Source organism: Curtobacterium sp. MCLR17_045 (assembly GCF_003234405.1).
Lineage (GTDB): Bacteria > Actinomycetota > Actinomycetes > Actinomycetales > Microbacteriaceae > Curtobacterium > Curtobacterium flaccumfaciens.
This window is the reverse complement of record NZ_QKTB01000005.1, coordinates 57672-170812: the sequence shown is the minus strand read 5'-3', so window position 1 is coordinate 170812 and position 113141 is coordinate 57672. Positions and strand designations below refer to the sequence as shown.

General features: G+C 71.9%; 107 protein-coding genes and 1 tRNA gene (2 of these 108 cut by a window edge). 54 read left to right on the top strand and 54 right to left on the bottom strand.

Annotated features, from left to right (window positions below; genetic code table 11):
* From DEJ05_RS05970 to DEJ05_RS05935, 8 genes are all read right to left on the bottom strand, one after another.
* Positions 1-876, bottom strand: the 5' portion of a protein-coding gene (locus tag DEJ05_RS05970; protein ID WP_181440668.1) for an Asp23/Gls24 family envelope stress response protein. The gene continues 24 nt to the left of window position 1, outside the view; 876 of the gene's 900 nt are visible here — the first part of the coding sequence; its start codon is at positions 874-876; its stop codon lies off the left edge, out of view.
* Between the two features lie 78 nt (positions 877-954).
* On the bottom strand, positions 955-1128 hold the full coding sequence (locus DEJ05_RS05965) for a CsbD family protein (protein ID WP_071246087.1): 174 nt from the start codon (positions 1126-1128) through the stop codon (positions 955-957).
* 82 nt (positions 1129-1210) lie between these two features.
* Positions 1211-1774 (bottom strand): hypothetical protein, encoded by a 564-nt coding sequence (locus DEJ05_RS05960; RefSeq protein WP_110864128.1) that lies wholly within the window; start codon positions 1772-1774, stop codon positions 1211-1213.
* Positions 1771-2346, bottom strand: a complete 576-nt coding sequence (locus tag DEJ05_RS05955; protein WP_111109996.1) for a DUF6286 domain-containing protein — start codon at positions 2344-2346, stop codon at positions 1771-1773. Before DEJ05_RS05955 ends, DEJ05_RS05960 begins: the two co-directional genes overlap by 4 nt.
* A 9-nt stretch (positions 2347-2355) precedes the next feature.
* Positions 2356-2670, bottom strand: coding sequence for a hypothetical protein (locus DEJ05_RS05950; RefSeq protein ID WP_017885411.1), 315 nt, complete (start codon positions 2668-2670; stop codon positions 2356-2358).
* Complete coding sequence (locus DEJ05_RS05945) at positions 2667-2858, bottom strand: DUF2273 domain-containing protein (RefSeq protein ID WP_017885412.1); 192 nt, start codon at positions 2856-2858, stop codon at positions 2667-2669. The genes DEJ05_RS05950 and DEJ05_RS05945 overlap by 4 nt, the downstream gene beginning before the upstream one ends.
* Positions 2855-3313 carry an Asp23/Gls24 family envelope stress response protein gene (locus DEJ05_RS05940; RefSeq protein ID WP_111024451.1) on the bottom strand — a complete coding sequence of 153 codons (459 nt, stop codon included), beginning with the start codon at positions 3311-3313 and terminating at the stop codon, positions 2855-2857. The genes DEJ05_RS05945 and DEJ05_RS05940 overlap by 4 nt, the downstream gene beginning before the upstream one ends.
* Before the next feature lie 169 nt (positions 3314-3482).
* Positions 3483-4703 carry a helix-turn-helix domain-containing protein gene (locus DEJ05_RS05935; RefSeq protein ID WP_111109995.1) on the bottom strand — a complete coding sequence of 407 codons (1221 nt, stop codon included), beginning with the start codon at positions 4701-4703 and terminating at the stop codon, positions 3483-3485.
* 82 nt (positions 4704-4785) lie between these two features.
* On the opposite strand from DEJ05_RS05935, the gene DEJ05_RS05930 reads away from it, so the two are divergent.
* From DEJ05_RS05930 to pgi, 4 genes are all read left to right on the top strand, one after another.
* Positions 4786-5076, top strand: coding sequence for a metal-sensitive transcriptional regulator (locus DEJ05_RS05930; protein WP_027466001.1), 291 nt, complete (start codon positions 4786-4788; stop codon positions 5074-5076).
* A gap of 32 nt (positions 5077-5108) precedes the next feature.
* Positions 5109-5327 carry a heavy-metal-associated domain-containing protein gene (locus DEJ05_RS05925; RefSeq protein ID WP_111024449.1) on the top strand — a complete coding sequence of 73 codons (219 nt, stop codon included), beginning with the start codon at positions 5109-5111 and terminating at the stop codon, positions 5325-5327.
* Positions 5324-7555: a cation-translocating P-type ATPase gene (locus tag DEJ05_RS05920; protein WP_111109994.1), complete on the top strand. Its 2232-nt coding sequence runs from the start codon at positions 5324-5326 to the stop codon at positions 7553-7555. The genes DEJ05_RS05925 and DEJ05_RS05920 overlap by 4 nt, the downstream gene beginning before the upstream one ends.
* A gap of 193 nt (positions 7556-7748) precedes the next feature.
* Positions 7749-9470 carry a glucose-6-phosphate isomerase gene (gene pgi / locus DEJ05_RS05915; protein WP_111087899.1) on the top strand — a complete coding sequence of 574 codons (1722 nt, stop codon included), beginning with the start codon at positions 7749-7751 and terminating at the stop codon, positions 9468-9470.
* A gap of 190 nt (positions 9471-9660) precedes the next feature.
* Here the strand turns inward: pgi and DEJ05_RS05910 are convergent, their stop codons facing one another.
* The gene (locus DEJ05_RS05910; RefSeq protein WP_258376096.1) at positions 9661-10566 is read right to left on the bottom strand and encodes a LysM domain-containing protein; all 906 of its coding nucleotides are present in this window, start codon (positions 10564-10566) and stop codon (positions 9661-9663) included.
* 132 nt (positions 10567-10698) lie between these two features.
* Between DEJ05_RS05910 and DEJ05_RS05905 the strand changes: the two genes are divergently transcribed.
* The 3 genes from DEJ05_RS05905 to DEJ05_RS05895 all read left to right on the top strand — a co-directional run bounded on the left by DEJ05_RS05905 (position 10699) and on the right by DEJ05_RS05895 (position 13662).
* Complete coding sequence (locus DEJ05_RS05905) at positions 10699-11235, top strand: hypothetical protein (protein WP_111109993.1); 537 nt, start codon at positions 10699-10701, stop codon at positions 11233-11235.
* A gap of 155 nt (positions 11236-11390) precedes the next feature.
* The gene (locus DEJ05_RS05900; protein ID WP_111109992.1) at positions 11391-12848 is read left to right on the top strand and encodes a sugar porter family MFS transporter; all 1458 of its coding nucleotides are present in this window, start codon (positions 11391-11393) and stop codon (positions 12846-12848) included.
* 109 nt (positions 12849-12957) lie between these two features.
* Complete coding sequence (locus tag DEJ05_RS05895) at positions 12958-13662, top strand: DUF4396 domain-containing protein (protein WP_258376095.1); 705 nt, start codon at positions 12958-12960, stop codon at positions 13660-13662.
* 69 nt (positions 13663-13731) lie between these two features.
* Here DEJ05_RS05895 and DEJ05_RS05890 read toward each other — a convergent pair whose 3' ends face one another.
* The 3 genes from DEJ05_RS05890 to DEJ05_RS05880 form a co-directional block, all read right to left on the bottom strand.
* On the bottom strand, positions 13732-14706 hold the full coding sequence (locus DEJ05_RS05890) for a zinc-binding dehydrogenase (RefSeq protein ID WP_071406109.1): 975 nt from the start codon (positions 14704-14706) through the stop codon (positions 13732-13734).
* A 27-nt stretch (positions 14707-14733) separates the two neighbouring features.
* Positions 14734-15156, bottom strand: coding sequence for an organic hydroperoxide resistance protein (locus DEJ05_RS05885; RefSeq protein ID WP_071406102.1), 423 nt, complete (start codon positions 15154-15156; stop codon positions 14734-14736).
* A gap of 101 nt (positions 15157-15257) precedes the next feature.
* Positions 15258-15734 carry a MarR family winged helix-turn-helix transcriptional regulator gene (locus DEJ05_RS05880; RefSeq protein WP_181242990.1) on the bottom strand — a complete coding sequence of 159 codons (477 nt, stop codon included), beginning with the start codon at positions 15732-15734 and terminating at the stop codon, positions 15258-15260.
* Between the two features lie 104 nt (positions 15735-15838).
* On the opposite strand from DEJ05_RS05880, the gene mvk reads away from it, so the two are divergent.
* From mvk to DEJ05_RS05855, 5 genes are read left to right on the top strand one after another with little or no spacing between them, the layout of a single operon-like run.
* Positions 15839-16822 (top strand): mevalonate kinase, encoded by a 984-nt coding sequence (gene mvk, locus DEJ05_RS05875; protein ID WP_111109991.1) that lies wholly within the window; start codon positions 15839-15841, stop codon positions 16820-16822.
* Positions 16816-17817, top strand: a complete 1002-nt coding sequence (gene mvaD, locus DEJ05_RS05870) for a diphosphomevalonate decarboxylase (RefSeq protein WP_071247062.1) — start codon at positions 16816-16818, stop codon at positions 17815-17817. Before mvk ends, mvaD begins: the two co-directional genes overlap by 7 nt.
* Positions 17814-18896: a phosphomevalonate kinase gene (locus tag DEJ05_RS05865; protein ID WP_071406100.1), complete on the top strand. Its 1083-nt coding sequence runs from the start codon at positions 17814-17816 to the stop codon at positions 18894-18896. The genes mvaD and DEJ05_RS05865 overlap by 4 nt, the downstream gene beginning before the upstream one ends.
* On the top strand, positions 18889-19953 hold the full coding sequence (locus DEJ05_RS05860; protein WP_027466013.1) for a hydroxymethylglutaryl-CoA reductase: 1065 nt from the start codon (positions 18889-18891) through the stop codon (positions 19951-19953). Before DEJ05_RS05865 ends, DEJ05_RS05860 begins: the two co-directional genes overlap by 8 nt.
* Entirely contained in the window at positions 19950-21113 is a 1164-nt protein-coding gene (locus DEJ05_RS05855; RefSeq protein WP_111109990.1) for a hydroxymethylglutaryl-CoA synthase, read from the top strand. Before DEJ05_RS05860 ends, DEJ05_RS05855 begins: the two co-directional genes overlap by 4 nt.
* Before the next feature lie 172 nt (positions 21114-21285).
* On the opposite strand, the gene DEJ05_RS05850 is transcribed toward DEJ05_RS05855, so the two are convergent.
* Both DEJ05_RS05850 and DEJ05_RS05845 read right to left on the bottom strand, forming a co-directional pair.
* Positions 21286-22269: an SRPBCC family protein gene (locus DEJ05_RS05850; protein ID WP_111109989.1), complete on the bottom strand. Its 984-nt coding sequence runs from the start codon at positions 22267-22269 to the stop codon at positions 21286-21288.
* Entirely contained in the window at positions 22269-22652 is a 384-nt protein-coding gene (locus DEJ05_RS05845) for a helix-turn-helix transcriptional regulator (protein ID WP_111024440.1), read from the bottom strand. The genes DEJ05_RS05850 and DEJ05_RS05845 overlap by 1 nt, the downstream gene beginning before the upstream one ends.
* A 79-nt stretch (positions 22653-22731) precedes the next feature.
* Between DEJ05_RS05845 and DEJ05_RS05840 the strand changes: the two genes are divergently transcribed.
* From DEJ05_RS05840 to DEJ05_RS05825, 4 genes are read left to right on the top strand one after another with little or no spacing between them, the layout of a single operon-like run.
* Positions 22732-23199, top strand: coding sequence for a hypothetical protein (locus tag DEJ05_RS05840; protein WP_111109988.1), 468 nt, complete (start codon positions 22732-22734; stop codon positions 23197-23199).
* Positions 23199-24104: a hypothetical protein gene (locus DEJ05_RS05835; protein WP_110864111.1), complete on the top strand. Its 906-nt coding sequence runs from the start codon at positions 23199-23201 to the stop codon at positions 24102-24104. Before DEJ05_RS05840 ends, DEJ05_RS05835 begins: the two co-directional genes overlap by 1 nt.
* Positions 24105-24108: 4 nt before the next feature.
* Positions 24109-25332: a S9 family peptidase gene (locus tag DEJ05_RS05830; RefSeq protein ID WP_111109987.1), complete on the top strand. Its 1224-nt coding sequence runs from the start codon at positions 24109-24111 to the stop codon at positions 25330-25332.
* A gap of 8 nt (positions 25333-25340) precedes the next feature.
* The gene (locus DEJ05_RS05825; RefSeq protein WP_111032766.1) at positions 25341-25736 is read left to right on the top strand and encodes an ATP-dependent DNA ligase; all 396 of its coding nucleotides are present in this window, start codon (positions 25341-25343) and stop codon (positions 25734-25736) included.
* A gap of 370 nt (positions 25737-26106) precedes the next feature.
* Here the strand turns inward: DEJ05_RS05825 and DEJ05_RS05820 are convergent, their stop codons facing one another.
* From DEJ05_RS05820 to DEJ05_RS05810, 3 genes are all read right to left on the bottom strand, one after another.
* The gene (locus DEJ05_RS05820) at positions 26107-27897 is read right to left on the bottom strand and encodes a sulfite reductase subunit alpha (protein WP_111109986.1); all 1791 of its coding nucleotides are present in this window, start codon (positions 27895-27897) and stop codon (positions 26107-26109) included.
* Complete coding sequence (locus DEJ05_RS05815; protein ID WP_111109985.1) at positions 27894-33482, bottom strand: glutamate synthase-related protein; 5589 nt, start codon at positions 33480-33482, stop codon at positions 27894-27896. Before DEJ05_RS05815 ends, DEJ05_RS05820 begins: the two co-directional genes overlap by 4 nt.
* A 338-nt stretch (positions 33483-33820) precedes the next feature.
* The gene (locus DEJ05_RS05810) at positions 33821-35113 is read right to left on the bottom strand and encodes a bifunctional glycosyltransferase family 2/GtrA family protein (RefSeq protein ID WP_111109984.1); all 1293 of its coding nucleotides are present in this window, start codon (positions 35111-35113) and stop codon (positions 33821-33823) included.
* A gap of 113 nt (positions 35114-35226) precedes the next feature.
* On the opposite strand from DEJ05_RS05810, the gene DEJ05_RS05805 reads away from it, so the two are divergent.
* Positions 35227-36045, top strand: coding sequence for a helix-turn-helix transcriptional regulator (locus tag DEJ05_RS05805; RefSeq protein ID WP_111109983.1), 819 nt, complete (start codon positions 35227-35229; stop codon positions 36043-36045).
* Between the two features lie 39 nt (positions 36046-36084).
* On the opposite strand, the gene DEJ05_RS05800 is transcribed toward DEJ05_RS05805, so the two are convergent.
* The 9 genes from DEJ05_RS05800 to DEJ05_RS05760 form a co-directional block, all read right to left on the bottom strand.
* Entirely contained in the window at positions 36085-36591 is a 507-nt protein-coding gene (locus DEJ05_RS05800; RefSeq protein ID WP_245165815.1) for a hypothetical protein, read from the bottom strand.
* 224 nt (positions 36592-36815) lie between these two features.
* Positions 36816-37085 carry a hypothetical protein gene (locus DEJ05_RS05795; protein ID WP_111109982.1) on the bottom strand — a complete coding sequence of 90 codons (270 nt, stop codon included), beginning with the start codon at positions 37083-37085 and terminating at the stop codon, positions 36816-36818.
* A gap of 100 nt (positions 37086-37185) precedes the next feature.
* Positions 37186-38748, bottom strand: a complete 1563-nt coding sequence (locus tag DEJ05_RS05790) for a cell wall metabolism sensor histidine kinase WalK (protein ID WP_146245027.1) — start codon at positions 38746-38748, stop codon at positions 37186-37188.
* Between the two features lie 56 nt (positions 38749-38804).
* The gene (locus DEJ05_RS05785) at positions 38805-39527 is read right to left on the bottom strand and encodes a response regulator transcription factor (RefSeq protein WP_111109980.1); all 723 of its coding nucleotides are present in this window, start codon (positions 39525-39527) and stop codon (positions 38805-38807) included.
* Between the two features lie 35 nt (positions 39528-39562).
* Complete coding sequence (locus tag DEJ05_RS05780; protein WP_258376094.1) at positions 39563-41734, bottom strand: glycosyltransferase family 39 protein; 2172 nt, start codon at positions 41732-41734, stop codon at positions 39563-39565.
* A 531-nt stretch (positions 41735-42265) separates the two neighbouring features.
* A complete protein-coding gene (locus DEJ05_RS05775) occupies positions 42266-43078 on the bottom strand; it encodes a fructosamine kinase family protein (protein WP_111109979.1) in 813 nt (270 codons plus the stop codon).
* A 93-nt stretch (positions 43079-43171) separates the two neighbouring features.
* Positions 43172-43906, bottom strand: coding sequence for a response regulator transcription factor (locus DEJ05_RS05770; protein WP_111109978.1), 735 nt, complete (start codon positions 43904-43906; stop codon positions 43172-43174).
* Positions 43894-45108: a sensor histidine kinase gene (locus tag DEJ05_RS05765; protein WP_111109977.1), complete on the bottom strand. Its 1215-nt coding sequence runs from the start codon at positions 45106-45108 to the stop codon at positions 43894-43896. Before DEJ05_RS05765 ends, DEJ05_RS05770 begins: the two co-directional genes overlap by 13 nt.
* 84 nt (positions 45109-45192) lie before the next feature.
* On the bottom strand, positions 45193-46041 hold the full coding sequence (locus DEJ05_RS05760) for a LysR family transcriptional regulator (RefSeq protein WP_071406548.1): 849 nt from the start codon (positions 46039-46041) through the stop codon (positions 45193-45195).
* 71 nt (positions 46042-46112) lie between these two features.
* Between DEJ05_RS05760 and DEJ05_RS05755 the strand changes: the two genes are divergently transcribed.
* The 3 genes from DEJ05_RS05755 (at position 46113) to DEJ05_RS05745 (ending at position 49588) form a co-directional block, all read left to right on the top strand.
* Positions 46113-47018: a DMT family transporter gene (locus tag DEJ05_RS05755; RefSeq protein WP_111109976.1), complete on the top strand. Its 906-nt coding sequence runs from the start codon at positions 46113-46115 to the stop codon at positions 47016-47018.
* Positions 47019-47089: 71 nt separating this feature from the next.
* Positions 47090-48676 carry a long-chain fatty acid--CoA ligase gene (locus tag DEJ05_RS05750; RefSeq protein WP_111110005.1) on the top strand — a complete coding sequence of 529 codons (1587 nt, stop codon included), beginning with the start codon at positions 47090-47092 and terminating at the stop codon, positions 48674-48676.
* Positions 48677-48718: 42 nt separating this feature from the next.
* Positions 48719-49588, top strand: coding sequence for a UbiA family prenyltransferase (locus tag DEJ05_RS05745; protein ID WP_111109975.1), 870 nt, complete (start codon positions 48719-48721; stop codon positions 49586-49588).
* 58 nt (positions 49589-49646) lie between these two features.
* Here the strand turns inward: DEJ05_RS05745 and DEJ05_RS05740 are convergent, their stop codons facing one another.
* The 5 genes from DEJ05_RS05740 to DEJ05_RS05720 form a co-directional block, all read right to left on the bottom strand.
* Positions 49647-50840, bottom strand: a complete 1194-nt coding sequence (locus tag DEJ05_RS05740) for an NAD(P)/FAD-dependent oxidoreductase (RefSeq protein WP_258376093.1) — start codon at positions 50838-50840, stop codon at positions 49647-49649.
* A gap of 34 nt (positions 50841-50874) precedes the next feature.
* Positions 50875-52164: an acyltransferase gene (locus DEJ05_RS05735; protein ID WP_111109974.1), complete on the bottom strand. Its 1290-nt coding sequence runs from the start codon at positions 52162-52164 to the stop codon at positions 50875-50877.
* A gap of 442 nt (positions 52165-52606) precedes the next feature.
* Positions 52607-53905 carry an NAD(P)/FAD-dependent oxidoreductase gene (locus DEJ05_RS05730; RefSeq protein WP_071406544.1) on the bottom strand — a complete coding sequence of 433 codons (1299 nt, stop codon included), beginning with the start codon at positions 53903-53905 and terminating at the stop codon, positions 52607-52609.
* Between the two features lie 103 nt (positions 53906-54008).
* A complete protein-coding gene (locus DEJ05_RS05725) occupies positions 54009-54557 on the bottom strand; it encodes a dihydrofolate reductase family protein (RefSeq protein ID WP_111109973.1) in 549 nt (182 codons plus the stop codon).
* A 21-nt stretch (positions 54558-54578) separates the two neighbouring features.
* On the bottom strand, positions 54579-55064 hold the full coding sequence (locus DEJ05_RS05720; RefSeq protein WP_111109972.1) for a hypothetical protein: 486 nt from the start codon (positions 55062-55064) through the stop codon (positions 54579-54581).
* Between the two features lie 82 nt (positions 55065-55146).
* On the opposite strand from DEJ05_RS05720, the gene DEJ05_RS05715 reads away from it, so the two are divergent.
* The gene (locus DEJ05_RS05715) at positions 55147-55920 is read left to right on the top strand and encodes an alpha/beta fold hydrolase (RefSeq protein WP_146237669.1); all 774 of its coding nucleotides are present in this window, start codon (positions 55147-55149) and stop codon (positions 55918-55920) included.
* Positions 55917-56708 (top strand): alpha/beta hydrolase, encoded by a 792-nt coding sequence (locus tag DEJ05_RS05710; RefSeq protein WP_309146943.1) that lies wholly within the window; start codon positions 55917-55919, stop codon positions 56706-56708. Before DEJ05_RS05715 ends, DEJ05_RS05710 begins: the two co-directional genes overlap by 4 nt.
* Positions 56709-56796: 88 nt before the next feature.
* On the opposite strand, the gene DEJ05_RS05705 is transcribed toward DEJ05_RS05710, so the two are convergent.
* From DEJ05_RS05705 to DEJ05_RS05680, 6 genes are all read right to left on the bottom strand, one after another.
* Complete coding sequence (locus tag DEJ05_RS05705; RefSeq protein ID WP_111109971.1) at positions 56797-57810, bottom strand: LacI family DNA-binding transcriptional regulator; 1014 nt, start codon at positions 57808-57810, stop codon at positions 56797-56799.
* A 27-nt stretch (positions 57811-57837) separates the two neighbouring features.
* Positions 57838-58866: a Gfo/Idh/MocA family protein gene (locus DEJ05_RS05700; protein ID WP_111109970.1), complete on the bottom strand. Its 1029-nt coding sequence runs from the start codon at positions 58864-58866 to the stop codon at positions 57838-57840.
* On the bottom strand, positions 58863-59885 hold the full coding sequence (locus tag DEJ05_RS05695; RefSeq protein ID WP_111110003.1) for a Gfo/Idh/MocA family protein: 1023 nt from the start codon (positions 59883-59885) through the stop codon (positions 58863-58865). Before DEJ05_RS05695 ends, DEJ05_RS05700 begins: the two co-directional genes overlap by 4 nt.
* A 108-nt stretch (positions 59886-59993) precedes the next feature.
* Complete coding sequence (locus DEJ05_RS05690; RefSeq protein ID WP_181440666.1) at positions 59994-60869, bottom strand: PASTA domain-containing protein; 876 nt, start codon at positions 60867-60869, stop codon at positions 59994-59996.
* Between the two features lie 253 nt (positions 60870-61122).
* Entirely contained in the window at positions 61123-61503 is a 381-nt protein-coding gene (locus DEJ05_RS05685) for a VOC family protein (protein ID WP_111109968.1), read from the bottom strand.
* A gap of 33 nt (positions 61504-61536) precedes the next feature.
* Entirely contained in the window at positions 61537-62190 is a 654-nt protein-coding gene (locus DEJ05_RS05680; RefSeq protein WP_111109967.1) for a CatA-like O-acetyltransferase, read from the bottom strand.
* 41 nt (positions 62191-62231) lie between these two features.
* Here DEJ05_RS05680 and DEJ05_RS05675 point away from each other — a divergent pair, with 41 nt between their 5' ends.
* Positions 62232-62789 carry a YbaK/EbsC family protein gene (locus DEJ05_RS05675; RefSeq protein ID WP_111109966.1) on the top strand — a complete coding sequence of 186 codons (558 nt, stop codon included), beginning with the start codon at positions 62232-62234 and terminating at the stop codon, positions 62787-62789.
* On the opposite strand, the gene DEJ05_RS05670 is transcribed toward DEJ05_RS05675, so the two are convergent.
* The 7 genes from DEJ05_RS05670 to DEJ05_RS05640 form a co-directional block, all read right to left on the bottom strand.
* Complete coding sequence (locus DEJ05_RS05670) at positions 62770-63138, bottom strand: VOC family protein (RefSeq protein ID WP_071246991.1); 369 nt, start codon at positions 63136-63138, stop codon at positions 62770-62772. The genes DEJ05_RS05675 and DEJ05_RS05670 overlap by 20 nt on opposite strands.
* 19 nt (positions 63139-63157) lie before the next feature.
* Positions 63158-67009, bottom strand: a complete 3852-nt coding sequence (hrpA, locus tag DEJ05_RS05665; RefSeq protein WP_111109965.1) for an ATP-dependent RNA helicase HrpA — start codon at positions 67007-67009, stop codon at positions 63158-63160.
* Positions 67010-67048: 39 nt separating this feature from the next.
* On the bottom strand, positions 67049-68881 hold the full coding sequence (locus DEJ05_RS05660; RefSeq protein WP_111109964.1) for a thioredoxin domain-containing protein: 1833 nt from the start codon (positions 68879-68881) through the stop codon (positions 67049-67051).
* 91 nt (positions 68882-68972) lie between these two features.
* A complete protein-coding gene (locus DEJ05_RS05655) occupies positions 68973-69503 on the bottom strand; it encodes an AAA family ATPase (RefSeq protein ID WP_111109963.1) in 531 nt (176 codons plus the stop codon).
* A 4-nt stretch (positions 69504-69507) separates the two neighbouring features.
* Entirely contained in the window at positions 69508-70575 is a 1068-nt protein-coding gene (locus DEJ05_RS05650; RefSeq protein WP_111110002.1) for an NAD(P)-dependent oxidoreductase, read from the bottom strand.
* Positions 70576-70649: 74 nt separating this feature from the next.
* Positions 70650-71510 carry a sulfurtransferase gene (locus tag DEJ05_RS05645; protein ID WP_181440665.1) on the bottom strand — a complete coding sequence of 287 codons (861 nt, stop codon included), beginning with the start codon at positions 71508-71510 and terminating at the stop codon, positions 70650-70652.
* A gap of 217 nt (positions 71511-71727) precedes the next feature.
* Complete coding sequence (locus DEJ05_RS05640; protein ID WP_027466052.1) at positions 71728-73269, bottom strand: MFS transporter; 1542 nt, start codon at positions 73267-73269, stop codon at positions 71728-71730.
* A gap of 171 nt (positions 73270-73440) precedes the next feature.
* Between DEJ05_RS05640 and DEJ05_RS05635 the strand changes: the two genes are divergently transcribed.
* Positions 73441-74103 (top strand): TetR/AcrR family transcriptional regulator, encoded by a 663-nt coding sequence (locus DEJ05_RS05635; protein ID WP_111024668.1) that lies wholly within the window; start codon positions 73441-73443, stop codon positions 74101-74103.
* Between the two features lie 136 nt (positions 74104-74239).
* Here DEJ05_RS05635 and DEJ05_RS05630 read toward each other — a convergent pair whose 3' ends face one another.
* Complete coding sequence (locus DEJ05_RS05630) at positions 74240-75871, bottom strand: dolichyl-phosphate-mannose--protein mannosyltransferase (protein ID WP_111109961.1); 1632 nt, start codon at positions 75869-75871, stop codon at positions 74240-74242.
* Positions 75872-76013: 142 nt separating this feature from the next.
* On the opposite strand from DEJ05_RS05630, the gene rsmI reads away from it, so the two are divergent.
* The 4 genes from rsmI to rsmA all read left to right on the top strand — a co-directional run bounded on the left by rsmI (position 76014) and on the right by rsmA (position 80321).
* Complete coding sequence (gene rsmI, locus DEJ05_RS05625; protein WP_111030770.1) at positions 76014-76835, top strand: 16S rRNA (cytidine(1402)-2'-O)-methyltransferase; 822 nt, start codon at positions 76014-76016, stop codon at positions 76833-76835.
* A gap of 134 nt (positions 76836-76969) precedes the next feature.
* On the top strand, positions 76970-78538 hold the full coding sequence (gene metG, locus DEJ05_RS05620) for a methionine--tRNA ligase (RefSeq protein ID WP_111109960.1): 1569 nt from the start codon (positions 76970-76972) through the stop codon (positions 78536-78538).
* A complete protein-coding gene (locus DEJ05_RS05615) occupies positions 78535-79467 on the top strand; it encodes a TatD family hydrolase (protein ID WP_111109959.1) in 933 nt (310 codons plus the stop codon). The genes metG and DEJ05_RS05615 overlap by 4 nt, the downstream gene beginning before the upstream one ends.
* Positions 79468-79469: 2 nt before the next feature.
* Positions 79470-80321 (top strand): 16S rRNA (adenine(1518)-N(6)/adenine(1519)-N(6))-dimethyltransferase RsmA, encoded by an 852-nt coding sequence (gene rsmA / locus DEJ05_RS05610; RefSeq protein ID WP_111030773.1) that lies wholly within the window; start codon positions 79470-79472, stop codon positions 80319-80321.
* A 153-nt stretch (positions 80322-80474) separates the two neighbouring features.
* On the opposite strand, the gene DEJ05_RS05605 is transcribed toward rsmA, so the two are convergent.
* Positions 80475-81215: an SDR family oxidoreductase gene (locus DEJ05_RS05605; RefSeq protein ID WP_111087864.1), complete on the bottom strand. Its 741-nt coding sequence runs from the start codon at positions 81213-81215 to the stop codon at positions 80475-80477.
* 101 nt (positions 81216-81316) lie between these two features.
* Here DEJ05_RS05605 and DEJ05_RS05600 point away from each other — a divergent pair, with 101 nt between their 5' ends.
* The 5 genes from DEJ05_RS05600 to DEJ05_RS05580 all read left to right on the top strand — a co-directional run bounded on the left by DEJ05_RS05600 (position 81317) and on the right by DEJ05_RS05580 (position 86808).
* Complete coding sequence (locus tag DEJ05_RS05600; RefSeq protein WP_111047264.1) at positions 81317-82159, top strand: helix-turn-helix transcriptional regulator; 843 nt, start codon at positions 81317-81319, stop codon at positions 82157-82159.
* 240 nt (positions 82160-82399) lie between these two features.
* Complete coding sequence (locus DEJ05_RS05595; protein WP_111109958.1) at positions 82400-83398, top strand: RimK family alpha-L-glutamate ligase; 999 nt, start codon at positions 82400-82402, stop codon at positions 83396-83398.
* Between the two features lie 108 nt (positions 83399-83506).
* Positions 83507-84547, top strand: a complete 1041-nt coding sequence (locus DEJ05_RS05590) for an LLM class flavin-dependent oxidoreductase (RefSeq protein WP_071406522.1) — start codon at positions 83507-83509, stop codon at positions 84545-84547.
* Positions 84547-85866 carry an O-acetylhomoserine aminocarboxypropyltransferase/cysteine synthase family protein gene (locus tag DEJ05_RS05585; protein ID WP_111047262.1) on the top strand — a complete coding sequence of 440 codons (1320 nt, stop codon included), beginning with the start codon at positions 84547-84549 and terminating at the stop codon, positions 85864-85866. Before DEJ05_RS05590 ends, DEJ05_RS05585 begins: the two co-directional genes overlap by 1 nt.
* 9 nt (positions 85867-85875) lie before the next feature.
* Complete coding sequence (locus DEJ05_RS05580; protein ID WP_027466065.1) at positions 85876-86808, top strand: 4-(cytidine 5'-diphospho)-2-C-methyl-D-erythritol kinase; 933 nt, start codon at positions 85876-85878, stop codon at positions 86806-86808.
* Positions 86809-86871: 63 nt separating this feature from the next.
* On the opposite strand, the gene DEJ05_RS05575 is transcribed toward DEJ05_RS05580, so the two are convergent.
* On the bottom strand, positions 86872-88524 hold the full coding sequence (locus DEJ05_RS05575) for a glycosyltransferase family 39 protein (RefSeq protein WP_111109957.1): 1653 nt from the start codon (positions 88522-88524) through the stop codon (positions 86872-86874).
* Positions 88525-88619: 95 nt separating this feature from the next.
* Here DEJ05_RS05575 and DEJ05_RS05570 point away from each other — a divergent pair, with 95 nt between their 5' ends.
* From DEJ05_RS05570 to DEJ05_RS05545, 6 genes are read left to right on the top strand one after another with little or no spacing between them, the layout of a single operon-like run.
* Positions 88620-89675, top strand: coding sequence for a ThiF family adenylyltransferase (locus tag DEJ05_RS05570; RefSeq protein WP_181440664.1), 1056 nt, complete (start codon positions 88620-88622; stop codon positions 89673-89675).
* Between the two features lie 59 nt (positions 89676-89734).
* Complete coding sequence (locus DEJ05_RS05565; protein WP_111087245.1) at positions 89735-90151, top strand: molybdopterin-binding protein; 417 nt, start codon at positions 89735-89737, stop codon at positions 90149-90151.
* A complete protein-coding gene (gene modA / locus DEJ05_RS05560) occupies positions 90148-90954 on the top strand; it encodes a molybdate ABC transporter substrate-binding protein (protein ID WP_111087246.1) in 807 nt (268 codons plus the stop codon). Before DEJ05_RS05565 ends, modA begins: the two co-directional genes overlap by 4 nt.
* A gap of 3 nt (positions 90955-90957) precedes the next feature.
* Positions 90958-91758, top strand: coding sequence for an ABC transporter permease (locus DEJ05_RS05555; RefSeq protein ID WP_111087247.1), 801 nt, complete (start codon positions 90958-90960; stop codon positions 91756-91758).
* The gene (locus tag DEJ05_RS05550; RefSeq protein WP_258373736.1) at positions 91755-92795 is read left to right on the top strand and encodes an ABC transporter ATP-binding protein; all 1041 of its coding nucleotides are present in this window, start codon (positions 91755-91757) and stop codon (positions 92793-92795) included. Before DEJ05_RS05555 ends, DEJ05_RS05550 begins: the two co-directional genes overlap by 4 nt.
* Positions 92796-92807: 12 nt before the next feature.
* Positions 92808-93908, top strand: coding sequence for a calcium:proton antiporter (locus DEJ05_RS05545; RefSeq protein WP_111109955.1), 1101 nt, complete (start codon positions 92808-92810; stop codon positions 93906-93908).
* 447 nt (positions 93909-94355) lie between these two features.
* Here the strand turns inward: DEJ05_RS05545 and DEJ05_RS05540 are convergent, their stop codons facing one another.
* From DEJ05_RS05540 to DEJ05_RS05530, 3 genes are read right to left on the bottom strand one after another with little or no spacing between them, the layout of a single operon-like run.
* Entirely contained in the window at positions 94356-94595 is a 240-nt protein-coding gene (locus tag DEJ05_RS05540) for a MoaD/ThiS family protein (RefSeq protein ID WP_111029838.1), read from the bottom strand.
* 3 nt (positions 94596-94598) lie between these two features.
* Positions 94599-95651: a GTP 3',8-cyclase MoaA gene (moaA, locus tag DEJ05_RS05535; RefSeq protein ID WP_111029839.1), complete on the bottom strand. Its 1053-nt coding sequence runs from the start codon at positions 95649-95651 to the stop codon at positions 94599-94601.
* A gap of 5 nt (positions 95652-95656) precedes the next feature.
* Positions 95657-96901 (bottom strand): glycosyltransferase family 87 protein, encoded by a 1245-nt coding sequence (locus DEJ05_RS05530; protein WP_181438068.1) that lies wholly within the window; start codon positions 96899-96901, stop codon positions 95657-95659.
* A 69-nt stretch (positions 96902-96970) separates the two neighbouring features.
* Here DEJ05_RS05530 and DEJ05_RS05525 point away from each other — a divergent pair, with 69 nt between their 5' ends.
* The 4 genes from DEJ05_RS05525 to pheA are packed head-to-tail and all read left to right on the top strand — an operon-like array spanning position 96971 to position 100621.
* On the top strand, positions 96971-98566 hold the full coding sequence (locus tag DEJ05_RS05525) for a molybdopterin-dependent oxidoreductase (RefSeq protein ID WP_181440663.1): 1596 nt from the start codon (positions 96971-96973) through the stop codon (positions 98564-98566).
* Positions 98563-99051: a hypothetical protein gene (locus DEJ05_RS18000; RefSeq protein WP_181433053.1), complete on the top strand. Its 489-nt coding sequence runs from the start codon at positions 98563-98565 to the stop codon at positions 99049-99051. Before DEJ05_RS05525 ends, DEJ05_RS18000 begins: the two co-directional genes overlap by 4 nt.
* Before the next feature lie 28 nt (positions 99052-99079).
* Positions 99080-99625: a MarR family winged helix-turn-helix transcriptional regulator gene (locus DEJ05_RS05520; RefSeq protein WP_111029842.1), complete on the top strand. Its 546-nt coding sequence runs from the start codon at positions 99080-99082 to the stop codon at positions 99623-99625.
* 39 nt (positions 99626-99664) lie between these two features.
* Complete coding sequence (pheA, locus tag DEJ05_RS05515) at positions 99665-100621, top strand: prephenate dehydratase (RefSeq protein WP_071406510.1); 957 nt, start codon at positions 99665-99667, stop codon at positions 100619-100621.
* Positions 100622-100639: 18 nt separating this feature from the next.
* On the opposite strand, the gene DEJ05_RS05510 is transcribed toward pheA, so the two are convergent.
* Positions 100640-101710: a diacylglycerol kinase family protein gene (locus tag DEJ05_RS05510; RefSeq protein WP_111109954.1), complete on the bottom strand. Its 1071-nt coding sequence runs from the start codon at positions 101708-101710 to the stop codon at positions 100640-100642.
* A 55-nt stretch (positions 101711-101765) separates the two neighbouring features.
* Here DEJ05_RS05510 and serS point away from each other — a divergent pair, with 55 nt between their 5' ends.
* The 5 genes from serS to DEJ05_RS05485 all read left to right on the top strand — a co-directional run bounded on the left by serS (position 101766) and on the right by DEJ05_RS05485 (position 105149).
* Positions 101766-103028: a serine--tRNA ligase gene (gene serS, locus DEJ05_RS05505; RefSeq protein WP_111109953.1), complete on the top strand. Its 1263-nt coding sequence runs from the start codon at positions 101766-101768 to the stop codon at positions 103026-103028.
* Complete coding sequence (locus tag DEJ05_RS05500; protein ID WP_084741461.1) at positions 103025-103888, top strand: HAD family hydrolase; 864 nt, start codon at positions 103025-103027, stop codon at positions 103886-103888. Before serS ends, DEJ05_RS05500 begins: the two co-directional genes overlap by 4 nt.
* A gap of 83 nt (positions 103889-103971) precedes the next feature.
* Positions 103972-104056, top strand: a tRNA-Ser gene (locus DEJ05_RS05495).
* A gap of 14 nt (positions 104057-104070) precedes the next feature.
* Entirely contained in the window at positions 104071-104589 is a 519-nt protein-coding gene (locus DEJ05_RS05490) for a GNAT family N-acetyltransferase (protein ID WP_258376092.1), read from the top strand.
* On the top strand, positions 104586-105149 hold the full coding sequence (locus DEJ05_RS05485) for a GrpB family protein (protein WP_111109951.1): 564 nt from the start codon (positions 104586-104588) through the stop codon (positions 105147-105149). Before DEJ05_RS05490 ends, DEJ05_RS05485 begins: the two co-directional genes overlap by 4 nt.
* Before the next feature lie 84 nt (positions 105150-105233).
* Here the strand turns inward: DEJ05_RS05485 and DEJ05_RS05480 are convergent, their stop codons facing one another.
* Entirely contained in the window at positions 105234-105929 is a 696-nt protein-coding gene (locus DEJ05_RS05480; RefSeq protein WP_111029862.1) for an SDR family oxidoreductase, read from the bottom strand.
* An 84-nt stretch (positions 105930-106013) separates the two neighbouring features.
* On the opposite strand from DEJ05_RS05480, the gene DEJ05_RS05475 reads away from it, so the two are divergent.
* Positions 106014-106469, top strand: a complete 456-nt coding sequence (locus DEJ05_RS05475; protein ID WP_111109950.1) for a helix-turn-helix domain-containing protein — start codon at positions 106014-106016, stop codon at positions 106467-106469.
* A gap of 70 nt (positions 106470-106539) precedes the next feature.
* Here DEJ05_RS05475 and DEJ05_RS05470 read toward each other — a convergent pair whose 3' ends face one another.
* The gene (locus DEJ05_RS05470) at positions 106540-107553 is read right to left on the bottom strand and encodes a LacI family DNA-binding transcriptional regulator (protein ID WP_232536521.1); all 1014 of its coding nucleotides are present in this window, start codon (positions 107551-107553) and stop codon (positions 106540-106542) included.
* 76 nt (positions 107554-107629) lie between these two features.
* Positions 107630-108895, bottom strand: coding sequence for a Gfo/Idh/MocA family protein (locus tag DEJ05_RS05465; RefSeq protein ID WP_372440197.1), 1266 nt, complete (start codon positions 108893-108895; stop codon positions 107630-107632).
* A gap of 202 nt (positions 108896-109097) precedes the next feature.
* Between DEJ05_RS05465 and DEJ05_RS05460 the strand changes: the two genes are divergently transcribed.
* The 5 genes from DEJ05_RS05460 to DEJ05_RS05440 form a co-directional block, all read left to right on the top strand.
* Positions 109098-110072, top strand: a complete 975-nt coding sequence (locus tag DEJ05_RS05460; RefSeq protein WP_228516654.1) for a carbohydrate ABC transporter permease — start codon at positions 109098-109100, stop codon at positions 110070-110072.
* Positions 110073-110083: 11 nt separating this feature from the next.
* Positions 110084-111025 carry a carbohydrate ABC transporter permease gene (locus tag DEJ05_RS05455; protein WP_027466099.1) on the top strand — a complete coding sequence of 314 codons (942 nt, stop codon included), beginning with the start codon at positions 110084-110086 and terminating at the stop codon, positions 111023-111025.
* A gap of 26 nt (positions 111026-111051) precedes the next feature.
* The gene (locus tag DEJ05_RS05450; RefSeq protein WP_071406555.1) at positions 111052-112425 is read left to right on the top strand and encodes a sugar ABC transporter substrate-binding protein; all 1374 of its coding nucleotides are present in this window, start codon (positions 111052-111054) and stop codon (positions 112423-112425) included.
* A gap of 96 nt (positions 112426-112521) precedes the next feature.
* Entirely contained in the window at positions 112522-112992 is a 471-nt protein-coding gene (locus DEJ05_RS05445) for a BLUF domain-containing protein (protein ID WP_111109949.1), read from the top strand.
* A gap of 108 nt (positions 112993-113100) precedes the next feature.
* Positions 113101-113141 carry the 5' portion of a ScbR family autoregulator-binding transcription factor gene (locus DEJ05_RS05440; protein WP_146245026.1) on the top strand. 568 nt of this gene lie beyond the right edge of the window, so the window shows 41 of its 609 coding nt (coding positions 1-41); its start codon is at positions 113101-113103; the stop codon falls past the right edge of the window.

Below are 113141 nucleotides of genomic sequence, written 5' to 3'. Positions count from 1 at the left end.
AGCCACTGCGGCATCCGCTGCTGCATCGGCGGCGACGGCTGCGTCGTCGGCCGCGTCCGCCGCGGCATCGGCAGCGTCGGCGGCCCGGTCGCGGGTCGTGCCGGCTGTGTCGACGACGACGTCGCGGGCCTGCTCGGCGGCGTCCTTCGCGGACGATGCCGCGTCGGCGGCCTGCTCGGATGCCCGGGCGAGCGACTCCGAGGCGGCGTCACGCAGACGCTCGCCCGTCTCTGCGGCGGCGTCGACGGCACGCTTGGTGGTGTCGGCGGTGGCGTCGGCAGCCTGCTTCGTCGCGTCCGCCGTGGCCGACGCTGCCTGCTTCGTCGCGTCCGCCGTGGCCGTCGCGGCACGCTTGGTCGCGTCGGCGGTGGTCTCGGCGGCCCGCTTGACGGCGTCGCCGGTCGACTCGGCCGCCTGCTTGACCGCATCGGTCGCCTGCTCGGCGGCCCGGCCGAGCGGGGACTGCTCGTCGTCGAACGGACCGTGCACGTCGAGGACGCGCACGTCGACCGAGGTGCGGAGGTCGGACAGCTGCCGCGTCGCTGCGGTGACCTGCTGCCGGACCTCGGCGGCGACGTCGAGCACCGGGTGCGGGTAGCTGACGACGACGGCGACCTGCACGCTGAGCACGCCGTCCTGTTCGTCGACCTGCACGCCGGTGGTGCCCGCCGAACGGCCGAGCTGCTTCCGCAGCTGGTCGGCGGCACGGGCGGCGATCCCGCCGAGGTGGTGCACGCCGGGCACGCCGAGCGCGGTCTCCGCCGCGGTGCGCGCGACGATCGTCGCGGTGCTCGCGTCGTCGGGCAGCGGCTCCGTCAGTGCTGCGGGCAGGGCCACCTCGGTGACCTGCGTGTTCGCATGGGGGTCGTGCTGCATGGTTCCTCCTCGTTCGGGATCTGCGCGGGGACGCATCGGGGCACCCGTTCGACGGGTGCCCCGATGCGGTCGTGCGACCTACTTCTTGAAGACGTCCTTGACGTCCTCGCCGGTCTGCTTCGCGCTCGCAGCGGCCTGGTCCTTCTTGCCTTCGGCGACCTTCGAGTCGTCGTTGGTCAGGTTGCCGACGGCTTCCTTCGCCTTGCCGGCGAGGTCCTGAGCGGCGTTCTTGATCTTGTCGTCGAGTCCCATGACGGGTCCTTTCGTGGGTGGGCGTACGCCCGGTGGTGTGGTGGTGGGCCGGGAGGCCCGGGGTACGTCCGGCTGACGGGTGTCAGTGGACGCGGGTCGACTTCGCGAGCGCGGAGCGGGTACCGCCGGTCAGGTGCACGAGCACCGGGACCGGACGGCCGAGGGTGCGGTCGAGGACCGCGACGGCTCGGTCGACGGCGTCGAGCACGCTGACGGCGTCCCCGCCGCGGCGGACCGCGACACGGATCCGGGCGGCGCGCTGCCGGCGGACGAGGTAGGTGTCGACCCGGGAGCCGACCACGTCGCGGACACCCGCGAGTTCGTGCTCGAGGACGTCCCGGACGAGTGCGACGTTGACGGTGACCGCATCGTCGCCCGAGTGCTCCCGGACGGCGACGGACGTGCCGCCACCACCGCGGGTGAACACCCACACGAGCGACAGGACGATCACGAGGGCCGCGGCCCCGGCGACGATCCACAGCGCGGACGCGGGGACGTCGAGGCTGCGGGGGAGGTCGACGTACGGCTTGACGGCGTCCTGGACGGCGGGCAGCACGCCCGCGCCCATCGCGATCCCGACGACCACGGCGACGAGGCCGAGGACGAACAGGATGATCCGGTTGAGGGTCCGGTTGCTCTTGGTCATGCGAGGGTTCCCTTCTCCTCGACCCGGACGCGGACGCGTCGGCCGAAGCGCTCGTCGAGACCGCTCAGGCGCTCCACGACGGCGGCGCGGACGCGCGCCTCGTCGACCTGCACACCGGTGACGGGGACGATGCGGACCTCGGTGGAACGGCCACGGGCGGTGGCGGAGGCGTTCCCCTCGGGGACACCGGCCGCCATGCCGGCGGCGTTCGCGGCGGTGGAGGCGACGATGCGGGCGTCGATGACGACCGCACCACGCTCGTGCTCGACGACCGATCGGTGCTGCCGGCCGGGCTTGAGCGCCAGGACGACCAGCACGACGCCGAGGACGACGAGCACACCCGCGATGACCTCGACGACGGTGACGAACGCGGCGTCCGGACGGAGCGCCGTGTCGACCACGGTCTGGGGATCGGCGACCAGCGGCGGGCGTCCGATGGCGCTGAGCACCGCCTCGGTGCCGATCCAGGCGGCCACCAGGGCGAGCACCACGAGTGCCACCGCCACTGCTGTGGAGCGGGAGCGGTGCACGCTCCGACGACGGATGCGTCGTTCGACGGAACCGTTGCTCATGATGGCCTCCTAGCGGGCACGGGACTCGTGCTCGCGCACGATCCCGGTGAGTTCGATGTGGGCACTGCCGACGCGACGCCCGGTCAGGTCGCTCACGCGGCCCTTGACCTGGTCCGCGATCCGGATCGACCCGGAGACGATGTCGTCGCTCGCGGCGATCGGCCCGGTGATGTCGAGCGACAGTGCTCCCGACGCGTCGCCGAGTCCGACGCGCACCCGCTTGGCGGGGGCGCCGAGCCCTTCGGCTGCGACGGCCCGCGCCAGCGAGGTGAGCGCGCGTGCGGTGATCTCGACGCGGCCCGGGACGTCCGGGCCGGCGTTCACCGGGAGCTCCGGCGTCCGGTCAGCACGTCGGTCAGGGCACCGCGGTCGATGCGCCCGGTGGCGAGTGCGGCCACGAGGGCCCCGATCGCACCGAAGACGATGACGAGCACGAAGCCCCAGAACCCGAACTGCAGTGCCACGACGGCGAGGACTGCGCCGATGAGGGCGCCGATCAGCGTGTTGCTCATGCGACTCGGGCTTCCTTCTTCTCGTCCTCGTTGTCGTCGTCGTCACCCGGGATGTAGACGTCCTGGACGGTCACGTTGACCTCGGCGACCTCCATGCCGACGATCTGCTCGAGGGCACGGGCGACACCGGCACGGACGCCGTCGGCGACCTGCTGGAGCGACACCGGGTACTCGGCGACGATCACGATGTCCGCGGCGACCTGCTTCTCGCCGACCTCGACCTTGACGCCCTGACCGAAGTCACGCTGGCCGATGGCGTCGCGGATGGCGCCGATGGCACGGGCTGCGCCGTTGCCGAGGGAGTGCACGCCGTTGACCTCGCGGGCGGCGATGCCGGCGACCTTCGACACGACGGTGTCGTCGATGACGGTCTTGCCGGTGACGCCGCTGGTGCCGGCGTGCGAGGTGGCACGGGTCGCCGTGGTGGCCGGGGTGGGGGTGATGGTGTCAGCCATGTTCGTTCCTTCCGTTGACCCGCCGGGCGTTCCCAGCGGTTGCTGTTCACGGATGAGACGGGCTGTGGAAGAGATTCGTCACACACGACTTCTCGGATTCGGGTGATGTCCAGGGATCCCCGGAAAACCGGGGATGTGGGTGTACCCCCGGGGTGTTCCGTCCGGCCGTTCAGCCGATTCCGGCCGCGCCGTTGCGCTCTGCAGCGGCCCGCATGGCACGGACACAGGCCATCGGGGACTCGCCGCGCTCCTCGCGGAAGAGCTGCTGCAGCCGTCGGGGGAGCACCCCTGCAGCGGCCGCGATGTCGTCGAGCGTGAGCGGGTCGTCGAGGTGCTGCTCGATGTACGACACCGCACGACGGACACGCCACGACGCCTTGCCGACCTGCGGCTGCGCGGCCAGCGACGCGCGTTTCGTCACGGCGGGGTCCTCGCCGAACCGGTCGCGGTAGGTCTCGGCGAACCGGCCCGGGTTGGTGAAGCCCCAGCGGCGGGCGATCGCGGCGATGCCGGATGACACGAGCGGACAGTCCGCCGGGGCGACCGGGCCGCCCCGGTCCGCGCGGAGCAGCTCCTCGCGCACCCGGTCGAGGCGGTGGTCGCGGAGGAACCGGTGCGGCGTGGTGTCGAGCGTCCGGGCGAAGACGTCCTGCAGCCCGCGCTGGCTCAGTCCGCAGGCCGCGGCGATGGTGGGGACTGAAGGGCGTTCGGCGGCGTGCAGCTCGATGAAGCGGATCGCGTCGCGGAGCCGGTTCGCCACGGGGACGTCGTCACCGCGGTTCCGGATGGGGAACGTGTCGAGGATGACGACGGCCAGCCGGCGGTTCAGCGCGGTCCGCATCGGCCCGAGCACGCGCTCGTCGACCAGGGCCGGCCCGAGTTCACGGATCAGGTGCCGCAGGGGTTCGCGCCGGGCGACGACCTCGTCCTGCTGGCCGAACAGCAGTGGGCCGTCGGGCAGGCGGTAGCCGAGGTCGCGGCCGACGCTCCGCAGGAACCGGTCGGACACGTGCACGCCGTTGTAGACGGTGCCGTCGGACTCGAACCGGTAGGCCTCGGACGCCGACGCGATGTACGGGCTGCCCGGCTCGACGACGCGGGTGCGGTCGGCGAAGTGCATCTCGAGCCGGCCCTTGGTGAGCCAGAACACCACGTGGTCGTCCCGCACGCCGATGACCCCGCCCCGCCGACCGCCCTCGGCCCGCATGGTGCGCAGCGACAGGTCGTCGTCGCCCACGACCGTGTACTCGTACCGGGTGTCGTCGGTGGCGAACGTCTCGGAGGCGAAGTCCGAGCCGCCGTACTCGGCCGCGAAGATCTCGGAGTAGTCGGAACCCTCGCCGTCGGAGAACCGCAGCCGGCGGAATCCGTTCGTCGTCGAGGGGTCCATGCGCCGATCATGCCATCAGTTGCACCGGACAAGGAAAGGAATACCCTAGGGGGGTACCGTATTGAGAACGGTGGAGGCGGACATGCACGAACACGTCGGGTACATCGGCGACAAGGACGACCTGCTCAAGCGACTCCGTCGCGCCGAGGGGCAGGTGCGCGGCATCGCGCGGATGGTCGAGGACGAGACGTACTGCATCGACGTCCTGACCCAGATCTCGGCGGCGAACCGGGCGCTCGAACGCGTCGCGCTGTCGCTGCTCGAGGACCACCTGGCGCACTGCGTCGCCGAGGCCGTCGCCGAGGGCGGGGACGCCGCCGACGAGAAGGTGCGCGAGGCCAGCCAGGCGATCGCCCGGCTCGTCCGCTCCTGACCCTGACGATCGACCACTGAGAAGGAGACACCATGACCACCGAAACGCTGCTCGTCGAGGGCATGACCTGCGACCACTGTGTGATGAGCGTCACCGAGGAACTCACCGAGGTCGACGGGGTGTCGGGCGTCGACGTCCGACTCGTCCCCGGCGGATCGTCCGAGGTCACCGTCAGCTCGGCGGCACCCGTCGACGCGGACGCCCTCCGCGCCGCCGTCACCGAGGCGGGGTACGAGGTCGTGCGCTCGTGACCGACCGCACCGTCGAACTCGACATCACCGGGATGACCTGCGCCTCGTGCGCGAACCGCATCGAGCGGAAGCTCGGCAAGCTGCCCGGGGTCACCGCCACCGTCAACTACGCCACCGAGAAGGCGCAGGTGCAGGTCGCCGCGGACGGCACCGCCGACCCCGAGGCGCTGATCGCCGCGGTGGAGTCGGCCGGCTACGGTGCCACGGTGCCGGCCCCGCCCGCCGCTGCTGACGCCGACCCCGCGGTCGACGAGGACCCGACCGGCCCACTGCGCCGACGCCTGGTCGTGTCCGCCGTGCTCGCGGTGCCCGTCGTGGTCCTCTCGATGGTGCCGGCGCTGCAGTTCCCGAACTGGCAGTGGCTCGCCCTGACGCTCGCGGCACCCGTCGCCGTCTGGGGTGCGCTCCCGTTCCACCGTGCCGCGTGGGTCAACGCCCGGCACGGTGCCGCCACCATGGACACCCTGGTGAGCGTCGGTGTCCTCGCCGCCTTCGGGTGGTCGCTGTACGCCCTGTTCTTCGGCGACGCCGGCACGACCGGCATGCACATGACGTTCTCGTGGTTCGCCACGGACCCCGAGGCCACCGACCTGTACCTCGAGGTCGCGGCGGCCGTGACGGTGTTCATCCTCGCCGGCCGGTACATGGAGGCCCGCGCGAAGACACAGTCCGGTGCCGCACTCCGGGCACTGCTCGAACTCGGTGCGAAGGACGCCACCGTCCTGCGCGACGGCGCGGAACACCGCGTGCCGACCTCGTCCCTCGTCGTCGGCGACGTCGTCGTGGTGCGACCCGGTGAACGGATCCCGAGCGACGGCCTGGTGCAGGACGGCTCCTCGGCCGTCGACCTCAGCATGCTCACCGGTGAGTCCGTGCCGGTCGAGGTCGGCCCGGGCGACCGGGTCACCGGCGCGACGATCAACGTCGGCGGCCGGCTCGTCGTCGCGATCACCCGCGTCGGTGCCGACACCGAGCTCGCCCGGATGGGTCGCCTGGTCGAGGACGCCCAGACCGGCAAGGCCGAGGTGCAGCGTCTGGCCGACCGCGTGTCCGGGGTCTTCGTGCCGATCGTCATCGTGCTCGCCGTGCTGGCCTTCGTCGGCTGGCTCGTGTTCGGCGGCTCGGTCACCGCGGCCTTCACCGCGGCCGTCGCCACCCTGATCATCGCCTGCCCGTGCGCTCTCGGGCTCGCCACGCCCACCGCGCTGCTGGTCGGCACCGGTCGCGGCTCCCAGCTCGGCATCCTGATCGGCGGTCCGCAGGTGCTCGAGCGCACCCGCGGCGTCGACACCGTCGTGCTCGACAAGACCGGCACCGTCACCACGGGGTCGATGACCCTGCGGTCGGTCATCGCCGTCGACGAGACCGAGGACGTCGTCCTGCGCCTCGCCGCAGCGGTCGAGGACGGCTCCGAACACCCCGTCGCCCGCGCTGTGACCACCGCGGCCCGTGCCCGGGGCGCCGGCCTGCCCCAGGCCGAGCAGTTCACCGCCACCGCCGGCGCCGGTGTGCAGGCCGTCGTGGACGGCGACGTCGTCCTGGTCGGCACGACCCGCTGGCTCGCCGACTCGTGGTCGATCAGCCTGCCCCCGGTGCTGTCCGACGCCGTCGACCGCGCCGAGGCCGACGGGGGCACGGCGGTCGTCGTCGCCCGGAACGGCACGGCCCTGGGCGTGGTCGTCGTCGGCGACACCCTGAAGCCCGAGGCCGCCGACGCGATCGCCCGCTTCCGTGCGCTCGGCCTGCACCCGGTCCTGCTCACCGGCGACAACGACGGGGCCGCACGTGCGGTCGCCGCGAGCGTCGGCATCGACGAGGTGCACGCCCGCGCGACCCCGGCGTCGAAGCTCGAGACCGTCCGACGGCTGCAGTCCGAGGGGCGGAGCGTCGCGATGGTCGGAGACGGCGTGAACGACGCCGCCGCACTGGCCGCGGCCGACCTCGGCATCGCCATGGGCGCCGGCACCGATGCGGCCATCGCGGCGAGCGACATCACGGTCGTGAGTGGTCGGCTCACGGTGGTGGCCGACGCCATCCGGCTGTCGCGCGCGACGCTCGGCGTCATCAAGGGCAACCTGTTCTGGGCGTTCGCGTACAACGTCGCGGCGATCCCGCTCGCGATGGCGGGGCTGCTGAACCCGGTGCTCGCCGGTGCGGCGATGGCGTTCTCGTCGGTCTTCGTCGTGACGAACAGCCTGCGCCTGCGTCGCTTCGCGGCGCAGCCGTGAACCCGGCGAGCCGACCGCGGCACGGAACGCGACCGGCCGGGAGGCGTGACGCGCGCAGCGAACGCGAGCCGCGCCTCCCGGCCGACTGTGCGCACCACCCGCCGGAGCGCACTACGCTCGAAGACGGTCCGCGACGCAGCGCTGCGTGACCCGCGGGCTGTACGTCTTGAACGTGATCCCCAGGAGGACCGAAGTGACCGAATCCGCTCCCGTCGACCCCACATCGACCGAAGGCTGGAAGAAGCTCGACAGCATCGCTGCCGACTTCACCCCGGACCTGCGAGGGTGGTTCGACAGCGACCCCGGTCGTGCCGAGCAGTACACCTTCCAGGCGGCCGACCTGACCGTCGACCTCTCTAAGGGCCTGGTGACCGACGAGATCCTCGCCGCGCTGCTGCAGGTCGCGAAGGACACCGGCGTCGCCGAACGCTTCCAGGCGATGCTCGCCGGTGAGCACATCAACGTCACCGAGGACCGCGCCGTGCTGCACACCGCGCTCCGCCGCCCGAAGGCGACCGAGGGCCTCGTGCCGGCGGCGCCCCTGACCGTCGACGGCCAGGACGTCGACGCCGACGTGCACGCGACGCTCGACAAGGTCTACGGCTTCGCCGAGCAGGTCCGCAGCGGCGCCTGGACCGGTGTCACCGGCAAGCGCATCGAGACCGTCGTCAACATCGGCATCGGTGGCTCCGACCTCGGCCCGGTCATGGTCTACGAGGCACTCAAGCCCTACGTCCAGCCCGGCCTCGAGGCCCGCTTCGTGTCGAACATCGACCCGGCGGACATCTACGAGAAGACCGCGGACCTGGACCCCGAGACCACGCTCTTCATCGTCGCGTCGAAGACCTTCGGCACGCTCGAGACCCTGACGAACGCGCGCCTCGCCCGCCAGTGGCTGTGGGAGAAGCTCGGCCTGACCGACGCCGCCGACGACGAGAAGAAGAACGCCGTCGCCAAGCACTTCGTCGCCGTCTCCACCGCGCTCGACAAGGTCGAGGCCTTCGGCATCGACCCCGAGAACGCCTTCGGCTTCTGGGACTGGGTGGGCGGCCGCTACTCGGTCGACTCGGCCATCGGCACGAGCGTCGTCATCGCGATCGGCAAGGAGAACTGGGAGCAGTTCCTCGCCGGCTTCCACGCCATCGACGAGCACGTCCGCACCACGCCGCTCGAGCAGAACGTCCCCGTCCTGATGGGCCTGCTCAACGTCTGGTACACGAACTTCCTCGGTGCGCAGAGCCACGCTGTCCTGCCGTACACGCAGTACCTGCACCGCTTCGCCGCGTACCTGCAGCAGCTCACGATGGAGTCGAACGGCAAGCGCGTCCGCTGGGACGGCTCGCCCGTCACCACCGAGACCGGCGAGGTCTTCTGGGGTGAGCCCGGCACGAACGGCCAGCACGCGTTCTACCAGCTCATCCACCAGGGCACCCGCTTGATCCCGGCCGACTTCATCACGGTCGCCAACCCGGCCCGTCCGCTCAAGGACGAGACCGGCGACGGCAAGGGCGTCGCGCCCGGCACCGACGTGCACACGCTGTTCCTGGCGAACTTCTTCGCGCAGACCAAGGCGCTCGCGTTCGGCAAGAGCGCCGACGAGGTCCGCGCCGAGGGCACCACCGACGAGGGCATCGTCGCGGCGCGCACGTTCCCGGGCAACAAGCCGACCACGTCGATCATCGCGCCGGAGCTCACCCCGAGCGTCCTCGGCCAGCTCATCGCCCTGTACGAGCACATCGTGTTCACCGAGGGCACGATCTGGGGCATCGACTCGTTCGACCAGTGGGGTGTGGAGCTCGGCAAGCAGCTGGCGCTGCAGGTCACGCCGGCCGTCGAGGGTGACCAGGCCGCGCTCGACGCGCAGGACCCGTCGACCAAGGCGCTCATCGCGAAGTACCTGGAGCTGCGGAAGTAACGCACGCCCCCACCTGACGGACGGGAGGCCCGTGGCGGATCCGCCACGGGCCTCCCGTCCGTCGTGTGCGTGCGCTGGCCGCGGGGCGGACGCCGGGCCGGTTTCGCGCTCAGCGACATCTCACGCGCACCGCGGCCCGTGAGGTGTCGCCCAGCGCGAAACGCGCCTGCCGCCCCGGCCCGCCGCCCGCTCAGCGGGCGAGCGGGTCGAGGTTGAGGGACGTGCCCTCGTACAGGTGCTGGTCCTCGCCGAACACCTGGACGCCCTCGTTGAGCCAGACCAGGTCGCGGACGGTGATGCCGAACCGTGCGGCGACGTCCCCGATCAGGTCGTCCGGTGCGACGCCGTAGGACCTCGGTGCGCCGGCGGCCGTGGTCGCGGTGACGGTCCCGGTTGCGTTCGCCCGTCGTCCGGCGTCCTTCGGGTGCACGTTCGTCTGCCGCGCGGGGACGGACCACCGCACGGTGGACACCGCGAGGACCTTGCCGGCGGAGATCTCGACGGGGACGTCCTGCCCGTGCGCCGCGGCGGAGTAGGTCACGAGGGTGCCGAGGTGTGACGGGTCGACCCCGGATCCGTCCAACGGGACGTCGACCGCGGCCGCTGTGCTGGTCGGACCGCCGAGGGTCCGGTCACCGACACCGGGGTAGGTGAGCCCGTCGCCCACCGCACGGGGCAGGTCGAACAATGCGACGCCGATCGGCACCGGCAGCGTCGAGGTGATCCCGGAGTACTGCGCGGTGAAGGTGTCGTCGCCGTCCGCGACCACCCGGAAGTGGAAGTGCACGCTGCCCTTCGGCGAGGCCACGTCCCCCTGCGCCAGGACGGTCCCGGCGGGGATCGGTGTCAGCGTCGGTGCGGGTGCGGCGGCCTCCGTCGGCACCGGGGTCGGTGTGCGCGGGTTCGCCGACGCCTCGATCAGGTCCGATGCGGACTCGCCGGTCGGGGTCGCCGCCGGGGTCTCGCTCGCCGTCGGGCTGGACGCCGGCGGACTGGAGGGAGCGGGCAGGACATCGTCCGGTCCCCGCAGCAGCGAGCAGCCGGACAGCACCACGCTGGCCGCCAGCACGATGGCGATTCCGCCGGTCCGTTTCATGATGCCCCCTCAGGTCGAGGGTAACGCGATGCCGATCACACGGTCGTCGTCGCCGGCGGACTGTGTCCCGGGACGCAGTCCAGCCGCCGAGGGGGCGAGATGGTGTCGGTCGGAGCGGCTACGGTCGAGGGCATGGAGCGTTCGGAGATCCTCGCCGCGGCTGCCGCCGCGCACGCCGCCCGCATCGCAGCGGCGGGTGGTGACGACGTCGCAGCGCGTGAACGTGCCGACAGCGTCCGGCGCCGGGCCGACGGGCTCACCGACCGGTACGACACGGTCGAGGGCGCGGACACCGAGTCCGATGCCCGTGACGCCGCACGCCGTCGCGCGGGAGAGGCAGACCGCGCCGCCTCGCGCACCGAGGGCGTGCTGTCGGACTGGCACCGGATGGGCACCCGTCGTGGCGTCACCCCCGACGCCCAGGTCCGCACGGCGTGGACCGTGACCGGGGTCCCCGAGCGCGGCGACGCCCGAGCCCTGGCCAACGTGCTGCTCTCCACCGCGGGGCATGCCGGACGCGTCGCCGACGCCGCCCGACGCAACCCCGCCCTGTCCGGCGCCGCGAGTGCCGCCGCCCGACGGACCGTGCGCCGCTACACCGACCACGGTGCCGACATGGCTTCGTTGGGGGACGTCCTGGGCGACGGCCCCGTCGACGACGAGCGCTGAGCCCGATCCGCGGATTGGACCGCTCCCGTCCTCATCAGGCCTTCTGTGGACCGATCCAAACGACCTGACGACAGAATGTCCAATTGACAGGACATGGATTCGGGTTACGATCGGTCCACGCACTGACGCGCGATCACCGACGAAGGAGTCACCGAATGGTCGACATCAAACCGACAGCCCCGACTGTCGCACTGCCCCCGTTGGGGACCGGGCCGCACCGCCGACGACTCGGTGTGCTGGCCCTCGTCGCCACGTTCGGCGGGTTGCTCTTCGGGTACGACACCGGTGTCATCAACGGTGCCCTGAACCCGATGAAGGCGGAGCTCGGCCTCACGAACTTCACCGAGGGTGTCGTCACCAGCTCGCTGCTCTTCGGTGCCGCGATCGGCGCCATGCTCGGCGGCCGCATCGCCGACGGCTGGGGTCGCCGCAAGACGATCATCCTGCTGGCCGTCACGTTCTTCGTCGGCACGCTGATCTGCGTGTTCGCGCCGACGTTCGAGGTCATCGTCATCGGTCGTGTGCTCCTCGGCCTCGCGGTCGGTGGCGCCTCCACGGTGGTGCCGGTGTTCCTCGCCGAACTCGCGCCGTACGAGATCCGCGGGTCGCTGTCCGGCCGCAACGAGCTCATGATCGTGATCGGTCAGCTCGCCGCGTTCGTGGTCAACGCCTTCATCGGCAACATCTGGGGTGAGGGCAACGGCGTGTGGCGCGTCATGCTGGCCGTCTGCGCGCTCCCCGCGATCGCGCTGTTCGTCGGCATGCTCCGGGTGCCGGAGTCGCCGCGCTGGCTCGCGTCGAAGGACCGCTACGACGAGGCCCTGTCCGTCCTCGAGCAGGTCCGGACCACCGATCGGGCCCGCGCCGAGCTCGACGACATCAAGCGGAGCAACGACCTCGAAGCGAAGGTCGAGCGCGTCAGTGGCTGGCACACGCTGCGCGGGAACAAGTGGCTCATCCGCATCGTGCTCATCGGCGCCGGGCTCGGCGTCGCGCAGCAGCTCACCGGCATCAACTCGATCATGTACTACGGCCAGACCGTGCTCATCGAGTCCGGGTTCCAGGCGTCGGCCGCTCTCATCGCGAACATCGCCCCCGGCGTGATCGCCGTGGTCGGTGGCGTCATCGCGCTGTACAACATGGAGAAGATCAACCGCCGCACGACGCTGATCCTCGGGTTCACGCTGACGACGATCTGCCACTTCCTCATCGGCATCGCGTCGGTGGCGCTGCCCGAGGGCAACCCGGCCCGCCCGTGGGTCATCCTGTTCCTGGTCGTCGCGTTCGTCGGCTCGATGCAGACCTTCCTCAACATCGCCGTGTGGGTCGTCCTGTCGGAGATCTTCCCGACGCAGATCCGTGCGCTCGGCATGGGCATCTCGGTGTTCTGCCTCTGGATCGCGAACGCGTTCCTCGGGCTGTACTTCCCGACGATCGTCGCCGCGACCGGCATCACCGGGACCTTCTTCGGCTTCGGGATCGTCGGGCTGCTGGCGCTGCTCTTCATCTGGAAGTTCGTGCCGGAGAGCCGTGGTCGCACCCTCGAAGAGGTCGAAGAGGGCGTCACCACCGGCAACATCTTCACCGTCCCCGTGAAGGCGTCGCGCCGCTAGTCCGCACCACACCGCACCGAGTGCGCAGAAGACGTCGGGTCGCCCCAGGGCACCCGACGTCTTCTGCTCACTGGATCCACGGTCGCCGCCCGGTTGGTTGCATGGAGGCGTGACGGAACTGGTGCTGCAGGACTTCCCGGTCGCCCTGAACGTGGTGTGCTCCGCGCTGCTCGTGGTCGCCGTCGGGTGTGCGGCGTTCGTGGCGGTCGACGTGGTGCGTCGGCCGCCGCACATGCGCGTCATGGCGTTCGTGTGGCCGCTCACGATGCTGTTCGGCAGCGTCGTGTGGCTCGTCTTCTACCTGCGTCGTGGGCGGGCCTCGGCGCCCGGCCACGGACGGTGGGCGGGCACTGCGATCGACACGAGCCACTGCGGGGCCGGCTGCGCCCTCGGCGACCTGATCGGCGAGTTCGGGCTCGCGGCGTTCCCGGCGCTCGGGGTGGCCGTCGGACTGGGCACGCTCTACCAGGACCGGATGTTCGCCGGGTGGATCGTCGACTTCGTCATCGCGTTCGTGCTCGGCATCGCGTTCCAGTACTTCGCGATCGCGCCGATGCGGGGCCTCGGCGTCCGGGCGGGGCTCGTCGCCGCGCTCAAGGCCGACACACTGTCGATCATCGCGTGGCAGGTGGGCATGTACGGCCTGATGGCGGTGTGGCAGCTGGTCGTGTTCCCGGCACTCGTCGGCGGGCGCGCGAGCGTCTTCTCGCCGGAGTTCTGGGTGGCGATGCAGCTGGCGATGGTGGCCGGCTTCGTCTGCTCCTACCCCGTGAACGCGTGGCTGGTGCGTCGGGGCATCAAGGAGGCCATGTGACGGACCAGCGGACGGACGGGAGGCCCGGTGCCAGCTGGCACCGGGCCTCCCGTCCGTTCTGTGGTCGCGTTACGGGCGCAGGAGCACCTTGCCGACGCGACCGGCGGTGTCGCTGGCGCGCACGGCGTCGCGGACCTGCTCGAAGGCGAAGGTCTCGGCGACGGGGAGCGTCAGCGAGCCGTCGAGCACGCGGGTGATGAGCTCACCGAAGAGCTGCCCCTTCGTCTCGGCCGGCATCGTCTTGCTGACGACGGAGCCCCAGAAGCCCTTCACGGTGAGCTGGCCGAAGATGACCTTGCCCGACGGGATCTCGAGCGTCGGCGACGCCATCGCGCCGAAGACGACGAGGGTGGCGTTCTCGCCCAGCACGGACGCGATGTCGCCGGCGGCCTTGCCACCGACCGACTCGACGCCCGCGATGATCGGGGCACCACCGGTGATCGCGGCGACCTGGTCCTGCCAGTCGTCGGCGTCGGTGGCGACGATGCGCTCGATGCCCTGCTCGCGGAGTTCGTCGACACCGGCGGCGCGACGGACGAGTCCGATCACGTTGATGCCACGGGCGGCGCCGAGCTGGGCGACCATGCGTCCGACCGCACCGTTGGCGGCGTTCTGGATGATCCAGTCGCCCTCGTGCAGGTCGAGCGAGTGCAGCAGGCTGATGGCGCTGAACGGCATCGAGACGAGCTGGGCGGCGGCCTCGTCGGTCATCGCGTCCGGCACCGGGACGAGCCCGGCGGCGTTCGCGGTGTAGTACTCGGCCCAGACGCCGAAGGCACCGCCGGCGACGCGCTGGCCGACCTGCAGGTTCGTGACGCCCTCGCCGAGGGCCTCGACGACGCCGAGTGCCTCGGTGCCCGAGGCAGCGGGGAGCTCCGGCTTGAAGCCGTAGGTGCCGCGGACGGTCCACAGGTCGTGGTTGTGGATGGGGGAGAGGACCGTGCGGACGAGGACCTCGCCGGCGCCGGGCGTCGGGACGGGGCGCTCCTGCACCTCGAGGACGTCGGCGGGCTCGGCGAACGTCTCGTGGACGACGGCGCGCATGGTGGTGGGGGTGGTGGTGCTCATGGGTCAGTCCTCCGAGACGACGATGGTGACGTCGATGTTGCCGCGGGTCGCGTTCGAGTACGGGCAGACCTGGTGGGCCGCGTCGGCGAGGGCCTGGGCCTGGTCGTGCTCCAGGCCGGGGATGACGACCTCGAGCATGACGGCGAGCTGGTAGCCACCGTTGCCGTTCGGGCCGATCGACACGCGACCGCCGACGGACGAGTCGGTGATCTTCACCTTCTGGCTGCGGGCGACGCCCTGCAGTGCGGAGTGGAAGCAGGCGGCGTAGCCGGCGGCGAAGAGCTGCTCGGGGTTGGCGCCGTTGCCGGAGCCACCCATCTCCTTCGGGATGGCGAGGTCGAACTCGACCGTGCCGTCGCTCGTGGCGACGTGGCCGTTGCGGCCTTCGCCGGTGGCCAGGGCCTCGGCGGTGTAGAGGGTTTCCATGGGGTTCCTTCCTTGTGGGGCGGATCGTGAAGTTCGGGGGTGTGCGGCGTGCTCTCGCGCTCAGCGACAGTTCACGGGCACACGTGGCCGTGCGGTGTCGCTCAGCGCGAAACGGCGCCGGCGTCAGCGCCAGCGGCGTCGTGCTCGGGGTCGGCCGCCGCGTGCATCGTCTCGGTCAGCCGGTGCAGCGTCGCGATGAGCTCGGCGGCGGCACGTTCGTCGGCCAGGCCCATCCCGGCGGCGATGCGCGCGGGGATGCCGCTCAGCTCGGACCGCAGTTCGCGGCCTCGGTCACCGACGGTCACCGTGACGACGCGCTCGTCGGTGCTGCGGCGCTCGCGGCGGACCAGGTCGCTCTGCTCCATGCGGCGGAGCAGTGGCGAGAGGGTGCCGGAGTCGAGCTGCAGGTGTTCCCCGAGGCTCGAGACGGTCTGGTCGCCCTCGACCCACAGGGTCACGAGCACCAGGTACTGCGGGTACGTCAGACCCCAGGGTTCGAGCATCGTGCGGTACGCCTGCGTGGTGGCGCGGGACGCCGCGTAGAGGGAGAAGCACACCATCTCGTCGGTCACGGGCATGCGTCCACACTGTCACGCAACCAAGTTGTGCACAACTCGATGCAGCGGATGCCCAGCTGACGAACACGCCGACGACCCGGACGGTTAGGCTGACGTGACCCAAGATGAGCAGCAGCGACCTCGACACCACCACGACCCCCGGCAACGGATCGGCGTCGTCCCACGGCAAGACGATCCTGATCGGTGAGCACGCCGTGGTCTACGGCGCACCCGCTCTCGTCCTGCCGGTGCTCGACGCACGGGTCGTGGCGACGGTCACCCCGGTCGCCGCCGACGCCGAGCAGCCCGGTCACAGCCTGCAGTCCACCGTGCACACCGGCCCCCTCGACCTCGCACCCGCGGCCGTGCTGCCGACCGTCACCGCCGTCACCGCGACCCTGCGCCACTTCGGGGTCACCGACCGCCACTTCCACGTCCGGGTCGACAGCGAGGTCCCGACCGCCCGCGGCATGGGCTCGAGCGCCGCGGTCGCCGCCGCCGTGACCGCCGCCGTCGCCGATGCCCTGGGCGAGACCCTCGACGTCGAGACCCACCACCAGCTCATCCAGGAGTGCGAGCGCGTCGCCCACGGCCGACCGTCCGGCCTCGACGCCCGGGGCGTCGTCGCGTCCGCGCCGGTCTGGTTCGAGGGCGGGCACATCGAACCCGTCACGCTCGGCACCCGGTTCACCTTCGTCGTCGCGGACACCGGCGTCCCCGGGCACACCCGCGAGGCCGTGTCGGCCGTCCGCGCCCGCCACGACCAGGACCCGGCCGGGGTCGGCGCCGTGATCGACCGGATCGGCGCGCTCGCCCGACGGGCACGGGGGACACTCGAGGACGGCGATGCCCAGGCTCTGGGTGCCACCATGGACGCCGCGCACGACCTGCTCAGCACACTCGACGTGTCGAGTGACGACCTGGACCGGCTCGTCGACGCCGCACGTGCTGCGGACGCCCTCGGCGCGAAGCTCACCGGCGGCGGGCGGGGCGGGTGCGTCCTCGCGCTCGCCGCGGACGACGACCACGCGGACCGCATCGCGGCCGCACTCCGCGGCGCAGGGGCCGCAGCCACCTGGACCACCACGATCGGAGCCCGCGCTTGCTGACAGCCACCGCCGTCGCGCACCCCAACATCGCCCTCGTCAAGTACTGGGGGAAGGCGGACGCGCAGCTCGCGCTGCCCGCCACGGGCAGCGTCTCGATGGGGCTCGACGTGTTCCCGACGACGACCACCGTCACGGTGGACGGCGGACGGGAGGCCCGTGATGCGTTCACGCTGAACGGTCACGTCGTCGACGACGGTGCGCTTGTGCGCGTGCAGCAGTTCCTCGACCTGGTGCGCGAGCTCGCGGGGTCGTCCGAGCGGGCGTCGGTGGTCTCCGAGAACACGGTCCCGACCGGTGCCGGGCTGGCCTCGAGCGCGTCCGGCTTCGCCGCCCTGGCGACCGCCGCCGCCGCGGCCTACGGCCTCGACCTGTCGCCGCGCGACCTGTCCCGTCTGGCCCGTCGCGGTTCCGGCTCGGCCACGCGCTCGATCCCCGGCGGTGTCGCCGTCTGGCACGCCGGCGACGACCAGGGCTCCTTCGCCGAGCCGATCCCGGCCCCGCCGATGGCGATGGTCGTGGTCACGATCGACGCCGGCCCGAAGCCGATCGGGTCGCGCGAGGCCATGCGCCGCACCATCGCGACGTCGCCCTTCTACCCGGCCTGGGTGACCTCGACGACCGAGACCGTCGGCGACATGCTCACGGCCTGCGCGGCCGGCGACTTCACCCGCATCGGCGAGATCACCGAGAGCAACGCGCTCCGGATGCACGCGACGATCGAGGGCGCGTTCCCGCCGATCCGCTACCTCAACGCCCGCAGCGTCGCCGTGTTCGACGCCGTCGCCGAGCTGCGTGCCGGCGGCACCGAGGCCTACGCCACGGCCGACGCGGGCCCGAACGTCGTCGTGCTCACGAAGCCACAGGACCGGGCGGCCGTCGCCGGGGCGCTCGCGTCGCTGGGGGACGTCATCGAGTCCGGCACCGGACCTGCCGCGCGGGTGCTCCGCTCCGAAGAGATCGGGAGCAATCCCGACCAGAAGGAGTCCGCGCAGTGATCGAGTTCCGTGCACACGGCAAGCTGTTCGTCGCCGGCGAGTACGCCGTCGTCGAGCCGGGCCAGCCGTCCGTCCTGATCGCCCTCGACCGCGCCATCACGGCGAAGGTGCGCGAGGGCCACGGCGCGGGCAGCGTGCACTCCGAGGAGTACGGGCACCTGCCGCTCACGTGGACCCGTGCCGAGGACGGCCTGGCGCTCGACCGTGAGCACCACCCCTACGACTACGTGATGGCCACGATCGACCTGGTCGAGAAGCTCCGCGCCGAGCACGGCATCGCCCCGCGGTTCCACGACCTGCGCATCGAGAGCCAGCTCGACGACGCCAGCGGCCGGAAGTTCGGACTCGGGTCCTCGGCTGCGGTCACCGTCGCCACGGTCGGCGCCCTCGACCGCTTCTACGGCATCGGCCTGACGCAGCGCCAGCGCTTCCAGGTCGCCCTGCTCGCCACCATCCGGGTGAACCCGCGGGCCTCCGGCGGCGACCTCGCCGCGAGCACGTTCGGCGGCTGGCTGCGCTACAGCGCACCGGACCGCGAGCGCCTCGCCGCGATGCTCGGCGACCACGCCGTGTCCGCGATCCTGACGGACGCCGACGCGTGGGACGGCTTCGACGTCCAGCGGCTGCCCGCCCCCGAGAACCTGCAGCTGCTCGTCGGCTGGACCGGCTCGCCCGCGTCCACCACGAAGCTCGTCGACGTGGTGCGTCGGCACCGCAACGGCGGGTACCAGGCGTTCCTCGACGAGAGCCGCAGCGCCGTCGACGACCTGACCACGGGCCTCCAGACCGGCGACGCCGAGCGCACGCTCGGTGCCCTCCGACGCGCCCGCGGGCTGCTGCAGCGTCTCGGCGACTCGGTCGGGTCGAAGATCGAGACCGAGCGTCTCGCGACCCTGTGCGACGTCGTCGAGGCGGCGGGCGGGGCGGCGAAGCCGTCCGGTGCCGGCGGTGGCGACTGCGGCATCGCGCTCGTCCCGGCGGACACCGACCCCGCCGGCATCCACCGCGCCTGGGAGGCGCACGACATCAGACACCTCAGCGTCGCGGTGCGAGCACCAGAAGGAGCCCTCGATGAGTGACCTGCTCACACCGATCCCCACCAAGTGGGTCGGCCCGATCCGCGTCAGCGGCAACGCCGTGCAGGGGGAGCACGAGGTCCCCCTCGCCACCTACGAGTCGCCGCTCTGGCCGTCCGTCGGCCGCGGCGCCCGCATCTCGCGGATGGTCGAGGACGGCATCGTCGCGACCGTCGTCGACGAGCGCATGACCCGCTCCGTCGTGGTCCGTGCCGACAGCGCCGCCGCGGCCCACGTCGCCGCGGGCCAGATCCTCGCGCGCCAGGACGAGCTCGCCGCGATCGTGTCCGGGCAGAGCCGGTTCGCCAAGCTCATCGAGGTGCACCCGGAGATCGTCGGGGACCTGCTGTTCCTGCGCTTCGCGTTCACCACCGGCGACGCCTCCGGCCACAACATGGTCACGCAGGCGGCGGACAAGCTGCTGCCGGCGATCCTGGACTGGCAGCCGGGCCTGCGGTACGTCTCGGTGTCGGGCAACTTCTGCACGGACAAGAAGGCGACCGCGGTGAACGGCATCCGTGGCCGCGGCCGCAACACCATCGCCGAGATCGTGATCCCGGGCGAGGTCGTCGAGAAGCGTCTGCGGTCGAGCACCGCGCGCATCGTCGAGCTGAACATCGCGAAGAACCTGATCGGGTCGACGATCGCCGGGGCCATCCGCTCGGCGAACGCGCACTACGCGAACATGCTGCTCGGCTTCTACCTGGCCACCGGGCAGGACGCCGCCAACATCGTCGAGGGCTCGCAGGGCATCACGAGCGCCGAGGACCGCGACGGCGACCTGTACTTCGCGACCTCGCTGCCGCACCTGATCGTCGGCACGGTCGGCAACGGCAAGGGCGGGGACCTGCCCGTCGTCGAGGACGCCCTGGTGCGCCTCGGCTGCCGCGAGGACCGCGAGCCGGGCGGGAACGCCCGCCGCCTCGCCGCCCTGTGCGCCGCGACCGTCCTGTGCGGGGAGCTCTCGCTCCTCGCCGCACAGACCAACCCGGGCGAGCTGATGGCCGCCCACGTCGCCATGGAACGCCGCGGCGCGAAGCCCGCAGGGGGTGCGGCATGACCGGCGTCGGCATCCACGACATCGCGATCGCGACCGGGCACCACGTGCTCGAGCTCGACGACCTGGCCGAGCGGCTCGGCGTCGACCCGGCGAAGTACCACGTCGGCATCGGGCAGGACGCCTTCAGCGTGACAGCGCCCGACGAGGACATCGTCACGATGGGCGCCGCCGCCGCGAAGGAGCTCATCGACCGGCACGGCGTCGAGGGCATCCGCACGGTGCTGTTCGCCACCGAGTCCGGCGTCGACCAGTCGAAGGCCGCCGGCGTGTACGTGCACGGCCTGCTCGGGCTGCCGAAGGCCGTCCGCGTGGTCGAGCTGAAGCAGGCCTGCTACGGCGGGATGGCCGCGGTGCAGCTCGCCCTCGGCATCGTCGCCCGTGCCCCGCACGAGCGGGTGCTCGTCATCGCCGCCGACGTCGCCCGGTACGACGTCGACACCCCGGCCGAGCCGACCCAGGGTGCCGGCGCCGCCGCGATCCTGGTGTCCGCCGACCCCGACCTGATCGAGATCGAGCCGGCGGCGGGCGTCTACACGGCGGACGTCGACGACTTCTGGCGGCCGAACGACCGCTCCACCGCACTCGTCGACGGTCGGCTCTCGGTGAGCGCGTACGTCAACGCGTTCGTCGGCGCCTGGGACGACCTGGCGGAACAGGGCGGCCCGGCGTACGACGACATCGCCCGGTTCGTGCACCACCAGCCCTTCACCAAGATGGCGATCAAGGCGCACCGCAAGCTCACGCAGCACGTCGGCGCACCGTTCGACGAGGCCGACCTGGCGATCGGGTTCACCTACAACCGGCAGACCGGCAACACCTACACGGCGTCGCTCTGGATCGGGCTCGCAGCACTGCTCGACCTGGACGACGACCTGGCGGGGGAGCGGCTCGGCCTGTTCAGCTACGGCTCGGGCAGCGTCGGTGAGCTCATCACCGGTACCGTCCGGCCCGACTACCGCGAGCACCGCCGTGCGGGTCGCGTGCGGTCGTTGCTCGAGGCGCGGGTCCCGCTGACGGTCGACGCGTACCGCGCGCTGCACGCCGCGGGTGCCGCCACCAGCGAGGACGTCGAGCGTCCGCGCGTCACGACCGCGCCGTTCCGGTTCGCGGGCGTGCGCGGCGGCGCGCGGCACTACGAGGCGACGGCGCAGCCGGAGTAGCCGGCCTGCGCCCACCAGCCCCTCGCGAAAGCGACAGATCCCCGCGGAACATCCGCGGGGATCTGTCGCTCTCGGGGACCGGACCCGGATCGTGCGCCGGGATCTGTCGCTTGCTCGGGACGGACGGGAGGCCCGTGGCGGCGCCGCCACGGGCCTCCCGTCCGTCTGCCGGTCACGCTGCGGACAGGACCTCGCGTTCCAGCCGCTGGTAGCTGGCCTCCATGCCCTCCGTCATGCCGGTCGCGAGGATCATGTCCCGCTGCTCCCGGTCCGGGTAGGTGACGAGCAGCGTCATGAGCGTGACGCCGTCGTCCTCGTCGAACTGCAGGTCGTTCGTGTTCGGCGGGAAGGGCGCCCCGGTCATGCGCTCGGTCGACACCATCCGGCGTTCCGGTTCGACGACGAGGTTCTCGCCCTCGAACCCGAAGGGCTCGCCCTCGGTGTCACCCGTCGGCGCCCAGGCCTGCCGGAACGTGCCGCCCGGGGTCAGGTCGTTCTCGTACACCGTCATCTCCCACCCGTCGGGGCCGAGCAGCCACCGGCGCACCAGGTCGGGCTCGGTGTGCGCCCGCCAGAGCAGGTGCCGTGGCGCCGCGAACGCCCGGGTGATCCGGACGTGGGTGTCGTCGAGGACCTCGGTCTCGGTGCCCGCACCGAGGGCCCACTCGCGCAGGTCGGCGAGCACCCGGTCGAGCTGGCCGAACGCCTGCTGGTAGCCCTCGAGCATGCCCATCTCGAGCATCGCGTCGAGGTCGGCGGCCGAGGCGAACGAGGACACCACGGTGACCCGCGAGCCGTCGTCCGCCGGCCCGAACGACAACACGGTCTCGCTGGTGGGGAGCGACTCGTCGACCGTGCCCTCCGGGTCGGTGAACAGGTCGCGGAAGACGATGCGACGGTGCTCGTCGACCTCGGTGACCTGCCACACGGCGTGGAACCGCTCGCCCTGCGGGGACGTCATCCGGTAGTCGGCACGGCCGCCGGGGCGCAGGTCGAACGTCGTGAACGTCGCGGGGAACCCGGGCGGTCCCCAGAACCGCTCGAGCTGGCGTGGGTCGGCGAAGGCGGCCCAGAGGCGTTCGACGGGGACGGGGAACTCGGCGACGAGGGTCATCGAGAGGGTGTCGGGATCGGTGTGGACGGACGTGGTGGGCATCATCGCTCCTGGTGTCGTCGGGTGTCGTCTGGTGCTGGGTGTCCGGACGCGTCGCCGTCGAGCACGTCGCCGAGGCGGTCCATCCGGCTGTGCCAGAGGCGGCCGTAGGCGTCGAGGAGGGCACGGACCCGGTCGAGCTGCTCCGGCTCGGCGCGCACGATGCGGGTGCGGCCGCGGGCCTCCTTGCTCACGAGTCCGGCTCCCTCGAGGACGGCGACGTGCTTCTGGACGGCGGCGAACGACATCGAGTAGGCGTCCGCGAGCTCGCTCACGGACGACGACCCGACGAGCGTGCGCCGGACGATGTCGCGACGGGTCGCGTCGGCCAGTGCGTGGAACACCCGGTCGACCTCGGCGTCGGACAGTTCGATTCGTACAACCATTTGGTTGTAGGTTACGTCCGGCCGGTCTCGTCCACAAGGGGGACCTGCCGGTAGTCTTGCCGCGGAGATCGGAGGGGCGATGGCGGAGCAGCTGGGTGCGTCCGGTGCCGTCCGTGCCCTCGTCGCCACCCTGCCCCGTGCGCCGCAGCTGTCCGACGTGGTGAGCGGCGTCGGTCGGATGGTCGGCAAGCCCACGCGCGTCGTCGACGTCGACGGGCCGAGTTGGGGTCCGCTCACCGCGCTCGTGTCGCAGTTCGAGCACGAGAACCTGGTGCTCGTGCCGGCCGACGCACCGCCGCTCTACCGGATGCACTGCGTGCTGCACGAGCTCGGGCACCTGGTGCACGGCGACGTCGGCACACCGACCCCGTCGTCCGTCGCCGAGTTCGCCGCCGGGGGCCACGTCTGCCGTCGCGCGCTCGACGCCGACTCCGGGCTCGTGAGCATCTCCGACGACGACGAGCACTTCGCCGAACGGTTCGCCTACGAGCTCGCGACGGTCCTGCTCGCCGGTGCCACGGGCGCGGACGAGCGGGCCTACGGCTGATGGCCGTCCTGCACGCCGCGGCCTTCTGGTTCGCGGCGCTGATCTTCCTCGCCCGCACGCCGTACGTGCTGCGGAACCCTCGTGGTCGGGCGGCCTGGGGTGCCACCGGCGTCGGGGCGCTCGGACTCCTGACCCTCGGCAGCGTCGTGCCGCAGCCGGTGCTCGACGGTGCCCTGGGCGGCTCGAACCTCATCAACCTGGTGCAGAACGTCTGCGCGACCGTCGCGTTCTGGCTGATGCTGCGCGCGAGCACCGACGACCTGCCGGAGCGCCCGGTGCTCGCCAGGCCGGTGGCGCTCCTCGTCGTGGTCGTGGCGTTCACGGTGCCGTTCCTGCTGGTCGAGGAGCGCGGTGGGACCGACTTCCACTTCATCGTGCGCGAGATCGAGCAGACCCCGATGTGGCTCTACGGGACGGTGTACATGGTGGGCGTGGGGCTGATCGCCGCCACGACCCTGCGCCGCGGCGTGCTGCAGAACCCGGTGGCGCTCGTGGTGTTCCGCGTCGGGCTCGCCCTGGTCGTCGTGGCGAGCGTCGACGAGGTCGCCTCGCTCACCGCCGACCACTTCGGACTCTTCCCGGCCGGGGTGCGGGACGGCCTGCGCCTGGCCTTCGACCCGCCGTTCTACCTCGGCATCGTGCTCATCGTCGTGGCGATGGCCTCGCTGACGTTCCGGCGGTGGGGCCGTGACCTGCGACACCGCGGGCACCACCGGCGCCTGCGCCGCATCGCCCGTCGGCACGCCGTGCGGGCGGTCGAGCGGCCGGGGGACCCGCAGGCCCGGACCTACGACCTGGTGATCGCGATCCGCGACGCCGAGGTGCAGGGCCGGACCCTCGACGACGCCGAACTCGCGCAGGTGCGGTCGGCCGAACGGACCCTGACCCGGAGCCTCGGAGGATGACAGCGTGACGATCGTGTGGTGGGTGCTCGGAGCGCTCGTGGTGCTGGCGGCGGTGTGTCTGGTCGGCCTGGTGGTCCTGGTCGTCCTGCGGAAGGTCGTCGGCAGGATCGTGCTGCCCGGTGGCGACCGGTGGACGCCCGTGCTCGAGTCCGACGCGGACTCCGTCCGGCTGCCGATCACCGACGACACCGTGCGCCCGGGGGAGTACGGGCTGTGGCACGACGGGCCGGGGCACACCACCGTCGGGCCGGTGCTCGAGGTCGACGAAGCCGCCGGGTTCGTGCGCCGGGCCGTGGTCCGGACGACCGGCGCGGTGTCGTCGCGGGTGCGGTGGAGCGGGCACGTGCACCCGGACCCGGCGGCGATGGAGGTCGACTGGTCCGAGGTGTCGCTGCCGACGCCGGTGGGGCCGGCGCCCGCGTGGGTGGTGCGGCCGGGGCCGGACGGCGCCGCGGGCCCGGGCCGCCCGGCCGCCCGGGGTGCCGACCCCTTGGCTGCCCGGGGCGCCGACCCCGTGGCCGCCCGCACCTGGGCCGTCCACGTCCACGGCATCCGGACGACCCGGGTCACCGCGCTCCGGACCGTCCCAGCGGCGCTCGAGCTCGGCTGGACCTCGATCGTCCCGTCGTTCCGCGGCGACGGCGAGGCACCGTGGGAAGGCCGGGCCTCGCACCTCGGCGCGCGCGAGTGGGCCGACGTCGAAGCGGCGCTCGACCACGCCGTCGCGAACGGCGCCGAACGGCTCGTCATCGTGGGGTGGTCGATGGGCGCGACGATCACGCACGAACTCCTCGCCCGTTCGGCGCACCGTGACCGCCTGGCCGGGATCGTGCTCGTCGCCCCGGCACTGGACTGGGCCGTCACCGTCCGGTCCCAGGCCCGTCGCGCGGGGCTGCCGGGTTTCGTGGTGAGTGCTGCCCTCGGGGCGATGGCGACGCCGGTCCTCTGCCGGACGGTGGGGCTGCGCTCGCCGGTCGACGTGCGCGCGCTGTCCTGGTTGCGCGCACCCCGGCAGCTGCCCCCGACCCTGCTCATCCACTCCACCGGCGACACCACGGTGCCGTTCTCGGCCAGTCAGGAGTTCGCCGATGCCCACCCCGGCACCGTGACACTGGCGGTCAGCGAGCCGGCCGAGCACGCCTGGGAGCGCAACGTCGACGCGGTCTGGTTCGACGGCACCATCACGGACTGGGCGTCCGGTCTCGCGCACACCGGAGCGCAGGAGTAGAAGGAGCCATGGGGCAGCTCATCTACGACGGCCGACCGCTCGACCTGCGGATCGACGACCGCGCGCTCACGCACCTGCAGATCGTCATCGTCAACATGCTCCGGCGTGACCACCGCTTCGCTTTCTCGTGGAAGGACGACGTCGTCCACGGCAACGGTCGCAGCACGATCTGGCTGCACCCCAACGTGAGCCTGCACTTCAAGTTCACCGGCAGCCGGGTGCCGTCGATCAACCGCAGCTGGCTCGAGGACCTCTACGCCTCGGCCACCTCGGGGTCGGGGCTCGTGCTGACGCCGGAGCCGGCGGACACCAGCACGGCGGCCGACTCGGCGTGGTCGCGGGCGGTGGCACCCGGCGACGCGGACGACGCATCCGGGACACCGAGTGGTAGCACAACGCGCTGATCCGGGTCAACGGGTTCCACCCAGGTTGCTCGGATCGTACTGTGGCGTCACCGCGGTTCGCTGTCGTCCCCCGCACCGGCGCTAGGGCACCGGTGCTGGCAGTGTCCGCGGCAGGAGGGGAACCCGAACAGCCCGTGACGCACAGCGAGTCCGGTGCCGACCAACCACCGGTGACCGAGACGAGCGAGGGACGTGAGTCCCGGATCAGGGGACTCCCTGCTCGGGTCACCGACGCCACGCGTCGGTGATGCGTGCGTCACGCTGCAGGGCCCGCCGGTCCGCCCCCATCGACCGGCGCTCCTCCGGGACCGCCCCGGCCATCGGATTCGGGTTCCGTGGCCGGGGCGGACTCATCAGATCTGCACGCGGCTCAGTAGACGTCGCGCACGTACCGCTTCGCGCGACGCATGTCGGCCAGGTACGCCTGCGCGTCGTCCTCGCCGCGCGCGCGTCCGGTCCGGATGACCTGGAGCAGCGCGGCCTCGACGTCCTTCGCCATGCGTGAGGCGTCCCCGCACACGTACACGTGGCCGCCGTCCTCGAGCCAGGCGAACAGCTCCGCCGACCGCTCGAGCATCCGCGTCTGCACGTAGACCTTCTCGGCCTGGTCACGCGAGAACGCCAGGTCGAGGCGGTCGAGCACGCCCTGTTCCTGCAGCTCGGTGAGCTCGTCCTGGTACACGAAGTCGGTGTCCCGGTGCTGGTCGCCGAAGAACAGCCAGTTGCGCCCCGTCGCCCCGGACACCGCGCGCTCGTGCAGGAACCCGCGGAACGGCGCGACACCCGTGCCCGGTCCGATCATGATCATCGGCGCCGACTCGTCCGCCGGTACCCCGAACGACGCGTTCGGCTGCAGGTAGACGTCGACGGTGCCGTCCGGGTCGACCCGGTCGGCCAGGAACGTCGACGCGACTCCCGCGTACATCCGGTGCGGGTCGCCGTAGCGCACCGACGCGATGGTCAGGTGGATGCGGTCCGGGTGGGCCAGCGGGCTCGACGAGATCGAGTACTGCCGCGCCTGCAGCGGCCGCAGGTTCGGCAGCAGCTCGTCGAGTCCCGGGGCGGCCGGGCCGGCGTCGCGGAGCAGGTCGAGGACGTCGCGTCCCCACAGCCAGCGGTCCAGCTCGTGCTTGTCGCCGTGCGCCACGACGGCCGCGAGTTCACTCGACGGCGCGCGCTGCACCAGGTCGGCGATCAGGTCCTTCGAGGGCGTCCGGATCTCACGGTCGGTCCGCAGGACCTCGGTGATGGGCCGGCCGTCGAACGCCTCGCCGCCGTTCGCGCCGACCTGCTCGAGCAGGTCCGCCACGAAGACCTCGTCGTTCACGGGCACGACCGCCAGGGCGTCGCCGGCCGCGTACTCGATGCCCGAGTCGCCGAGGTCGAACTCGTAGTGCCGGATCTCCTTCGCGCTGCGCGGCGAGGAGAGCAGCCGGTTCTCGACCAGGCGCGACGGGTACGGGTTGCGCTTGTTCCACTGCGACCCCGGCCGGGAGGCACGGGTCGCGCCCGCCCCGCTGGTCGCGGCAGCACCATCGCCGGCACCACCGCCCGTGGTCGCGCCGGGTGCAGCCGTCGCGCCGGCCTCGGCGGCGAGGCGGTCGAGGACCGCCGCGGTCCACAGTGCGGCCGGGTCCTCGAAGTCGACGTCGCAGTCGACGCGGTCGTGGACCCGGGTCGCGCCGAGCTGCTCGAACCGGGTGTCGAGGAGCTTGCCGGCCTGGCAGAACTCGTCGTAGCTCGTGTCGCCGAGGCCCAGGACGGCGTACTGCAGCCCCTCGAGCCGTGGCACGGTGCTCGCCTGGATCGCGTCCCAGAACAGCCCGGCGTTGTCGGGCATCTCGCCCTCGCCGTAGGTCGAGGTGACGACGAGCACGTGCGACATCTCGGCGAGCTGCTCGGGGGTGACGGCGTCGAGCGCACTGGCACGACCGCCGAGTCCGCGGGCCTTCGCGCCGGCGACGAGCTCGTCGGCCAGGAACTCGGCGTTGCCGGTCTGGGTGCCGAAGAGCACGTCGATCGTCGTCGTGGGCGCGCTGGCCGCGACCTTCTTGCCGGCGGCGGCGATGCCCGCGATGAACCCGGCGAGCCAGGACTCCTGGGCGGCCGAGAACGGTGCGTCGACGGGGATCAGCGACCCGGTCGGGGGGAGCAGGCTCACGCGGTCACCGCCTCGGTCGGCGCCTGCGGTGCCCGGCGGGCGATGTCCTCGAGCGCCGCGGTGGCGAGCAGCTCGTCGAAGCGGGCCTCGCGGACGCGGCCGTCGTTCTTGGCGTTCTGGTGCATGATCCACCCCGTGGTGCCCGGCGCGTCCATGCTGCGGTTGTTCCGCTGCGTGAGCGCGCGCTTGTAGTCGTCGAGCCGCTTGATCGCGATGAGGGTCGCGAGCTGGTCGTCGGCGAACCGGTCGAGCGTGCCGCGCAGGTACTTCACGACGCGCTGCTTGACGGAGAAGTCCTCGGTGAGCACGAGGTTCTTGACGGCCTCGGCCACCCGCGCGTCGGCGGTGCCGAACGCACCCGGGACGCGCTCGAGGGCGACGTCCTGGGCGACCCCGAGCACCGTGTACGACGACAGCAGCGAGAACATGTCCTCACCCTGGTCGCCGAGCGCCGGGGCACGGCCGTCGAGCACCGTGCGCTGGTCGCGGTAGTCGAGCTTGAACGCGCGGAGCTTGTCGGTGGCGATCGAGGTCGCGAGCTCGTCGAGGAGCTCGGGCCGGGTCGCCGCCGCGAGGATCTCGCCGGCGTCCTGCGTGAGCAGCAGGGCACGGGGCATGCCGACGTACACGTGTGCGCGGGCGGTGTCCCACTCGGCGAGCAGCCGCTCGGCCAGGGCCGAACCCGTCGCCTCGAGGTGCCACTCGAGCAGCAGGCGGGCGGCGGCCTCGTGGAACGCACCGCGCTCGGTGTCGGTGATCGGGAACACCAGCAGCGAGTCCGTGCTGGCACGCTCGGCGACCTGGCCGGAGGGGTCGTACTGGTACAGGAACCCGCCGGACATGCCGTTGCCGAGGCCCTTGCCGAACGCGCCGAGGTTGAACACGGCGCCGCCGGTCATGTACTCGCAGCCGAAGTCGCCCACGCCCTCGACGACGGCGGTCGCGCCGGAGTTGCGGACGGCGAACCGGTCGCCGGCCTCGCCCTCGACGAAGGTGCGGCCGCCGGTGGCCCCGAACAGCGCGAAGTTGCCGACCAGCACGTTGCCGCCCTGTGCGGCGCTGCCGCCACCGGGGGCGCGGACGATGATCCGTCCGCCGCTCTGGCTCTTGCCGACGCCGTCGTTCGCGGTGCCGGTGTGCTCGAGCACGACGCCGTCGTTGTTGAAGACGCCGTAGGACTGCCCGGCCGAGCCCTGCGTGCGGATCGTGACCGCGCCGTCCACCAGCCGGCGGCGTCCGCGGTCGTCCGTCGTCACGGCGGGCAGGCCCTGCACGTCCTCGGCGCGGAGCTCGTGGTTGAGCAGGCGCTCGAGGTCGATGCCGAGCTGGCCACCGACCGACTTGTCGGCGTTGCCGAGCAGCACGCCGTGCACGAGCACGTGCTCCTGCGCGTGGTCGACGAGGGCGGTGCGGACGCGCTCGAGCAGGGCGTCGTCGGTGTGGAAGTCCTTCTCCAGGTACTCCGGGTCCGCGACGACCTTCTCCGGCACCTGGGCGAGCAGGGCGCGGGCGTCGAGCCGGCCCACGCTCGCCGGGTGGTCCAGGAGCTGCAGCAGGTCGGTCCGGCCGCGGGCCTCGCGCAGGGAGCGCAGGCCGAGCCGGGCCAGGATCTGCCGCACGTCGTGGGCGATGTTAAGCAGGTACTGCGCGAGCGCACGGGGGTCACCCTCGAACGCCTCGGCGTTCGTGGTCAGGCCCGCCGGGCACTTCACGTTGCAGTTCTTCGCCATCACGCAGCCGAGCATCATGAGCGCGGTCGTGCCGAACTCGAAGCTGTCGCCGCCGAGCAGGGCGCTCGTAACGACGTCGCTGCCGGTCTGGTGCGCACCCGAGCAGCGGAGCGTGACCTTCTGGCGCAGGCCGTTCGCGACCAGGGCCTGGTGCACCTCGGCGACGCCGATCTCCGCGGAACGGCCGGCGTACTTCAGGCTGGTGACGGCCGCGGCGCCCGTGCCGCCGGTGTTGCCCGCGACGTTGATCACGTCCGCGCCGGCCTTCGCGACGCCGACCGCGATGGTGCCGATGCCCTCGGACGAGACGAGCTTCACGATCACCCGGACGCGGGCGGCCTTGCAGTCGTGGATGAGCTGCGCGAGGTCCTCGATCGAGTAGGTGTCGTGGTGCGGCGGCGGCGAGATCAGCTCGACGCCGGGCGTGCCACCACGGGCCGCGGCGATGTCCACCGTGACCTTGGGTGCGGGCAGCTGCCCACCCTCGCCGGGCTTCGCCCCCTGGCCGATCTTGATCTCGAGCTCCTCGAGCATGGGGTCGGCGAGGTAGCCGGCCCAGATGCCGAACCGGCCCGAGGCGAACTGCTTGATGCGGGAGCCGCGGATGGTGCCGTAGCGGGAGTGGTGCTCGCCGCCCTCACCGCTGTTCGACATGCCGCCGACCATGTTCGTACCGTGTGCGACGGCCTCGTGGGCGGTGGCGACGAGCGCGCCGTGGCTCATCGCGCCGGACGCCAGGGTCCGGGTGATCTCGTGGGCCGGCTGCACCTCGTCGAGCTCGACGCTCGCCGGGGCGCTCTGCAGCAGCGCGAGCAGGGCGACGGCCGCACCGGTGGCGCGGAGCGTCACCCCGGTGTCGTCGACGGAGTCGACGTCGATCTGCCCGGGGTGGAGCAACGCGAGGCCGTCTGCCAGGGACGCGTGGCGCAGTGCACCCGTGGTCCCCGTCGACGTGAGCTCCAGGCGGAACCGTTCCGTGCCTCCCGGCAGGTCCTGGTCGTCCGACGGACGCGAGCCGGAGAGCCCGCGCACGGTGACGCTGGCGTTGCCGCTCGTCGAGAAGCGGCCGAGCTCGCGGGCGAAGTCCTCGGCCGTGTCGATGCCGGTGACGTCCGCGGGCAGCGCGAGCACGTCGCGGAGCGCGGCGGGGCGGCGGGACCGCTCGTCGTGGGTCGTCTGCAGGAACGTGACGTAGCCCGGCGTGATGCGGTGCGCGTCGATCTCGGCGTCGCTCAGCCGGTCGTACCCGGTGTTCCGGTACGCGGCGTCGGTGATGCCGAACGAGTCGTCGAGCTGGCCGAGCGTGAGCAGGCGCAGCGCGTCCGAGTCGCCGGAGCGTTCGAAGGCCGGGCGCTCCTCGGTCATGCCGCCGAACCCGCGGACGCTCGCGACGCCGAACGAGTGGCCGGCGCCGTCGGAGCGTTCCTTGAACAGGCCGAGCAGCGGGACCTGGCCCTCGGACGCCACCGAGCGGGCACGCTCGTGCCAGTCCGTCGCCGCCTGGGCGATGCGCGCGAAGCCGACGCCGCCGACCGGGGCCTGCATGTGCGGGAAGATCCGCGCGAGCACGTCGTCGCCGGTGTCGAGGTAGTTCGGCTCGAAGAACTCGCCGCCGATGTAGCTCTCGGCCGTGCACAGGCCGACGCGGCCCATGGTCTTCGCCAGGGCCTTCTCTGCGGCCTTGCGGAACTGCTTGAGTGCCAGGTCGGTCGCGGTCAGCTCGCCGGCGGGTGCGGGTGCGGCGGGGTACTTCTCCTCCGCACGCAGCCGAGCGCTCAAGCTGTACACAGCGGCGGCACCGAAGCCCAGCGCGGTCGCGACGTGGTGTGACGATGGCAGCTGACCGCTCTCCGCGACGACGGACACCCGCAGGCGCAGACCGGTCTCGATGAGCCGCTGGTTGACGGCGGCCACCGCCAGGATCACGGGGAGGGGCGCATGGGTCGACGACACCTCGCGGTCGGTCACGACCGCGATCCCGCCACCGCGCGCCGCGAACGCCTCGATCGCGTCGCACAGGGCGTCCAGCGCGCCGCGCATCGCGTCGGCGTTGGCCTGCTCGTCGGCGGGCACCGGCACGTAGAGCGTGTCGAAGCGCTCGAGCGGCACGATGTCCTGCTCGCGCAGGCGCACCATGTCGAGGTGCCCGAGGATCGGCGACTGCACGACGAGCTGACGCCCCGTGGTGCCCGTGCCGTCCGGCTTCGCGCCGAGTGCGACGCGCATCGACATCCCGTCGGCCTCGCGGATCGAGTCGAGCGGCGGGTTCGTCACCTGGGCGAAGCGCTGCGAGAAGTACTTCGCCATGCCGCCCTCGGTGTCGCTCAGGGCGTTGATCGCGTTGCCGTAGCCCATCGCCGAGATGCGCTCCGACCCGTTCTGCAGCATCGGGTCGAGCATGAACCGGAAGCTCTCCTGGTTCAGCGAGTACGCCACGTACCGACCCGCGAGCGACAGGTCACCGTCGTAGCCCAGGGTGGACGTCGTGCGCTCGTAGTCCGGAGCGGGCACGTCGTCCAGGTTCACGCGGGCGGCGTCGAGCAGGGTGCCGTAGTCACGGCGGGCCGCGAGCATGTGCAGCACCTCGCCCGTGCGCATGCGGATGCCGGTGCGGTGGTCGACGACGAGCATGCCGCCGGCCTCGATGCGGCCGCGGTGCACGACCTCGTCGGCGTCGAACTCGACCTGGCCGGCCTCGGACGACACCATCAGGTACTCGGCCGTCTCGACGGTGCGCAGCGGGCGCAGGCCCAGGCGGTCCAGGCGGGCGCCGACGACGTCGCCGTCACTGAAGATCACGGCGGCGGGGCCGTCGTTCTTCTCCTCGTACAGCGAGAAGTACTCGAGCATGTCCCGGACGTCCGGGGTCAGGGTGCGGTCGTTCTCCCACGCCGGCGGCATGAGCGAGACCACGGCCTCGACGATCTCGAGCCCGTCGTCGAACACGCGGCTCTGCAGTGTCTGGTCGAGTCGGCTCGAGTCCGACTGCCCGGGCGGACGCACGATGCTCCGGGTGCGGGCCCGCGCGAGCGCCTCGTCGGACAGCCGGTTCTTGCGGTCGGTGTTCAGCTCGCCGTTGTGCGCCATCAGGCGGAACGGCTGCGCCATCGTCGGGTGCGGCTCGGTGTTCGTCGAGAACCGGGTGTGGAAGTACAGCGTCCGCACCGAGTGCCGGGGGTCGCGCAGGTCGGTGAAGTACCCGATCACCTCGCCGGAGTTCAGCCGGCCCTTCAGGATCTGGGTCCGGGCGCTGAGCGACAGCGGGTACAGGGCGGCGTGCTCGGCGCGCTCGGCGGCGGCCCGGGCGTAGGAGACCGCCTCGATGGCGAGCAGGGCGCGGTTCGCGGCGGCGTCGACCTCGGTGCGGTCCCAGTCGGACGGAGCACGGAAGACCCACTGCACGATCGGCAGCTGGTACTGCTCGGCCTCGGGGCGCGCGACGGAGTGGTCCACCGGGACGTCACGGACCAGCAGCAGCTCGAAGCCCTCGTTCGTGATGGCGTCCGTGACGGTCTGCTCGGCGCGGGCGCGCTCGTCGGTGCCGTCGGTGCCGTCGGTGCCGTCGGCTCCGTCGCTGCTCGGCACGAAGCAGTTCGCGACGCCGAAGTGCCCGGCGCGCAGCTGCTCGCCGGTGATGGCGCTGAAGAACTCCACCGACAGGTCGATGCTGACGCCTGCGCCGTCACCGACACCCTCGGCGGACTTGCCGCCGCGGTGCGGGATGGAGCACAGCGCTTCGTCGCCCTTGCGGATGACGTCGTGGCTCGGCGTCCCGTCGAGACGGGTGATGAAACCGACGCCGCAATCGCTCGATTCGCGGGCAGGGTCGTAGAGACCGAAAGAGGTGGGGTTCACGTGCGGGTCCAGTGGGGCGTTGCCGGCAGCGGACGGCGCGGGCTGCATCGATGGAGCGCTCGCCGCGGGCAGACCGATGGTGGCAGTCGGGCCCTGTGGGGTGGTGGTGCGGTAGGGCGATGCTACGGCTTGGTATACCGACCGTGCAACACGGGTGGTGGGCGTGTGATGGTGTCGCACCGTGCGGGTCTGTTCGGCTGGTGCGAGGTTGCACGCTCGGTGCGAGTTCGTAGCGCTGCACGGAGCGTGCAACCTCGCACGGGATGGTCGACGCTGCACGGTGCGGCGTGCCGCGGGCGCCGTGCAACCCTGCACCGGGTGGGTGACCCGGCACGGTGTCAGGCAGCGCGGTCGCCGGTGCGCTCGGGGGCCGCGATCGATTCGGTGACCGCCGTGCTGGCGTCGGCCGCCGGGGTGGTGCCGGGGCGGATGAGCTCCGGGCGTCGGCGACCACGGAACACCCACGCCTTGAACAACACGAACCGCACGCCGGTCGCCACCAGGTTGGCTGCCGTCAGCACCGCGATCTCCGCACCGTGCGAGGCTCCCGGCACCGACGCGTGCAGCACCACGAGCGACCCCGACGTGATGGCCCAGGCGATGCCGAACACGACCAGGCCCTGCACGTGGTGCCGACCGGCTCCCGCACGGCCCCGCACCCCGAACGTGAACCGCCGGTTCAGTGCGGTGTTGCCGATCGCCGTGACCAGCAGCGCGAGGAAGTCCGCGGTCTGGGCGCCGATCGCCGGCCGGAACAGGGCGTACAGGGCAGCGAACGCCAGGGTCGAGAGCACCCCGATCGCCCCGAACCGCAGGACCTGCCCCAGGAACCCCACGCTCGGTGGGGTGAACGGCTGCCGACCGATCGCCGCGTAGACCGTGCTGATCGGCACCCGCCCGGTGGCGATGTTCCTCGACACCCGCCACATGCCCTTCAGGTCCTCGGTCGCGGTCGACGCGATGTGCACCGAGGAGTTGACGTCGTCGATCCAGTCGACGGGGACCTCGTGGATGCGGAGTCCCGCGTGCTCGGCCAGCACGAGCAGCTCGGTGTCGAAGAACCACGCATCGTCCTCGCACAACGGCAGCAGGTGGTCGGCGGCGGCCTTCGTGACCGCCTTGAACCCGCACTGCGCGTCCGAGAACGACACCCCCATCGTCGTCCGGAGCAGCAGGTTGTACGAGCGCGAGATGAACTCCCGCTTGCTGCCGCGCACCACGCGCGACGAACCGGCGAGCCGGGTGCCGATCGCCAGGTCCGAGTGCCCCGACAGCAGGGGCGCCACGAGGGGTTCGAGCGCGGCGAGGTCGGTGGACAGGTCCTCGTCCAGGTAGACGAGCACGGCCGCCGGCGATGCCGCCCAGACCTCCTTGAGCGCGCGGCCCCGGCCCTTCTCGGGCAGGTGCACCGCGTGCACGCCGGGGAGCATCGCGGCGAGGTCGTCGGCGATCCGGGCGGTGTCGTCGGTCGAGGCGTTGTCCGCGATCGTGATCCGCCACGAGTGGTGCAACGACGTCCGGCAGAACGTGTGGAGCCGTCGCACGTGGGCGGCGAGCGTGTCCTGCTCGTCGTAGCAGGGGACGACGATGTCGATGTCGATGGGCTGGTTCGTCTCCGTCATGCCGCTCATGCTCGGCAGCGGGGCTACGGGGGCCGAGGCAGGGCGCTGTGGCCCGGGTAAGAACGAACACCACGTGAACGCAGCGGACACGACACCTGTTGTCCGGATACGTTCGACGCACGATGACGACCGAGCGCGACGACGCACGACGGACGGCCGTGCTGCTCCCCGGGGAGCGGCTGGGGCTGGCGCTCGACGAGCGGTGCCCGGAGTTCACGGAGCTGCTGCTCGCGCCACCGTTGCACGGCATCCGACCCGACGGGCACGACTGGCTCCGGCGTCGGTACGAGCAGATCGTCCCGCTCGTGCTCCCCGCGGCACTGCGCGCGGTCGAGCGTGGGGAGCCGCTCGACCCGGAGTGCCTGGTGCGGCTCCGCGAGGTCGCAGCCGCCAGCGCCGACGACCCGCGGGTCGACGTCTCGGTCGTGCTCCGCGGCGCCCTGCCCGCGATCCGTGTCTTCGCCCTCGTCATGCACACGGCCACCCGCGAGCACGCGACGACGATCGACCACGCCGGCCGGACGATGCTCGCGATGAGCCGGGCATCACTCGTGGCGCACGAACTCGGCTCGTGCTGGGCGGAGGCCTGGGCGCAGCACCGCGGAGGGGCGTCGGCGGACGCGACGACAGCGCTCGGCACCGACGACATCGACCTGGTGGCATCGGCGCCCGGCCTGGACGAGACCGAGGAACGGATGCTGGCGCTCGCCGCCCGTGGGCTGTCGAACGACGCCATCGCCAAGGAGACCGCCTACAGCCGACAGGCCGTTGCCTGGCACCTCGGCCGGCTGATGAAGTCCTGGAACGCGCCGAACCGGACGGCGCTGGTGTCGGTCGCCTTCGTCCGGGGCTGGATCCGGTCTCGGAGGGACTTCAGGCTGGCTGCACGCAACCGGCCGTCGGCGATCGAAGCGGCGCGGTCGGACGGCGACGCCCCCTGAGACCGAGGTCCCAGGGGGCGTCGCCGACGAACGGAGGAGTCAGCCGCCGTTGACGTGGATCACGTTGTCGATGCGCTCGATGTTGCCGAACACACCCCAGTTCAGCCAGCCGCCGTCACCGTTGTTGGTGACCTTGCCGGGGCCCTTGAACCAGTAGATGACGTAGTTGCCACCCTTGATGTCGATCGACTGGGCGTCCGCGACGTCGCCCTCGACGGTGATGTCCTGGTTCTTGTTGACCACCGCGACGGTGAGGCGGTCGGGGTTGCCGGCGTTCCAGTAGCCGACGTCGAGCGCCGCCTGCACGGCACCGCCGCGGTCGCTCTGGTCGTTGACCGCGTCCTTGATCGCGTTGACGATCGCGACCGGGTCGAGGTTGACGTTGACGCTGCCGCCGACGGACGACGAGGTGCTGGGCGGCGCGGGCTCAGCGGCCTGCGCGGGGGCTGCGACGAACGCCCCCGCGATGACGGCGCCGCCGAGGGCGGTGCCGGCGAGGAGCTTCACGGACTTGCGCTTGAACGAGTTCATGATCGTGTTTCCCATCTCTGCAGTGGTGACCCGTTCGGGTCGTCTTGCTCGGACAGGACCCAGCCTGCGTGCGCTCCGACGCGGATGCACGCGATGGGCCTCGACGTTGGTCGATCGTCTGACGATCCGGACGACGCCCCGATTTCGTGCTCAGCGACACCTCACGCGGTCGGCTGTGCGTGAGGTGTCGCACAGCGCGTGAGAACGCGTCCGAGCGCCCCGGCCAGTGACGCTCTCGGTCAGCGGGGCAGCAGGATCTGCACGATCGCGACGACCACGAGCGCCGCGATCGGGACGCCCGCGATCCAGGCGCCCGCCCGCATCTGGGTCCGGCGGATCGTGGGCGGTGCGTGCGAGGAGCGCGCGAACTCGGTCGCGGCCACGAGCTCCGGCGCCGCGGCGGGCGGTGCGGGCTCGGGCTGGGGGCGGTCGTCCTCGAACGCCGGGACCTCGACCACCAGGTAGGCGGGGTCGGGGCGGCCCGGGAGCTTGTCGTACGCGTTCGTCACGGGGCCTCCTCGTCCGGTGTTCTCCGACCAGTATGCGACCGGGACGGCACTCGGTGAGCAAGAGATGTCGAGTGCGGTCGCGGCACCCGATGTCTTCTGCTCACGAAGCGCCCGAGGCAGGCAGGTCCACGGTGAACGCGGTCCGGCCGGGCTCGGACGCGACCCGCACATTGCCGCCGTGCGCCACGACGACGGCCCGCACGATCGCGAGCCCGAGTCCGCTCGTGCCGTGCTCCCGTGAGCGCGAGGCCTCACCCCGGGTGAACCGGTCGAACAGGGTCGGCAGGGACTCGGCGGGGATCGGCGGCCCGTCGTTCGCCACGACGAAGCGGACGACGGCACCGTCCGACGCAGACGCAGACGCAGACGCAGACGCAGACGCAGACGCCGACCCCGACCCGGGGACCGACTGCAACGACACCACGACGGCAGTCCCCGGCGGCGTGTGCGTCCGGGCGTTGGTCAACAGGTTCGTGACCACCCGTCGGAGCTGCACCTCGTCACCGGCCACGAGCACCGGCTGGTCGTCCACGATCTGCAGCGTCCACCGGTGGTCCGGCGCCGTCGTGCGGGCGTCCATGGTGGCCTCGACCACCAGCGACGTCAGGTCGACCGGCTCGCGGACGACCTGCGCGGCCGGCGCCCCCGACGCCAGGGCCGAGGCGTCGAGCCGTGCGAGCAGCAGCAGCTCGTCGACGAGGTCGCCCATCCGGACGGCCTCGCGTCCGATCCGGTCGACGTTGCGGTGCACGGCGTCCAGGTCGGAGGTCCGCTCGGACAGCTCGGCGTACGCCCGGACGGTGGCGATCGGGGTCCGCAGCTCGTGCGAGGCGTCGGCGACGAACGTCCGCATGCCGGCCTCGGCGTCACGACGCACGGTGAGCGCCCGGGCGACGTGGCCCAGCAGCCGGTTCAGCGCGTTGCCGACCTGCGCGACCTCGCGGTTCGCGCGCAGGTCGGAGTCGGAGACGCGGACGGGGATGTCCGGGTCTCCGCGTTCCAGGTCGAGTGCGGTCACGCCGGACGCCACCGCGGCGACGCGTTCGAGCGGACGGAGCGATCGACGGACGAGCACCGTGAGCGCCCACGCGGCGACGGCGAGCCCGAGCACCGTGACGACCCCGATGACGAGCAGCAACCGGGCGATCGCGGCGTCGAGGTCACCGAGAGGGAGCGCGGTGACGAACACGTCGCCGTCGTCGCTGACCGCCTGCGCCCGGTAGTCCCCGAGCGCGCCGAGTTCGACCGTCACGGGGTCGCCGCCGGTCTGCACCGCGGCGAGCGTCCGCTGCTGCGCCGCGGTCAGGCGGCGCTGGTCACCGTCCCCGTCGGTGTAGCCACTGAGCACCAGGTCGCCGTCGCGGACGATGGCGATGACCGTGCCCGCCGACTGCCCCGGCGCCCCGATGAAGGCGTTGTCGGGATCCGGCAGATCATCCGAGTCCGACGACGACGACGACGAGGACGACGACGACGAGGACGACGAGGACGACGAGGACGACGACGACGACCCCGGCGGCGGTTCGGCCCCGTCCCGTCCGCCGACGGTCCGCATCGCCGCCGTCGACAGCTCCGCGTCGAGCCGGTCGACCAGGTACCCCCGGAACGCGACGACGGTCACCGCCCCCACGACGACGTTCGTCGCGACGAGCAGCAGGGCCACGGCCGCCACGATCCGCCAGCGCAACGACGGCACACGCCCGGTGCGCCCGGGCCGGCTCACGTCGCCGGCCGGAGCACGTACCCCGCCCCACGGACGGTCTGCAGCATCGGCTCCCGTCCGGCGTCGAGCTTCTTCCGCAGGTACGACACGTACATGTCCACCAGGTTCGACGACGTGCCGAAGTCCATGCCCCAGACGCTCGCCAGCAGCTGCTCGCGGGACAGGACCCGGTTGGCGTTGCGGGCCAGGTGCCGCAGCAGCTCGTACTCGGTCGGCGTGAGCTCGATGGGGTCCCCGGCACGGCTGACCGAGCGGGCGTCCTCGTCGAGCCGGAGGTCCCCGACCACGACCTCGGCGCTCGCCCCGGCCGCGGCGACCCTGGTCGAGGTGCGCGCCAGGATCCGGGCACGGACGAGCAGCTCCTCGATGCCGAAGGGCTTGGTCAGGTAGTCGTCGCCACCGCCGGTCAGCCCGGCGAGCCGGTCCTCGGGGGCGTCGCGTGCGGTGAGGAACAGCACCCGGACGCCGTCGCGGGCGTCGCGGAGCCGTTCGAGCACCTCGAACCCGTCGATGTCCGGCAGCATCACGTCGAGCACGATCACGTCGGGCTGGAACTCCCGGGCCGCGAACAGCACGTCGCGCCCGCGGTGCACCGACCGCACGGCCCAGCCGTCGCCCGCGAACGCCAGGGCGACGGCCTCGGCCAGGGCGTGCTCGTCGTCGACGACGAGGGCGCGGACGGGGGAGCCGTCGGTGCGCTGCAGCGGGGTGCCGGGCATGTCCCGGAGCCTATCCACCGCGCCCTCGTCGCCGGTCACTCCGTGCTGCTCAGGTCGTAGACGGTCTGGCCGCCGACGGTCGTCGACTCGTAGTTCGCTGCGACCCACTCCTGGATCGCCGACGCGGTCGACGAGCCGCCGCCCATGCCGCCGCCGGAGCCGGACGACACGTAGTACCCGATGTCGCCGTCGGCGACGTACGCCTTGAACTGCGCGAGCGTCGGTGCCGGGTCGCTCGACCAGCCGCCGATCGCCATCACGGCGGTGTCGGTGTCGAGTTCGAGCTGCGCGGCCGACTGCGATCCGTTGACCGCGGCCGCCCACTTCGCGTCGGATGCCTCGAGCAGCTCCTGCAGGGCGGACGAGGTCGACGCACCTTCGCCACCACCCCCGGCCTGGAGGCTCGTCCCCGACCCACCCTCGGAGGTCGCGTCGTCCGTGCCGTCCTGCCCACTGCCCGGTGCCGTGCCGGACGTGCCGTCCGGCATCTCCGGCGCCTCGCCGGAGGCGCCCTCCGGCGGGGTCCCGCCGGGACCCTGCTGGGAGTCGGACGTGCTGTCGGAGCCGCCGTCGTCGGAGCCGGAGGTCGACCCACCCGGTCCGCCCGTGCCTCCCGGGAAGCCACCGGTGCCGCCGCCCATCCCACCGGAGCTGCTGCCCGCCGGACCGACGCTCGGGATCGAACCGGAGTGCGCGACGGTCGTCGTGGCGAGGGCGTAGGCGGTGGTGCCGGACAGGCCGAACAGGGTGCCGGCGAGGACGCCGACCGTGACGAGTCGGCGCAGCGACGGCACGCTGCCGATGACGATCAGTGCCGCGGACAGCAGCCCGCCGGCGAGCATCACCCAGCGCAGCCACGGCAGCCAGGTCGGGTTCTCGTTGAGCAGGCACCAGCCCCAGAACGCGGTGACACCGATCATCGCAGCGAGGCCGAGGCGGCCGACGAAGCGGGCTCGTGCGTGCCAGAGCAGGGCGCCGCCGGTACCGACGAGTCCGGCGATGGCCGGGGCGAGGGCGACCGTGTAGTACGGGTGGATCGTGCCCGACATGTACGAGAACACGAGTCCGGTGACCAGGAGCCAGCCACCCCAGAGGACCAGTCCGGCGCGTGCTGGATCGGCCAGGTGCCGACGGCCGACGACGACCAGCCCGACGACCAGGGCGATGAGCGCCGCGGGCAGGAGCCACGAGATCTCGAGCCCCATCTCGGACGAGAACAGGCGGTTCAGGCCCGTCGAGCCGCCGAACGAGCCTCCGGCGGTGCCGCCGGTCGTGCCGCCGCCTCCGCCGCCGTTGCCCGAGCCTCCGAAGATCCGGCCGAGGCCGTTGTAGCCGAACACCAGGTCGAGGACGGTGTTGTTCGTCGAACCGCCGATGTACGGGCGGGACTCGGCGGGCCAGAGCCACACGGCGACGACCCACCAGCCGGCGGCCACCACGAGGGAGCCGGCGGCGACGAGCAGACCGATCACCCGCCGGCCCCAGCCGGTGCGGGCGGCGAACAGGTAGACGAGGCCGAAGGCGGGCAGGACGAGCAGGCCCTGCAGCATCTTCGCCAGGAACGCGAACCCGAGGGCGACCCCGGCGAGCGCGATCCACTTCCAGCTGCCCTTCGGCAGCGCCCGCACCGTGCAGTACGCGCCGGCGGTCATCAGCAGGACGAGCAGGGCGTCCGGGTTGTCGAAGCGGAACATCAGCGCCGCCGCCGGGGTCGCTGCCACGACGAAGCCCGCGAGCAGCGCGCCGACGTTCGCGGTGGTGGCGCCGAGTCGGGCCAGGGTGCGGCGGACCGTGCCCCAGACCAGGGCGACGGAACCGACGGCCATCAGCGCCTGGGGGAGCAGCAGGCTGGTGCTCGAGAAGCCGAACAGTCGCGCCGACAGCACCATCACCCACAGCGAGGCGGGTGGTTTGTCGACCGTGATGAAGTTCGACGAGTCGAGGGAGCCGAAGAAGAACGCCTCCCACGACTTCGTGCCGGCCTGCACGGCGGCGGCGTAGAAGCTGTTGGCGTACCCGGAGACGCTGAGGTCCCACAGGTAGACCACGGCGGTCACGGCCAGGAGCGCCCAGAACGCCGGCCGGAGCCAGCGGGCGTCGTCGCGCTCGCCGAGGAACAGCCGGGCGAGGGGCGGGCGGCGCCGATCCCGGGCGGCACTGCGCGCGGGGTCGCGTCGGTCGGTCACGGGTATCGGGTACGTGGTCATGTCGATGAGCATCCGGGGCGTTCCCCGACTGCTGCACTGCGCCGGCTATGTGCGGGCTAAGGACGCACGGTGCGCGGTTGGCCGGCGGGCGGCGGCGCGGCGCACGGTGCGCTGTTGTTCGGTCCGTGCGGGGTCGCCTGCTCGGTGCGCGGTTGTAGCGCTGCACGGTGCGGGCAACCTCGCACGGGTTGAGCGAGGCCGCACGGTTCGCGGTTGGCCGGCGGGCGGAGGCGCCGCGGGCGGCGGCGCGGCGCACGGTGCGATGTTGTTCGGTCCGTGCGGCGTCGCCTGCTCGGTGCGCGGTTGTAGCGCTGCACGGGGCGGGCAACCCCGCACGGGTTGAGCGAGGCCGCACGGTGCGGCGCCGGCACCGGGGCGGGCAACCCCGCACGGGTTGAGCGATGCCGCACGGTGCGGCGCCGGCACCGGGGCGGGCAACCCCGCACGGGTTGAGCGATGCCGCACGGTGCGGCGGCGGCACCGGGGCGAGCAACCTCGCACGGGTTGAGCGAAGCCGCACGGTGCGAGGGGTCAGGCGTACCGCTGCGCTGCCCGGAGTGCTGCCCCGGTGTACGAGCCGCCGAACAGGAACACGTGCAGCAGCAGCGGCGCGAGCTGGTGGAGTTCGACGCGCTCCTGCCAGCCGTCGGCCAGCCGTGACTCCCGGTCGTAGGCGGCGAGCACCGTCTCGAGCCGGGGCAGCCCGAACAGCCCGAGCAGTGCCAGGTCGGTCTCCGCGTGCCCGCCGTGGGCGATCGGGTCGATGAGCACGGCGCCGGTCGGTTCGGACGAGTCCGTCGGCCAGAGGACGTTGCCGGCCCACAGGTCGCCGTGCAGACGAGCGGGTCGGTCCCCGACGAGCGCGGGCTGCGGCGACCCGAGTGTGCCGTCCTGCACGCGTGCGGCGACCCGCTCGAACACGGCCGCCTCGGCGTGGTCGAACCCGCCGGCATCGACGATGCGGCGGACGAAGTCGCGGATGCGGTACTCGGCGAAGAACTCGCCCCAGGTCGCCGGTGCCTGCTCGGCTGCGAGGAACGGTGTGCGCGAGCGGCCCATCCGCAGCGCCGCACCGCGGGTCCAGCCGGCGGGCGGCGCACCCCAGTGGTCGGCACCGGCGGCGTGCGTGTGCGCGAGGGAGCGGCCGAACCGCTCCGCCTGGGCCGCGGTGGGGGAGCCGTCGGAGATGAGCTCGAGGTCGAGCACGGTCGGGGTCGGGCGCCCGAGCACGCGGGCGATGCGGGTGCCGCCGGTGTCCTCGGCCTCGGCGAGCCAGGCGAGCCCGGCGGCTTCGGCTGCCGCTTCGTCCGCGGTGGTGAACGTCTTCACGTGCGTCTCGGCCATCGGTCCATCCTGCCGAGGGGGCACCGTCGACCGTTCAGCCGACGATCACCCGGCGACCCGGCGACCCGGCGACCCGGCGACCCGGCGACCCGGTCACGCGGTCGGCTCTCCCCGCCGGGCCGCGTGCACGACGAGTGCGAGCTGCACCCGGTTCTCGACGCCGAACTTCTCGTACACGTGCCCGACGTGCGTCTTCACGGTGGCCAGGCCCACGTACAGGTCGGCGGCGATCTGCGCGTTGGACGCCCCGTTCGCCACGGCGAGTGCGACCTCCCGCTCCCGCTCGGTCAGCAGGGCGAGCAGCCGGCGTGCCTCGGTGTCGTCCGCAGCGGCATCGACCGGTGGCCCTGCCGGTGCGCCGCCCGGACCACCGGCCGCCTGGCCCGAGCGGGATCCGGCCGCGAACGCGATGACCCGGTCGAGCACGGACGGGGACAGGATCGAGCGCCCGGCCGCCACGGTCCGCACGGCCTGCACGAGTTCGTGCGGCGGGGTGTCCTTGAGCAGGAACCCACGGGCGCCGGCCTGCAGTGCCCCGAGCACGAGGTCGTCCCCCTCGAAGGTCGTCAGCACCAGGACGGCCAGGTCGGGTCGGCGGCGCAGTTCGCGTTCGGTGGCGACGAGCCCGTCGCACCGGGGCATCCGGATGTCCATGAGCACGACGTCGGGCGCGGTCGACGCGATGACGCCCTCGGCCTCGAGCCCGTCGCCCGCTTCGCCCACCACCACCAGGCCGTCGTCGCCGCTGAGCAGCATGCGGAGCCCGACGCGCACGAGCTGGTCGTCGTCGACCAGGACGACGCGGACGGGAGCGGTCACGGAGTCCACGGCAGCACCGCCTCGACCACGTGCACGCGTCCGTCGTCGCTGCCGGCGCGGAAGCTCCCGCCGACGAGCCGGGCGCGTTCGGCGAGCCCGCGCAGGCCGTGCCCGGCGGTCTTCCCGGACGCGTCCGCGTGCGCAGGTCCGTCGGTCAGCGTGTTCGACACCACCACTCGGACCCCGGGACCGGGGACGGTCTCGACCACCACGTCGACGGGTTGTCCGGGGGCGTGCCGACGGGCGTTCGTCAGCGATTCCTGCACGATCCGGTAGGCGTGCCGGCCGACTGCCGTCGGCACTGCTGCGCCGTCGGTGTCGACGCGCGCCCGGACGGTCGCACCGCCGGCACGCGCCTGGTCGAGCAGGGCGGGCAGGTCGACGAGCGTCGGCTGCGGAGGCGCGGTGCCGGTCACCTCGTCGCCGCCGGTCGCCGCGGGGTCGCGCAACACCCCGAGGACGTCGCGCAGGTCGGTCAGCGCGGAGTGCGCCTCGGCCCGTACGACCCCGGCCGCCGCGGCGGTCTCGTCGGGGGTGAGCCCCGGGCCGCGGTACTCGAGGGCACCGGCGTGCAGCGCGACCAGGGACAGCCGGTGGCCCAGGACGTCGTGCATCTCGCGGGCGATGTGGGCGCGCTCCTGCTCGCGGGCACGGTCCTCGCGCAGCTGCTGGTCGCGTTCGAGCAGGGCGGCCCGCTCACGCAGCGACAGCAGGAGCGCCCGGCGCTGCCCGATCGCGATGCCGATGACCACGAGCAGGGCGATGCCGACGACGCCCGCGATCAAGATCTGCCAGAGCGGCATGTCGTCGGACGGGGGCGCCAGGACGACGTCGTAGAGCACCGTGGCACCGAGCAGCACCGCACCGGCGACGGCGAGCTCGACAGCCCGGCGCCGGGTGGCGAGCGACACCGTGGCGATTGCGGCCGCTCCGACCGCCAACGTCGACACCGAGCTGAGGGCAGCGATGACGACCGTGATCAGCAACGGTGCCCGGTGCCGGAACGGCAGGAGGACGAGGGCGGCCAGACCGGCACCCACGTCGCCGAGGATCAGTGCGCCGACGTGCAGGTCGCTCCACCCACGGGTGTCCATCGTCGGCCACACGAGCCCCGCGGTGAGCAGCCCGGTCAGGGCCGCGACGGCGACACGCCAGGTCTGGGACCACACACGCTGCCCGAGCGGCACGGCGGGGAGCGTGGTCGAGGTCATGCCCCGAGCCTAGGGAGCCGTCGGGACGAGCGGATCCGCCGAAGGTCGGAGCTGTCGGAGCAGCCTGACCAGGGGGCGTCCGTCTCAGACCGCGTCGACCAGGGCCCGCGCCAACGGGTGCCACGCACGGGACGACGGCCCGCTCAGCACCAGGGTCCGTTCGAGCCGCCGGGCCATCGGGATCATCACGAGGTCGGGCGGCAGCATCCCGCGGCCCAGGGTCGGCACGATCGACACGCCCTCGCCCCGCTGGATCATCCCGAACATCGTGCTCATCTCCCGCACCCGGTGGGCGTACCGGAACGGGCGGCCGTCGAGCTCGTGGAGCTTCTGGATCTGGTACTCGCAGCCACCGCCGCCCGCCACCAGACCGTCCTCGTGCAGGTCGTCGAGGGTGAGCGCGGGCAGCTCGGCGAGGGGATGGTCGCGGCGGATCACGGCGGCCATCTCGTCCCGCGCCACGACCACGCCGCCGTCGGGCACCGGCGACGGGTCGACGAGCACGGCGGCGTCGACGGTGCCGGCCTCGAGCCACTCCGGCATCTCGTCGTCGTCCCCCTCGTAGACCTGCACGTCGACGTCGGGCAGGGTCACCGCCCACAGTTCGCGGAGCCGCGGCAGCAGGCCCTGACAGACGGTGGGGACGGCGGCGAGGCGCACGGTGCCGCGCGCCGTGGCGGGCCGGACCACCGCCTCCAGGGCTTCGACCGAGGCGAGCACGCTGCGGGCGTGGGCCAGCAGGCGGTCGCCCAGCGGTGTGGCGGCGGCGACCGTGCCGCGGCGCACCACGGGGCCGCCGACCTCGCGTTCGAGCCCGGCGACGGCGTGGGACACCGCGGACTGCCCGACGCCCAGCGCTGCGGCCGCCGCGGTGAAGGACCCGGCGTCGAGCGTGGCGACGAACGCGCGCAGTTGCTGGACCGAGACGGTCATGCGTCCTCCTCATGTCGGCATGAGCGGCATGCGTTTGCCGCATGTCACCCGGTGGTCCGACACTAGGCCACGTGAACGCCCTCCTCTACGCCCTCGTCGCCCTGACCTGGGGATCGAGCTTCCTCTTCGCGAAGATCGGACTCGACGGTCTCGCCCCGCAGCAGGTCGCCACCGTGCGGACCGTGCTCGGTGGGGTCACGCTGGTCGTGGTGCTCCTGGCGACCCGTCGGCGGTGGCCCCGGGAGCCGCGGACCTGGGCACACCTGGCGGTCGTCGCGGTCTTCCTCAACGCGGTGCCGTCGTCGCTGATGGCGTGGGCCGAGCAGACGGTGCCGTCCGGGCTCGCGAGCATCTACAACGCGACGACGCCGATCATGACGCTGGCCGCGCTCGCGGTGCTCGTGCCGTCCGAACGGCTGCGCGGACGGCAGGTGCTCGGGATCGTGCTCGGCATCGTCGGGGTGCTCGTACTGGTCGGCCCGTGGGACGTGCTGACCGACCCCGAGGTCCTGGCGAGCGTGCCGGGGCAGGTCGCGCTGCTCGGCATGACCGCGTCCTACGGCATCGGGCTCGCCTACCTGCGCCGGGTCGCCGTGGCGAGCGTGTACGACCCGGTCACGCTGGCGACGGTCCAGCTGACGCTGGCCTCCGGGATGCTCCTGCTGGTCGCGCCCGTCATCGCGACCGGTCCGGTGCAACTGGACGGGAGGATCGTGGCCGCGATGGTCGCGCTCGGTTGCGTCGGCACGGGGCTGGCCTACGCCTGGAACACGCGGCTCGTGCAGGCGTGGGGCGCCGGTCGCGCCTCCACCGTCACGTACCTGACGCCGGTGGTCGGGGTGGCGCTCGGTGTGCTCGTGCTGGGGGAGCGGGTGCGGTGGAACGAGCCCGTCGGCGGACTCGTCGTCCTGCTCGGGATCGCCCTGGCGTCCGGGGTGCTCCTCCGTCGGCGGGAACCTGCGGCGTCCGCCGCCTGACCGGTCCGCCGGGTCGAGCCGTAGGATCGGCGGTGACGACGACGAGGTCGTCGACGAAGACGGAGACCGGCATGCACGACACCCACACCACCCGCGCGACCGCGTCGGTCGCAGCGATCCTCGCCGAGTCGGCGGCACGCTACCCGGACGACGTCGCCGTCATCGTGGGCGACGTCCGCACGACCTACGCCGAGCTGTGGGCGCAGACCCTGGCCTACGCGGGGGCACTCCGCGCGCGGGGCGTGACCGAGGGGTCGAAGGTGGCGATGCTCGTGCCGAACGTCGCGGACTTCCCCCGGGTCTACTACGCCACGCTGGCCCTCGGCGCGGTGGCCGTGCCCGTGCACGCGCTGCTGAAGCGCCGCGAGATCGAGTACGTCCTGCGCGACAGCGGTGCGACGCTGCTCGTCTGTGCCGCCCCGCTGCTCGGTGAGGGTGCCGCCGGTGCCGAGCTCGCCGGGGTCGACGTCGTCACCGTGCTCGCACCGGCGACGACCGACGACGGGTCCGCGGCCGGCCCCGACCGGCTCGAGGCCCTGGCCGCGCAGACCGAAGCGCTCGACACCTACGTGCCGCGGCACCCGTTCGACACCGCCACGATCCTGTACACGAGCGGCACCACCGGCCAGCCCAAGGGTGCCGAGGGCTCGCACTTCGCGCTGCTCGAACAGGTCAACACGAACCTGATGACGACGTTCGACATGCACCGCGGGGACGTCCTGCTCGGCGCCCTGCCGCTGTTCCACACGTTCGGGCAGACCTGCACGATGAACACCGGGTTCCGGACCGGCGCGACGCTCGTCATGCTGCCGAAGTTCGACGGTGACACGGCGCTCGCCGCGATGGTCGAGCACGGCTGCGGCATCTTCATGGGCGTCCCGACGATGTACATGGCGCTGCTCGACGCCGCGACCCGGTCCGAGGCCCGTCCGACGCTCCGGTACGCGATCTCCGGCGGGGCCTCGCTCCCGCTGGCGGTGCTCGAGCGGTTCCAGCAGGTCTTCGACGCGCCGATCCACGAGGGGTACGGGCTGACCGAGACCTCGCCGGTCGCCACCTTCAACCACGTCGGGCAACCGCCGCGGCCCGGCACCATCGGCACGGCGGTGTGGGGCATCGACGTCGAGATCGCCGACCCCGAGGTCCGCGACGCGATCGTCATGCTGCCGCACGGTGCGATCGGCGAGCTCGTGATCCGTGGCCACAACCTGATGAACGGGTACCTCGACCGGCCCGAGGACACCGCCGAGGCCATCGTCGACGGGTGGTTCCGCACCGGTGACCTGGGTACGAAGGACGACGACGGGTACCTGACGATCGTCGACCGCACGAAGGACATGATCATCCGCAACGGCTACAACGTGTACCCGCGGCAGGTCGAGGAGGTCCTCGCCACCCACCCCGACGTCGCGATGGCCGCGGTGTTCGGGGTGCCGCACGCGGTGCACGGGCAGGAGGTCGAGGCCGCGGTGGTCCTGCACGCCGGCGCGTCCGTCGAGCCGCAGGTCCTGGTCGACTTCGTCGCCGCCGAGATCGCCGCGTACAAGTACCCGCGGGCGGTGCACGTCCTCGAGGCGCTGCCGCTCGGCCCGAGCGGCAAGGTGCTCAAGCGCGAGCTCGTCGACCGGTTCAGCGTCGAGGTGACGGCGGTTCCGTGATCCGCCCCACGACCGCGCAGGGGCGATCCGTAGGCTGACCGGGTGACCGCCAGCCGCACCCCGTCGACCGCGCGTCTGCTGTTCGCGTCGTCGCACCCCGGACCCACGGTCACCGTGACCGTCCTCGCCGCGGTGATCGCCGCCGCCGTGGGGCACCCCGTGTGGCTCGTGGTGCTGGTGGCGCTGACGGTCGTCGCCGGGCAGCTGTCCATCGGGCTGGCGAACGACTGGATCGACGCGGACCGCGACCGGGCCGTCGGGCGGAGCGACAAGCCCGTCGCCCGCGGCCTCATCGCCGTCGGCACCGTCCGTACCGCCGCCTACGCCACCGCCGGGATCGCCGTGGTGCTCTCGCTCTTCCTGGGGCCGGTCGCCGCGGTCGCGCACGTCGTGCTCGTCGCCGCGGGGTGGGCCTACGACGCCGGGCTGAAGCGTTCGGTGTGGTCGGTGGCACCGTTCGTCGTCGCCTTCGGGCTGTTGCCCGTCGTGTCCGTCGCAGCCGGGCCCGAGGGACAGTTGCCGGCGTGGTGGGCGATCGCCACGGGGGCCGTCTTCGGGATCGCGATCCACTGCACCAACGTGCTGCCCGACCTGGTCGACGACGCCGCCACCGGGGTGCGGGGCTTCCCGCATCGCCTCGGGCTCCGCGGCGCGGGGATCGTCGCGTTCGCCTCGCTCGTCGTCGCTGCAGCGCTGGTGCTCGGCGGACAGGTCCTCGGCGACGACCCGGTGCGGGGCCTCGGCGTCGTGCTCGCGGTCCTCGGTGCCGTCGTGGTGGCCGTGCTCGCCGTCGTCGGCGTCCGGTTGGTGCTCGCGGGGCGCGCATCACGCATCCTGTTCCGGCTGGTCATCGCGTCGTCGCTCGTGCTCGTCGTCGAGCTCGGCTTCGCGGGCGCGCGACTCGTCGCCTGACGACGCGGAACAGACTGCGCGACTGCGCCGGTGCGCCGGTGCGCCTGGACGCGAGCCGTCAGGCCCAGCGCATCGCGTAGAGCCGGGCCAGGCCGTGCGCGGTCGGCAGGGACAGGGCGGTCCGGAGCAGCGCCTCCCGGCCGGTCGCCGTGACGGGGCCGAGCGGACGGCCCAGTGCCATGTTCGCCTCGGCCTGCCGAGCCGCGCGGCGGGCGGCTGCCTGGCGGCGGGCGGCGTAGCCCGGCCACGGCCCGGCCGTGCCGGTGCGGACCGCTCCGGCGAGCAACGGCGCGAGCTCGGCGGCGTCGAGCCACCCCAGGTTCATGCCCTGCCCGCCGATCGGACTGATCTCGTGGGCGGCATCCCCGACGAGCACGGCTCGGCCGACGCCCACGCGGTCGGCGGTGCGGCGGCGCACCCGGAAGCCGCTGGTCATCGAGCAGGTCGCGGGGTCGGGGACGACACCGGTGCGCTCGGCGACGAGTGCGGCCAGGCGTGCGACGACCGCGGGGTCCGGCGTGCCCGTCCAGCTGCCCTCGGCCGAGGCGAACGCGTCGTCGTCCGGCACCAGGGCGACGTACCGACGCCGCGCACCCGGCAGCGGGAAGGACTCGACGACGCCGTCCGGGCCGACGTCGACCAGGGCGGCCGACCGGGCCGACGGCGCCTCGGGATCGGCGAAGTCACCCATCACGTAGCGGTCCGGGTACTCGCGCCCGGTGGTGCCGATGCCGAGCAGGTCGCGGACGGCGCTCCGGGCACCGTCGGCCCCGGCGACGAAGGCCGCACGGACCGTCACGGTGTCGCCGTCCGGTCCGGTCCCGGTGGCGTCGACGTGGTCGGGGTGCCGGGACAGTGCGGTCAGGGTGGTGCCGGTCCGCAGGGCGCTCGGTGCGCTGGCCCGGAGCCGGTCGCGGAGCAGGGACTCGGTGCGGTGCTGGTCGAGGGTGGCCACGTACGGGTGGGTCGGCGACGCGCGGTCGAAGCGCAGGGTGCCGAGGGTCCGACCGCGGCTCCGGGCCACGCCAGCATGCACCAGTGACGCCTCGGCGAGCACCGCGGTGTCCAGGCCGATCGCGGCGAACGCGTCGAGGGACGGCGGGTGGATGCCGATGGCCCGCGAACCGGTCGGCGGCTCGGCCCGTCGTTCCCACACCCGGACGTCGACACCCCGCGCCGCCAGGAGTGCCGCCAGGAACAGTCCGACGGGGCCGCCGCCGACGACGAGGACGTCGACGCGTTCGATGGGCACGGGGCGAGCCTACGGTGACCGATCGCCGCGGCGTTCAGTGAGCAGAAGACGTCGGGTCAGCGGGCCGTACTCGACACCTTCTGCTCACTCGATGCGTTGCGCTGCGCGGGCGCGGGCGCGGGCGCGGGCGCGTGCGCTGCGGTACTGCGGCATCGCGACCCGTACGGACCCGTGCGCGGAACCGCTCGACGGGCACCTCGACGGCGTACGCGGCACCGATCGACACGATCGCCACCGCGCCGACCAGGCCGACCGTGCCCCAGGGGCCGATCGCGAAGGTCCCGAGCAGCGCGATCACCAGCGGGTGCCAGAGGTACGCCGAGTACGACACCCGGCGGCCGAACCACGACACCGGCGTCCAGGCCAGGGCGGCGGACACGGGGGAGCGGACCGAGACCAGCCCGCCGATCGTCACCGCCGCGATCAGCCCGGTCAGCGGGAGCACGATGCCGAACGTCGACGCGTGCTGCGTCCAGTCGTCGTCGATCCAGAGCAGCACCCCGACCAGCAGCACGAGACCGAGCCAGGTCGCCACGTGCCCGAGGACCCCGGCGGCCCGCACGCGCACCCGTTCGTCGTCGAGCACCAGGGCCAGTCCGCAGCCGATCGCGAGCGGCACGACCCCGAGCACGGGCGAGAAGTAGACGTCGGGCGTGGCACCGCCGCTCGGGCTGCGGTAGCTCGCCCACGACGCCGCCGACGCCCCGACGACCAGGACCCCGAGCCCCGCCAGGAGCCAGCGGCGGCGGACCCGGAGCGCGGCGAGCAGGACCAGGACCGGCGGCCACACCAGGTAGAACTGCTCCTCCATCGACAGGCTCCACGTGTGCGCGAAGACGCCCTGCGAGGTGTCCCAGAAGGCGCGGAACAGGTTGCCCGTGTAGGTCAGCGCGATGAACGCCGCTTCGCCGGACTGCAGCGAAGCGCCCTTGTAGTCACCGACCCAGTTCCAGAGCAGGAGCCCGACGACGACGAACGCGAGCAGTGCCGGGTAGAGGCGGAGCAGCCGCTTCACCCAGAACGTCCCGAGGCGCACCCGCCCGGTACGACGCCGTTCGCCGAGCAGCAGCGTCGTGATGAGGAAGCCGGACAGCACGAAGAACACCGTCACGCCGATGAAGCCGCCCTCGAACTGCGGCACGTGCAGGTGGTACAGGACGACGACCAGGATGGCGAGGGTCCGGAGTCCGTCGAGCGCGGGTGCGCGGTGCGTCAGCGGGGGTGGCGGAGCCTGCTGCGTCCCCGCTCCGGAGTGCGCCGGGGTGGCCGTGCGGTGCTGTGGCTGCGCCTGCGTCGGCGCGTGGGTCAGCGTGGTCGTCGCCATGGTCCCTCCCCGCGCTGCTCGGTTGCGTGTCGCCGACCAGGGTCCTCCTCGCGGGTAAGAGGAGTCTCAACGAGCGGGGTGCATCAGGCTCGTCAGTGTCGACGCAGAACGACAGTGTCGACGTCGCACGACGTCGACAACGTCGTTCCTCGCACGCGCGCGCTGTTGCGAAGCGCGCGCAGCGACCATGTCGCTGTCGTACGACAGCGACATGGTCGTTCCGCGTCGGCCTGCCCCGCGGTCCCGGGGTCCGCACCACGCGTCGGCGCCAGCCCCGCGCACCACGCGCCGGCCGGGAGGCCCGTGGCCGGCCCGCGCCGCGCCTCCAGGCCGTCGCGCCCCGCGTCCACCGCACACACATCGTGAGCAGGAACGGTCGGGTCCGACGTGCGGACCCGACCGTTCCTGCTCACCAAGCGAGCGTGCGAGCGAACGCGCGCGGCTACTCGGCCTTCTGCAGCTGCCAGGGGTCCGGCTCGCGGTCGCCGTTCGGGCGCACCGGGCGGACGTCGCCGACGATCGGGATCGAGCGCTTCCGCATGAACCACACGTAGCGGACGAAGAAGTGGGTCAGGGTCGACATCCGGTTGCCGGCGCCGAGCAGGCTCGTGATGTGCACGAACACCCAGGCGAGCCAGGCGACCGGGCCGACCATCGTGATCCCGCCGCGCAGCTGGGCGACCGCGGCGTTCGTGCCGATCGTCGCCATGGTGCCCTTGTCGAAGTACTTGAAGCGCTCGGTGGCCTTGCCCTCGAGCAGGCGCACGATCTGTCGCGCCGAGTGCCGTCCGCCCTGCAGCGCGGGCTGGGCGAGCTGGGCGAGGGCGTCGTCCTGGGCCGCGATGTCGCCGGCGGAGAAGATCCGCTCGGCGCCCTTCACGCTCAGGTCGTCGTTCACCTGGATGCGGCCACCGTGGGTCTGCGGCAGGCCCCAGCCGGAGACCTCCTTGTGGGCGGCGACACCGGTCGCCCAGATCACCTGCGACGCGGGGATGAACTCGCCGTCCGCGGTCATCACGCCGTCGCGCTTGACCTCGGAGACGCCGGTGTTCAGCCGCAGCACGACACCGCGCTTGCGGAGCACCTTGGCGGCGTAGCGGCGCAGGCGCGGGGCGAACGGCTTGAGGAGCTCGCCGCTGCGGTGCACGAGGGTGATCGAGATGTTGCCGCGTTCGATCTCCGGGTACGCGCCGACGAGTGCCTGGTCGCGGAGCTCGGCGAGCGCGCCGGCCATCTCGACGCCGGTCGCACCGCCACCGACGATCACGATGCGGATCTCGTCGGGGCCCTGGTTGGCCGCCGCTTCCTCGAGCCGGGTGAACAGCTCGTCGCGGATGCGGAGTGCCTGCGAGCGGGAGTACATCGAGTACGCGTACTCGTACGCACCGGGGGTGCCGAAGTAGCTCGTGTTCACGCCGTTGGCGAGGATCAGGTAGTCGTAGTGCAGGTGCTCGCCGTCGGACATCTCGGCGATGCGCTCGTCGGTGCGGATGCCGGTGAGCAGGCCGTGACGGAACTCGGCGTTCGACTGGCGGGCCCGGAGCGAGCGCAGGAAGTACGTCACGTCGCCGGCGTTCAGGCCGCCCGTCGCCACCTGGTACATCAGGGGCTGGAACATGTTGTACACGTGACGGTCGACCAGGGTCACCCGGACCGGCGCGTCGGCGAGCTCCCGCATGGCGGCCACACCGGCGAATCCACCGCCGACGATGACGACGTGCGGGCGGGTGTCCTGGGTCATGCTTGCTCCGGTGTTCCTCGGGTGCGGATGGTCACCCACGAGGGTACGCGCGGTTTGCCGGGGCGCATGACGGGCAGAGGCCGGGAGGCCCGTGGTGCGTCCGTCAGGCGTCGAACCGCTCGTAGGTGTTCAGCACGTTCCCCTTGCTCGTCACGGTGCTGTCGACCAGACGCAGGCGCATGGGCGGATCGGTCGGTTCGAACAGTCGCCGGCCACGGCCGGCGATCGCCGGGTGGATCATGAGCTGCAGTTCGTCGAGGACCCCGGCGAACAGCAGGCTGCGGACGAGCGTGACACTGCCGCACACGGCGATGTCGGCCCCCTCGCGCTGCTGCAGGTCGCGCACGAACGCGGGGACGTCACCCGGGATCCGCGTGCTGTTCTGCCAGGTCAGGTCGTCGCCGAGCGTGGTGGAGGCCACGTGCTTCTCGATCGGGTTGATCCACTGCCCGAAGGGGTCCTCCGGGTGGGCGGGCCACCACTCGGACCACTCGAGGTAGCTGTTCCGGCCGAGCAGCACGGTGTCGGTGCGGGCCATGAAGGCACCCACGGCCGCGCCGAGCTCGTCGTCGAAGCTGTCGTACTGGAACTCGTAGGGGTCCTGCACGACGCCGTCGACCGACGTGAACAGACCGGCAGTGGTCTTCCGCATGGGACGGATCGTACCCGCCGGTCAGCTCCCGGTGCCGTCGGTGCTGCCGGGGGCCTGGCCGGTGCCGTTGCCCGGGAACCGGTTCGTGCCGGGCACCTGCGTGGTCGACTGCGTCCGGTCCGCACCGATCGCGTAGCCGATGGCGAACCCGACGCCTCCGCCGACGAGCAGTGCGGCGAGTCCGACGATCGCGGCGAGGAGCGGCCAGAACCACGGGGGCTTCGGGCCGGTGCTGCGGCGGTTGGTCGGGCTCGCGGCGCCGGCTGCGGCTCCGTACCAGGGGGTGGTGCCGTTCGGGGCGGTGGAGTCCCAGGCGCCCGGGTTCCTGGCGCCGGCATCCGCGCGGTACGGCTGCTGCTGCTGCTGCGGTTGTTGCGGCGCGGGGGCGTCGAGCGTGGAGGTCGACGTCGGGGTCGGGGCGGCGCCCCAGCCGGTCGGAGCCGTTGCCCGGTTCGCCGGGTCGGAGCCGTCCGGTCCGTGGCCGTTGGTGGGAGTGGTGTCGCTCATGCCAGGAGTGCACACGGCCCGGCTATGCGCAGCCGATGACGAGGCTGACCCGGTGCTGCGAACCGCCGCGTAGCCTCGGCTCGTGCGCGCTGCTGTGGAGACCGTCCGGATCGACGGGTTGCCCGTGCGCCTGCACACCATGGCGGCGCGAGAGCCGGTCCGCGACGACACCGACCCCACCGTCGTGTTCGTCCACGGCATCGGGATGTCCCACCGGTCCTTCGCCCGGTCGCAGCGCGCCGTCGCCGCCGAGCACCGCACGATCAGCGTCGACCTGCCGGGGTTCGGCTGGCTGCCCGCGGCCGGTCGGCGGCTGCCCATCGAGGAGCTCGGCGATGTCGTCGTGCGGGCGGTCCGTCACCTGGTCGACGGCGACCTGGTGCTCGTCGGGCAGTCGATGGGTGCCCAGGTCGTGGTCGAGTCCGCCCGGCGCCACCCGGAGACCGTCGCGGCGATCGTGCTCGTCGGTCCGGTGATCGACTCCGAGCGGCGATCACTCCCGCTGCAGGCGCTCGACCTGGGCCGCGACGGGTTCGTCGAGGGGGTCCGGATGAACGGCGTCCTGGTCACCGACTACCTGCGGAGCATGCGGCAGTACACGCGTGAGCTCGGGCCGATGCTCCGCTACCCGACCGAGCAGACGATCACCGAGGTGACGCAGCCCGTCCTCGTCGTCCGCGGCACCCAGGACCCGATCGCGCGGCACGACTGGTCGGCTCGGGTCGCGGCCGCTGCGCCGAACGGCACCTTTGTGGAACTGGCCGGCCCGCACCACGTGCAGGAACGGCAGCCGGACGCCTTCGCACGCCTCCTCGAGACGTTCCGCAGCGCCGAGCGCCTGGAGGGGCTGCGATGACCCGGCCGACCACGTCGGGGACGGAGGCGGCGCGGACGGCGCGATCCGGGCCTCCAGGCCGTGTCCCGCTGGTGCGACGCGCGTGGTGGGCCGCACTCGACTGGGGATACGCCGCCAGGTGGCAGGTCAGGAGCCTCGGGCCGACCACCGCGGACGACTACCGGACCGGCGCCGGGCAGCCCGTCGTCGTGGTCCCCGGCGTCTACGAGACCTGGCACTTCATGCGGCCACTGATGGACGCACTGCACGACCGGGGGCACCCGGTGCACGTGCTGCCCGTCCTGCGGCACAACCTGCGACCCGTGCCGGACTCGGCGCGCGAGGTGATCGCGACCCTGGAGGAACAGGACCTGCGGAACGTGCTCGTGCTCGCACACAGCAAGGGCGGGCTCATCGGCAAGTACGCGATGACGCAGCTCGACCAGCACGAGCGGATCGACCGGATGGTCGCGGTCTCGACGCCCTTTGCGGGGTCGGTCTACGCGCGGCTCGCGCCGGTGCCGCACCTGCGGGCGTTCCGGGCGGCCGACCCGGTGCTGGCGGGGCTGGCGCGGGAACTCGACGCGAACGCGCGGATCACCTCGGTGTACGGGGTGTTCGACACGCTCATCCCCGAGGGCAGTGAGCTCCAGGGGGCGACGAACGTGCGGCTGCCGGTGGGTGGGCACTTCCGGATCCTCGGCGATGCGCGGACGCGGTCGGCGGTGCTGGCGGCGGCGGACCCGGGCGTGGGCGGCTCCGGGTCTGGCGGCGCTGGCGGCGGCGGCGCTGGCGGTCTTTCGCGCTGAGCGACACTTCGTGGGCGCGCGGCCGCGTGAGGTGTCGGTCAGCGCGAAACGGCGCGGCGGCCGCGGCGGCAGCGGCGTGGCAGCAGCGTCAGCGCGGGCGGTCGCCGACGCTCGCGCGCTCGACGATCCGGTGCGGCACGACGACGGTCTCCGGCGCGGCACTGCGGTCCGCGATCCGCCGGGTCAGCAGGTCGAGCGCCGCCGTCGCGAAGGCCCGACGGTCGAACGACACCGTGCTGAGCGACGGGATCGCGTAGGCGGCCGCGTCGACGTCGTCGAACCCGATGACGCTGACCTGCTCGGGCACGCGGACGCCGCGGGCAGCGAGGACGTGCAGCACCCCGAACGCGATCGAGTCGGTGAAGGCGAAGACGGCGTCGGGCAGGGGGTGCTCGTCGAGCCAGGCCGCGAAGGTCGTCGCCGCGGAACTCGTGGTCCACGACGGCAGCGGGACCCGGAGCGACGGGTCGGGCGTGATGCCGGCGGCGGTGAGCGCGGCGGTGTAGCCGCGTTCGCGGAGCTCGCTCGTCGCCGTCGCGGCACCCTCGGGTGACGCCCCGACGATCGCGATGCGCCGGTGCCCGCGGGCGATGAGGTGTTCGGTGACCTGCTCGGCTGCCGCGCGGCTGTCGACGTGCACCTGGTCGACGTGCTCGGGCTCGACCTCGCCGATGACGACGGTCGGCGGCAGCCCCTCGGTCGAGGCCAGGACGCTCGCGCTGAGCGACACCGGGTTGAGGATCAGTCCGTCCACCAGGTGTGCCCGGGCACGGGAGACCAGTTCGCGTTCGCGGGCCGGGTCGTTGCCCGTCTGCTCGAGCTGCACGACCCAGCCGCGTTCGCGGGCGAGTTCCACGAAGGACTGCGCGAGTTCGGCGGAGTAGGCGCTGCCCATCTCCGGCAGCGTCAACGCGATGGCTCCGGAGCGGCCGTTCCGGAGCCCGCGGGCGGACAGGTTCGGCACGTAGTCGAGCTCGGCGACCGCCCGCTCGACGCGTTCGCGGGTCTCCGGGCGCACGACCACGCCGCCGTTGACGACGTTGGAGACGGTCTTCGGGGACACCCCGGCGAGGGCGGCCACGTCCCGCACGGTTGCGCGCATCGGGACGAGCGTAGCGCGGGGCGGTGCTCAGTCCGCGACCTGCACCGGCACCGTCCTGCCCGTCCGCACCGACTCCTGCGCCGCCAGCACGATCGACAGCGTCCGGAGTCCGACCCCGACGTCCGGCTGCGGCTGCTCCCCGGACTCCACGGCCGCCAGGAACGTCCGGAGCATCGGCAGGTCGTGGTCGGGTCCGTACCGGAGTTCGATCGGCCGGCCCCCGACCGCCTCGAGCCCCCGAGCAGCCGCCCCGAAGAAGTCCACCGACACCGTGCCACCGGTCCCGGCGACGTCGAGCGTCAGCCCACCCCACACCGGCGACGTGTCCGGTCGGCTCCACGAGCAGTCGATCGCCGCGATCGTGCCGTCGTCGTACGTGATGGTCACCAGGCCTGCGGTCTCGGCGTTCGCGCGGTCCGCGTGCAGCACCCGGTTGGTGACGGCGGTGACGGACACCGGCGCCGCTCCGGTCAGCCCGTCGATCAGGTCGGCGACGTGCACGACGTGGTCGACGAGGGCGCCACCTCCGCTCAGCCGGACGTCGGTGAACCAGTCCCGGGCGAGCGGGAGCATGCCGTTGTTCGCGCCCCGCACCGAGAACACCGTGCCGAGTGCGCCCGAGTCCCGCGTCGCGCGCAGCCGGTCGAACGCCGAGGCGAAGCGCACCGGGAACGCCATCATGAGCAGCACCCCGGCGCGGTCCACCGCCTCGCGGATGGCGAGGCCGTCCTGCCACGAGGTCGCGAGCGGCTTCTCGCAGAGCACGTGTGCCCCCGCTGCCACCGCGAGCTCGACGAACTCGCGGTGCCGGGCGTTCTCGCTCGTGACGATCACGGCGTCCGGGCCCCAGGCGAGCAGCTCGTCGACGGAGTCCGCGTACCCGGCGCCGAGCGCGCGGGCCAGTTCGGCGCCGCGCAGGTCACTGAGTTCCGTCCCCGTCGAGGTCCCGCCCGGGTCCGTGCCGCGCACCTCGACGTCGGGCATCGCCGCCAGGGCGCCGAGGTAGCTGATGGCGTGCGTGTGGGCGAAGGAGAGCACCCCGACCCGGAGCGTCACCGCGACACCTCCACCGGCTGGCCGGACTCGATCGAGGCGATCGCCGCGTTCGCGATCCGCACCGCGGCGACCCCGTCGTCCACGGTCACCCGGGGCGGTGCACCACCGTCGAACGCGGCGAGGAAGTCGGCGAGCTCCAGCGCGTAGGGATCGTCCGCCGGGTCCACCCTCGGCAGGAAACCGTCCACGGAAGCCGGTGCCGCCAGGTCACTCCGGGTGTCTTCCTCGGCCCGGGACGAGTGCGACAGGCTGCCGAGCGTCCCCGTCACCGAGTACTCGGTCGTGAAGGCGAGGTGCTGCGGCCCCCACAGCCCGGCGACGTGGCTGATCGCGCCCGACTCGTGCGTGAGCAGGACGTGCGCCGCCTCGACCGGCTCCGCCTCGGAACCCGCGCGGACGCTCACCGCCGAGACGCGGGTCACCTCGCCCGCCACCCAGCGCGCGATGTCCAGGTCGTGGATCATCTGGTCCATCACGATCCCGCCCGACAGGGCGCGGTCGCCGAACCAGGGGACGTGGGTGGGGAAGGCGCCGGACCGCGAGAACCGCAACACCGCCAGGTCGCCCAGGAGGCCCGTGGTCGCGGCCTCCTGCAGGCGCGCGTACGCGGGGAACCAGCGCACCACCTGGGCCGGGTAGAGCTGTACGCCCGCGTCCGCAGCGCGCGCCGCCAGGTCCGCCGCGTCCGCGTCGGTCCGGGCCAGGGGCTTCTCGGAGACGACGTCCTTGCCGGCCGCGATCGCCGCACGGACGACCTCGGCGTGGGCGTGCGTCGGGACCACCACATCGACGACGTCGACCGCGGCGAGCAGCTCGTCGAGGCTGTCGGCGACGGTGATCGTGCTGCCTTCGACCCGGGCGGTGTCGGTGAACGCGGCGACGAGTTCGTGGGCGCCCTCGCGAGCATGCACCACCACGTCGCCCAGGCGGATCAGCCCGGGCAGGTGGGCGACGGAGATGCCGCCCGCGCCGACGAGCCCGATGCGTTTGCGGGCGGGGGAGTCCGACTGCGACGTCATGGGGTCAGCGTAGGAGATGCGGTCCGAGGACGCCTCGGGCGTCACGAGGGCCGAGGCGTTCTTCGTGGTTGGGCGCCCCGGAACACGGGTCGTGTGGAGCAAAAGCGGTCAGTTCGTTTTCACGAAGACGCTCCCGTCACCGAACGATGCGATTCCGCCGTGGAAAGTGTTGGGGACCTCGAACACGACCTTGCCGGTCGCGCTCTGACCAGCACCGAGCGTCACGCTCGGCATCTCCTCTACGTCGCTGAGGTACGTCGAGTCGTACACAGCACCGTCGGTTGCCGCCAGAGCGACGTCATATGCTGCAGAACTCGCGTCGACCCCGGCAGTTGACGCCGTGACGTGCACCGTGAGCACCACGTACTTCATGTTCGAGTCAGGTTGCTCGTACTCGTTTGCCGAGGTGTAGTTGTCGTTGTACCCGTCGAGCCACTGTGTGTAGTCAGTCTCAGTGCCATCGAGACGGTTCGTGCTGGTCATTTGGAACTTCGTGCCGACAGGAGCGGGGGAATTGGCGCTGGAACCATCCGCTTCCGCCGGCGTCAGTCGAACTGTCGAGCCTTTCGCTACTCGTTGACCTGCGGCAGGAGACTGGCTGGCGATCCCCGCGGATGAGTCGGCGTCGCTCGTTTCCGGGACAAAGCCCGCATCTGTCAATGCAGCGGCTCCGTCCTCGATGGTCTTACCCACCACATCGGGAACCTCAACCTGCGCGCTGTCTGCAGCGTCGTCGGTCGCATCGGCGGCGCTCGTCGCCTGTACAGCAGAAGGCGCAGAGCTGAACGCGGTGAGACCGTAGACGGTGCCGAACACGAGCGAGAGCACCACCCCGATTCCGCCCAGGACTGTCCCCGTCACTCCGGCTCTGACTCGGCGAGCTAGCGCCACGATTCCGAAGATCAACGCGAGTACGCCCAGCACGAAGCCGAGATGCAGAACGACTGGCACGAACGACAGGATGACGGAGATGATGCCCAACACCAGTGCTGCCGTAGCGAGGCCCTTCGCCGGATGGGACCGCGGGGATTGTGGCTGCATCGGGAATGGAGACGGCGTACCCGGGGCGTACGGACCAGACATGCTTACTCTCCTGAAATGAGGGACGTTCAGGAGGACAGTACTGGGGGCTCACGCCATTCTGGAAGCCGCCTTCACCCCCAGATCGGGAGGTGAGCGATGAGCCGTACGTGCTCAGAACATCGACGGCACGCGTGATCGAGGTCGAGGGGACCCCTCAGCGGGGTCCTGCCACGCCTACCAGGTTGCCCGCCGGGTCGTGGAAGTGCCCGATCGTGACACCGCCGCCCTCGTTGCGCTGCGCCGGCAGGACGACGGTGCCGCCGAGGTCCTCGGCACGTGCGAGCGCTGCAGCGACGTCCTCGACCGCGACGTAGAACACCGCGTGGGCTGTGAACCCCGGGCCACCGCCGATGCCGCCCGCGACCGGTCCGGCGCCCGGCACCGGGTCGAGGAACGAGTACGAGGACTGGTCGGAGACGGCTGCGGCGACCGGGGCACCCGCCGGGGAGTCCCAGCCGAAGAGCGCGGCGTAGAAGTCCCGCAACCGATCCGGGTCGGGGCCGATGAGTTCGACGTGCACCACTGCGTTCGTCATGGGCGCCGTCCTACTCCGGCCAATGCCCTGAGGTCAGCCGAGCCAGCCAGGGTCGGCGAACAGCTCCTCGAGCTCGCGCAGCAGCCGGGTCGTGTGGAAGCCGTCGGCAGCCGCGTGGTTGACCTGCAGCGCCAGCGGCAGCCGCGTCCGGTCAGCAGCGGTCCGGTACCCGCCGAGCGTGATGATCGGCAGCAGGTGGTCCCAGCCGTCGCGCACCTGCAACGAGAAGCCGGTGAACGATGCTCCCGGCAGGGTCGAGACGTCGAACACGTTGCCGGGCCGGTCGTCCTGCGGGAACATCCGGGTGTCGTCGCGGTACTCCGTCATCGTCGACACTGCAGCGTCGTGGAAGGTGCCGAAGTCGTCGTCGTACGGCACGACGAGGGCGGAGAACGTCTCGGTGTCCGCGTGGAACACGGTGAACATCGGGTGGACACGGTCCCACACGGCGGGGGAGCCGTCGTCCAGCAGCTGCATCCGGAACTCGTCGTGCCGGTTCACCACGGTCGCGATCGCCCAGAGCTGCGACGCGTAGGTCCGACGGCCGGTCGCTCGGACGCGCTCGACGAAGGCGGTGACGTCGAGTTCGACGGTCACCTCGTACGCGCACGGCACCCGGCGCCGGTAGTGCTCGAAGTGCTCCCGGCGGGGCCACTGGTCGACGTCGATCGCCCGGAGTTCGGTCATGGCTCCACCCTCGTGCGGGATCGCTTCCCTACGGTGGAGCCATGCCGACGCTCGAACGTGTTCCCGCCCTGGTCGCCACCGGATTCCTCGCGATCCCCGTCGCCGAAGCCCTCGTCGCGTTGCCGACCGAGGTCGTCATGAAGATCGAGGGGGCCCCGATCGACGCGGACCTCGCCGACACCGCCGCGTTCTCGGAGGCGTACGGCTACCCGCTGGCCGGCGGCGCGAACTGCATCGTCGTCGCAGGGAAGCGCGGCGACGAGGTCCGCTACGCCGCTTGCGTCGTCCTCGCATCGACCAAGCTCGACGTGAACCGCGTCGTGAAGCAGCTGCTCGACGTCCGCAAGGCGAGCTTCGCCCCGATGGACGAAGCGGTCGAGCTGACCGGCATGGAGCACGGCGGCATCACCCCGATCGGACTGCCGTCGTCGTGGCCGCTCTACATCGACGCGCGCGTCCTCGACGCTCCCGAGGTCGTCATCGGCGCCGGGCGCCGCGCCGCGAAGCTGTTCCTGCCCGGCGCCGCACTCACCGCGCTGCCGAACGTGACCGTGGTCGAGGGTCTGGCGACCGAACCGGTCAGTCCGACGGCCGGATGAGGCAGAACGGGTGCCCCGCGGGGTCGAGGTAGACGCGGAACGTCTCCGTGCCCGACCCCGTCGCCGTCGCGCCGATCGCGAGCACCGCGGCCTCGCCGTCGTCCAGGTCGTCGACCTTCACGTCGAGGTGGCTCTGCTGCGGGACCGTCTGCCCCGGCCAGTCCGGCGCCCGGTAGTCGTCGACCTGCTGGAACGCCAGGATCGGACGGTGGTCGGTGAACGGGAGGGCGAGCTCCGCCCAGTCCTCGTCGAAGCCGACGATCTCCCCGCCGAGCAGCTCGGCGTAGAAGCGGGCGAGGGCGCGGGTGTCCGGGCAGTCCAGGACGACGACGTCGAGTGTGCCGATCATGGCCGACACGGTAGACCCATCAGCGTGCGGCGGTCAGGGCCTTCGTGATCCGCTGCAACGAGACGGTCTCGGCGGTCCCGAGTTCCTGCGCGAACAGGCTGAGCCGGAACTCCTCGAGCATCCACCGAGCGTGCACGAGCTCCGGGTGCGCCCCGACCGCGGGCGGGAAGACACCGCCGGCATCGGTGTAGCGGTCGGTCGCCACGGTGACCTCGCGCATCCAGGTCGCGTCACGTCCGGGGTTCTGCAGCAGCTTCTGCACGCGCGCCTCGATGCCCTGCAGGTACACGCGGATGCGGCGCAGCCGGTCGAGCCCCGCGACGGCGACGAACCCCGGGAACACCAGGCGCTCCATCTGCTGCCGCATGTCGCTGAGGGCGGCGAGCAGCGACATCGAGTTCGCCTGCTTGAGTGCCCGTTCGGCGGAGCGCTGTGCGGCCAGGACAGCCGCGACCTCGGACACGGCGGTGAACATCGTGTCGACGACGGTGGCCGACACCGCATCGCGGACCGACTCGAACTCGGCCTTCGTGAAGACCATGCCGTCCGGGTGGGCCCGGCGGATGCCGGCGTCGACCACGGCGGCCAGGACGTCGTCGAACAGCGCGGCGGTCGACGGGTAGGGGCTGGCGGCGAGGGCGAGCTTCTCCTGCGCGGTCAGGTGCGACTGGATGTACGACACGGGCGACGGCACCGCGTGCATCACCAGACGGCGAACCCCGGCGGGCATCCGGACGACGCGGTCGGACGGGGTGGCGAGCAGCTGCACGCCGACGGACGCCTTCGGACCGGTGCCTTCCTCGACCAGGGACGGGTACGCGCGGATGACGCCGCCGGCCTGCTTGGTGTCGAGGGTCTGCGGCAGGTCCTGGTCGGGCCAGGCGGTGAGTCCGGACTGTTCCAGCGGACGACCGGCACCGGCGGACGCGACGCGAGCCGCGCCTCCGGTCCGTCCCGCGCCCTTCGCCGTGGCGGAGGCGACGCTCTGCTGGGTCCGGTCCTTGAGCTTGGTCTGCAGGGCCGACAGGTCCTTGCCGGTCTCGACCCGGCGACCACGCTCGTCGACCACGGCCCACGTCGGCAGCAGGTGCGCGGGGACGCGGGACAGGTCGAAGTCGGACTCGGAGACCGGGACGTAGGTCATGCGCTGGATCGCCTTGGCGAGGGTGGCGCGGAACGACTCCGTCGGCTCGGTCGGGGCGTCGTCGGGCAGCTCGGCGACGATCTTCTCGGCCCAGTCGGCTGCGGGCACGACGTTCTTGCGGATCTGCTTCGGCAGCGACTTGATGAGCGCGGTCACGAGCTCCTTGCGGAGGCCGCGCACCTGCCAGTCGAAGCCCTCTTCACGCATCCGGGGCAGGAGCGCGAGGGGGACCTGCACGCTGACGCCGTCGTCCTGTGCGCCGGGCTCGAAGCGGTACTGGATGGCGAGACGCTGGTCGCCGCTCCGCCACTGGGTCGGGTACTCGACGTCGTCCTCGGCGGCCTCGGCCGCTGATTCGTCCAGCAGGTCCGACCGGCGCATCGTGAGCAGGTCCGGCTGCTCACGGCGAGTGGTCCGCCACCACCCCTCGAAGTCGCGGGTCGTGGCGACGTCGGCCGGGATCCGGGCGTCGTAGAACTCGTAGACGTTCTCGTCGTCGAGCAGGATGTCCCGGCGGCGGGTGCGTTCCTCGAGCTGCTCGAGTTCCTTGCGGAGCTTCCGGTTGGCGCGGTCGAAGGCCTGCTGCGATTCCCACTCACCCTCGACCAGGGCGTGCCGGATGAAGAGCTCGCGGGAGTGTTCCGGGTCGATCCGCGAGTACTGCACGCGGCGGCGCTGCACGATCGGGACGCCGAACAGGGTCACCCGCTCGTAGGCGACGACCGCCCCCTGCTTCTTCTCCCAGTGCGGTTCGCCGTAGGTGCGCTTGAGCAGGTCACCGGCGAGCGGCTCCACCCAGGCGGGGTCGATCCGGCCGACGGTCCGGGCGAACAACCGGCTCGTCTCGACGAGCTCGGCGGCCATCACGGCGTCCGGCTGCTTCTTCGCGAGCACGCTGCCCGGGAACACCACGAACCGGGTGTTCCGCGAGCCCAGGTAGTCGCGCTTCTCGCGGTCGCGCAGCCCGATCTGGCTGAGGAGTCCGGAGAGCAGCGCACGGTGCACGGCGTCGCCGTCGTCGGAGCGGGCCTGCCCGACCCGGACGTCGACCTGCTTCGCGGCACGGGAGAGCTGCCGGTACAGGTCCTGCCACTCGCGGATGCGCAGGTAGTTCAGGAACTCGGCCTTGCACAGTCGGCGGAACGCGCTCGACGACAGTTCCTCCTGCTGCTCCTCGATGTGGTTCCAGAGGTTCAGCAGGGTCAGGAAGTCGCTCGTCGGGTCGGCGAACCGGGCGTGCAGCTGGTCGGCGTGCGCGCGCTTCTCGAGGGGGCGCTCGCGGGGGTCCTGGATGCTCAGGGCGCTGACGATGGCGATGACCTCGCGTCCGACACCCTGCCGCCCGGCCTCGAGCACCATCCGACCGAGCCGGGGGTCGATCGGCAGCCGGGTCAGCTGTCGCCCGGACTTGGTGATGCGGCCGTCCTTGTCGACGGCGCGGAGCTCGCGGAGCAGGTCGAGGCCGTCCTTCACGCCCCGGCTGTCCGGCGGTTGCAGGAACGGGAACGACTCGATGTCCCCGAAGCCGAGCGAGATCATCTGCAGGATCACCGCGGCGAGGTTCGTGCGGAGGATCTCGGGGTCGGTGTACTCGGGGCGCCGGCCGAAGTCGTCTTCGGAGTAGAGCCGGATCGCGATGCCGGCACTCGTGCGGCCCGCTCGACCGGAGCGCTGGCTGGCACTGGCCTGCGAGATCGCCTCGATCGGCAGCCGCTGCACCTTGGCCCGCGGGGAGTACCGCGAGATGCGTGCCGTCCCGGTGTCGATCACGTACTTGATGCCGGGCACGGTCAGCGAGGTTTCGGCGACGTTCGTGGCGAGGACGACACGACGGCGGATGCCCGGGGTGTGCCGGCGCTCGAAGACCCGGTGCTGGTCGGCGGCGGACAGGCGGCCGTACAACGGCAGGACCTCGGTGCCCGGGTAGCGCTTGCCCTCGATCGCGTCCTGCGCGTCGCGGATCTCGTTCTCGCCGGACAGGAACACGAGCACGTCGCCCGGGTCCTCCTGCGCCAGCTCGTCGAGGGCGTCGGTGATGCCCTGCAGGGTGTCGCGGTCGTCGGCTGCGTTGCCGCTGTCACCGGTGCGGGAGTCCGACTCGTCGTCGGCGTCGTCGTCCTGGTCTTCGGCGACGAGGGGGCGGTACCGGATCTCGACCGGGTAGGTGCGGCCGGACACCTCGATGATGGGGGCGTCGTCGAAGTGCTTCGAGAACGACTCCGGGTCGATTGTCGCACTCGTGATGATGAGCTTCAGGTCGGGGCGACGGGGGAGCAGCCGCTTCAGGTAGCCCAGCAGGAAGTCGATCGTGAGGGACCGCTCGTGCGCCTCGTCGATGATGATCGTGTCGTACCGCTTCAGGTCGCGGTCGAAGTGGATCTCGTTCAGCAGGATGCCGTCGGTCATCAGCTTCACGCGGGTCTCGGAGCTCACCTTGTCGGTGAAGCGGACCTGGTAGCCGACGAGTCCGCCGAGCTCCCCGCCGCCCAGTTCTTCCGCCACACGCTCGGCGATGGTCCGCGCCGCGATCCGGCGGGGCTGGGTGTGCCCGATGTGCTCACGACCGAGCTCGAGGCAGATCTTCGGCAGCTGCGTCGTCTTGCCCGAGCCGGTGGCCCCGGCGACGATGACCACCTGGTTGTCACGGATGGCAGCCGCGATGTCGTCCCGCCGCTGCGAGACCGGCAGTTCGGGCGGGTACGTGATGACGGGCAGCGGAGAAGACATGAGCATTCCAGGATACAGGCGCGCCGGGCGGGAGGCGCGTCAGGCGATCTGCTGGGCCAGGGCGTCCGCCGACCGGGACGGCAGTTCGCACACCCGGTCGTGGCAGACGTACGCGGCAGGGTCGAGCACGTCGCGTCCCTCGAACACCGAGAACCCCGCCTCGGCCCAGTCGCGTGCCTGCTCCGGCGTCGTGGTGGCGACGACCGTACCGGGGCGCCGAACACGGTGTGCCACGGCCCGCATCGGGTCGTCGGTGCCGCTCGTGACGACGACGATCTCGCGCGACGGCCGTTGCAGGGCGAGGGTGACACCGAGGGCATCCGCGTGACCGAGGGGTCGCTCGGTCCCGGTGCGGGCGCGGTCGGCGATGAGTCGTGCCGCGGCGACCCGCAGTGCCTCGTCGCCCGTCAGTGCCCCGAGCGTCGCGGCGGCCGACGCCAGCGCCACGGTGCCGGACCGCATCGCCGTCTGCGGCTGTTCGCCCGTGGCCGTCCCCGCCGCGTCCAGCACCGGGTCGACGTCGAAGCGCTCGGCCAGGCCGTCGTCGACGAGCGAGCGTGCGACGGTCGCGTAGGAGACCTCGCCCGTCACGAGGGCCAGTTCGAGCAGCCCTTCGGCGAGCAGTCCGACGTCCTCCACGGTGGCCGGTGCGGAGGACGCCCCGCGCGGTGTGCTGGACCGCACCGTCACGTGGCCGTCCTGCACGTGGGCGGCGAGGACCGCATCCGCCGCTCCCCGCGCGAGCGCGACGAGTTCCGTGTCGCCGTGCCGTGCGCCGGCGATCGCGAGCCCCCGGATCGCCAGGCCGTTCCAGCCAGTGAGCACCTGGTCGTCCAGCGGTGGCGGGTCGAGCTGGGCGCGCTCGGCGATCGGTCGGCGGTACCACTCGCCCTCGACCCGACGGCCGTCGATGGTCGACTCGCTGTCCTGCGCGGCGACGAAGGCCCCGTCGGCACGGCGCAGGGTGTCGCGGAGGAAGTCGGCGATGCCGCGGGCCTGCTCGGCACCCGCGACCGCGAGCAGCCCCGCGTTGTCGTAGAGCATCCGTTCGTAGTGCGGCACGCTCCAGTCGCGCTTGGTGGCGTACCGGAAGACGCCGCCGTCGGCATCCGTCAGCTCGGACGCGCGGATCGCGTGCAACGACCGGTCGAGCAGCCAGTCGGCCTCGGCGTCGCCGTCGGCCGCCGCGTCGGCGAGGAACTCGAGCAACGGTGTGCTCGGGAACTTCGGCGCGCCGCCGAAACCGCCGTAGGTGGTGTCCTCTGCCTGGGACAGCTGGTCAGTGACGGCCCGGATGGCATCGACGGACGGGAGGCCCGGGTCGGCTCCGATACCGCCCTCGCCCGAGCGGGTGGCAGCGTCCGCCACGGCGCCTTGCCGGATCGCCGTCGCGATGGCCGAGGCGTTCGCGTCGACCTCGTGCCGACGCTCGGTCCAGGCGTCGAGCACCGCGGCCAGGATCTGCCGGAACGCCGGGACCTGCCCGACGGGAGTGGGCGGGAAGTACGTCCCCGCGAAGAAGACGTGGCCGTCGGGCGTCAGGAACGTCGTCAGTGGCCAGCCGAGCTGCTGCGTGAACGCACTCGCCGAGGCCATCAGGCTCGCGTCGACGTCCGGCCGTTCTTCGCGGTCGACCTTCACCGACACGAAGTCCCGCCGGAGCAGCTCGCCGATCTCCGGGTGGTCGAAGCTCTCGCGTGCCATGACGTGGCACCAGTGGCACGTGGCGTACCCGACCGATACCAGCACCGGGACCCCGCGCTCGCGCGCTTCGGCGAACGCCTCGGGACCCCACTCGCGCCAGTCCACCGGGTTGTCGGCGTGCAGACGCAGGTACGGGCTGACCGAGGTGCCGAGGCGGTTGTCGTTCATGGCTCCAGCGTGCCCGCCCGCGACTGGGCGGACCACCGCCCGGAGACAACTGTGGACGGAACGCCCACTCTGCACAGGCCGTGCGGGGAGATCAGCCCTCGAGCCACCCCGTGACTGACGCGAGCCGTGCGGCCACCTGGGCGGGGCTCTGGCCGTCGGTGTCCACCCGGGTGACCGTGTCCGCGGTGGCCGAGTCGAGCCTCCCGGCCGTCCGCGTGCTGTGCGCGAGCTGCGCCTGCGGGACCGCGCCACCCGCTCGTCGTGCGAGCCGGTCGGCGGTCGCGCCGTCGGATGCGCGGAGCAGGACGACGCGCACCAGCGGATCGTCGCCCATCGCCGCAGCGAGGCGCTCGTGCTCGAGCACGGACACGGTGTTCGTGTAGACGAGCCGGTGGTGCGCGATCGCCCGGTAGCCGGCCCAGATCGCGGCGAGGTTCCGCTCGGCGAGGCGCGCCTCGGGGTGTTCGACGTGCGGTGCCGGGTGCGCGAGGTCGAGCAGGTCGCCCTCGATCACCGCGTGCCGGACGTCCGCCGCGACGAGCAGGTCGTGCAGCGCCTCGGCTGCCGTGGACTTGCCCACGCCGGAGCGCCCGCCGATGAACAGGACCTCGGACCGGGGCACCGTGTCAGCCCAGGTTGAGGGAGAGGAGTGCGAGTGCGGCGTCCTCGGGACCGTAGTCGAACATGTGCTCCCAGAACGGGTCGTCGGCCCACGGGACGTCGCCGTCGGCGGGCGTCGCGTGGGCGGTCTCGACCAGCCAATCGAGTTCGGGGGCGACGGCGGTCGCGAACTCCGGTGGTTCCCATCCGAGGGCGCGTGCCGCCGTGGTGTCGAGGACGAACGGCGGTCGTGACGACCACGGCGTGCCACCCACGAACGCGGGCGCGTCCTCGTCGAGCAGGACCTCGTCGAACCGGTGGTCCAGGTGTCCGCCGATCGTGCGGACGATCTCGAGCGCGGTCGGGGCCGAGGCATCTGCGACGTTGAGGATCCGGCGGTCCGGCGCGTCCGCGACGAGTCGGACGAGCGAACCGATGCCGCTCGCCGCCGTCGTGTGGTCGACGCCGCGGCCGTGGCCGGCGAGCAGGATGCGTTCCCGGCCGTCGAGCACACGGCGGACGACGAACCACTCCCGCGGGCGGCCGATGCCGACGCCGTACACCTTCGACGGGCGGAGCACCGTGACCGGGGCGCCGTGGTCGAGCAGGACCTGCTCGGCCGCCACCTTCGCGGCGCCGTAGCCGTCACGACTCGTCGGGTCCCCGTCGCCGGCGGTGACGGTCGGCTGGATCTCGGTGACCGCGCCGCCGAACACCGGCTTGTCGAGCGAGTTCGCGTGCCGGCCCTGCTCGTCGGCGTACACCGACCTGGACGAGACGAAGACCGTCGAGCCGACGTCGTCGAGGAACGGCAGGAGCTGCTGGGCGTCGTCGCGGGTCAGGCCGACGGTGTCGACGAGCAGATCGGCTCCGGGGCGGAGCAGGTCGCGCAGGACGGAACGGTCGCGGCGGTCGCCGGGCGTGAACACGGCGCCGGCTGCGGTCAGAGCGTCCGCTGCGGGGCCACCTCGGCGTGCGACCACGTCGACCTGCCAGTCGTCGCCGCCCCGGCCCGAGGCGTCGAGGAGCTCTCGTGCGACGGCCGAGCCGATCCCGCCGGTGCCGCCGAGGATGACCGCGCGTCTGGTGCTCATGGTGCAACGGTAGTGCGGCGCGGCCGTCGGCTCGCGGCGGTCGGTCCTCGGCCGTCGTTCCGCGATCGGTTCCGTCAGGAGGCGAGCTGCTCGTGCCGCCACCAGTCGGCCAGCGAACCGTCGTAGACCTTCACCCGGTCGTGTCCGAGCACCGTCAGGGCGAGGGCGTCGACGCACGCGGCGCTGCCCACCCCGCAGTACGTGACGATCTCGTCGGCACCGATCACCGCGGCGAAGGCCCGCTCGAGTTCGGCACCGCGCAGGTACGCGTTCGTCTCGGGATCCACCAGGGTGTCCGCCGTGATCGGGGTGCTGCCCGGCACGATCGGCGGGTGGTCGTCACCGAGGGCCGCCCAGGGCGCGGCGAACACCAGGGATGCCGGCTCTTCGCCGGAGACCGCACGGGTGACCCGATCGTGGTCGGCCCAGAGCGCACGTTCTTCGCTGGCCAGGAACGCACCGGCATCGGGGTCGGACGGCGTCGCGCGAGTGTGGAGCGCGCCCACGCGGACCGGGCGGCCCTCGTCGCGCCACTTCGTGAAGCCACCGTCGAGCACCGCGACCGAGTCGAAGCCGAACGAACGGAAGATCCACCACAGGCGTGCCGACCACTCGCCGACGCTGTCGTCGTAGACCACCACGGTCGAGGTGTTCGTCACGCCCAGCTGTGCCGCGGCGACCTCGAAGCGCTCGGCACCGGGGCGGGTGAACGGGACGTCGGCGTCGGCGGCGGAGAAGTCGTCGATCAGGTCGGCGAAGCGGGCGCCGGGCACGTGGCCGCGCTGCTCGTGGGCGTCCCGCCCGGGGAGCCAGCTGGTGTCGAACCCGGCCCCGACCGTGTGCACCGAGGCGTCGAGCACGACGAGCTCGTCAGCACCGAGGTGGTCTGCGAGCCACTGCGTCGACACGAGTGGTGAGGTCAGGACGGGGGCCATGTCGCACACCATAATCCGCACCCCTGACGTGGGCCAGGGACGTGGACACACGGCGCAACCGCAGGCACCGAGTGCGTGCGCATCGATCGACGATGCACGCGTCGTTCGACAGGTGGATCGTCGTGGAACGGGTGTCGCCGCCCCGCAGCCCCACACGCACGACGGCCCGCCCCGGCAGAACCGGAACGGGCCGAAGACGCGCAGCGAACCGCCAGCGTCAGTGCGCCGCGGCGGGGATGCTCCCGGTCGTGGCGGACCCGGCACGGGCGAGCCGCTCGACCCGCACCGACTGCCGGTTGATGAGCAGTCCGCCGGCCAGGGCGACGAGCACGAGCACACCGGCCGAGATGCCGAACGCCACGTGGTACCCGTCGAGCGTGGCCTGGGCCTGCTGCAGCTTCGTCGGGGCGGCGGTCAGCCCGGACAGGCTGTTCGACACGACGTCCGCGAAGATCGTCGACAGCAGCGCCGTACCGATCGAGCCACCGATCTGCTGCATGGTGTTGACCGTCGCCGAGGCGACACCGGCGTCGGCCCGGGCGACCCCGGTCGTCGCGGTGTTCATCGCGGACGAGAAGATCGTGCCCATGCCGAGGCCGATGACGATCAGCGCCGGCAGGACGGTGCCCGCGTAGGAGCTGTCCAGGTCGGTGCGGAGCAGCAGGAGGAGCCCGGTCGCGGCGACCAGGCCACCGGCGAAGATGAGCACCTTCGGCCCGACGCGCGGCAGCAGGCGGCCACCGATCTGCGTCGCCGAGATCATGATCGACAGCGGCATCGGCAGGAACGCGAGACCGGTCTGCAGCGAGCTGAAGCCGAGGGTCTGCTCCAGGTAGTAGGTCAGGAACAGGAAGATGCCGAACATCCCGATCGCGACGAGGCCGATCGCGATGAACGAGCCGCCGCGGTCACGGTCGAGCACGACGCGCAGGGGCAGCAGCGGGTGGGCGACGCGGGTCTCGATGAACACGAACGCGGCGATCAGCACGACACCGCCGGCGAGCATGGCGATCGTGACGGGGGAGTCCCAGCCGTTCGTCTCGGCGTTCGAGAAGCCGTAGACGACGCCGACCAGCCCGAGCGTGATGGTGATGACCCCGAGGACGTCGATGCGCGGACGCTCGACCTTCGGCGGCTTCTCCATGAAGACGAGGGCGCCGATCACGCCGAGCACGGCGAAGACGACGTTGACGTAGAGGCACCAGCGCCACGAGGCGTACTCGGTCAGCACGCCGCCGAGCAGCAGGCCGATGGCCGCACCCGAGCCGGCGATGGACCCGAAGATGCCGAACGCGCGACCGCGTTCCTTGGGATCGCGGAACGTGGTGGTCAGCATGCCGAGCGCGGACGGGGCGAGCAGCGCGCCGAAGACACCCTGCAGTGCGCGGGCCGCGACGAGCAGGCCGAACGAGTCGGCGAGGCCACCGAGCACCGAGGCGACGGCGAAGCCGACCAGCCCGATGATGAAGGTGTTCTTGCGGCCGAACAGATCGCCGAGACGACCGCCGAGCAGCAGCAGCGAGCCGAACGCGAGCGAGTACGCGGTGACGATCCACTGTCGCTGGTCGGTGCCGAAGTCCAGGTCGGCCTGGGCCGAGGGCAGGGCGATGTTCACGATGGTCGCGTCGAGCACGACCATCAGCTGTGCGAGGGCGATGACCGCCAGGGCGATCCAGCGGTGGTTGCTCTTGGCGGGGGTGGTGCCCGGAGTCGTGGGTGCTGTCCCGGTGGGGGTCGGCACGGTGTGTTCTGCCGTCACGGCAGCCTCCTTCGAGAAGGTTGGAGGGTGGGGTGGAGGTGCGCGCCGTCGGGCACTCCCGAGATGTGGTGGTGACGAAACCGGATGCGATGCATCCGTTTGTGGTCAGTGTAGACCGAAACGGAAGGAGGGCATCCACTTGTTCCCAGAAAGTGCAACTACGGTCGGATCGTGAGCACCACCGAGTCCGCGTCCGACCTCGAGCGACCGCTGCGCGCCGACGCAGCGCGCAACCGCGAGCTGATCCTGCAGACGGCACGCAAGTGCTTCGCGGAGCGCGGGCTCTCCGTCACGTTGAACGACATCGCGCACGAGGCCGGCGTCGGGGTCGGCACCGTCTACCGACGGTTCGCCGACAAGGACTCCCTGATCGAGGCGCTGCTCGCCACCAAGTTCGAGGCCATGAACGACGCCGCAGCGCGCGCCGCGGACGTCTCCGATCCGCGCGAGGCGCTCCGGGTGTACCTGATGGGCGTCTTCGCGTTCCGTGCACGCGACCGTGCCCTCGCCGACGCCATCGTCCGTGCCGGCAAGGCCCGTCCGTCCATCGTGCAGGAGCGCGACCGGCTCGAACGGCAGGTCGCCGCGATCATCGGCCGCGCCGAGACCGCCGGCGTCGTCCGGCCCGGCTTCGACTACCGGGACCTGCCGATGCTCACCGCGATGGTCGGTGCGGTCGCCGACGCCACCCGCGAGCACGACCCTGATGCCTGGCGCCGCTACGCGGAACTCCTGATCCAGGGCGTCCTGCCGGGCACGGACGACACCGCGCCGATGCTCGGCGACCCGCTGGACCGCGAGTCGATCGAGCGCGCGCTGCACGCGCAGTCCTGACCCGCGACGGACTGGAGGCCCGTGGCGGCGCCGCCACGGGCCTCCAGTCCGGCGGTGGTCGCCACCAGAGCGCCCAGCGCGACGAGCGCGGCTAGCCCGACCAGACCGGCTGGACCTGCCAGCCCTGCCCGGCCGGCTACAGCCAGCTGGGGATCCAGTAGTGCGACCGGACGAAGTCCCACGGCACCTGCATCGCCGTCCACATCGGGTACCAGTAGACCGAGGCCAGCACGACGACGCCCAGGTACACGCCGACCCACAGGATCGCCCGCGACCGTCGTGACCGTTCGTCGCTCCGCCTGCCGAGCACCAACCCGATCGCGGCGGCCAGTGCCATCACCATGTAGGGCTCGAAGGCGATCGTGTAGAACTGGAACACCGTCCGGTCGACGTACATCAGCCAGGGCAGGTACCCCGCCGCGACGCCGAGCAGGACGAAGCCGTACTCCCACTTCCGGCGCAGGACCCAGAGCACGAGCAGCGCCACCGTCGCGATGACCGAGGCGTACCAGATGAACGGGTTCGCGATGCCGGTGATCGCCTCGCCGCAGCGGTTCGCCCAGCAGCCGTCCTGCCCGGCGTCCGTGCCGACGTAGAACATCGACGTGGGGCGCTGCATCACGAGCCAGAGCAGCGGGTTCGCCTGGTACGAGTGCGGGGTGTGCAGCCCGATGTTGAAGGCGTAGATCTCCGACTGGTAGTGCCACCAGTTCTGCAGGCTGTCCGGCACCCAGGCGAGCAGCCCGGTCCAGCGATCGCCGCCCGAGGACAGCCAATTGCGGTCCCATCCGTCCTTCGACACGAACCAGCCGGTCCACGACGCCACGTAGGTCACCGCGGCGATCGGCACGGTCAGCAGGAACGACACCGGTGCCTGCTGCAGCAGCGCGCTCGACGACCAGAACTCGACCCCGGCACGGCGGCGCATCATCATGTCGCTCAGCACGGAGTACACCGCGAAGAACGCCAGGAAGTACATCCCCGACCACTTCGTCGCCGCCGCCAGCCCGAGGGCCAGGCCCATCGCGAACAGCCACGGCCGCCACCAGAACACCGGCCCCCACAGGGTGGTCCGGCCCGCGGCGGCGCGGGCGGCGACCCACTCGTCGAGCCGCCGTTGGCTCTGCCGGCGGTCGAGCAGCAGCGCCCCGAAGCCGAGGATGACGAAGAAGGTCAGGATGCCGTCGAGGAGCGTCACCCGCGACATCACGATCGCCTGCCCGTCGATCGCGAGCAGGAAGCCGGCGAGCGTGCCGATCATCGTCGAACGGAACAGCGACCGGGCGATCACGGCGGTGAGGAACACCGTCGCGATGCCGAGCACGGCCACCGTGAAGCGCCAGCCGAACGAGTTGTCCGCCCCGAACAGCAGCATCCCGAGGCCGATGAGGTACTTGCCGAGCGGCGGGTGCGCGATGAACTCCGCGGCACTCGTGAAGATGTCCGTCTCACCGCGGACGAACCGGTCGTCGGTCGTCGGGGCGCCGTCACCGCTCGGGTTCGCGGGCCAGGTGCCCTCGTACCCGAGGTGCACGATCGACCAGCCGTCCTTGACGTAGTACGTCTCGTCGAACACGAGCGAGTGCGGGTTGCCGAGGTTCACCAGCCGCAGCACGGCGGCGAGGAGTGTCACCGCGAGCGGACCCGTCCACCGCCACACGGCGACGCGCTGCGACGTGGAGAGCACCCGCCCCCACCAGTCGTCCAGGCGCGAGCCGACCGGCCCGTCGGGCACGGCCGTGCGGTCGTCGGTCAGCTCGCTGGTCATCGCTGAGCATCCTACGGATCGACCACATGTCCCCGCTGCGACGGGCGTGCACGCGCCGCGGGGCGCGCCGGTCGACCCCGGTGTCGCCGTGGCGCGGCCGCCCCGGGCCGCGCCGGCGTCGCCGTGCGGGGACAATGGGTGCGTGATCGTCCTCGCAGCAACGCCCATCGGCAACCTCGGGGACGCCTCGCGCCGTCTCGTCGAGACCCTCTCCAACGCCACGGTCGTCGCGGCGGAGGACACCAGGACCGCCATCCACCTGATGCGCGCCCTCGGCATCGAGAACCGTCCGCGGCTCATCGCCCTGCACGAGCACAACGAGCGGGCGAAGGCGTCCGAGGTCGTCGAGCTCGCCCGCGACGAGGACGTCGTGGTCCTGACCGACGCGGGCATGCCCGCGATCAGCGACCCCGGCTTCCCGCTCGTCGAGGCCGCCGCGGCCGCCGGGGTCACCGTCACCGCCCTGCCCGGGCCGTCGGCCGTGCTCATGGCGCTCGCCGTGTCCGGGCTGCCCACCGACCGCTTCACGTTCGAGGGGTTCCCGACCCGCAAGGCCGGCGAGCGTCGCCGGGTGTTCCAGTCGCTGGCGGGGGAGCAGCGGACGATGGTGTTCTTCGAGTCGCCGCACCGGCTGGCCGAGACCCTGGCGGACATGGCCGTCGGGTTCGGGGGCGACCGACGCGCCGCGGTCTGCCGTGAGCTCACGAAGCTGTACGAAGAGGTCCGCCGTGGGCCGCTGGACGAACTCGTCGCGTGGGCGTCCGAGGGTGTGCGGGGTGAGATCTGCATCGTCGTCGCCGGCGCCGCGGAGGCCACCGAAGAAGCCACGCTCGACGACGGCGTGCGCCTGGTGCTCGAGCGGGTGGCCGCCGGCATGCGCATGAAGGAGGCCGCCGCGGCGGTCGCGGACGCGACCGGGCTGTCGAAGCGGGACCTCTACGAAGGGGCGCTCGCGGCGCGCTGAGCGGGGCTCGTCACGTTCGCGTCCGCCGGTCTGGAGGCGCGGGGCGGGCCCGTCACGGGCCTCCCGGACCCGGTTCTCCACAGTCCACCGCCGCACGCGTCATCAGGGTTCGGTGCGCCCGTAGGATGGTCCGCATGTCCGCCGGGTCCTCGTTCAGCATCACCACGCCGATCTTCTACGTGAACGACGTGCCCCACATCGGGCACGCCTACACCGAGGTCGCCGCGGACTTCCTCGCACGCTGGCACCGGCAGCGCGGTGACGACACCTGGCTGCTCACCGGCACCGACGAGCACGGGCAGAAGATCCTGCGCACCGCCTCGGCGAACGACGTCTCGCCCAAGGAATGGGCCGACCGGCTGGTCAACGACGCCTGGAAGCCACTGCTCGACACGGTCGACGTCGCGAACGACGACTTCATCCGCACCACTGACGAACGGCACGAGCGCGGCGTGACGGCGTTCCTGCAGAAGCTGTACGACGACGGCTTCATCTACGCCGGCGAGTTCGAGGGCTTCTACTGCGTGGGCTGCGAGGAGTACAAGCAGCCGAGCGACCTGGTCGCCGGTACGGGTGCGTACGAGGGCCAGCAGGTCTGCGCGATCCACTCGATCCCGGTCGAGGTGCTGGCCGAGCGCAACTACTTCTTCCGGATGTCCGACTTCGAGCAGCGCCTGCTCGACCTGTACGAGTCGAACCCGCTGTTCATCCAGCCGGAGAGCGTCCGCAACGAGATCATCTCGTTCGTCAAGCAGGGGCTCCGCGACCTGTCGATCTCGCGTTCCAGCTTCGACTGGGGCATCACGATCCCGTGGGACAGCGACCACGTGCTGTACGTGTGGTTCGACGCCCTGCTCAACTACGTCACGGCGCTCGGCTACGGCACCGACGACGACGAGGCCTTCAAGCGCCTCTGGCCGAGCGTGCACATCGTCGGCAAGGACATCGCCCGCTTCCACGCCGTCATCTGGCCGGCGATGCTCATGGCCGCCGGGCTGCCCGTGCCGGAGCGCGTCTTCGGCCACGGCTGGCTGCTCGTCGGCGGCGAGAAGATGTCCAAGTCGAAGCTGACCGGCATCGCGCCGTCCGAGATCACCGACACGTTCGGGTCCGACGCCTTCCGCTACTACTTCCTGCGCGCCATCACCTTCGGGCAGGACGGCAACTTCAGCTGGGAAGACATCTCGGCGCGCTACCAGGCCGAGCTCGCGAACGGCTACGGCAACCTGGCGTCCCGCCTGGTCGCCATGCTGCAGAAGTACTGCGACGGCGAGGTCCCGGCGCGCGGCGAACTGACCGAGTCCGACCAGGCGATCGACGCGCTGGCCGTGTCGGTCACCGAGCGTGCCGACGCCGCCATCGCCGCCTTCGCCCCGCACGAGGCGATCGCGAGCGTGTGGGAGCTCGTCGACGCCCTGAACGGGTACATCACCGAGCAGGCGCCCTGGGCCCTGGCGAAGGACGACGCCAACCGCGAGCGCCTCGGCACGGTCCTGACCACCGCGCTCCGCGGCCTCGGCACCGTCACCGTCCTGCTGTCCCCGGTCATGCCGAAGGCGACCGAGAAGCTCTGGGCCTCGATCGGCGCCGGCGGGTCCGTCGCCGAGCAGCGGGTCGACCGCGCGTACGACTGGCAGGGTGCGTCGCACGTGGTGCCGCTCGAGAGCGGGCTGTTCCCCCGGATCGAGCAGGTCTCCGAGTGACCGACGCCGAGTCGCACGTCCGGTCCCGCGGTGACGGGGCGTCCGGTGGCTCGAAGCGCGACCTGACGTACCCGCCGCTGCCGCAGGCGCTCGTCGTTCCGGTGTACGACAACCACACCCACATGGAGATCGCCGACGGCGTCGGCGACGGGGGTGACGGTCCGCTCGAGTACCGCGAGCACCTCGACCGTGCCTCGAGCGTCGGCGTGCGCGGTGTCGTGCAGGTCGGCACCGACCTCGCCACCTCGGAGTGGTCCGCGTCGATCGCGGCTCGGGAGCCCCGGGTCCTGGCGGCCGTCGCGCTGCACCCGAACGAAGCGCCCGTGCTGCAGGAGCAGGGGCTGCTCGACGAGCACCTCGCTGGCATCGAGCGTCTTGCTGGGCTGCCGCGGGTCCGGGCGATCGGTGAGACCGGCCTCGACTTCTTCCGCACCGGCGAGGACGGCCGTGACGCCCAGGTCCGTTCGTTCGAGGAGCACATCCGCATCGCGAAGGAGCACGACCTCGCGCTGACGATCCACGACCGCGACGCGCACGACGCCGTGGTCGAGGTCCTCGACCGCGTGGGGGCTCCGGAGCGCACCGTCTTCCACTGCTTCTCCGGCGGCCCTGACCTCGCCCGGCTCTGCGCCGAGCGCGGCTGGTACATGTCCTTCGCCGGCACCGTGACGTTCAAGAACGCCGCACTGCTGCGTGAAGCCCTGGTCGTCGCCCCGCGGCACCTGATCATGATCGAGACCGACGCACCGTTCCTGACGCCCACCCCGTTCCGTGGCCGCCCGAACGCGCCGTACCTCATCCCGCTCACCCTGCGGTCGATGGCGGAGACGCTCGGCACGGATGCCTCGATGCTCGCGGCCCAGATCGCCTCGAACACCGAGCTCGTCTACGGCGCGTGGGACGCCGAGCCCGTGACGGTGGAGGAGTAGTCGTGGGTGCCCTGCTCGGCCCGGCGGAGATCCGGGAGCTCGCGGCCGAACTCGACGTCACCCCGACGAAGAAGCTCGGGCAGAACTTCGTGCACGACGCCAACACCGTGCGGCGGATCGTGTCGGTCGCCGGTGTGACCCCGTCGGCACGGGTGCTCGAGATCGGGCCGGGGCTCGGTTCGTTGACGCTCGGGCTCACCGAGACCGGCGCCCCCGTCACCGCGGTCGAGATCGACAAGCGCCTGGCCGCCAAGCTCCCGTCGACGGTGTCGTCGATGCAGCCGGACGCCAGGCTGACGGTCGTGCAGCAGGACGCCATGACCGTCGCCGCCGCGGACCTCGACGTCGAGCCGACGCACCTCGTCGCGAACCTGCCCTACAACATCTCCGTGCCCGTGCTGCTGCACCTGCTCGCGACCTTCCCGTCGATCGAGCGGTCGCTCGTCATGGTGCAGGCCGAGGTCGGGTACCGGCTCGCCGCCGGTCCGGGCAGCAAGGTCTACGGTTCGCCGAGCGTCAAGGCCGCCTGGTACGGGTCGTGGAGCACCGCCGGGTTGGTCAGCCGTCAGGTCTTCTGGCCGGTGCCGAACGTCGACAGTGTCCTGGTGGCGTTCGACCGGCACGAGCCCCCGGGTGACGAGCTCCTGCGGTCGCGGGTGTTCACGCTGGTGGACGCGGCGTTCCAGCAGCGGCGCAAGATGCTGCGGCAGAGCCTGTCCGGGGTGCTCGGCGGCAGTGCGCACGCGTCCGAGGTCCTGACGGCGGCGGGCATCGACCCGACCGCCCGCGGCGAGGCGATCGGTGTGGACGACTTCGTGCGGCTCGGGCGGACGGTCCTGGCGGCCGCGGAGTAGCTCGTTCCTCGCCCGGCGAAGGGTGCGCAGCTGGCGCGTCGCCTGCGAGCCAGCCGACCGCGATGGTGCGAGGTTCCGTGTTCCGTGCGAGCCGAAGTGCCTCGCACCGAACACGGAACCTCGCACGGTGCGAACGCCGGCGGGCCGCCCGACTCAGTGCTCGCGGGACGCCATCATCTCGAGGATCTGCTGGTGGTTGCCGTTCCGCTCGGCGAAGCGCAGCGGGTGCACGTTCTGCACCAGGATCTCCGGGGCAGCGCCGGACTCGATGAGCGCCATGACCTCGTCGGCGAAGGCGTCGAGCGGCATCCCACCGAAGTCGGCGCCGCCCATCAGGTCGGTCATGACGGCCGGCGGGGCGAGCTCGAGCACCTCGAGCGACGACCCCACGAGCTGCTGACGGAGGGCCTGCGTGTAGGCGTGCACACCGGCCTTCGTCGCGCTGTACGTCGGTGATGCGGTGAGCGGGACGAACGCGAGACCGGAGGTGACGGTCATCAGGGTGGCCGAGGGCTGGGCGAGCAGGTGCGGCAGGAACGCGTCGATGAGGCGGATCGTGCCGACCAGGTTCGTCTGGACGAGCTCGAGGGCGTCGTGGATGTGCTCGGGGTCGCGGAGGTCCTCGTCGCGCATGATCCCGGACATGGTGATGAGGGCATCGAGCGACGGGTACGCCTCGAGCACCGAGGTGGCGGCGGCTTCGATGGACGCCGCGTCGGCGACGTCGATCTGCACGGTGCCGAAGCCGTGCTCGGTAGCGAGGGAGTCGAGGAGCGCCTGGCGGCGGCCGCCGATGACGACGGTGCTGCCGGCGGCCTGCAGGCGCTGGGCGAGCGCGAGACCGATGCCCGAGGTCGCGCCGGGGATGAAGACGGTGGAGTTCGTGATGTCCATGACCACCACGATGCTCCGTGGACAGGGTCGCAACCAGAGCGCGGTCATCGGGGGATCGGCGATCCCTGGCACCCGTGCAGGAAGCGGACGATGATCGACCCATGGACCGTGCCGCGCTCGCCGACTTCCTCCGCCGTCGCCGTGAGCTGCTGCGCCCCGAGGACGTCGGTCTCGGGCAGGGTCCACGACGCCGGACCCCGGGGCTGCGCCGTGAAGAGGTCGCTGCCCTCGCCGGCATGTCCGTCGACTACTACACGCGACTCGAGCAGCAGCGCGGTCCGCAGCCGTCCGAGCAGATGATCGCCGCGATCGCCCGGGCCCTGCGGTGCAGCCTCGACGAGCGCGACCACCTGTTCCACCTGTCCGGGCAGAACGCCCCGACCCGGATGCACCGCGCCGACCACGTCGACCCGGCGATCCTGCGGGTGCTCGACCGGCTCGAGGACACCCCGGCGATCGTCGTCAGTCACCTGGGCGAGACCCTGGTCGAGAACCGGCTCGCGGCGGCGCTCCTCAGCAGCTCGGTCGGCTTGCCGGGCAACCGCCGGTACCAGGCGTGGCGGTGGTTCGTGACGGGTGAGGAGCTCACGAAGTACGCACCCGAGCAGCACGAGCGGCTGGGTCGGGTGGTGGTCGCATCGCTCCGCGCGGCTGTCGGGCTCGCGGGTCCGGGCGACCGTCGGGCGACCGAACTCATCGCCGAGCTGCAGACGCGCAGTGCCGAGTTCCGCGACCTCTGGGCCAAGCACGAGGTGGCCACGCGCTGGTCGGACAACAAGACGATCGTGCAGCCGGAGCTCGGCCGCATCACCGTCGACTGCCAGGTGCTGCACACCGACGACCAGGCGCAGGCACTGCTGCTGTTCACGGCGCCTCCAGGGTCGGAGGACGCGCAGAAGCTCGAGCTCCTCGGCGTCGTCGGACAGCAGACCTTCGCCGGCTGACACTGCGCACGGTGCGGGTTCGCTCGGCTCGTGCGAGGTTGGTCGACCCCGCACGGTGCGAGGTTGGTCAGCCCGTGCATCGTTGACCGCTCGGTGCCGCCCTACAGTCCGTCACCGAGCGACCAACCTCGCACCGACCGGACAAGCGCGCACCGTGCACCCCGCACCCCGCCCGCCCCGAGAAGCAACGCCACGTCACACACTTGGGCACGTGCGGTATACCGTGCCTAGGGTGGGGGCGTGAGCACTCCGCGCGTGTACGTCATCCACGAGAACCCCGAGTGGTTCCCCCCGCTCGCCGCTGCCTTCGAGGCCGAGGGTGTCCCGGTCGAGGAGATCCTGCTGACCGAGGGGCAGATCGACCTCGCGGCCGAGCCGGCACCCGGCGTCTACTGGAGCCGCATGTCCGCGAGCTCCCACACCCGCGGCCACGAGCACAGCAAGGAGTACACCCGGACGATCCTCGGCTGGCTCGAGCGTGCCGGCCGCCAGGTCGTCGGCGGCAGTCACGTGCTCGAGCTCGAGGTGTCGAAGGTCGCCCAGCACGGGCTCCTGCAGCAGGCCCGCTTCGACGTGCCGCGCACGACCGCCGTGTTCGGCACGACGACGCTCAAGGACGCCGCTCGCACCTTCACCGACGGGCAGGACGTCCCCTTCATCACGAAGCACAACCAGGGCGGCAAGGGCCTGGGCGTGCGGCGGTTCGACTCGCTCGCCGAGTTCGACGCCTACGTCGACAGCCCCGAGTTCGAGGCCCCGGTCGACGGCATCACCCTGCTGCAGGAGTACCTGACGGCCCGCGAGCCCTTCATCACCCGCGTCGAGTTCGTCGGCGGCGAGTTCGTGTACGCGGTCCGCGTCGACACCAGCGCCGGCAGCTTCGAGCTCTGCCCCGCCGACGCGTGCGAGGTGCCGCAGGTCATCGCGGGTGCCGTCTGCGACGTGCCCGGCACCGAGACCGTCGGCGCGCCCCCGGCGTTCGCCGTCCGGACCGAGATCACCGCCGAGCACCCGCTGGTCCAGCAGCTCCGCACGTTCCTCGCCGACCAGCGCATCACCATCGCGGGCGTCGAGTTCATGGAGACGACGGACGGCCGCACCGTCGTCTACGACATCAACACGAACACGAACTACAACCCCGCGGTCGAGGAGTCCGCGCCGGCCTCCGGCCCGCGCTCCATCGCGAAGTACCTCGGTGGGCTGCTGGAGACGCAGTACGCGGCGCAACTGACGGCCTGAGAACACAAGAACCACCGGACAGGAGGCCCGTGGCGGGCCCGCCACGGGCCTCCCGTCCGTTCCGACGCCCCTTCCGGGCGAACCCCACCTCCCCAAGGAACTCACCCCGTGCGATTCGGATACTGGACCCCGCTCTTCGGCGGCTGGCTGCGCAACGTCGACAACGAGAACATGCCGGTCACCTTCGACTACGTGAAGCGCCTGGCGCAGCGCGCCGAGCGGATCGGCTTCGACCTGACGCTCGTGCCGGAGCTCAACCTCAACGACATCAAGGGCACGGCGGCGCCCTCGCTCGAGGCGTGGTCGCTCGCGGCGGCGATCGCGGCGACGACCGAGCGCCTGGAGATCATGGCGGCGATGCGTCCCGGGTACCACCTGCCCGCGGTGACGGCGAAGCAGGCGGCGACGATCGACGACATCTCGTGCGGCCGGTTCACCTTCAACGTCGTGAGCGCCTGGTGGGCGGAGGAGGCGAAGCAGTACGGCGGGATCTTCTCGGAGCACGACGACCGGTACAAGCGCACCGCGGAGTTCGTCGAGGTCATGAAGGGCCTGTGGCGCGAGACCCCGTACTCGTTCTCGGGCGAGTACTACGACATCGAGAACGCGCACCTCGAGCCGAAGCCCCGCGTGACGCCGCGCATCTACGCCGGTGGGGAGAGCGAGGCCGGCAAGGCCGCGATCACCGGGTACGCCGACGCCTACGTGACGCACGGCGGCACGGTCGAGGAGCTCCGCGCGAAGATCGACGAGATGAAGCAGCGCCGCGTCGACGCCGGTCTGCCGCCGTTCGAGGCGTTCGGCATGGCCGCGTACGTCATCGTGCGCGAGACCGAGGAAGAGGCGCAGGCCGAGCTCGCCCGGATCACCGACGTGCAGCACGGCAAGGCGTACGAGTCGTACCAGGACTTCATCTCGAAGTCGCAGCTCGAGCACGTGCCCTCGCTCGAGGACTACTCGGTGTCGAACCGCGGGCTGCGCCCCGGGTTCGTGGGGACGCCGTCGCAGGTGGCCGACCGCATCCGGGAGTTCGAGGACGCCGGGGTCGACACGCTCCTGCTGCAGTTCTCGCCGCAGCTCGAGGAGATGGACCGGTTCGGCGAGCAGGTCATCCCGCTCGTCCGGCAGTCGGTCGGGGCGCAGTCCTGATGGGTGCCACGCCGACCAACGCCGAGGACGGCTGGGCGTTCGAGACCCGCCAGATCCGCGCCGGCTTCAAGGCCGACCCGGGCTGGGGCGCGAACGTGCCGCCGATCGCGCAGAGCGCCGCGTACGTCTACCCGTCGGGCGAGGACGCGGCCGCGCGCTTCATGCTCGACGCTCCCGGCCACACCTACACGCGGGTGAACAACCCGTCGGCGGCAGCCCTCGAGCGCCGGATCGCCGACCTCGAGGGCGGGATCGGTGCGCTGGCGCTGGCGTCCGGGCAGGCGGCGACGTCGCTGGCCGTGCTCGGTGTCGCACGCGCCGGTGACCACGTGGTGTCGAGCGCCTCGCTGTACGGCGCGACCTACACGCTGTTCGCCTCGACCCTGCGGGACCTCGGCATCACCTTCACGTTCGTGCAGGACCCGACCGACCTGTCCGAGTGGGCGGCGGCGGTGCGTCCGGAGACGAAGGCGTTCTTCGGCGAGTCCATCCCGAACCCCCGCGGGGACGTCCTGGACTTCGCCGGGGTGGCCGGGGTCGCACACGAGGCCGGTGTGCCGCTCATCGTCGACAACACCATCGCGACGCCGTACCTGGTGCGCCCGATCGAGCACGGCGCCGACATCGTCGTGCACTCCGCGACGAAGTACCTGGCCGGACACGGCAGCGCCATCGCCGGGCTCATCGTCGACAGCGGGAACTTCGACTGGGCCGCGCACGCCGACGCCTACCCGCAGCTGGCCTCGACCGAGCAGTCCGGGTTCGCGAACACGAACTTCGCCGAGAAGTTCGGGCGACGGGCGTTCATCCAGCGCACCCGCTCGAAGCTGTCCGCCGACCTCGGGCCCGCGATCGCACCGTTCAACGCGTTCCTGGTGCTGCAGGGCATCCAGACGCTGTCGCTCCGCATGGACCGGCACGTGTCGAACGCCGCCACCGTGGCGAGCTGGCTCGACGCGCACGACCAGGTCGAGCACGTGCACTACGCCGGCCTGCCGGACTCGCCGTGGCACCACCTGCAGCAGCGCTACGTGCCGAAGGGGCCGTCGGCCGTGTTGTCGTTCGACCTGGCCGGCGGTGTCGCCGCGGGTCGCCGGTTCGTGGCGGCGCTCGAGCTGTTCGACCACGTCTCGAACCTCGGTGACGTCCGATCGCTCGTCGTGCACCCGGCATCGACCACCCACGTGCAGATGACCTCGGCCGAGCGAGCGGCCGCCGGGGTGGGGGACGGCCTCATCCGCCTGTCGATCGGCCTCGAGCACATCGACGACATCACCGCGGACCTGGCGCGGGGGTTCACGGCAGCCGCAGCGGGATAGGTTGGGCGCATGACCACGTTGGCCGCACCGACCCGCGTGCGGACGCGCGCCCCCGGCAAGATCAACGTGTTCCTGTCCGTCGGGGCGCTGCAGGACGACGGCTACCACGACGTCGCCACGGCGTACCAGGCGGTGTCCCTGTACGAGGACGTCACCGCCGAGGCCGCCGACGACTTCTCGGTCACCTTCACCGGTCCGATCGACACGAGCACCGTGCCGGTCGACGAGTCGAACCTGGCCATCCGTGCGGCCCGGCTCGTGGCCGACGCGGCCGGACACCGCGGCGGCGTGCGGCTGACCATCGACAAGCAGGTGCCCGTCGCCGGCGGCATGGGCGGTGGCTCCGCGGACGCCGCGGCGACCCTGCTCGCCGTCGACACACTCTGGGGCACCGCGCTCGGTCGCGAAGAGCTGCTCCGGCTCGCCGCACAGCTCGGCGCCGACGTGCCGTTCGCCTTCGCGGGCGGCACCGCCGTCGGCACCGGTCGCGGCGACGAGCTGAGCCCGGCGCTGGCCAAGGGCGAGTTCCACTGGGTCCTCGCCCTGAGCGACGACGGGCTGAGCACCCCGGCCGTCTACCGTGCGCTCGACGAGCACCGGGAGCGGTACCGCGCCGACATCTCCCCGGCGCCGTCGCACCCCGTGGTCGAGGCGAACGTGCTGCAGGCCCTGCGCGCGGGTGACCCCGACCTGCTCGCCGACTGTGTGCACAACGACCTACAGGCACCGGCCATGCGCCTGCAGCCCCGGCTCGCGGCGACGCTGGAGCTCGGCGAGAAGTCCGGTGCCCTGGCCGGTCTGGTGTCCGGCAGCGGACCGACCGTGGCGTTCCTGGTCGGTGACCGTGATGCGGCGCTCGAGCTGCAGGTCGAGCTCAGCGCCGCCGGGCTCGTCGCACTCCGGGCCACCGGTCCGGTGCACGGCGCACGCGTGGTGCACTGACCCGACGCCCCGGCACAGCCGTCGGCGGTTGGACCGCCACCGTCAGCGGTTGGACCGCCACCGTCAGCGGCTGTACTTCCAGAGGATGACCGTGCCCGTGTGCCAGTAGCGCACGACGTGGAACCCCTCGGCCACGAGCGTGTCGGTGACCTGCGGGCGGATGTTCCGTGACTTGCCGCCGACGAACCACACGGTGTCGATGCCGGAGATCCGCTGGGGCACCGTCGTCGCGATGTCCCCGTTGACGTTCCAGAGCTGCCCGCGTTCGGCACCGGTCTCGGCGACGGCGAGGTCGCGCATCCCGGTGAAGGCCTCGGGGTAGGAGTCGGCGATGACCTGCGCGGTGGTGCCCGGGTGCTCCCAGACGCTGCCGAAGACGACGCCCTCGTTCTGGTCGGTGCGCCGGTCCCGCTCGCGCTCGATGATCGCCGCCGCGTTCGCCCAGTGCGAGTCCTGCTTCGCGTGGGGCAGCCGGACGATCGTGCTCGTCGGTGCCGACACGAGCAGCATCCCGACGACCGCGAGCGCCAGCCACCGCCGGGGTCGGATCGCCGTGATCGCCAGGCCGATGAGCAGCGCGACGAACGGCAGGCTCAGGCTGGCGTACTTCGGGGAGTACAGGTGCTCCCCGGCCGCGGTCGCGCCGACGAGCAGTGCGGTGGGCAGGATCGTCAGGGGGACGGCGACGCGGACGGCCTGCATCCGCAGCAGGTCACGGGCGGCGGGGGAGGGGCGTCGGGTGGCCCGGACGGCGAGCACGACGCCGACGATCATCAGCGCCCACCCGAGCACCGCGTACGGCCAGACGGCACCGAACCAGGCGGTCGCGACGACCTGGCGCACGGTGGCCCACCCGACGCCGGTGATCCATCCGACCTGCTTGGCCTGCCCTGCGGCGAGGACGATGAACGGCGACACCACGATCGCGGCCCCGACGGCGGCGACGCCCCAGCGCACGAACGCGGCGCGGTCGACCATCGGCGCGGCCACCGGACCGCTGCGCTGCGAGAGCACAGCGTCGCGACGTGCGGCACGGTCGGCGACGGCGGTCCAGAGGAGCACGACCCCGTGCGCGACGACGGCCAGGGCCAGGTAGACGTTGAACAGCACGGCCACCACGGCGAGCAGGCCGTAGACGACCCACCACCGGGTCGCGTGGTGCCCGGTCCGGGTGCGCCGGACCGCGGTGATCCCCACGAGGGTCAGCGCGACGGCGAAGGTCGTGACGGTGGCGTACGGGCGCCCCTCGGTGCCGGCCCAGGCGACGCGCGGCAGGACCAGGAACACGATCCCGGAGACGACGCCGAGCCGCACCCCGCCGAGACGACGGCCGAGCGCGACGACGAGGCCGGCGGACACCCCGATGGCCAGCGCGCTCGGGAACCGGAGCGTGAACGGCGAGTACCCGACGAGCGTGAACCAGACGTGCATCACGGCGTAGTACAGGCCGTGGACGGCGTCGACGTTCTGCAGTTCGGCCCAGAGCGCCGGCCAGCTGCGCTGTGCGCTCGCGATGGTCGCGGCCTCGTCGTACCAGACCGACGGCACCCAGCTGAAGGCCGCTGCGACGACGACGCCGAGCGCGCCGACGGTGATCTCGGGGGTCCGTGCGAGGGCTCGGACAGCCGCCACGACGAGCCCCAGCGAGCGCGCGCGCACCGACGCGTCCGACGTCGTGCGTCGGACCGGGACGGTACCGGTGCGCGGGGAACTCACGCCCGCGACCGTACCGATCTGCTCTGGGGATCCGCCGCGTCCGGGCGCTGAACTCTCACATGCAGGAGTTCGGTGCGACGGGCCAGAATGACGGGATGGAACCCCTCGTCGCCCCCGCCACCGCGCTCTCCCCGGGGCGGACGCAGCTCGGATCGCGGACCGCCGCGCTCGCCGACGTCGGGGTCACCGGGCTGCGACGCCTGGCCACATCGCGCATCCTCGTCGTCGGGGCAGGCGGGCTCGGGGCGCCGGTGGTCGCGTACCTCGCCGGGATCGGTCGGCTCACGGTGGTCGACCCCGACGTGGTCGACGCCTCGAACCTGGCCAGGCAGACGCTCTTCACCGCCGCGGACGTCGGCTCGCCGAAGGCGCAGGTCGCGGTCGCCCGGGCCGTCGCCGTCGACCCGGAACTCGACGCGGTCGCCGTGGTCGGGTCGTTCACGCCGGACCTGGTCGCCGGACACGACGTCGTGGTCGACGCCGCCGACTCGGTCGTGGTCACCCGGGCCGTCTCGGACGCCTGCGCCGCAGCGGGCGTGCCGTTCGTGTGGGGCACCGTGCTCGGCCACGACGGGCAGGTCAGCGTCTTCCGCGACGCCGGGCAGGACGGCGTCGACTTCCACGACCTGCACCCCGTCGCGCTGCCCGACGAGGGCTCGTGCGCCCTGGACGGCGTGGTCCCCGCACTGTGCGGTGCGGTCGGTGCGGTGATGGCAGGACAGGTCTTCGCGTTGGTCACCGGCAGCGGCGACCCGCTGCTCGGACGCGTGCTGACCGTCGACGCCCGCCGGTGGCGCTGGACGGAGAGCCCCGTCCGTCGCGGACCCGCTTCGCGTCGACCGGCACCTGCTGGTGCCTCCGCGACGCCGCGCATCGCGCCGTCCGCCCTGGCCGCCAGGGTGGCGGACCCGTCGGACCCGCTGGTCGTCGTCGACGTCCGGACCGACGAGGAACGCGCGTCCGGCGTGGTCGCCGGTGCCGTCACCGACGACCCCGGTTCGGACGAGGTCGTCGTCTACTGCGCACGCGGCCCCCGTGCGGACGCGTGGGCGGCGCGGCAACCGGCCGGGAGGCGCGTGACGGTCCTCGACGGCGGCTTCGAGGCCTGGCGTCGCGAGGGGCTGCCCGTGGCGATCGAGCACCGGTCCTGACCCAGCCCGGTCACCTCCACCGCCCCTGCCGCCGCATCCGCGGATAGGATCGGTGGATCATGACGCAACTGCGGGTACGGGACGCTGCGGCCTTCCTCGGGATCAGTGACGACACCGTTCGTCGGCTCGTCGACGCCGGCACCTTCACCCGTGCCACGGACGACGCGGGGCGAGCCGTGGTCGACGGTCGCGAGGTAGCTGCCTACGCACGGGAACGCAGTTCCGAGCTGACCGACCCGGCGTCCGCGGTGAAGAGCTCGGCGCGCAACCGCTTCGTCGGGATCGTCACCGACCTGGTCGTCGACACCGTGATGGCGCAGGTCGAGCTGCAGTGCGGCCCGCACCGCGTGGTGTCCCTGATGAGTGCCGAGGCCGTCCATGACCTGGGGCTCGAGGTCGGGTCCGTCGCGGTGGCGTCCGTGAAGGCCACGATGGTCGCGGTCGAGGCACCCGCCCACCAGGAGGACCCCCGATGATCCGTCGTTCCCGCTCGCTGCTCGTGCCCTTCGCCGTCGTGGCGACGCTCGGCCTGTCGGCGTGTTCCACCGCCGACGCTCCGGCGGGGTCGTCGCCGTCCTCGTCGTCGAGCGCGGACACCGAGGTGTCGGGGTCGATCACCGTGTTCGCGGCGGCGTCCCTCCAGAAGACGTTCACCACGCTCGGCAAGCAGTTCGAGACCGCGAACCCCGGTGCCTCGATCCGGTTCTCGTTCGCCGGCTCGAGCGACCTCGTCACCCAGATCCAGAACGGTGCCCCCGCCGACGTGTTCGCGTCCGCCGACCAAGCGAACATGGCGAAGCTGTCGTCGACCGACCTGGCGAGCGGTTCGCCGCGGGACTTCGCGACGAACGTCCTCGAGATCGCCGTCGCACCGGGCAACCCGAAGGGCATCACGGACCTCGACGACCTGACGGCTCCGGGCGTCCAGCTCGTCACGTGCGCCGCCCCGGTGCCGTGCGGTGCCGCGACGGCGAAGGTCGAGTCCGCATCGGGCGTCGATCTCGAGCCGGTCAGCGAGGAGCAGTCCGTCACCGACGTGCTCGGCAAGGTCGAGTCCGGGCAGGCCGACGCCGGACTCGTCTACGTGACGGACGTCCGAGGAGCCGGCGGGAAGGTCGACGGCGTCCCGTTCGACGAGTCGGGCAAGGCCGTCAACACGTACCCGATCGGCGTGCTCCGGGAATCCGAGGACCCGGAGCTCGCGCAGGCGTTCTCGGAGTACGTCCGCTCCGCCGCCGGGCAGCGCGTGCTCGCCGACGCGGGCTTCGGGAAGCCCTGACCCGTGGCTCCCCGCGCTGACGGACGGCCGCCGGTCGCATGGTGGCTCCCGCTGCCCGCGGTGCTCGGCGGGCTGTTCGTCGTCGTGCCGGTGCTCGCGATGCTCGGCCGGGTGGACTGGTCGTCGTTCGTCGGGCTCGTGACCTCCACCGCGTCACTGAACGCGCTCGGGCTCAGCCTCGGCACGGCGCTCGCCGCCACGGGCGTCGCGTTCGTCCTCGGGTACCCGCTCGCCGTGCTGTTCGCGCGGTCACGGTCGCGCTGGGTCGGCGTCGCACGTGCCGTCGTGCTCCTGCCGCTCGTGCTGCCGCCGGTGGTCGGCGGCCTCGCGCTGCTCGCGGCCTTCGGTCGGCTCGGGGTGGTCGGGGCGTTCCTCGACGACCACGGCCTGCACATCGCGTTCACCACCACGGCGGTGGTCATCGCGCAGACCTTCGTCGCGATGCCGTTCCTGGTGTCCTCGGTCGAGGGCGCGCTCCGTGTCGAGGGTGACCGCTACGAACGGGTCGCCGCGACCCTGGGCGCCGGACCCACCCGGACCTTCCTGACCGTCACGACGCCGCGGGTCCTGCCCGGCATCGTCTCGGGGCTCGTCCTCTGCTTCGCCCGGGCCCTCGGCGAGTTCGGGGCCACCCTGACCTTCGCCGGCAGCCTGCAGGGGGTCACCCGGACCCTGCCGCTCGAGGTCTACCTGCAGCGCGAGGTCGACCCGGACACTGCGGTGGCCCTGGCGGTCGTGCTCGTCGTGGTGGCCGTCGTCGTCATCGGCGCCTCGTCGTTCCGCACCCGCGGAGCCCTGGCGTGACGGCCGAGGGTGCGGTGGGCGTCCGGGCGCACGTCGTCGTCGGGTCGCGGGACGTCGACGTCGCGATCGAGGTCCGCGCGGGGGAGTGCCTGGCCGTCATCGGGCCGAACGGTGCGGGCAAGTCGACGGTGCTCGAGGCCCTGGCCGGGCTGCTGCCGATCGACGCCGGACGGATCGAACTCGACGGGGTGCAGGTCTCGAGCCCACGGCACGCCGTCCCCACGCACCGTCGTCGGGCCGGACTCGTCGCGCAGCGGTCCGACCTGTTCCCGTTCCTCGACGTCGTCGGGAACGTCGCCTTCGGGCCCCGTGCGGCCGGAGCCGGTCGCGCCGCGGCCCGGCAGCTCGCCCGCGACGCGCTCGACGCCGTCGGGGTCGCCGACCTGGCCACCCGCGACCCACGCACGCTCTCCGGTGGACAGGCGCAACGCGTCGCGATCGCCCGCGCGCTCGCCACCGACCCGGCGGTGCTGCTGCTCGACGAACCGACCTCGGCGCTCGACGTCGGCGCGCAGGACGAGGTCCGCGCGGCACTCCGGACCGCTGTCGCCGGCCGGCCCGCGGTGCTCGTCACGCACGACCCGGTCGAGGTCGTCGCACTGGCCGACCGCGTCGTCGTGCTCGAGGGCGGACGGGTGGTCGAGCAGGGCACCCCCGCTGCCGTCCTCGGCCGTCCGACGAGTGCGTTCGCCGCGACGTTCTCCGGACTCGCGCTGGTGCACGGGACCGCCACCGGGGGCGGGATCGCGATCGACGGCGGGGGCGAGCTGGCGTCGGGGGCGCACGCCGTGCCTCCCGGCCGGCCCGCCCTGGCCGCCTTCCACCCGACGGCCGCCGTGCTGACGCGGGACGGTGCCGGAGCCGCGCGCACCGTCTCGTCGCTCGAACCGCGCGACGGACTGGTGCGGGTGCGGGCCGGTGACCTGGTGGCGGACCTGACGCTCGCGCGGCTGACCGCGCTCGGGATCGCCCCCGGCGACGCGGTGCGCATCGACGTCCCCGCAGCCGAGGTGGCGGTCTACGCGCCCCGTGGTTGAGACAATGGTCGGATGACCTCCTGGTTCCCCAAGGTGTGGCCCGTGGCCACGCCGATCCTGGCGGCCGTCGTGCTCGCGTTCTCGTACGGCCGCTACGGGCTCGGCACCGCCGTGGTGGTCATCGTCGCCGTCGTGCTCGCGGTCACGGTGCTCGCCGCTGTCCACCACGCCGAGGTCGTGGCGCACCGCGTGGGGGAACCCTTCGGCTCGCTCGTGCTGGCCGTCGCCGTGACGATCATCGAGGTCGCGCTCATCATCTCGCTGTCGAGCTCGGGCGGTGCGCAGGCCGAGACCCTGGCGCGCGACACGGTGTTCTCGGCGGTGATGATCACGATGAACGGGCTGGTCGGCCTCGCGATCCTGATCGGCACCCTGCGGCACAACACCGTGCGCTTCAACCAGGAGGGCGCGAGCGCCGCGACCATGACGGTGGCCGCGCTCGCCGTGCTGACCCTGGTGCTGCCGACCTTCACCACCGGCACCGACGACGCGTCCTTCACCGGCACGCAGCTCGTGTTCGTCGCGATCGCGTCACTCGTGCTCTACGGGCTGTTCGTCGTCACGCAGACCGTGGCGCACCGCGACTTCTTCCTGCCGGTCAACCGTGCCGGCGGGGTGCTCGTCGAGTCCGAGGACGCCCACGCCGCACGCCCGTCCGGTCGCACCACGATGGTGTCGCTCGGGCTGCTCGTCGTCGCGCTCGTCGCCGTGGTCGGGCTGGCCAAGGTGGAGTCGCCCGCGATCGAGGCCGGGGTCGCCGCCGTCGGGTTCCCGCCGTCGTTCGTCGGTGTCGTGATCGCGCTGCTCATCCTGCTGCCGGAGGGCATCGCGGCGTCGAAGGCCGCCGCACGGAACCGGATCCAGACGAGCCTGAACCTGGCGATGGGGTCCGCGATGGCGTCGATCGGTCTGACGATCCCGTCGATCGCGGTCGCGTCGCTGTTCATGCCGGGGACGCTGCTGCTCGGGCTCGGGCCGTCGCAGATCGTGTTGCTCGCGCTGACGATCGTCGCGGCGGTGCTCACCGTGCTGCCCGGTCGTGCCACTCGGCTGCAGGGTGGGGTGCACCTGGTGATCTTCGCCGCGTTCATCGTGCTGTCCGTCTCGCCGTAGGGCGGGGCGGGGTCGGGCTGGTTCGGCGCGGGCGAGTCGCGGGGCTGGCTGCGGCAGGTCGTTTCGGGCGTACCTGGTCGAATCGGGCGTACCTGGTCGGAAGTTCGCACCAGGTATGCCCGGAAGCACCAGGCATCGCGGGTGTTCTGGGAAGGAACGGGCGCGGGGCGCGCGGGCGCGGGGTCGAGTCGGGCGTACCGGCTCGAGTCGGGCGTACCAGGTCGAATCGGGCGTACCTGGTCGATTCGGGCGTACCTGGTCGAATCGGGCGTACCTGGTCGAATCGGGCGTACCTGGTCGAATCGGGCGTACCTGGTCGAATCGGGCGTACCTGGTCGGAAGTTCGCACCAGGTATGCCCGGAAGCGCCAGGTATCGCGGGCGTTCTGGGAGGGAACGGGCGTACCGCTCAGCCGCCGAACTCAGCCGCCGAACTCAGCCGCCGAACTCAGCCCCCGGCGAAGGGCGGCATGACGTCGACGACCTCGACACCGTCGAGCGAGGTCGCCCGGTCGCGCGTGGTCACGCCGTCGACCAGGTACGAGCAGCGCTCCTGCAGCGCACTCCATCGCGCAGGGTCCACGACGTCGATCGCGCCGAGGGCGGCCTCGATGGTGGGGCCCGACGTGGTCAGCGAGTCGACGCCCACGGCAGCGCGGGCAGCGGCGAAGAACCGGATCGTGGTCATGCCTCAGCCGCCGATCGCGCTCATGCCGCGCGTCGGGTGCACGAGCTCGTCGCTGTCGTCACCGTGGTCGCGCGGCTTCGCCCACATCGCGAGCCGCCAGAGCTCGGCGACCTGGTCGTCGTCCGCCCCGGAGCGCATCGGCCCCAGCACGTCGGTCTCCTCGTCGGAGAAAAGGCAGCTGCGCACGTGCCCGTCGGCGGTCAGCCGCGTGCGGGTGCAGTCGGCGCAGAACGACTCGGTGATGCTCGCGATGATCCCGACGGTGCCGAGCGGCTGCCCGGTGACGGCGTCGTGCACGCGGTACCGCTCGGCCGGGGCGCCGTCGCGCGGGGCGTCGTCCGGCGTGAGCACGAACGACGTCGCCAGCAGCGCGCGGGTCTCGGCGGCGGTGATCATCTCGGTGCGGTCCCAGGCGTGGTCGGGGTCGAGGGGCATCTGCTCGATGAACCGCAGCTCGTAGCCACGCTCCAGGCACCAGCGGAGGAGTTCCGGGGCGGCCTCGTCGTTGATGCCGCGCAGCAGCACCGCGTTCACCTTGATGTCGAGTCCGGCGTCGTGCGCGGCCGACAGCCCGGCGATCACCTTGTCGAGGAACGGTCGGCGGGTCACGGTGGTGAAGACGTCGGGGTCGACGGTGTCGAGCGACACGTTCACGCGCCGCAGCCCGGCGTCGTACAGGCCCTGGGCGCGGTGCGCGAGGCCGATCGCGTTCGTGGTGAGCGACAGCTCCGGGGCGTCGGGCAGCGCGGCGCACCGGGCGATCACGTCGACCAGGTCGTGCCGGAGCATCGGCTCCCCGCCGGTGAACCGGACCTTGCGGACGCCGAACCGCGACGAGCCGATCCGGACCAGCCGCTCGATCTCGGTCGCCGTCATCAGGGCCTCGTCGGGGGCGAACGGCAGCCCGGCCGCGGGCATGCAGTACGTGCAGCGGAGGTTGCAGCGCTCGGTCAGCGACACCCGCAGGTCGACGGCGCGACGCCCGAAGCGGTCGACGAGCCCGGCGGGAGCCGGGTCCACGGAGCCGGTCGTGCCGAGCAGGATCGCGGGTGCCATGGTCGTCAGCGTACGTGTTCCACGCGCCGGAACGTCAGCCGCTCCCACCACCGTCGCCACTGCGACCGCTCCGTGCGCAGCAGCGTGACGACCACGATGACCGCCACGGCCGCGAGCAACCACCACCGGTAGGCGTCCGCCGACGGCCACACCCCGCGCAGGGCGATGGCGAGTCCGATCGACAACCACTCCCACCGCCCGGACAGCACCACGAACGGGATGAGCAGCAGCGCGTACCAGGGGTAGCGCGGTGTCACGGCGAGGAACGTCACGCCGATCATCAGGACCTCGCCGGACCACGGCCGCGCCGGGTCGGACAACCGCCACGCCACGAACGCCGCCAGCAGCACCAGGAGCCCCACCACCAGGGTCGCCGCGTCGCCCTTGACCACGAGCGACACCAGCGCGAAGCGGGAGCCGTCCTCGTAGCCCTCCTCGCTCAGGTAGCCGGGCAGGTACCCGAGCACGTCGAGCCCGGTCGTCAGCACGTAGGGCACGTAGAGCAGCCCGAACACGGCGATGCCGATCGGGATCGCCCACCATGCCCGCCCGCGGCCGAGCAACGGTGGGTACACGATCGCCGGGATGAGCTTCGTCGCGGTCGCGGCCCCGAGCGCGATCCCGCCCCAGATCGGCCGGCCGAACGCGACGAGCACGACCCCGGCCGTGGCGAGGGCGGCGCCGACGACGTCGACGTGCGAGTTGGTGACCGCCTCGGACGCGACGAGCGGCGACCAGGCCCAGAGCGCCGCCCACCAGGTCGGACGGCCGATGCGGCGGAGCACCAGGACGAGCCCGACGGTCACACCCAGCGACACGAGCAGCCCGGCGACCTGGAACGGCAGGTACTGCGCGGTCGCCGGCACGAAGAACCGCACCGCGGCGAACCACAGCTGCGCCATCGGCGGGTAGATCGTCGTGACGTCCGGCCGGTTGATCGCGGTGCAGTGCCCGTCCGCGCCGTCGCCGAGCCCGCGGAACCGGGGCTTCAGCGGATCGCACGTGCCGTCGACCTTGTCGGGGAACAACCAGTCGGGTCGGAGACCGGACAGTGCCGCGGACTGGGGGGTGTGCGCGTACGGTGAGACACCGGCATGCTGGACGATGCCGTCCCACGCGTACCGAGCGGAGTCGGTGCTCGTGTTGGGCGGGCCGACCAGCGCGGCGATGCCGATCACCACCGCTCCGCCGATGACCATGGTGGTCATCCACCGGACGGGCACGAAACGCACCGCGAGCACGGCGATCACGAAGACGGTCCAAGCGATCAGCGTCCACGCAACGAATGCAGAACGATGGCCCGATCGGAGGAACCCCAGATGCGTGACGCCGACGGCGATGACGCCCGACAGGGCGAGTACTCCCACGACGGCCAGCACCGTGCCGATCCGGGCGGCGGTGCCGTCGGCCAAGGACGGTCGGAGGGCACGCAGTCGGTCGCTCATGGTCCGTCGAGGCTATCCGGCCTCCAGCGCCTGCTGCACGACGGACGAGCAGCTCTGGCGTCCCCCAACCGCAACGCCCGCTCGGCCGTGGTGCTCGGGCGCCTGCTCGGCATCGCGTTCCTGGTCTGCTTCGGCACCGGGATCTACAGCCACCTGCTGCAGGAACCGCTCGGCTGGATGCGGTTCCCGACCCGTCCGACGCAGCTGTACCAGTTCACGCAGGGTCTGCACATCACGACCGGGATCGCGATCATCCCGCTGCTGCTCGCCAAGCTCAACACCGTCATGCCCGCCCTGGTGCAGGTGCCGCCGGTGCGCGGCGTGCTGCACCTGCTCGAGCGGCTGTCGATCGCGGTGCTCGTGTCCGCGTCGATCATCCAGGTCGTCACCGGCCTGCTCAACACGTACCAGTGGTACCCGTGGCCGTTCCCGTTCCGCCAGGTGCACAACGCCCTGGCCTACGTGATCATCGGCTCGCTGGCCATCCACATCGCCGCCAAGCTGCCGGTCATCGCCCGCTACTGGCGGAAGCGCGACTCCTACGACGTGGACGGCCGGTTCATCGCGGACCCCGCGTCCGGCAGTGAACTGCTTCCTCCTGGCCTGGAGGCCCGTGGTGCGTCCGCCCCGAGCGCTGCGGTCGCCGAGACCGCCGGGTCCACCGCCCCCGGCCTGCTGGGCCGCGTGTTCCGCTGGATCGACGGCGTCGACGCCGCCCCCGGCGGCGCCGAGCCCCGTCCCACCGGACCCGACACGGCCCCGGAGGCCCGCGCGGTGTCCGAGGAGCCGAGTCCCGCCCAGCCGACGGCCGACGTGCCGGAGGCGAGCCGGGCCTCCAGGCCGACGCCGGAAGCAGCCACCGGACGACGCCAGCGCATCGCCCGACGCGGGTTCTTCGCCGGCGTGACGGCGGCGACCGTCGGTGTCGTCGCGCTCACGGCGGGGCAGTCCTCGAAGCTCGCGGAACCGTTCAACGTGTTCGGCGCCCGCGGTCGCGGCATCGGCGCGAACGGGCTGCCGGTCAACCGGACCGCGCGGGCGGCCGGCGTCCTCGCGACCGCGACCGCCGCCGACTGGACGCTCACCGTCGTCGGCCACGACGTGAGCCGGACGTTCGTCCGGGCGGAACTCGTCGCGCTCGGCACCGCGCAGGTCGACCTGCCGATCTCGTGCGTCGAGGGGTGGAGTCAGATGGCGACCTGGAAGGGCGTGCGGATGCGCGACCTGCTCGACGCCGTGCAGGCGCCGCAGGGGTCGCACGTGCGCGTGACGAGCCTGGAGCGGCACGGCGGCTACCGGATCATGGACATGGGACCGGAGTACGCCGAGGACCCGACGACCCTCGTCGCCCTCGAGCTGAACGGTGCGACGCTCGACCTGGACCACGGGTTTCCGGCGCGGATCATCGCTCCCGGGCGGCCCGGTGTGCTGCAGACCAAGTGGATCGAGAAGATCGAGGTGCTCCGGTGAAGGCCGCGCGGATCGTGCTCGTGGTGATCGGTGTGCTGGTCATCGCGTTCGGGGCGTACGTGCTCGTGACGTCCGTCAAGCCGAACCGCATCGGCGGGCTCGGGGTCTGGCTGCTCGCGGCGGTGGTGCTGCACGACGCGGTCCTGTCCCCGTTCGTGGTCGGTGCCGGGCTGCTGCTGCGTCGGGCCGGACGCTCGCTGCGGGCCTGGGTGCTCGTCGTCGTGCAGGCGGCGATCGTGCTCGGCAGCGTGCTCGCCCTGGTGGTGCTGCCGGAGATCGCTGCCAAGGACCACGGGCAGAAGAACCCCACCGTGCTGCCGTTCGACTACGGCACGCGGCTGCTGCTCGTCGAGGGGGCGCTGCTCGTCGTCGTGGTGGTCGTGCTCGTCATCGGGGTGGTGCGGTCGCGTCGGACTGGCGGTTCGTCGGGTTCGGCGGGCTCGTCCGGTTCGTCCGGTTCGTCCGCGGTGCGCACCACTGGTTAAAGAGACAACCTTTCGGTATGATCAGGTCATGACCGACGAGACCCCGTGGCTCACCCGCGAGCAGCTGCGCGCGTGGATGAAGCTCGTCGCGGTCATGGAACTCCTGCCGGCGGCGCTCGACCAGCAGCTGCAGCGCGACGCCGACCTGACGCACTTCGACTACATGGTCATCGCGATGCTCTCCGAGACCGACACCCGGACCCTGCGGATGTCGGCGCTCGCCTCGGCCACGAACGCCTCGTTGCCGCGGCTGTCGCACGTGGTGTCCCGCCTCGAGAAGCGCGGGCTCGTGACGCGGTGCCCGTCGACCTCCGACCGCCGTGCCACCGACGTCCGCCTGACCGACACCGGCTACGCAGCCATCGTCGACGCTGCCCCGGACCACGTCCGCACCGCCCGCCGGGTGGTCATCGACGCGCTCTCCGACGAGCAGGTCGCGCAGCTCGACGGCATCGCGGCATCGCTCCTGACACGGCTGGACCCCGAGGGGCGGTTCGCGGCGCTGACCTACCCGCGCGAGGACGACGACACCGCGATCTGCGAGCAGCGGCTGACGGGTGCGGCGACGGACTGAGGCCGCCTGGCCTCCGCGTCCCTGCAATAGGCTCGCCGCATGACCGACCCCGCCGCGCCGTCCGACACGTACTCCTACCTCGGACCCGCCGGCACCTTCACCGAGGCGGCCCTCAAGCTCGTCGAGGCCGCCGCCGGCAAGCCCTGGCGGAGTGTCAACAACGTCGGTGAGGCCCTGGACGACGTCATGTCCGGCCGGTCGATCGGGGCCGTCATCGCGATCGAGAACAGCGTCGACGGCGGCGTCAGCGCCACGCAGGACGCCCTGGCCCGGATCCCCGGCGTGCGGATCGTGGGGGAGTACCTGGTCCCCGTCGACTTCGTGCTCGTCGCCCGACCCGGCACGACGCTGGCCGACGTCCGCACCGTGAACGCGCACCCGGTCGCCTACGCGCAGACCCACAACTGGCTCGAGGCGAACCTGCCCGGCCACGGCCACATCCCGGCGTCGTCGAACGTCGCAGCGGCCCTCGCCCTGCTCGAGGCGAACCCCACGGCCGACGCCGCCGTCGCGCCGCCCGGCATCACCGACCACCACGACGTCGTCGTGCTCGCGTCGTCCATCGGCGACAACGCCTCGGCGGTCACCCGGTTCGTGCTCGTGTCGAAGACCCTCGCGCTGCCCGAGCCGACCGGCGCCGACAAGACCAGCGTCATCGTCGAGCTGCCCGCCGACCACCCCGGCGCCCTGGTCGACATGCTCGAGCAGTTCGCGACGCGGGGTATCAACATGGGGCTGCTGTCGTCACGCCCGATCGGTGACGAGCTCGGCCGCTACCGGTTCGTCATCGACCTCGACGGGCACGTGCGCGACGAGCGGGTGGCGGACGCACTGCTCGGCCTGCGGCGGTTCAGCCCGCGCGTGACGTTCCTCGGGTCGTACCCGCGTGCCGACGGCGCCCGCCCCGAGGTTCCGGCGCGCTACTCGGACGCCGCGTTCGTCGAGGCGCGGGACTGGCTGCGCGCGATCGTGTCGGGCGAGCCCGGGGCGCGGTAGCGGCGGAACTGCCCCGGGTCAGGGCACCTGGCGCGAACCGTGGCGGTCGTCCGCCGGGTCCGGCACCCGCACGGAGAGCCCCATCGGGTCGATGCGCGAACGGAAGGCGATGACCTCGCCCACCGGGTCGCCGTCGATCTCGAACTCGTCAGGCCGCTCGAGCCGCGCCGTGAACTCCTGCCCGCGCAGGTAGCGCAGGGGTCGTTCCTCGCGCGAACGCGACACGATCTTCTTGCCGACGGCGGTCTTGCCCAGGTTCGACCGGCGGAACGCCCGCAGGATCCCGTTCTCCCAGAACACCCGGGCACCGATCCGCACCCAGCCGAAGAACCCGCGGGGTCGCATCACGGCGATGTCGAACACGCCGTCGTCGATCTCGGCGTCGGGCAGCAGGATCGCGCCGGCCTGCAGCATGCCGCAGTTGCCGACGATGAGCGAGTGCGCTCGGAGCGAGTGGTTGCCGTCGTCGTCCAGCTGGTAGCGGAACTCGAACGCGTTGGCGTCGCGCACCGAGCGGAACAGCGAGTCGACGTAGGCGAGCCAGCCGACCTTCTTCTTCAGCTCGGGGCGGGTGTTCACGAGCATCCGGGCGTCGAGCCCGAGGCCCGCCATCACCAGGAAGCCGAAGCGTTCGCGCTCGCCCCCGGGGCGCTCGACCTTGAGCATGCCGAAGTCGATCTTGCGGTCGTCGCCGTGGAAGATCGTCCGGACGCTCGCGGCCAGGTCGTCGAGGGGGAGCTTCATGTTGCGCGCGAGCAGGTTGCCGGTGCCGCTCGGCAGCAGCGCCAGGGTCGAACCGGACTCGTGCACGACCTCGGCGACCGCACGGACCGTGCCGTCCCCGCCGGCCGCAGCGACGACGTCGGCACCGGCCTCGATCGCCGCGCGGGCCATGCCGCCGCCCGGGTCTTCTTCCGAGGTCTCGAACCACAGGGTCTCGGCCCAGCCGGCCTGCTGCTGGTGTTCCTGCACCGTGCGCTTGAGGGTCGGCAGGTGGACCTTGACCGGGTTGTAGACCACCGCGGCCGTCCGCTGCTCGGTGGGGAGGGCGTCCTGGTCCGCGGGCGCGGTCTCCGAAGGGCTCGACATACGTCCACGCTACCGATCGAGGCTGCGTGCGGTTGCCCCCGTCTAGGATGGGGCGGTGATCGATCCACAGCTGCTTCGCGACAACCCGGACGTCATCAAGGCTTCACAGCAGGCGCGTGGTGCCTCCGTGGCCGTCGTCGACGAAGCCGTCACCGCCGATTCCGCCCGCCGCAGTGCGATCACCTCGTTCGAGTCGCTCCGCGCTGAGCAGAACGCGTTCGGCAAGACCGTCGCCAAGGCCCCGAAGGACGAGAAGGCCGCGCTCGTGCAGCAGGCCCAGGCCCTCGCCGCAAAGGTGAAGGAGGCGCAGGCCACCGTCACCGCGGCCGAGGACACCTTCAACACCGTCGTCCGCGGCATCCCGAACGTCGTGCTCCCCGGGGTGCCCGAGGGCGGCGAGGACGACTTCGTCACGCTCCGCACCGTCGGCACCAAGCCCGAGTTCGACTTCGAGCCGAAGGACCACGCCGACCTCGGCGAGCACCTCGGCATCATCGACATCCCCCGCGGCGTGAAGGTCTCCGGCTCGCGCTTCTACTTCCTGCGCGGCATGGGCGCCCGGCTCGAGATCGCGCTGATGTCGCTCGGCCTCGACCGTGCGATCGCCGCCGGCTTCGAGCCGCTCATCACCCCGACGCTCGTCCGCCCCGAGACGATGGCCGGCACCGGGTTCCTCGGCGAGCACGCGGCAGAGGTCTACCGGCTCGAAGCCGACGACCTGTACCTGACCGGCACGAGCGAGGTCGCCCTGGCCGGCTTCCACGCCGACGAGATCCTCGACATCGAGAAGACCGCGCACCGCTACGCCGGCTGGTCGACCTGCTACCGGCGTGAGGCCGGGTCGGCGGGCAAGGACAACCGCGGCATCCTCCGCGTGCACCAGTTCAACAAGCTCGAGATGTTCACCTACGTCCACCCGGACCAGGCCGAGGCCGAGCACGAGAAGCTCGTCGGGTACCAGGAGCAGATGCTGCAGGACCTCGGGCTCCACTACCGCGTGATCGACGTCGCCGGCGGTGACCTCGGCACGAGCGCCGCGAAGAAGTACGACATCGAGGCCTGGGTCCCGACGCAGGGCACGTTCCGCGAGCTCACCTCGACGTCGAACTGCACGACGTACCAGGCCCGCCGCCTCGACATCCGCTACCGCACCGAGAGCGGCAAGACCGCCCCGGTCGCCACCCTGAACGGCACCCTCGCCACCACCCGCTGGATCGTCGCGATCCTCGAGACGCACCAGCAGGCCGACGGTTCCGTCGTCGTGCCGGAGGTCCTGCGCCCCTACCTCGGTGGCGTCGAGGTGATCGAGCCCCGATGAGCACCCAGGGACGGTTCGTGGACGGCACCGAGCAGGGCGCGGGCACCGACGCGCCCGCCCGCACCAAGCGCTGGCTGGTCGCGCTCGACATCGACGGCACCACCATGCGCGAGGACGGTGTCATCACCGAGGCCGTCGTGGCGGCAGTCCGTGACGCCGAGGCCGCCGGGCACGAGGTCATGCTCTCGACCGGTCGCAGCGAGGGCATGACCGTGCCCCTGCTCGAGACCCTCGGCATCCGTCCGAAGTACCTGGTCTGCGCCAACGGTGCGCTCATCCTGGCCCGTCGCGCCGACGGTTCCTACGTGCGCGAACACGTCGAGCGGTTCGACCCGTCCGAGGTGCTGCAGACCATCCACGGCGCGCTCGAGAACGCCGCGTTCGGTGTCGAGGACGAGACCGGCCACTTCCTGCTGTCCGGCAACTTCCCCGACGACACGATGACCGTCGAAGGTGAGCACGTGCCGTTCGAGCAGCTGCTCGGCGTCGAGGCCACCCGCGTCGTCGTCATCTCGCCCGGCCACGACACCGAGGACTTCCTGCAGATCGTCGAGCAGATGGGCCTGCACAAGGTCTCGTACTCCGTCGGCTGGACGTCGTGGCTCGACATCGCTCCGGAGGGCGTGACGAAGGCCACCGCGATGGAGCGCGTGCGCGAGTGGCTCGACATCCCGCGTTCCCGCGTCTTCGCCGCGGGCGACGGCCGCAACGACATCGACATGCTCCGCTGGGCCTCGACGTCCGGTCGCGGCGTCGTCATGGGCCAGGCGCCCGACGACGTCGTCGACGCCGGCAACGAGCTCACCGGCGGCATCACCGACGACGGCCTGGCAGCGGCGCTCGACTCCCTGCCCCGGTAGTCCGCGCTCGCGCGCACCCCTGCCTGGAGGCCCGGGTAGACTTCCCGGGACGCGATCACGTCTCGCCACGTGGTCGCGTCACTGGAGGGTTGTCCGAGCGGCCGATGGAGCCTGTCTTGAAAACAGGTGGGCAGAGATGTCTCGTGGGTTCGAATCCCACACCCTCCGCGATGGACACACGGTTGCGCCCACTCCGCCTCGACGACGCGGCCGTCCTGGCTGCGGTCATCACCGAGAACGCCGACCACCTGCGACCGTGGGAACCGGCCCGAGCCCCGTCGTACTACACGGAGTCCGGCCAGCGGGACGTCATCACGCAGGCCCTCGCCACGCAGCGCGCCGGCAACGCGGTGCCGTTCGTCATCGAGTCGACCGACGGGGAACTCCTCGGCCGCATCACGCTGAGCGGCGTCGTCCGCGGCGCCCTGCAGTCGTGCGCGATGGGGTACTGGATCCGCGCCGACCGCACGCGACAGGGCCATGCGTCCCGCGCTGTCCGCGCGGCGGCCGATCACGCGTTCGACGTGCTCCGTCTGCACCGCGTGCAGGCTGAGACCCTGCCCGAGAACGTCGGCTCGCAGCGCGCGCTCGAGTCGGCGGGCTTCACCCGGTACGGCTTCGCGCCGGAGTACATCAAGATCAACGGGGTCTGGCGCGACCACGTCATGTTCCAGCTCCTCGCGCCGACGCCGACCCCGTGATCGAGGTCGTCGAGTACCGGCCGTCCTGGCCCGAGCGGTTCCGGCAGCTGCACGATGCGTACGCCGCCGCGCTCGACGACGCCGATGTGCCGTTCCGGAGCATCGAGCACGTGGGCAGCACGTCCGTGCCGGGCCTGGCGGCGAAGCCCGTGCTCGACGTCGACGTCGTGGTGGACGCTGCCGACGTCCCGGCTGCAGTGGCGGCGATGGCGACGATCGGCTTCGAGCCGCGCGGTGAACTCGGCGTCCCGGGGCGGCAGGCGTTCCGGGCTCCGGATCGCTTCGCCCCGACCAACACCTACGTGGTCACCGTGGGATCGCTCGCACTCCGGAACCACCTGGCCGTCCGCGACGTGCTGCGTGCCGACCCGGTGCTGCGTGACGAGTACGCCGCCGTGAAGCGTCGGGCAGCCACCGAGGCCGAGGACATCGACGACTACATCGAGCGGAAGAGCGAGGTGCTGAGCCGGATCCTGCGCGCCGGCGGCTTGACCGACGACGAGCGCGCCGCCATCACCGCCACGAACCGTCGGATCACCGACCGCGGCGCGGGCGGCTGACACGATCGGGGCGGGTGACGGTTCTGGTTCACGAACCCGGGTGTTCGTGAACCAGAACCGTCACCGTCCCGACGAGAACCGGCCTCAGGCGCTGGCGAGCATCGGGTAGAGCGCGGTGAGCGGGGCGCTCAGGCCGGCACGGACGTCGCGGCTGACCTGGTCGGCGAGGACCTCGTGCTCGCCGGCCTCGACCGCGTCCCAGATCGACCGGACGATGTCGGCGGGGTCGGACTTCTCGACGTCGAGGTCGGCGATCATGCCGGTGTCGGTGTAGCCGAGGTGGGCGCCGACGACCTGGGTGCCCTGGGGTGCGAGCTCGAGACGCAGGGAGTTCGTGATCGACCAGAACGCGGCCTTCGACGCCGAGTACGCGCCGGCGAGGGCGACCCAGCTCAGGGCGGAGTGCACGTCGATCAGCGCACCGTTGGCGATCGAGGGGGCGAAGGCCTTGGCGACGCGGAGTGCACCGAAGACGTTGGTGGCGAAGATGCGCTCGACCTCTTCGACGGAGACGTCGACGAGCGGGTCGGAGCCGGCGATCCCGGCGTTGTTCACGACGACGGTCACGTCGGCTGCGGTGCGGGCCGCGGCGTCGACGCTCTCCTGGCTCGTGACGTCGAGGGCGAGCGGGACGATGCGCTCGTCGTCCCAGGTGCGGGGGTTGCGGGCGGTCGCGTAGACCTTGGTGGCACCACGCTCCAGGGCCTGGCGGACGAACTCGGCGCCGAGGCCGCCGTTCGCTCCGGTGACGAGGACGACGGCGTTGGTGAGGTCGGTCATGAGTGCTCCAGACAAGAGAAGATGAGTACGGAAACCGAACCTAGCACGTTGTGTCCGGAAATCGAACCCAGCTAGGATGAACACATGCTCGGCATCCTCGGCGGCGACGAGCGCTGCCCCATCGCACGCTCCCTCGACGTCCTCGGCGAGAAGTGGACGCTCATGATCGTCCGCGACGCCGTCGGTGGCTCGACCCGCTTCAGCCAGTTCCAGCAGGGCCTCGGCATCCCGCGCGAGGTCCTGACCGCACGCCTGGCCTCGCTCGTCGACGGGGGTGTGCTCGAGCGCACGACCTACAAGCCCGAGGGGGCACGTGCCCGCGAGGAGTACGTCCTGACCGACGCCGGCCGCGACCTGTCGCTCGTGCTGCTCGCCCTCGGCGGCTGGGCCGACCGGCACCGCCCGTCCGAGCGGGCGTCGGACCTGCGCTTCGTCGACGCGGAGACCGGCGAGGCGGTCGAGGCTGCCGCCGTGACCGTGGATGCGCAGGAGCGCATCCCGACCGCGCGCCTCCGCGCCGTCATGGAGCCCGCGTCCTGAACGCGACCGGCTGACGGACAGGAGGCCCGTGGCGGCCCCGCCCCGCGCCTCCAGGCTGTCGGTGGGTGCGTCAGCGACGCACGTCGCACCCGCAACTCGCGCCGAGGACCAACTCGGCGGGGACCAGGTCGCGGTGCCACTGGTTGTCGGCGTCGAGGCCGAGCACGCGGTCGACCGCGGCGACCGCCATCGTCTCGATCGGCTGCCGGACCGTGGTGAGCTGCGGGTTCGTGTAGTCCGCCTCGGCCGCGCCGTCGAACGACACGATCGCGACGTCCTCGGGGACGCGCAGACCGAGTTCCCACAGCGCGCGCATGACGCCGATCGCCTGCATGTCGGAGCTGACGAAGACGGCTCGGGGGCCGGTCTCGTCGGCGAACATGCGGAGGCCGGCTTCGTAGCCTCCGCGCCGGGTGAAGTCGGTGCGGACGATGGGGCCGTCGGGCAGGCCGGCCTGGCGGAGGGCCCGCATCCAGCCCTGCTCGCGGAGCTCCATCGAGCCGGTGTGCCCCATCACGAGGCCGATCGAGCGGTAGCCGTGCTCGACCAGGTGCTGCGTGCCGTCGAGGGCGCCACGCAGGGCGTCGACACCGATGCTGGCGTACTCGGGGACCTCGAAGAACGTGTTGAGCAGGACCATCGGCAGGCCGGGGTCGGTGACGGTCGACAGGTCCGGGTGGGTCATGATGCTCGTCACGATGATGCCGTCGACCTGGCGCGCGGACAGGCTGCGGAGCCGCTCGCGCTCCTGGGCGGCGTCACCGTCGCTGTTGGCGAGCAGGACGTCGTAGCCGCGTGCAGCGGCGGCGTGGGTGACCGCGACGGCGAGCTCGGACCAGAACGGGTTGTCGAGTTCGGGCACGATCAGGCCGAGCATCTTCGACGAGCCGGTGCGCAGGGCCTGGGCGCTCGCGTTCGGGCGGTAGCCGAGGACGCGGATGGCCTCGCGGACCCGGGCGGCGGTGGCGGCCGCGACGGGGCGCGGTCCGTCGTGCACGACGTAGCTGACGACGGAGGTGCTGACCCCGGCGTAGCGGGCGACGTCCGCACGGGTGACCGCCCTCGGGTTCGTCGGGACGGTCACGGGTGCCACCTTCGTCGGGTCCGGGAGCGTCGTTCGGGTGCCGGCCCACGACGGACCGGCACCCGAACGACACGTGTTACTCGGACGCGATCGTAGCCGACGACGTGCTGCCTGCTGACGTCGGTGCGCTCGCCGTCGCAGCGCTCGTCGTCTCCGGGGCGTCACCGAAGTCCGGCACGTCGAGGCGGGCGCCACCCTGCAGCGCGGACTGGTGGGCGATGATGCCCGGCAGGGTGAAGCGCGCGGCGGTCCAGGCGTTCACCGGCGGCAGGGTCCGGTCGACGACGGCACGGACGAAGTCGTCGGCGAGGAACTGGTGGCTGCCCTCGTGCCCGGTCGGCACGCCGTCGTACTCGGCGGGCAGACGGTCGGTGTCGTGCACCTCGGCGTAGCCGGAGACGAACGCGTCGCGCAGGGACGGGTCGACGTCGGCCAGGCGCGGGTCGTCGAGGGACATCGTCGCCTGGGTGTCGATCTTGTCGCTGATGTCGTACGAGTCCTCCTTGTCCTGCCAGACGCTGGTCTTCGCGAGCTGCTCGAAGCTGGCCTCGGTGCCGAAGTAGCGGAAGCGCGACTCACGGATGTGCGACGGGTAGCCGACGCGACGCATCTCGTTGATGCGCATGACGCCGCCGTTGTCGAGCTCGAACAGGGCAGTGGCGTTCGAGAAGTCGTTGTCGAACTGGCTGACGTCCTTGTCGAAGACGCCGTCGCCGCGGTCGTCCTTGACGCCGATGCAGCTGACGCTGACCGCGTGCCCGGGGATCGCACCGAGGACCCCGCCGACCGAGTGCGTCGGGTAGAGCATGGGCGGGTAGCTGGCGGTGCGCTTCCACTCGTCGCCGCCGCTGTACTGGTACGCGGCGTAGAAGCCGAGGTCCATGTCGTGCACGTAGTCGCCCTCGGCGTAGAACACCCGGCCGAAGGCGCCGGCGGCGACCTGCTTGCGGGCGAACACCGTCGCGGGGTTGTAGTAGCTCGTCTCGCCCATCATGTAGGTCAGACCGGTCTCGCGGACCGCCTGGATGATGTCGCGGATCTCGTCGACGGAGATCGCCATCGGCACGGCGGAGTACACGTGCTTGCCGGCGCGCAGGGCCTTGACCACGAGCGGCCCGTGGGTCCAGCGCTGCGTGAAGATCGCGACGGCGTCGACGTCCGAGGCGAGGACCGCGTCGAAGTCCGGGAACGTGCCGTCGAGGTGCTGCGTCTCGACGAGTTCGGACGCGCGCTCGTCGACGAGGTCCGTGACGTAGACCCGGTCCACGTCGGGGTGGAGCTTGAACAACTTGGCGAACTGGGGGGCGAACTGGCCCGCGCCGACCATTCCGACAGAGATCATCAGTGACCTTTCCAGGGGTGTGGGATGCGTCGCCGAGCGGGTCGCTCCGATGCGATCGAGCGCCATCCTGACACACCCTGTCTACACGTGACAACCCCCGTCGATGGCCCGGAAAGAGCCTCTTGCCAGCAGTGGTCCCCACGTGTAGATTCCCGGCTCACGGACTGCTGCACGTCAGTCCACCGCAGACGAAGGAGTCGCGATGGCAACCGAGAGCCCTGTGTCGTCACCCTTGACGACCGCCAGCACGAGACGGAGGAGTCGGTCCGCCGACCTCGCCCGTGCCCGCACCACCGCACCACGGCGCCGCCCCAGGAACGACCTGTGGCTCGCGCTCGTCTTCATCGCCCCGGCAGCCGTCGGGTTCGCGGTGTTCCTCGCCTGGCCGACCGTGCGGGGCATCTACCTGAGCTTCACGTCGTACAACCTGCTCACCGAGCCCGAGTTCACCGGCCTGCAGAACTACGCCCGCCTGGTGCAGGACTCGATCTTCTGGCACTCGATGGTGGTGACGGTCGAGTACGTCCTCATCAACATCGTCATCCAGACCGTCGTCGCGCTGTTCATCGCCGTGATGATGCACCGGCTGACGAAGTCGACCTTCGTGCGCGGCATCGTGCTCGCGCCGTACCTGGTGTCGAACGTCGTCGCCGCCCTGGTCTGGCTCTGGATCCTCGACACCCAGCTCGGCATCGGCAACGAGATGCTCGCCGCACTCGGGCTCGACCGCATCCCGTTCCTGCAGAGCGACGTCTGGGGCATCCCCTCGATCGCGCTCATCAACGTCTGGCGGCACGTCGGCTACACGGCACTGCTCATCTTCGCCGGCCTGCAGTCGCTGCCCGAGACCGTGTACGAGGCCGGACGCATCGACGGTGCGAGCGAGTGGAAGATGTTCTGGCGCATCACGGTGCCGCTGCTCCGCCCGATCCTGTCCCTGGTGCTGATCATCACCGTGATCGGGTCGTTCCAGGTGTTCGACACCGTCGCCGTCACCACGCAGGGCGGCCCCGCGAACGCCACGAACGTCGTGCAGAACTACATCTACAACCTGGCGTTCGGCCGGTTCCAGTTCGGCTACGCGTCCGCGGTCTCGGTCGCGCTCCTCATCGTCCTCAGCATCATCACGATCATCCAGTACCGCCTCACCCGCTCGGGTGAGTCCGACCTGGACTGAACGGAAGCGCCATGACCACGACACTCACCCGTTCCGTCACCACGTCCCGCCCGCCGCGGATGGGCGCCGGCCACCGTCGTCGCCCGTCGCTCGGCCGAGTGCTCGCCTGGGTCGCGATGATCCTCGTCATCGTCGTCACCCTGTTCCCGTTCTACTGGATCCTGCGCACCGCGCTGTCGTCGAACACCGCGATCAACTCCGACCCCACCTCGCTGCTGCCCGTCGGGTTCAGCCTGGGCGGGTTCGAGCGGGTCTTCGGCCTGCAGTCCACCGAAGAGGCGTTGGCGCAGGGCGGCTCCGGCGCCGCGCTGAACTTCTGGCGGTACCTGCTCAACTCGATCCTGGTGTCGACGCTCGTCACCGTCGGCCAGGTGTTCTTCTCGGCAGCGGCCGCCTACGCCTTCGCCCGGCTGCGCTGGCCCGGTCGCGACAAGGTGTTCGGGGTGTTCCTGGCCGGGCTGATGGTCCCCGCGATCTTCACGCTGCTGCCGAACTTCACCCTCATCAAGCAGCTCGGGCTCGTCGACAACCTGCTCGGCATCGCCCTGCCGACGATGTTCATGACCCCGTTCGCGGTGTTCTTCCTGCGGCAGTTCTTCCTCGGCATCTCGAAGGAGGTCGAAGAGGCAGCCCTCATCGACGGCGCCGGCAAGGTCCGCGTGTTCTTCCGGCTCGTCATCCCGATGGCGGCGGCCCCGATCGCCACCCTCGCCGTGCTGACGTACATCACGAGCTGGAACGACTACTTCTGGCCGCTCATGGTGTCGTACACGGACAGCTCGCGGGTGCTGACCGTCGCGCTCGGCGTCTTCAAGTCGCAGACCCCGCAGTCCGGCACCGACTGGGCCGGGCTCATGGCCGCGACCCTGGTGGCGGCGCTCCCGATGATCCTGCTGTTCGGCGTCTTCGCCAAGCGGATCGTCAACTCCATCGGCTTCTCCGGGATCAAGTGACCCGGCTGTCGGACAGGACGAACACCATGACGAACCAACTGACCCGCCGCACGCTCTTCGCCGGCGGCGCCTCCGCCTTGGCCCTCGGCGCGCTCGCCGCCTGCTCGTCGCCCGGTCGCCGCACGACGAACCGGTCGGGTGCGCGCACCGTGAGCTACTGGCTCTGGGACGCCAACCAGCAGCCCGCGTACCAGGCCGTCGCCGACGCGTTCCACCGCGCGAACCCGGACATCACCGTGAAGATCACCCAGCTCGGGTGGAACGACTACTGGACCAAGCTCACCGCGGGCTTCATCGCCGGCACCGCGCCCGACGTCTTCACCGACCACCTGACGAAGTTCCCGCAGTACGCCGACCTCGACGTCCTCTACAAGCTCGACGAACTCGACGCCACGAAGGGCATCCGGGACGACGACTACCAGTCCGGACTCGCCGAACTGTGGAAGGGCCAGGACGGCCACCGCTACGGCTCGCCGAAGGACTGGGACACCGTCGCGATGTTCTACGACCGGAAGGCGATGGCGAAGGCCGGGGTCTCCGCCGAGGAACTCGGGTCGCTCGAGTGGAACCCGGAGGACGGCGGCACGTTCGAACGGATGCTCGCGCGGCTGACCGTCGACTCGAAGGGCCGACGCGGCGACGAGGACGGCTTCGACAAGGACGACGTCGCCGTCTACGGCATCTCGTCGAACGGCTCGGGCGGTGACGGCTTCGGCCAGACCCAGTGGTCACCGTTCACCGGATCGGTCGACTGGTTCTACACGAACGAGAACCCGTGGGGCGACAGGTTCCGCTACGACGAGCGGGTCGTGCAGGACACCCTCGCCTGGTACTACCGGCTGGCCGAGAAGGGCTACATGGCGAAGTACGGGGTGTTCTCCACCACGACCGGGCCCGAGGTCCAGCTCGGCGCGGGCAAGTGCGCGCTGTCGTTCAACGGCTCGTGGATGATCGGTTCGTACCTCGGCATGGAGGACCTCGACGTCGCGGTCGCCCCGACCCCGATCGGCCCGTCGGGTCACCGTGCGTCGATGTTCAACGGGCTCGGCGACTCGATCACGAAGCAGGCGAAGGACCCCGAGGCCGCCGCGAAGTGGGTGGCGTTCCTGGGCAGCGACGAGGCGCAGCGGATCGTCGGTGAGAGCGGGATCGTGTTCCCCGCCCGTCCCGCTGGCACCGAGGCTGCCGTGGCGTCGTTCCGGAAGCGCGGCCTGGACGTCTCGGCGTTCACCCGGCAGGTCGAGGAGGACACCACGTTCCTGTTCCCGGTCACGAAGAACCCCGCTGACGTGCAGGCCCTGCTGCAGCCCGCCTTCGACGACGTCTACGCGAACGGCAAGCCGATCTCGACGCTGACCGGGGTCAACGAGCAGGTCAACAACCTGCTCGCCCTCACCTGATCGAAACCCCGCCCGTCGTCCGCATGCCGCACCGTCCGGTGCGGTGTGCGGACGACGCGTTGACCGTGCCGCCGACCACGATCCAGACTGCAGGGGATGACCTCCCTCACCTCCCTCGTCTACATGTCCGTCGCCGTCGACGACCTGACCGATGACCAGCTGGTCGCCATGCTGCGTGAGGCGCGGCTCCGCAACCACGCGCTCGGCGTCTCCGGGCTCCTGCTCGCCAAGGGCGGCCGGTTCATGCAGGTGCTCGAGGGTCCGGTCTGGAGCGTCGAGGACCGCTTCGCCGCGATCGAGCGCGACCCGCGGCACACCGGCGTGAAGTCGTTGTCGCGTGAGTCCATCAGCACGCGTCGGTTCGACGGCTGGGCGATGGCGTTCGGCAGCCCGACCGGGGACGAGCTCCGTGACGAGCCCGGGTTCAGCACCTTCCTCAGCGAGCGCACCGGCCTGCCGACCGGGGTGGCGGGCACGCCCGCCGACTGGCTGCTCCGCTGGTTCCGTGGGCGCGACCTGCAGGACCTGCCCGAGGAGCGCATCACGCTCGGCCGGCACGCGGCCTGAGCCGCACCGCCCCTCGGACTGCCGGCACGCGGCCTGAGACGCACCACCCCTCGGTCTGGAGGCACGGTGCGGGCCCGCCCCGTGCCTCCAGACTGTGAGACTGGTCCCGTGGAACGACGTGAGCAGATCCTGGTGGCCGCGGCGGAGGA

What these genes read in the sequence shown, in the direction of transcription:
- DEJ05_RS05650 (WP_111110002.1), bottom strand. Translation starts at nt 70,575, where the DNA reads ATGAGCACCAGACGCGCGGTCATCCTCGGCGGCACCGGCGGGATCGGC.
- DEJ05_RS05835 (WP_110864111.1), top strand. Translation starts at nt 23,199, where the DNA reads ATGGCCGTCCTGCACGCCGCGGCCTTCTGGTTCGCGGCGCTGATCTTC.
- DEJ05_RS05780 (WP_258376094.1), bottom strand. Translation starts at nt 41,734, where the DNA reads ATGACCACGTACCCGATACCCGTGACCGACCGACGCGACCCCGCGCGC.
- DEJ05_RS05905 (WP_111109993.1), top strand. Translation starts at nt 10,699, where the DNA reads ATGGAGCGTTCGGAGATCCTCGCCGCGGCTGCCGCCGCGCACGCCGCC.
- DEJ05_RS05580 (WP_027466065.1), top strand. Translation starts at nt 85,876, where the DNA reads ATGACCACGTTGGCCGCACCGACCCGCGTGCGGACGCGCGCCCCCGGC.
- DEJ05_RS05460 (WP_228516654.1), top strand. Translation starts at nt 109,098, where the DNA reads ATGGCAACCGAGAGCCCTGTGTCGTCACCCTTGACGACCGCCAGCACG.
- DEJ05_RS05855 (WP_111109990.1), top strand. Translation starts at nt 19,950, where the DNA reads ATGACCGGCGTCGGCATCCACGACATCGCGATCGCGACCGGGCACCAC.
- DEJ05_RS05735 (WP_111109974.1), bottom strand. Translation starts at nt 52,164, where the DNA reads ATGGCGACGACCACGCTGACCCACGCGCCGACGCAGGCGCAGCCACAG.
- pheA (WP_071406510.1), top strand. Translation starts at nt 99,665, where the DNA reads ATGACCGACCCCGCCGCGCCGTCCGACACGTACTCCTACCTCGGACCC.
- DEJ05_RS05850 (WP_111109989.1), bottom strand. Translation starts at nt 22,269, where the DNA reads ATGCCCACCACGTCCGTCCACACCGATCCCGACACCCTCTCGATGACC.
- DEJ05_RS05930 (WP_027466001.1), top strand. Translation starts at nt 4,786, where the DNA reads ATGCACGAACACGTCGGGTACATCGGCGACAAGGACGACCTGCTCAAG.
- DEJ05_RS05960 (WP_110864128.1), bottom strand. Translation starts at nt 1,774, where the DNA reads ATGACCAAGAGCAACCGGACCCTCAACCGGATCATCCTGTTCGTCCTC.
- DEJ05_RS05475 (WP_111109950.1), top strand. Translation starts at nt 106,014, where the DNA reads ATGCTCGGCATCCTCGGCGGCGACGAGCGCTGCCCCATCGCACGCTCC.
- DEJ05_RS05880 (WP_181242990.1), bottom strand. Translation starts at nt 15,734, where the DNA reads ATGCCCGTGACCGACGAGATGGTGTGCTTCTCCCTCTACGCGGCGTCC.
- DEJ05_RS05670 (WP_071246991.1), bottom strand. Translation starts at nt 63,138, where the DNA reads ATGATCGGCACACTCGACGTCGTCGTCCTGGACTGCCCGGACACCCGC.
- modA (WP_111087246.1), top strand. Translation starts at nt 90,148, where the DNA reads ATGATCCGTCGTTCCCGCTCGCTGCTCGTGCCCTTCGCCGTCGTGGCG.
- DEJ05_RS05955 (WP_111109996.1), bottom strand. Translation starts at nt 2,346, where the DNA reads ATGAGCAACGGTTCCGTCGAACGACGCATCCGTCGTCGGAGCGTGCAC.
- DEJ05_RS05765 (WP_111109977.1), bottom strand. Translation starts at nt 45,108, where the DNA reads ATGACCTCGACCACGCTCCCCGCCGTGCCGCTCGGGCAGCGTGTGTGG.
- DEJ05_RS05725 (WP_111109973.1), bottom strand. Translation starts at nt 54,557, where the DNA reads ATGCGGAAGACCACTGCCGGTCTGTTCACGTCGGTCGACGGCGTCGTG.
- DEJ05_RS05445 (WP_111109949.1), top strand. Translation starts at nt 112,522, where the DNA reads ATGACCTCCCTCACCTCCCTCGTCTACATGTCCGTCGCCGTCGACGAC.
- metG (WP_111109960.1), top strand. Translation starts at nt 76,970, where the DNA reads ATGTCCGCCGGGTCCTCGTTCAGCATCACCACGCCGATCTTCTACGTG.
- DEJ05_RS05910 (WP_258376096.1), bottom strand. Translation starts at nt 10,566, where the DNA reads ATGAAACGGACCGGCGGAATCGCCATCGTGCTGGCGGCCAGCGTGGTG.
- DEJ05_RS05645 (WP_181440665.1), bottom strand. Translation starts at nt 71,510, where the DNA reads ATGGCCCCCGTCCTGACCTCACCACTCGTGTCGACGCAGTGGCTCGCA.
- DEJ05_RS05900 (WP_111109992.1), top strand. Translation starts at nt 11,391, where the DNA reads ATGGTCGACATCAAACCGACAGCCCCGACTGTCGCACTGCCCCCGTTG.
- DEJ05_RS05860 (WP_027466013.1), top strand. Translation starts at nt 18,889, where the DNA reads ATGAGTGACCTGCTCACACCGATCCCCACCAAGTGGGTCGGCCCGATC.
- DEJ05_RS05785 (WP_111109980.1), bottom strand. Translation starts at nt 39,527, where the DNA reads ATGCCCGGCACCCCGCTGCAGCGCACCGACGGCTCCCCCGTCCGCGCC.
- DEJ05_RS05685 (WP_111109968.1), bottom strand. Translation starts at nt 61,503, where the DNA reads ATGACGAACGCAGTGGTGCACGTCGAACTCATCGGCCCCGACCCGGAT.
- DEJ05_RS05520 (WP_111029842.1), top strand. Translation starts at nt 99,080, where the DNA reads ATGACCGACGAGACCCCGTGGCTCACCCGCGAGCAGCTGCGCGCGTGG.
- DEJ05_RS05945 (WP_017885412.1), bottom strand. Translation starts at nt 2,858, where the DNA reads ATGAGCAACACGCTGATCGGCGCCCTCATCGGCGCAGTCCTCGCCGTC.
- DEJ05_RS05705 (WP_111109971.1), bottom strand. Translation starts at nt 57,810, where the DNA reads ATGCGCGCAACCGTGCGGGACGTGGCCGCCCTCGCCGGGGTGTCCCCG.
- DEJ05_RS05565 (WP_111087245.1), top strand. Translation starts at nt 89,735, where the DNA reads ATGACGCAACTGCGGGTACGGGACGCTGCGGCCTTCCTCGGGATCAGT.
- DEJ05_RS05935 (WP_111109995.1), bottom strand. Translation starts at nt 4,703, where the DNA reads ATGGACCCCTCGACGACGAACGGATTCCGCCGGCTGCGGTTCTCCGAC.
- DEJ05_RS05845 (WP_111024440.1), bottom strand. Translation starts at nt 22,652, where the DNA reads ATGGTTGTACGAATCGAACTGTCCGACGCCGAGGTCGACCGGGTGTTC.
- DEJ05_RS05800 (WP_245165815.1), bottom strand. Translation starts at nt 36,591, where the DNA reads ATGGGAAACACGATCATGAACTCGTTCAAGCGCAAGTCCGTGAAGCTC.
- DEJ05_RS05805 (WP_111109983.1), top strand. Translation starts at nt 35,227, where the DNA reads ATGACGACCGAGCGCGACGACGCACGACGGACGGCCGTGCTGCTCCCC.
- DEJ05_RS05810 (WP_111109984.1), bottom strand. Translation starts at nt 35,113, where the DNA reads ATGAGCGGCATGACGGAGACGAACCAGCCCATCGACATCGACATCGTC.
- DEJ05_RS05825 (WP_111032766.1), top strand. Translation starts at nt 25,341, where the DNA reads ATGGGGCAGCTCATCTACGACGGCCGACCGCTCGACCTGCGGATCGAC.
- DEJ05_RS05760 (WP_071406548.1), bottom strand. Translation starts at nt 46,041, where the DNA reads ATGACCGTCTCGGTCCAGCAACTGCGCGCGTTCGTCGCCACGCTCGAC.
- DEJ05_RS05965 (WP_071246087.1), bottom strand. Translation starts at nt 1,128, where the DNA reads ATGGGACTCGACGACAAGATCAAGAACGCCGCTCAGGACCTCGCCGGC.
- DEJ05_RS05480 (WP_111029862.1), bottom strand. Translation starts at nt 105,929, where the DNA reads ATGACCGACCTCACCAACGCCGTCGTCCTCGTCACCGGAGCGAACGGC.
- DEJ05_RS05730 (WP_071406544.1), bottom strand. Translation starts at nt 53,905, where the DNA reads ATGACCCAGGACACCCGCCCGCACGTCGTCATCGTCGGCGGTGGATTC.
- DEJ05_RS05775 (WP_111109979.1), bottom strand. Translation starts at nt 43,078, where the DNA reads ATGGCCGAGACGCACGTGAAGACGTTCACCACCGCGGACGAAGCGGCA.
- DEJ05_RS05600 (WP_111047264.1), top strand. Translation starts at nt 81,317, where the DNA reads ATGGACCGTGCCGCGCTCGCCGACTTCCTCCGCCGTCGCCGTGAGCTG.
- DEJ05_RS05720 (WP_111109972.1), bottom strand. Translation starts at nt 55,064, where the DNA reads ATGAGCGACACCACTCCCACCAACGGCCACGGACCGGACGGCTCCGAC.
- DEJ05_RS05525 (WP_181440663.1), top strand. Translation starts at nt 96,971, where the DNA reads ATGCGTGACGCCGACGGCGATGACGCCCGACAGGGCGAGTACTCCCAC.
- moaA (WP_111029839.1), bottom strand. Translation starts at nt 95,651, where the DNA reads ATGGCACCCGCGATCCTGCTCGGCACGACCGGCTCCGTGGACCCGGCT.
- DEJ05_RS05750 (WP_111110005.1), top strand. Translation starts at nt 47,090, where the DNA reads ATGCACGACACCCACACCACCCGCGCGACCGCGTCGGTCGCAGCGATC.
- DEJ05_RS05710 (WP_309146943.1), top strand. Translation starts at nt 55,917, where the DNA reads ATGACCCGGCCGACCACGTCGGGGACGGAGGCGGCGCGGACGGCGCGA.
- DEJ05_RS05660 (WP_111109964.1), bottom strand. Translation starts at nt 68,881, where the DNA reads ATGAACGACAACCGCCTCGGCACCTCGGTCAGCCCGTACCTGCGTCTG.
- DEJ05_RS05885 (WP_071406102.1), bottom strand. Translation starts at nt 15,156, where the DNA reads ATGGAAACCCTCTACACCGCCGAGGCCCTGGCCACCGGCGAAGGCCGC.
- DEJ05_RS05680 (WP_111109967.1), bottom strand. Translation starts at nt 62,190, where the DNA reads ATGACCGAACTCCGGGCGATCGACGTCGACCAGTGGCCCCGCCGGGAG.
- DEJ05_RS05540 (WP_111029838.1), bottom strand. Translation starts at nt 94,595, where the DNA reads ATGACCACGATCCGGTTCTTCGCCGCTGCCCGCGCTGCCGTGGGCGTC.
- DEJ05_RS05455 (WP_027466099.1), top strand. Translation starts at nt 110,084, where the DNA reads ATGACCACGACACTCACCCGTTCCGTCACCACGTCCCGCCCGCCGCGG.
- DEJ05_RS05675 (WP_111109966.1), top strand. Translation starts at nt 62,232, where the DNA reads ATGCCGACGCTCGAACGTGTTCCCGCCCTGGTCGCCACCGGATTCCTC.
- DEJ05_RS05570 (WP_181440664.1), top strand. Translation starts at nt 88,620, where the DNA reads ATGGAACCCCTCGTCGCCCCCGCCACCGCGCTCTCCCCGGGGCGGACG.
- DEJ05_RS05840 (WP_111109988.1), top strand. Translation starts at nt 22,732, where the DNA reads ATGGCGGAGCAGCTGGGTGCGTCCGGTGCCGTCCGTGCCCTCGTCGCC.
- DEJ05_RS05465 (WP_372440197.1), bottom strand. Translation starts at nt 108,895, where the DNA reads ATGATCTCTGTCGGAATGGTCGGCGCGGGCCAGTTCGCCCCCCAGTTC.
- DEJ05_RS05450 (WP_071406555.1), top strand. Translation starts at nt 111,052, where the DNA reads ATGACGAACCAACTGACCCGCCGCACGCTCTTCGCCGGCGGCGCCTCC.
- hrpA (WP_111109965.1), bottom strand. Translation starts at nt 67,009, where the DNA reads ATGTCTTCTCCGCTGCCCGTCATCACGTACCCGCCCGAACTGCCGGTC.
- DEJ05_RS05940 (WP_111024451.1), bottom strand. Translation starts at nt 3,313, where the DNA reads ATGGCTGACACCATCACCCCCACCCCGGCCACCACGGCGACCCGTGCC.
- DEJ05_RS05510 (WP_111109954.1), bottom strand. Translation starts at nt 101,710, where the DNA reads ATGTCGAGCCCTTCGGAGACCGCGCCCGCGGACCAGGACGCCCTCCCC.
- DEJ05_RS05890 (WP_071406109.1), bottom strand. Translation starts at nt 14,706, where the DNA reads ATGCGCGCCGTCGTCCACGAGACGTTCGCCGAGCCCGCCGACGTCCTC.
- mvk (WP_111109991.1), top strand. Translation starts at nt 15,839, where the DNA reads ATGAGCAGCAGCGACCTCGACACCACCACGACCCCCGGCAACGGATCG.
- DEJ05_RS05605 (WP_111087864.1), bottom strand. Translation starts at nt 81,215, where the DNA reads ATGGACATCACGAACTCCACCGTCTTCATCCCCGGCGCGACCTCGGGC.
- DEJ05_RS05630 (WP_111109961.1), bottom strand. Translation starts at nt 75,871, where the DNA reads ATGACCAGCGAGCTGACCGACGACCGCACGGCCGTGCCCGACGGGCCG.
- DEJ05_RS05925 (WP_111024449.1), top strand. Translation starts at nt 5,109, where the DNA reads ATGACCACCGAAACGCTGCTCGTCGAGGGCATGACCTGCGACCACTGT.
- DEJ05_RS05585 (WP_111047262.1), top strand. Translation starts at nt 84,547, where the DNA reads ATGGGTGCCACGCCGACCAACGCCGAGGACGGCTGGGCGTTCGAGACC.
- DEJ05_RS05500 (WP_084741461.1), top strand. Translation starts at nt 103,025, where the DNA reads ATGAGCACCCAGGGACGGTTCGTGGACGGCACCGAGCAGGGCGCGGGC.
- DEJ05_RS05545 (WP_111109955.1), top strand. Translation starts at nt 92,808, where the DNA reads ATGACCTCCTGGTTCCCCAAGGTGTGGCCCGTGGCCACGCCGATCCTG.
- DEJ05_RS05695 (WP_111110003.1), bottom strand. Translation starts at nt 59,885, where the DNA reads ATGACGTCGCAGTCGGACTCCCCCGCCCGCAAACGCATCGGGCTCGTC.